This window comes from Bartonella taylorii 8TBB, assembly GCF_902825155.1.
GTDB classification, from domain to species: Bacteria; Pseudomonadota; Alphaproteobacteria; order Rhizobiales; family Rhizobiaceae; genus Bartonella; species Bartonella taylorii_A.
In genome coordinates this window covers 1-115,343 of the sequence record NZ_CADEAG010000003.1, presented here as the reverse complement: position 1 = coordinate 115,343, position 115,343 = coordinate 1, and the positions used below count along the sequence as shown (strand labels likewise).

The following is a 115,343-nucleotide window of genomic DNA, read 5'->3' as shown; positions in this document are numbered from 1 at the left end:
GGATAAAATTTTTGCATTGAGGGCGCGTAGTGTTGAATGATGCGCAATAGTGCCGAGGGTGATAACAGCTTTAAGTTTGGGAAGATTTGTTAAAAGAGGCGAAAAAAAATATCTGCAAGTGTTAATTTCTGCACCAGTGGGTTTATTTTCTGGCGGAACACAACGGACTGAGTTAACAATTGCTGCATCAATCAATTTAAGATTGTCGTCTGCTCTTTCTTCAAAGGTTCCTTGGGCAAAACCAAACTTTTTTAAAGTGGAATAAAGTAAATGCCCAGCATAATCACCAGTGAACGGGCGTCCAGTTCGATTCGCTCCACGTAGTCCAGGAGCAAGACCAACAATGAGAAGGCGTGTTGTGGCTGCACCCTTATAAGGAAAAAATGGGCGCACCGGTGCATTATACCAAGTTGGTTCTTTTATACGCCAATCAGCGATGAATTTGTGTAAACGGGGGCATAAATTACAATTTTGGGGCGGTTCGGGGCAAAGCGATGTTGATTGGCTATTCATGGGTAGGAATTTATCATTTTTTATAATTTTTTTGCGTTACTTATAAGCTATATGATATATCATGTTTTTGTAAATAACCATGATGAACACAAAAATATTGTTTAATAACAGAGTTTAACATAAAATCACCGACTACTATCTTTCAAAGAGTGACAATCAGTTGGTGATTTATTCGATGAATAAGATAGGGATAAATAAGACGTTTAATGCGATAAGGTTTTTTATCTTCAGTGAAAACATTATCATAAATCATGTGTATGAGACTATCGCTATTGCGAATTTTTTTTAATAAATTTGAATGGTTGGTATAATTTAAAGAATGAACTCTCCAAATGTAGAAGGCAGTTTAAATGAGTGTAATTTTCTATTTGAATCCAGCACGCTTGGAGCCTTTACTTTAGAGTGGTACTGATAACAGATTTGAGGAGCCTATGTGCTTTTTATAGAATTTCTAAGAAATTTTTAAATGAGCTCTTTAAGCAAAAAATATTAAATCTTGCATTGTTTTTCTTGTGTTTTATTTTGATTATTGTATATACTTTATTTTCATTATGAAATTTTTAATCTTTAAGAAAGAGGCATAAATGGCCCGCGTAACGGTAGAAGATTGTGTTGATAAAGTTGATAACCGCTTTGAGTTGGTGCTTTTAGCTGGACATCGGGCGCGTCAAATTTCACAGGGTGCGCAGATCACAGTTGATCGTGATAATGATAAGAATCCAGTTGTTGCTTTGCGTGAAATAGCAGAAGAGACATTATCGCCTGCCGATTTGAAAGAAGATCTTATTCATTCGTTGCAAAAGCATGTGGAAGTGGATGAGCCAGAAATGGCAAGTGAATTTATTACGCATTCAGGTGAAGCTGAAAATGTTTTTGGAGCTTCAACAGAAGAAGAGGGCGGTTCGTTCGATCATATGTCGGAAGAAGAGCTTTTAGCGGGTATTGAAGGTTTGGTTATTCCGGAAAAGAGTGACGATTATTAAGTGCGTCAGTTTATATTATAGAAGCGAATAGACGTTAGCATGCATGACGTTTTTTTCTTGTTTTTTATTGATGAAATGTTCATATTCAATAAGGATTAGATTTGTGAAAAGATAAAGGATATGCTCGTATGATGCGTCAGTGTGAGCTCGTTGGGCGTGTTCAACGTTATAAGTCTGACGTGGATAAGGCTCTGTTAAATAGAGCCTACGATTACGCAATGCGAAAGCATGGTCATCAAAAGCGTGCTTCGGGCGATCTTTATTTTTCTCATCCTTTAGAAGTAGCTGCTATTTTGACAGATATGCGGTTAGATGAAGCGACCATCGCCGTTGCTCTTTTGCATGATACAATTGAAGATACAAGCGCTACACGAGCAGAAATTGATCAACTTTTCGGATCTGAAATTGGTAAGTTGGTTGAAGGGCTCACAAAACTTAATAAGCTTGATCTTGTATCAAAGAAGGCAGTACAGGCAGAGAATCTGCGTAAACTTCTTATCGCTATTTCTGATGATGTTCGCGTTCTTTTAGTCAAACTTGCTGATCGTCTTCATAACATGCGTACCCTTGGTGTTATGCGTGATGATAAGCGTAGGCGAATTGCTGAGGAGACAATGGATATTTATGCGCCACTTGCGGGCCGCATGGGTATGCAGGATATGCGCGAGGAGTTAGAAGATCTCTCTTTCCTTTATTTAAACCCAGAAGGTTATCGAACGATTACCAATCGACTTTCTGAATTATCAAAGCGTAATCTTGATTTACTTTCTAGGATTGAAAATGAATTGACAAAACTTTTTTTAGAGAATGGCATTAAAGCAGATGTTAAAAGCCGTCAAAAAAAATCTTATTCAGTTTTTCGTAAAATGGAAAGTAAGGCGTTATCTTTTGAACAATTGTCCGATATTTTTGGATTTCGCGTCATTGTTGAAACAGTAAATGATTGTTATCGTGCTCTTGGTGTTATCCATACGACGTGGCCAATGGTCCCTGGTCGTTTTAAAGATTATATTTCTATACCAAAGCAGAATGATTATCGTTCCATTCATACAACGATTGTAGGTCCTTCGAGGCAACGTGTTGAGTTGCAGATTAGAACTGCTGTGATGGATGAAATTGCTGAATATGGTGTTGCTGCACATTCCATTTATAAAGATCACGGTTCCAATTATTCGTCTTCGAAATTATCAAACGAAACCAATGCCTATGCATGGTTACGTCAAACAATTCAATCTTTGTCAGATGGGGATAACCCAGAAGAGTTTTTAGAACATACAAAGCTTGAGCTTTTTCAAGATCAAGTTTTTTGTTTTACTCCGAAAGGTCGATTGATTGCCTTTCCAAAAGGCGCTACCCCCATTGATTTTGCTTATGCAGTTCATACTGATATTGGTGATTCTTGTGTGGGGGTAAAAATCAATGGTCGTATTATGCCTTTAATGACAAAATTAAAAAATGGTGATGAAGTTGATATTATACGTTCACAAGCTCAAATTCCACCAGCAGCATGGGAGTTTCTTGTTGTGACAGGTAAAGCACGCTCAGCCATTCGTCGAGCAACCCGCGCAGCGGTACGTAAGCAATATTCAGGTTTGGGATATCGTATACTCGAGCGTGCGTTTGAGTATATGGGAAAACAATTTTCCAAAGATATTCTTAAGCAAGTTTTGCCACGTTTGGCACGCAAAGATGTGGAAGACGTATTGGCTGCTGTTGGGCGTGGTGAATTGCCTTCTGCTGATGTGATAAAAGCGGTTTATCCTGATTATCAAGATCACCGTGTGGTACAAAAGTCGTCTTTTAAGCCTGGGGAAGAAGGTTGGTTTAATATTGAAAATGCTCAAGGTATGATTTTTAAAGTTCCAGAAAATGAAAAGGATACGACGGCAGAAAAGCATCAATCCAAAGCTTTACCTATTCGAGGAACTCGTGGTGATATTCCCGTACGGTTTTCTCCTGAAGGGGCAGTTCCGGGAGATCGGATTGTTGGTATTATGCAACCAGGCGAGGGAATCGTTATTTATCCGATACAATCCTCGGCTTTAATGGCTTATGATGATCAGCCAGAACGATGGATTGATGTCCGCTGGGATATTGATATTCAAATGAGTGAACGTTTTCCTGCTCGGATTAATATTTTGGCTGTTAACAGTCCTGGCTCATTGGCAGAAATTACGCAAGTGATTTCTGCCAATGATGCCAATATACAAAATTTATCTTTTATCCGTACAGCACCAGATTTCACGGAAATTATGATTGATCTGGAAGTTTGGGATTTAAAACATTTGAATCGTATTTTTTCTCAGTTAAAAGAGGCTGGTTCGATTAGTGCAGTACGGCGGGTTCACGGATGAAAAAGAGAGATTTTGCGGTGAATACACAAGATGTGATTGAAATTTTTAAACAAGCAGATGCTATTCTGGAAGGGCATTTTATTTTAACGTCAGGTCGTCATAGTGCGACTTACATGCAGAAGGCGAAAGTATTCATGCATGCTGACTTAACAGAGAAGTTATGTCGTGGATTAGCTGAAAAAATCAAAAAATCTGTCGAGGGCAAAATTGATTACGTGGTTGGTCCTGCAATTGGTGGACTTATCCCTTCGTATGAGACTTCACGTCATCTTGGTATTCCTTCTCTGTGGGTAGAACGTGTAAATGGTGTATTTGAGTTGCGTCGTTTTGAGATCAAGAAGGGTGCACGAGTTGTGATTGTTGAAGATATTGTGACAACAGGTCTTTCCATTCGTGAGACAGTTGAGGCTTTGGTTGCAACAGGAGCAGATGTGGTGGCGAGTGCATGTATTCTTGATCGTTCTGGGGGTAAGGCTGATGTCGGAGTTCCGTTGATTGCACTTGCTGAATACGAGATAGCATCTTATGCTAGTGATGCACTCCCTGCTGAACTCGCTATGCTTCCAGCAATCAAGCCAGGAAGTCGAAATATTTAATTGTCTTTCTATTTTTTTTTGTGCAAAAGCTTGGAGAAATTCATTTGAAACATGCAGATTATTTCATTGTCATAAATATATATTGAGAGTTATATGCTTTTTCGTCGTCGAGAACCAGTAGATTTTTTAAAGCGTATTCGGCTTTGGTTGTGGCCACGTCGTTCATTTTCTCGCTCATTTTGCTATATACGTAAGCGTATTTTGCGTATATCAGCGACGCCACATAAAGTCGCGTTGGGATTTGCTATTGGCATTTTTTTAGCCTGTTCACCTCTCTTTGGAATGCATATTATTTTGGCAATATTTTTTTCCTGGATTTTGCGCGGAAACTTTGCGGCAGCGATCATCGGGACGATTTTTTCTAATCCACTTACATTTTTGTTAATTGTTATGGCAGATTATAAGGTAGGTTATTTCTTTTTATCGCTTTTTAGTAATGTAAATGAGATTTCTCTTTCTCAAATTCGCTTTCTGTTTAACGGTTTAACACTGTCGAATGTATCTCTGCTTTTTAAGGACGCATGGAATTCAATCATGAGACCTATGATTTTAGGTGGTATCCTTTTGGGTGTTACTCTTGGTAGCTTATCTTATATAAGTGTTTACAGAGCAATCGCCCGTTTTCAACAAAAGCGATATCAAAAAATTATAAAAAAAAAGCGTTTGTGACAAGGAAATTTGGGTGATATTTTATGATCGTTGGTCTTGGAAATGATCTGATTGATATAAGACGCATTGAAAGAATGTTGATTCGTTATGGTGACCGTTTTATTCAACGTATTTTTACCGACATTGAACAGACAAAATCTGAAAATCTTCAAAAAAGATCTTCTTCTTACGCCAAAAGGTTTGCTGCCAAAGAAGCATGTGCTAAGGCTTTGGGAACAGGAATCGCTTGTGGTGTGAGTTGGAAAGACATGGGGGTGGTCAATTTATCATCCGGCAAACCAATTATGAAATTATCAGATCGTGCGCAAATACAATTACAAAGGTTATTGCCTCCTCATTACGAAGCTGTCATTCATCTTAGTATAACGGACGATTTTCCTTGGGCGCAGGCATTTATTATTATCGAAGCGCTTCCGCGTGGATAGACATAGATCTTGTAGGAGATTGTACTTTTGTTATTTAAACATTATGATAAAAAATGAGTTATATCTGTTATGGGAAGGGTGTCTGTAATGATGCAGAAAGAAAAAATGCGTAAAAAAGAAGAAAAAGGGCGAGTTCTTGAATTTATTTTGGTATTAATACAGGCGCTGTTTTTAGCAGCGGTTATTCGTACACTTTTTTTTCAGCCTTTCAGTATTCCTTCCGGTTCAATGCGACCTACTTTGCTTGTGGGAGATTATCTGTTTGTTTCTAAATATGCATATGGGTATTCTCGTTTTTCCATACCCTTTTCTCTCCCTATTTTTTCTGGGCGCATTTGGGCATCTCAGCCTCAGCGTGGAGATGTTGTGGTTTTTCGTTTACCGAGCAATCCAGATATTGATTATATAAAACGTGTTGTTGGACTACCAGGCGATCGTATACAAGTTCGACAGAGTGTTCTTTATATTAATGACGAGGCTGTTTCACGTCATTTTATGGGGAAGGTTGATAATTCTGATATAACAGAGGTGAATTACCCTGTTGACGTTTATCGTGAGACGATGCCAAATGGTGTTAGCTACAATACACTCGATTTAGCTTTTATTCCACAAGTGGATGACACAAAAGTTTTCGAAGTCCCACAAGGGCATTATTTTATGATGGGTGATAACCGCGATAATTCAGATGATAGTCGTTTAGATGTGGGCTATGTTCCAGAAGAAAATCTTATTGGTCGAGCAAGTATAATTTTTTTCTCTATTAGTAATGGTTCAAGTGCTTGGCAGATTTGGCGCTGGCCATTTGATATACGCTGGAGTCGTTTGTTTTCTTTTATCAATACCGTTCATGATTTGCCGCTTATCAAGCAAGGAATCAATGATGAAGCGTCGTCCAATGATTAATCAGCTTGAAAAGCTGACGGGGCACCATTTTAGAGATGAAGAGAGATTAAAAAAAGCATTAACACATTCTAGTGTACAAGATTCGGAACAGGGAAATTATGAGCGGCTGGAATTTCTAGGTGATCGAGTTCTAGGGCTTTTGATTGCAGAAATGCTCTATCAATTTTTTCCACAGGCAAGTGAAGGGGAATTATCGGTACGTTTAAATGGTCTAGTCAACGCACAGACGTGTGCCGATATTGCGCAAGAAATGGGTTTGCCTGATATGATCCATGTTGGTTTTGAGATGAGAAGCTTCGAGGGGCGTCGTCTCACGAATATGTACGCTGATGTGGTTGAAGCTTTGATTGCTGTAATGTATCTTGATGGAGGATTGGAGAGTGTTCGTCCCTTTATTAAAAGATATTGGCAAAGTCGGGCAAAGCAAATGGACGCTGGTCGACGTGATGCCAAGACCGAGTTGCAAGAATGGGCGCATATACAAGGCGGTGTACAACCGCATTATCGGGTTATAAAGCGTTCTGGTCCAGATCATAATCCTGTTTTTATGGTAGAGGTGAATATTTTGGGTTTTGCACCGGAGATTGGGCAAGGAAATTCTAAGCGATGTGCTGAAAGAATGGCGGCTGAAAAAATTTTACGGCGAGAGGGGATATGGGAAACAATAGGAAAAAATAATCATGAATAGCCTTGAAAAAACGCGTTCTGGTTTTGTTGTGCTTATTGGAATGCCTAATGCCGGTAAGTCGACATTGGTTAATCAGTTAGTTGGAACGAAGGTTTCAATTGTAACGCATAAGGTCCAAACGACGCGAACTTTGATTCGTGGTATTGTTGTTCATGATAATGCGCAAATTGTTTTGATTGATACTCCAGGTGTTTTTCGTCCCCACAAGCGTTTAGAACGTGCTATGGTGTCTGCTGCTTGGGGAGGCGCTAAGAGTGCTGATATCCTTTTAGTTTTGATTGATGTTCAAAGTGGTCTTTCGGATGAAGTCTGTGCAATGTTAGATATTGTAAAAAATCTTAAACAAGATAAGATTCTCGTTCTTAATAAGATTGATACAGTTGTTAAGTCATCCCTTTTAGCGTTAACCACTCAAATTAATGAGCGCGTGAAGTTTGTGCAGACATTTATGATTTCGGCTTTAAACGGTTCTGGTTGCAAGGATTTGCTTCATGCATTGAGTATAATGATGCAGGAGGGACCTTGGTATTATCCGGAAGATCAAATTTCAGATATGCCCATGCGTCATCTTGCTGCTGAAATCACGCGTGAAAAGCTTTTTCTTCGTCTCCATGATGAACTTCCTTATACCTCAACAGTCGAAACAGAAAGCTGGGAAGAGTATTCAGATGGTTCAGTTAAAATTAATCAAGTCATTTATGTAGAGCGTGAAAGTCAGAAAAAAATTGTTTTAGGGGCAAAAGGCGATACAATTAAAGCGATTGGACAGGCAGCACGCAAAGAATTAATGAAAATTATGGATCAGAAAGTTCATCTTTTTCTCTTTGTGAAAGTGCGTGATAATTGGGATACTGATCCAGAGCGTTACCGCGAAATGGGACTGGATTTTTAAAAACAAAATGAAATGGAAAGAACAAGCCATCATCCTTGGGACGCGCCAATATGGTGAAACAAGTGTTATTCTTGAAATTATGACGCGTCAGCGTGGCCGTTATATGGGAGTGGTAAAAGGGGGGCGTTCTCGTCGTATGGCGGCTCTTCTTCAACCTGGGAATTTTGTTGAGGCTGAGTGGTGGGCACGTTTAGACGAACATTTGGGGATTTTTCGGCTTGAAGCGCTTAACTTACATGCTGCACGGTTAATTCTCTTACCAGAGGCACTTTATGCTTTGCAGTTGATAGCTTTTCATTTGCGTCTTCTTCCTGAGCGTGATCCACATCCTATTTTATACGATATTTTACATCTCTTTATGCAGAATTTTGATGAGCGGTCTGTAAACGCAGAGTTGCTTGTACGTTTTGAAATGCGGCTGCTTGAAGAACTTGGCTTTGGCCTTGATTTGTCTCATTGTGCTGCAACAGGCAGTACAGAAAGACTTTGTTATGTATCACCAAAATCGGGACGAGCTGTATGTGAGGAGGCGGGGCGCCCTTGGAAAGAGAAGCTTCTCATTTTACCACAGTTTCTTGTGCAAAGAACGACACGTCCTGTGGATTTTAATGACATAATAAATGGTTTCATTCTAACGGGTTTCTTTTTAATGCGTCATGTTTGGGAACCACGGGATATAAAGCAACCACTGGTGCGCATGAATTTGATACAATTATTTAAACGCCAATTTTGTACGCAAGTGTCAATTTGTTAATCTGATAAATAGTCAATAGAATATGAAGATGCGAATCTTAAAAACAATTTCTGAAGTACGTCAATATATCGCAGCAGAACGGTGTTTAGGACTTTCGATTGGTTTTGTTCCAACGATGGGGGCACTGCATGAAGGTCACCTAGCATTAGTGCAGCAAGCACGAGCAACGTGTGATAGAGTGTTGGTTTCTATTTTTGTTAATCCAAAACAATTTGGTCCCAACGAGGGTTTTGATAAATATCCAAGAGATTTGGTGGGCGATTGTGCTTTGTTGAAAAAAGCGAGTGTTGAATATGTTTTTGCACCTTCTGTAGAAGAAATGTGGCCACTAGGAAATGACACAGTTGTGGAGGTGAGAAAGTTATCACGTATTTTGATAGGGAGATTACGTCCAGGGCATTTTTATGGCGTGACCAGCGTTGTTGCTAAGCTTTTTAATATTGTCCAACCAGATAAAGCTTTTTTTGGGGAAAAGGATTTTCAACAAATTTTGATTATTCGGCGTATGGTTGAAGACTTAGCTTTTCCTATTGAAATTGTAGGGGTGCCTATTTTACGTGAAGCAGATGGTCTCGCCTGTTCTTCACGTAATCAGCTTTTAACATTAGAAGATCGCAAAGCTGCAAAAATTATTCCTAAAAGTGGTAAAGCTGCTGAAAAACTTTATCGCCAAGGTGAACGCTCGGTTGATAAATTATGCAAAATTGTTCGTTATATTTTACAGCAAGAATCGCGTGCTATCATTGAATCAGTAGATTTACGGGATATGGAAACCTTATGCGAGGTCAAAGGGAGATTAGAAAAACCTGCAGTTTTACTCCTCACGGTCCGCTTTGGTACAGTGAGGCTTATTGATCAATACATATTGCAAGAGAAGCATGAAAATGAGTGTACATAATAAAACTATGAAGCGTATAACTTCTTCTGAAATACGATCAAGAAAAGGGCAACGACCGATTGTTTCTTTAACAGCTTATCAGGCGTATACTGCGCGAATTGCTGACCCATATTGCGATTTACTTTTGGTTGGTGATAGCGTTGGCATGGTTGTGTATGGGTTTGAGACAACACTTCCTGTTAATTTAGACATGATGATTTTGCACGGACAGGCGGTTATGCGTGGGTCTCAAAAAGCCCTTGTAGTCGTTGATATGCCTTTTGGTTCTTATGAAGAGAGTCCAGAACAAGCTTTTTCTAATGCGTCGCGTGTTCTTGCAGAAACAGGGTGTGGTGCAGTGAAGCTTGAAGGCGGTGTTTATATAGCAGAAACAATTGATTTTTTGTGTAAACGTGGCATTCCAGTTATGGGGCATATCGGACTGACGCCACAGGCGGTAAATCGTTTTGGCGGTTTCAAGACGCAAGGACGCAAGGAGAGTGATTGGCAAAGGATTGAATCCGATGGGATGGCGATTGAAGAAGCTGGTGCTTTTGCTGTAGTTGTGGAAGGGGTTGTCGAACCTTTAGCGGTGAAGCTTACAGAAAAACTTTCTATCCCGACCATTGGTATTGGTGCGTCTAATCAGTGCGATGGACAGGTATTAGTTATGGAGGATATGTTGGGCTACGGTGCTTATGTGCCAAAATTTGTGCGTCGTTATGGTGCTCTTGAACAAGCAATGGAGTCTGCAATCAAGAATTATGCAGAGGATGTCACATCGCGTACTTTTCCAGCTGATGAGGAAGTTTATAAACTAAAATAAAACCCACTTTAATATGAAAAGTTTGACAAGAGAACATTTGTTATCGAGCTCTGATAATGGATTGTGTGTTCTTTCATATATCTCTTGTTTGTATTCAATTTGAGCTATAATTTTTAATATATCATTTCGTTTATATAATTATTGATTCATAAACGCATAAAGTTTTCGAAGCTTTCATTGATAGTATATCGCAAAAATTTGAACTTAATAATATGTGCTTTTTGTTGGTTTTAAGTTACAAGTTATTATAGAGGCAGAAATTGTAGACTATCAAATTTCTATAGGATAGTCGATGAACAAGGGGAATCATTCTTTTTATAATTGTATTCAAGTAAGCGTTAAGGGAAAAAGGCGAAAACTTAATATAGGCATTTTTCTCAACTAAAATGATAAAGGATGAATGATACAAGAAGAGTATTAGTATGCTCTCTGGGTATCAAGGTTATTAAAACGGATTAAAAAGGTATTTTCAATTTTTTGTGTAGAGTATGGTTGCAAATTGAGATCATCGGGTAAAATGTTATTTGGAGAGCCAAAATAGCGAAGAGCTTCTTCTGTATTAAATCCAGCAAGCGTGATAGCTTCGTAGAATGCAGCAATGCGGTCGGCTTGTTTGATTTTTTTTAAGAGCTTTTGAGAAGGATTAACGGGGAGGGAAAAGCGCATGTGGATAGCATCTTGTATACGTTTTTCGATGAGCTCGTATTGTTTTCCTATGACAGCTTTAAAGGGCGAAATCATATCACCTATGACATATTCCGGTGCATCGTGAAGGAGAGCACACAGGCACTCATCGCTACGCGATTGGGGGAAAAGTTTCTGAAATATTTGTTCTACCAAAAGTGAATGCTGTGCAACAGAATAGGCATGTTCTCCTCGTGTTTGACCGTTCCAACGTGCAACGCGGGCAAGTCCATGGGCAATATCTTCGATTTCAACATCAAAAGGAGAAGGGTTTAGCAAATCGAGACGTCGGCCAGAAAGCATTCTTTGCCAAGCGCGTGCTTCTCCATTTTTTGATAATTCAGCTTTAGCCATTAGGGAGTTTCCACAGGGCTTTCAGGAAAGGTAAAATTCATATTTTCAGCAATGCTTACTGTGACGGGAGAATTTTCTACTATAAATGGGATATTGTTATTCATAGCATCTTTGACATGATCTATACGCATTAAAACTAAGGCTTCGTTTGCAGCACATGTTCCTAGATAACCAAGTATTTTTTTTCCTGCTTCAACACTGGAGCCTTGGGTTAATTCATGCTGGCTTTTTACGACTAAAACACGGCGACGTGCCGCGCGACGGTGATGCATTCTTGAAACAACTTCTTGCCCGATATAGCAACCTTTATTAAACGCTAGCCCACTGATTTGATCGTAATTAATATCATGGGGAAAGACTTTCCCTATTTCGTAATCTTGACCGCTTTCTGCGATTGCATAACGAATACGCAATCGATCCCAATTATCATTATATTCTGGAGCAAAAAAAGGTATTTTTCCATAGGATCGTATTATTTTTTCTTTTTGTGGAAATCGCTTATCAATAAAACTTGAATCAAAATTTAAAGTATTTGATTCATTATTCCAGAAAACTGTAACAAGTTCTTGTAATGGTTGTGTAATTTCTATTTTTGTGTGCAGTTTATAGAGGAGCAGACGCTTGTAGAGGGTATCAGCTAAAGATGCAACGGTATCAATCAGATAACCATCATCTCTTTTACCGATAAGAAAATCAGCAATAACCTTTCCTTGTGGAGATAAGAGAGCTCCAGGGAAAATTTCTTTTGGGCCGATTTTTGTCACATCTGTTGTGATAAGAACTTGAAGAAAATGTGTTGCTTCTTCACCGGTAACTTTAATAATTTTACGGTTTTTAAAGAGAATGGCATTTTGTTTTTCAATCATGGTTCTTGCCTTTCTGCCTAAAGTTACATAATCGATAAAGAAAGGATATGTGAGGAGCACGGCTATGTTTAAAACATTTGATACAATTTTTAAAGGCGCAACAGTGGTAAATCATGATGGAATGAATAAGCGTGATATTGGTATTACAAATGGCCGTATTGCTGAAATTGGGGATCTTACATGTGCATCTGCTGGTGAAGTGATTGATTGTACAGGGCTTCACATTTTACCAGGGATTATCGATAGTCAAGTTCATTTTCGTGAGCCAGGCAATGAACATAAGGAGGATTTGGAAAGTGGTTCATATTCCGCGGTTTTAGGAGGTGTTACAGCAGTATTTGAAATGCCTAATACCAATCCATTAACCACATCGGAAGAAGCTTTGTCTGATAAAGTAAAACGCGGATTTCATCGGATGCATTGTGATTTTGCCTTTTGGGTTGGAGGAACACGTGAAAATGTACATGAATTGGCCGAATTAGAAAAACTTCCTGGAGCTGCCGGAATTAAAGTCTTTATGGGGTCTTCTACGGGTGATCTTTTGGTGGATGATGATGAGAGTGTGCGTCTTATTTTGAAGAATATTCACCGTCGTGCAGCTTTTCATTCTGAAGATGAGGCAAGGCTCAGAGAGCGTAAAATGTTGTGTATTGAAGGGGATGCATCATCGCACCCAGTTTGGCGTGACGAAGTCGCAGCATTAAAATGTACACAGCGCTTGGTGAAAATCGCGCATGAAACGAAGGCGCGCATTCATGTGTTACATCTCTCTACTGCGGAAGAAATCGATTTTCTAAAAAAACATAAAGATGTGGCAACCATTGAAGTTACGCAGCATCATTTGACTTTAACTGCTGATGATTATTTGCAGTTTGGCACATTGATTCAGATGAACCCACCTATTCGTGAAAGCCGCCACCGTGAGTCTCTTTGGTACGGTGTTCAGCAAGGTATTGTTGATGTGTTAGGTTCTGATCATGCTCCTCATACGCTTGAGGAAAAGCTTAAAACTTATCCTGCGTCACCTTCAGGGATGACAGGTGTGCAGACAACAACGGCAATTATGCTAACACATGTAAATGCAGGAAAGCTCTCTCTTGAACGTTTTGTTGATCTCACTTCGCATGGTCCTAGCCGCATTTTTGGTATAAGCTGTAAAGGGCGCCTTGCTGTTGGATATGATGCTGATTTGACCATTGTTGATCTGAAGCGGGAAGAAATTATTACGAATGCATTAATTGGTTCGCGTGTAGGTTGGACACCATATGATGGTAAAAAAGTTAAAGGCTGGCCTGTTGGTACTATTATTCGTGGCATGCGTGTTATGTGGGAAGGTGAAATTATTACACCGTCGCAAGGTGAACCTGTTAAATTTATAGAAGCTTTGGCGTGACAAAATGAAAATTTGTACGGCTTTATGGAATGATTTTGTGCATAAAAAGGGCTCTCTAACAATTTTGTGAAGACAAGGTATTTTGAGAGCCTAAGAGCTTTTGTAGGAGTTAATTATTAAGTTGTATAAGAAGGTTTTCGGACAAGGCTCTACCCTCTTTGACATATCTTTGATTTGCTTCAATTGCTGACTGTGTACAATGATGATAATTTTCTGAGAAGGCGCGATATGCTTCATTAAACGCTTCGTAAAAATAAGCGCGTCTTTGTGGAATTGGTTGTTCTGCTTCGATCAGTGCGGTCATATAGTCATACCATTGGTTTGTTGGAGTCTTACAAAGATTATGTAAATAATGCAGCGACCCCAAAATTTCTGCCAGTCGTAGCAATTTTGTTTCATAGGGTGGTGATTGTTGTGCAAAAGTTGGTGTTAAAGATAGAAAAAACATTAAAAAAGTGATTTTTATCAATATATTACGCATTATTTTACTTTTCCTTTTTAATAAAATTTTGTAGATTACAATCGTGGATAAAATGGCTTTGTTGTAAAGGATATGTTAAAAGACAGGACGAAAATGGTTTGTGTATTATTACCAATGGTGGGTGTGTTATAAAATTTAGGGCATGAAAGAGAGTAAGGAAGCCATCATGGGTTTATGAAAAATTCTGATAAATCTTTATGTGGTTAAAGATTTTAGATTTTTTTATATGTAATTCCTTTTTCCTATGAGTTTACGTTATATAGCGCGTTGCAAATTTTCTCCTGAGACAGTTTTCTCATCAAGAAAAGATACGGTCTTTATCGATAGAATACTTTTATCCAATCAAATAAATTGGATTTTTTTTTGTGAAAGATGATGGATACAGCTTAAATAAAGGGGGCGAAGTTATGAGAATTTTACATAAGAGACATGAAAGTTTTAGCCTAACCACACAATGTAATAATCTTGAGTAAGATTCATCATGAAGAACGGCGAGTAATATCGCTAACGGAGTATAATTTATGAAAGAGTTGCGATTTTATAATACGCTTACACGTAAAAAAGAAAATTTTACACCGATAGATGTGACTAAGGTACGTCTTTATGTTTGTGGTCCAACGGTTTATGATTATGCGCATATAGGAAACGCACGTCCCGTGATCGTTTTTGATATTTTATTTCGCTTATTGCGTCATGTTTATGGCAATGATCATGTTATATATGCGCGTAATATTACAGACGTGGATGATAAAATTAATGCACGAGCAGCTTGCGAATATTCAGAACTCGCACTTAATGAAGCTATTCGCCAATTGACGGAACGTACATATTTTCAATTTCAACAAGATATACTAGCACTTGGTTGTTTACTGCCCACCAGTCAACCGCGTGCAACTGATCATTTAGAAGAAATGCGCTCTTTGATTGAAAGGTTGCTTGAAAAAGGGCACGCTTATAAGGCGGAAAATCATATATTATTTTCTGTGAGTAGCATAAAAGAACACCCCCTTTATGGGTCATTTGCAAAACGTTCTTTAGATGAAATGAGAGCCGGTGCGCGTGTTGATGTCGCTGCTTATAAAAGGGAGGAGATGGATTTTGTTTTATGGAAGCCCTCTGAGGATGGGGAACCAGGTTGGGTATCGCCGGCAGGAATTCCTGTCTTAGGTCGTCCGGGATGGCATATCGAATGTTCTGCGATGTCGATGGCAACGCTGTTAGCACCCTATGGCGGTGGTTTGTTTTGTGATGATCCAACAGCGAATATTTTTGATATCCATGGTGGTGGTATCGATTTGATTTTTCCTCACCATGAAAATGAGATTGCACAAAGTTGTTCAGCTTTTGGAACTGAGCGGATGGCTAATCTTTGGATGCATAATGGATTTTTGCAAGTTGAAGGTAAAAAGATGTCTAAAAGCCTTGGCAATTTCATAACCATTCGTTCTGTTTTAGAGAGCGATTTTGTTGAGACTAGTGGTATTTTAACAGATGAAATGAAGCAAAATTGGGCTGGTTTGTCTGCACGTTTTTCAATGTTACAAACGCATTATCGTGAACCGTTAAATTGGACAGCTCAGCGTTTGGCGCAGTCTAGTAGCGAATTGTATCGTTGGTATCAATTGCTTCGCTGTGAAAGAGAAAGTGTAGAAAACAGCGAATCGATTGATGAATCTTTGCTAAACACACTAAGTGATGATCTTAATACTCCGAGTGCATTTACTCTTTTGCGAAAATTTTATAAAGCAGGAGATGCTATAGCGCTCGCAAATGGGATGAATTTATTTGGGCTCTTGCGGCAAGAATGGATTAGCGATCTAGAATGCCCTCTGTTTACAAGAAAAACTTCTCTTGATGAAAAATTTATTGATCAGCGCATTGCCGAAAGGTTGCAGCTTATCCATAATAAAGAGTGGGCAGCTGCGGATACAATTCGTGATGAGCTTGCAGCCGAGGGGGTTTTACTCAAAGATAGCAAGGATTCACAAACTGGTGAACGTATAACCGTGTGGGAAATAAAACGCTTATAATTCCCGTATTCTAGCAGCTTTCATAACAAGGGAGAAAGTTTGATGGAGTTTTTATATTATTACGGGTATGTCACATTTAAATTGGTTGTAGGTCTTATCGCCTTCCTCTTGATTTTAAGAACAACGGGACGCGGAAGCCTCAGTCAAATGACACCGGTTGATTTGATAAGCAATTTTGTGATGGGGGGTATCATTGGGGGAGTTGTTTATAATCCGAACATTAGTACTGTTCAATTGTTAATTGTTTTATGTATTTGGCAAGCTTTGGTTACATCTCTTAATTTTTTTGCACGCTATTCAGTTTTTTTTCGTCGTCTTGTTGCAGGACGGAATGTCACATTAGTTTTAGATAGTGTATTTCAAATGGATAAGATTAAGAGTTTGGGGATCAGCGTAAATGACTTGATTACAATGTTGCGAATTAAAGGTTGTAGTTTACATGAAGCAGCTTTTGTTCATTTAGAAACCAGTGGTGATTGTTCCGTTGTTAAAAAGGATGAGGGGAAAAAGTCGATCATTTTAGTCGAAAATGGCGAAATTATCGACGATGGACTTAAAGAGATTGGTAAATCAAAGACATGGCTTCAAGCAGAATTGAAAAAAAAGCGTGTAAAAGTTGAGAATTTATTTGCAGCAGAATGGTATGAGCATACAGACGAAAATAATAAATCTTATGGTGGATTATTTCTTGTTCCTTTTTCAAAAACAGTCTAACCTTAAAGGTTAAAATGTATAATTTACCGGAGGTATATACAAAGAGATGATATGACCTGTAAACAGTAACAAGGTGGTTGTCGTCTGTTGATTAAATAATAGAACAGTAAGGGCTTTATGGAACAGAGTGAAATAACAAAAACTGTGTCATCAGGTACAGGTCAAACTCTACGTACACTTTATAATTTATGGCCTTATATGTGGCCGGTAGATCGGCGCGATCTAAAAATGCGTGTACTATGGGCGATATTTTATCTTGTTTTGGCCAAGCTCGTTCTCATATGTGTGCCATATTTCTTTAAATATGCTACGGATGCACTTGATGAGAGCTTTAAGCTGCCGGTATGGTTTCCATCCAGTTGGCTTATTCCTATTATGCTGGTTTTAGCATATAATGTTACGCGTATTATTCAGGCTGGATTAAACCAGTTACGTGATTCCCTTTTTGCGACCGTTGGTCAACATGCTATTCGCCAATTAGCCTATAAGACTTTTGTGCATATTCATGGATTATCTTTGCGATTTCATCTAGAAAGGCGAACAGGTGGACTTTCTCGTGTGATTGAGCGTGGTACGAAGGGAATTGAAGCTATCGTTAGATTTTCAATTCTGAACACAGTACCAACGGTTTTAGAATTTGTTTTGACAGCATTTGTATTTTACATAAGCTATGGATGGCACTATTTGTTCATAGTTGTAATAATGGTTGGCTTGTATATTTGGTTCACAATTAAGGCGAGTGATTGGCGCATTCGAATTCGGGAAAAAATGAATATGGCAGATACTGAGGCCAATACGCATGCTGTTGATTCTCTTTTGAACTTTGAAACTGTCAAATATTTTTGCAACGAAACCCTAGAAGCACGTCGATTTGATTCTTCTATGGCAAATTATGAAAAAGCAGCAACAAAAATTTGGACATCGTTAAGTTGGCTTAATTTTGGTCAGGCTCTTATTTTTGGTATTGGAATGACTGTTCTGATGTTGATGTCAGCTTATGAAATTTTTCATAAGACCCAAACTTTAGGGGATTTCGTTTTTATTAATGCGCTTTTAATACAGCTTTCTATTCCGCTGAATTTTATTGGTTCAATTTATCGTGACGTTCGACAAGGATTAACTGATATTGAAGCCATGTTTGATCTTTTAGATGTGCAGCAGGAAATCGTTGATAAATCGGATGCTAAACCATTGATAGTGCATGATGGTAGTATTCGGTTTAGTCAGGTGAAGTTTTCCTATGATCCGACTCGTCAGATTCTCAAAGATATTGATTTTGAGATCCCTGGAGGCAAAACTGTTGCGATTGTCGGTCCATCCGGTGCTGGTAAATCGACTATTTCTCGATTACTTTTTCGTTTTTACGATGTGGATTCGGGTTCTATCACAATTGACGGACAAGATATCCGCGATGTAACGCAAAAAAGTTTGCGTGAAGCTATCGGCATGGTACCGCAGGATACGGTGTTATTTAATGATACCATTGCATATAACATTTGCTACGGGCGCCCAAGTGCTACAGAGGAAGAGATGCGCAAAGCTGCTGAAATGGCTCAGATATCAAAATTTATTGAGATGCTTCCAGAAGGATTTCAATCTATGGTAGGTGAACGTGGACTAAAACTATCAGGTGGTGAAAAACAACGTGTGGCTATTGCACGGACACTGTTAAAAGCTCCTCCACTTCTTATTCTGGATGAAGCAACAGCGGCTCTTGATACGACAACGGAACAAGAAATTCAACAAGCATTGGATATTGTAAGCCGTGGGCGGACAACATTGATAATTGCGCATCGTCTTTCTACTGTTATAAATGCGGATGAAATTTTTGTTCTGAAAAATGGCCGTATTATTGAAAATGGGACGCATGCAGAGCTTTTACGTAAGAAAGGTTTATATGCTTCAATGTGGAATAAGCAGCTTGAAGCATCGCAAGCTGAAGAAAAATTACGTAAAATGCGTGAAGAAGATGAGACAGGCGTTGTTAATCGTAAAAAATAAGCTGCGAAAATGTAGCTTATATCTTTATAGGGAGCGACTGATTAAGTACAAAAAAAGATAAAGAGGAACAAAAAGATTTATTACTTGTTTAAGTTATACTGTGAATGGGAAATTATATGAGTATTCTACAATCTATCCATAATAGCTTTGTGCCAATTCATAAAGAGGGTTATCCTTTTATTATAGCGTTTTTTATTATTTCGCTCATTTTTGGTTGGGTATGGAGTCCGTTGTTTTGGTGTGGTCTTGTTCTTACTGTGTGGTGTATATACTTCTTTCGCGATCCAGAGCGTGTGATCCCTTTGAATCCCGATTGGGTTATGTCTCCTGCTGATGGGCGTATCTCATTCGTTGAGCCATGTGTTCCGCCTGAAGAATTAGGATTGGGTAGCAAAGAAATGATCCGTATTTCCGTATTTATGGATATTTTCTCGTGCCATATTAACCGTATTCCCATAAGTGGTACAGTAGAATCTATAATTTATCGTCCAGGTCAGTTTAGAAATGCTGAGCTTGATAAAGCTAGCCAGTTTAACGAGCGTAATGGACTGGTGATTGACAGCAAACACGGTAAAATTGGTATGGTACAGATAGCTGGGATGGTTGCTCGCAGGATTGTTTGTTGGTCGAAAGAAAATGATTCCGTTAATACTGGAGAACGATTTGGGTTGATTCGTTTTGGTTCTCGCCTTGATATTTATATACCCACTGAAGTAAAATTACGTATTGCGGTTGGTCAGACAGCAATTGCTGGAGAAACAGTTTTAGCTTCTTTTGATGATAAGAGTGCTACAACTGATTTCAGATTTGATTAGGACAAACAATGAAAAATTTTTCACTATTTTCTTCATTTAATCCTGAGGGACAGCATGATGATGTTGTAAATCGATGGCGTTCACCTACACCTATGCGGTATATCATTCCCAATATCATCACTATTTTGGCGATTTGTGCAGGAATGAGCAGTATTCGTTTGGCTTTTGAGCATCGCTATGAGGCTGCTATTTTAATGGTGCTTTTGGCAGCAATCTTAGATGGCGCTGATGGTCGCATTGCCCGTTTAATGGATGGGAGTTCATCTTTTGGGGCACAGATGGATTCTCTTGCTGATGTGGTTAATTTTGGTGTTGCTCCAGCGCTTATTGTTTACTCCTTTATTTTGACTCAAGCTCACCAAGTAGGTTGGGTAGCGGCACTAGTCTATTGTGTTGCATGTTGTTTGCGATTAGCGCGTTTTAATGTGATGTTGGATAACGCGGATATACCAAAATGGCAGGAAAATTATTTTATTGGCGTTCCTGCGCCAGCAGGGGCGTTATTACTTTTATTGCCTATGTATTTAGGAGCTCTTGGTTTGATGCCGAGTTGGAGCTGGGCATTATTTTTTAGCCTTTATACTGTTATTATTGCTTTTCTATTGGTTAGTCGTTTACCAGTATGGAACGCAAAAACAATTGATCAAAATTTGAGGCGTGATATCGTTGTGCCGTGCATGTTGGGTGTTGTGATTTATGTAGGTTTTCTTGCAACGTACACATGGCACACTTTATTGATAACTGCTGTTAGTTATATGATTTTTCTTCCATGTAGTTTTGTGTCTTATAATAAACGCGCTGTTTTGGAAGAAAAGAAGATTAATGCTCAAAATATCAAAGAATCGTAGAGATTTATATTTTGTTTTTGGGAAGAAGAATAAAAGTAGAGAGAAATTTAACTCAGGTTGATCATTTTTATTCTATGTTTATGATTGTTAGAAGCACGCTCCTCATGAAGAATAACACGTCATTGTGCTGTTCATTCATGAGCTTACTTTAAAGAAACCTCTCTTGTTACTCCCAATCTCATTTCACAACAGGTCGTTAAAGGTATAAAGTAAAATCCTCTGTGCTCTACCGTTTTTATGCTTACAAAATAAAGCTACAAACCGGCACCATCATTATGTTTACTAATTTCCAATGTTATAATTCCTCTTACATTGAGAGGGTTCATGATAGGCATGTTTGCTCTTTTCTTAAACGATTTTATCCACACATTCATTCCGTTTGCTTACAGCATACAAACGAGCTTTTTTTCTGATTTATAATGAGAGGGGTTGAAATGAAAAAATCTTACTGTATTTATGATTCTCATTTAAGTTACAGAACAAGAATTATTTTTATAAATCAGTATATTGCCTTAATCGGGTACATGATAATCCATAAACCGATTTTTACGGACATTAAAAAGTTTGCCTGTTTCTTTTAAATAAGGCGATGATAAATGGACTATCTTTGTTGCAACTTCTTTTGGTGAAGGGAGAGTTTGAGGATCTTCACCAGGTATGGCCTGTGCACGCATGGCAGTACGTGTTGCGCCGGGGTCAACACAATTAATTTTGATAGGGGTTTGCTTTAGTTCTTCTGCCCAACAACGGGCAATAACTTCTAAAGCAGCTTTAGAGGCTGCATAAGGTCCCCAGAAAGCGCGTGCAACATGAGCAACGCTTGAAGATAGCAGAATCGCTCGTCCAGCATTAGATTTACGCAATAAAGGTTCCATGGCTTTCATTAAGCGCCATTGGCTGATGAGATTTATTTGAAAAATATCTTCAAATACCGTGTTTTCGATATGCGCTATTGGTGAGAGCGTTCCAAGAATTCCTGCATTTGCGACCATAATATCGATTTTTTTCCAGTGCTTAGCAATAGAAACGCTAAGAGTATCAATGTTTTCCATATGATGTAAGTCAAGTGGGACAAGTGTTGCACAAGAACCTTTTTCTCGGATTTTATTATCAAGTTCAGTGAGTCCACTCACTGTGCGTGCTAGGGCAATAATGTGAGCACCACGTGCTGCGAGTTCTAATGCTAAATGGTAGCCAATACCTCTTGAAGCACCGGTAACAAGTGCAACACGACCAGAGAGACTAAAATCAAATTTTGTCATCACTAATCTCTTGTTTTAAGGACAGATGATTGATGAATTTTGGGGATACTTTCTTGATCAACCAGATGTGTGGGGTATTGTCCAGTAAAATAATGGTCAGTAAATTGTGGATCAGCGTTATTTCGTTTTTCTCCTGCTACAGCAAGATATAGACCATCCGTTGAAAGAAATTCTAATGAATCAGCTCCAACAAAATTACACATGGATTTTAAATCTGGGTATTGATTAGCCAATAGACTTTCAACTTTAGGTGTATCAATGCCATAAAAATCGGGATAGAAAATCATAGGGCTAGAAATGCGCATATGAACTTCTTTTGCTCCTGCATCACGGAGCATTCGCACAATTTTAAGGGACGTTGTTCCACGGACAATAGAGTCATCAACCAGAATAACACGTTTTCCTTTTATGACAGAACGATTTGCAGAGTGCTTTAATTTTACTCCAAAAGCACGAATTTGTTGTGTTGGTTCAATAAAAGTGCGGCCAACATAGTGATTACGAATAATACCAAGCTCAAAGGGAATTCCAATTTTTTGTGCATAGCCAATTGCAGCGGGTGTTCCGCCATCAGGAACGGGAACTACAACATCACCTTCACAAGGAGCTTCTTGCGCCAAATAAATTCCCATATTTTTACGGGCGGTGTAAACACTGCGCCCTCCAACGATTGAATCAGGACGCGCAAAATAGACATATTCAAAAAGGCACAGTCTTTCAGGTTTTTCATTCTCTGGTTCTATAATTTTTTTAGTAATTTCCCCATTTTTTTGTATTTCACATATGATAATTTCGCCATTTTTAACATCGCGGACATATTTTGCTCCAATAATATCAAGTGCACAGGTTTCGGAACAAAAGATTGGTTTACCATCAAGCTCACCCATCACGAGAGGTCGAATTCCTGTTGGATCTCGCGCTGCAATGAGCTTAGTGCGTGTGAGCGCCAACATGGCATATCCACCTTCCACTTGCCGAATAGCATCGACAAAACGATCAGATGACGATTCATAAGGTGAACGGGCAATAAGATGAAGAAAAACTTCTGAATCTGATGTCGATTGACAGATGGCACCCGAGGCAATGAGTTTGCGGCGTAGTGTAAGACCATTGGTGAGATTGCCATTATGGGCAATAGCAATACCTCCAACTTTTAATTCAGCAAAAAGAGGCTGAACGTTGCGTAATGCTATTTCTCCAGTTGTTGAATAACGGGTGTGTCCGATAGCACGATTTCCCGGTAAACGGGCAAGTGTTGCAGGGTTTGTATAGTGATCACCAACAAGACCTAGATGTTTTTCTTGATGAAACATTTTGTTGTGGTAAGAAACAATACCAGCTGCTTCTTGCCCACGATGCTGAAGTGCATGGAGTCCGAGAGCTGTTAACGTTGCCGCATCTTCATGACCAAGAATACCAAAAACTCCACATTCCTCATGTAGGGTATCGTCATCCAATGAAAAATCCTGACAGGAAATGTCGCTTTTTATCATTATATTCTTTCAGTTGTGATATGAAGAATGATTATATCATACTTCCCATATTATTTGAAACTTTTTGTCCATGACAAACTCTTCCCCATTTTGCCAAATCACCTCTTCATGAGGGTATTTATTTTTGTATATTAGTATCGTCTCCTTTTAAAATTTTTTCTGCCTTTTCGAGAACAATATCGAGATCTTTGGGGAGTATTTCCCAAACTTTTTGTCCTAATGAATCTAAGATGGGTTTTGTTGTTGCATTTTTTAACCAATGAGCTTGGTTCTCAGGTTTAATAAGCGCATTAATAAGGAGCATACCGATAACCATGATAAATAAACCGCGGAGTGCTCCAAAAACAAAACCGATAGTACGGTCTAGGATGCCAATTCGACTATCAATAATAAAATCAGAGATCTTCATTGTAATTATTGAAGTAATAATGAGAACAATAATAAAAATCGTAACCAATGTTGTAATCAACGCAATCATTTTATTAGAGAGATATTGCTCAAAGAAGGGCAAGACAGGTTTAAATAAAAACAGTGTAGCAACAGCTGCGATCGCCCAAGAAGCCAACGAAAGCACTTCGCGTGAAAACCCTCGGAGCATAGCGAGAAAAGCGGAGAACAGGATGACAGCTACGACAATTCCATCAAGGACTGTTATGATCATTTGTTTGTTCCTTATACATAAAGTTGTGTTCTTTTAAGTTATATACAAATGCATTTCTGGTTATGCTATTTTCTGTTCTTATAGCAGGGATTTTATATTTTGTAGAGTTTTTTCTATATTATCATGTGTGTGGTGCAGACCATCTTTTACCTGCGGTAATAGCGGCAACCAGCTCAGGAAGGTCGGAGACTGTTTTTCGTTGAAAATTTAGTGATTTCACCATTTTTGTCGTTGTAGTAGGTTGAACAGCTCCTTGAAAGCCAAGTTTTTTTGCTTCATTGATGCGCTGTGTTGAATGAGCAACAGCGCGGATAGCTCCTGAAAGGCTGATTTCACCAAAATAGACACAATTCGTTGGGAGAGGAATATTTGCGAGAGAGGATACCAAGGCTGCTGCAACAGCTAAATCAGCTGCTGGCTCTGATATGCGATATCCACCTGCAACGTTAAGATAGACGTCGTGTTGTCCAAAGCGAACGCCGCAATGGGCCTCTAGAACAGCAAGAATCATTGAAAGGCGATTTCCATCCCATCCTACAACAGCACGTCGTGGTGTTCCAAGTGAAGAGGGAGCAACAAGTGCTTGAATTTCTACTAGTATCGGGCGTGTCCCTTCCATTCCTGCAAAAACAGCAGCTCCTGGAGCTTTTTCATTTCGTTCACCCAAAAACAGTTCAGATGGATTGATGACCTCCCGTAATCCTTTATCAGACATTTCAAAAACACCAATTTCATTGGTTGGTCCGAAACGGTTTTTTACAGTTCTAAGGATTCTATAATGATGTCCACCTTCACCCTCAAAATAGAGAACACCATCAACCATATGTTCGACAACACGAGGACCAGCAATTTGTCCATCTTTGGTAACGTGGCCGACAAGAACAACAGCTGCTCCTGTTTTTTTAGCAAAGCGGATCATTGCTTGAGCGCCGATGCGTACTTGTGTGACGGTACCAGGCGCTGAATCAGCAGCATCTGACCAGAGAGTTTGAATAGAATCGATAATGACCATATCAAGATTTTTATGTTCACTTAAAGTTGCAAGGATATCTTCAACATTAGTCTCAGCGGCAAGTCTAACCTCTGTATTGGCGGCTTCAAGCCTTTTTGCACGAAGGCAGATTTGAGCAATAGCTTCTTCGCCTGAAACATAGATAACATTATGTCCATTTTGCGATAAAGCAGCAGCTGTTTGTGTCAGCAATGTTGATTTTCCAATACCTGGGTCGCCACCGATGAGTAATGCTGATCCACGCACAAAGCCTCCTCCGGTGACACGATCAAGTTCAGCAATACCAGAATGGATACGGGGAGCATCTTCAAGATTTTCAGAAAGAGATGTAAGGGCAACTATACGTCCCTTGCGGACATTTTGCATAGGACCAGTACCGATGCCACCATTCGCATTTTCTTCGATAAGGGAATTCCATTCGCCACAAGAACTACATTTCCCAGCCCAACGTGAATAAATGGTTCCACAATTTTGGCAGATAAATTGAATACGGTTGCGTGCCATAGTGATTTAACCAATTTGTTCCGGAAGATAATTACTGTCTGCCAAATCGCTGAAACGTGTGAAATCAGATTGAAAGGCAAGATGAATGGTTCCTGTTGGTCCATGGCGTTGTTTTGCGACAATAACGTCAGCTTTTCCAAAAGCTTTGTCCATTGCATCTTGCCATTTTATATATTCAGGACTACCTATCTTAGGTTCTTCATTTTTGAGGTAATATTCTTCACGGTAGACAAAAAGAACGATGTCGGCATCTTGCTCAATTGAACCAGATTCTCGTAAATCTGAAAGTTGTGGTCGTTTATCTGTGCGATTTTCGACTTGGCGCGAAAGTTGTGAAAGAGCAATAATAGGAATATTTAATTCTTTCGCCAATGCTTTTAATCCTGTGGTAATCTCTGTAATTTCTTGAACACGATTTTCTGAGGAACGCTTTGAATGGCTCGTCATAAGCTGGATATAGTCAATAATCAGGACATCCAAACCATGTTGCCGCTTGAGACGTCGTGCACGAGCAGCCAGTTGCGTAATTGATATACCACCAGTTTGATCAATATAAAGCGGTGCTTTTTGTAAGCGATTCATTGCACGGATGATTTTAGAAAATTGCTCTTCTGAAATATTCCCTCGCCGGATATCAGAAGAAGAGACCTCTGTTTGTTCGGAAATAATACGGGTTGCAAGTTGTTCTGATGACATTTCAAGCGAGAAAAATCCAACAACACCTCCTTCATTTTCTTCTGTTGTGCCATCACGATTGCAAGTACTGGCAATATTAAAAGCAATATTGGTAGCCAGTGACGTTTTCCCCATACCAGGGCGTCCAGCGAGAATAATTAAGTCAGAGGGTTGTAATCCGCCCATTTTTTCATCAAGCGTTTTAATGTGAGTAGCTATCCCAGACAAGCGTGAAGAACGCTTTTTAGCAGCGCTTGCCATATCCAGTGCTTTTTTGATAGCTTCATTGAAATTTTCAAATCCCCCTCCATATTTTCCCTTTTCTGCTAATTCAAACAAATTTTGTTCAATAGTTTCAATTTGTTGGGATGGAGTAAGTTCGATAGGAGCATTAAAGGCTGTATTGACAACTTGAGTTCCAAGATTAATCAAAGAGCGTCGTATAAAAAGATCATAGATGACCCGTCCGTAGTCTTCAGAATTAATGATTGTCACCGCTTCTGTGGCTAAACGCACAACGTAATTGTATACGGTGATATCTCCAATCTTTTCTTCGGCTGGAATGAAAGATTTAATAGTACGAGGTTCTGCAAGCCTTCCGTTTTTGATAATGTAAGACAAAACGTCGTAGATTTTTTGATGCAAAGGTTCAAAAAAATGTTCTGGTTTTAGAAAATCTGAGACGCGATCAAGTGCGTCATTGTTAATGAGGATTGCTCCAAGCAACGCTTGTTCAGCCTCAATATTATGTGGAAGTTGTTGAAATGAAGGAGGATCCTCTTTTTGTGAAGAGCTGAAATCAACAACACTTATTTCTTCCATAACAGTTTTTTCCACTCAAATTCCACGTTTAGCTACTTAGGTGTATATCAAAAGGATACAGAGCAAATCTTCATTTTAAATCAAAACCTTATTTTCAATTTTTCAGGCTCTCTTCGATTTCTGATTCAGTATCTATGTATTATTTACATGCAACTTATTCCTTTACATTTTATTTTTATAATATGTAAGTTTCCCACGTTACACTTTTGATGTTATGTGATGCAAAAGTTTCAATATCAGTATGCATAAGATTACTTTTCTTTGTAATTAGAATTATTTCAGGTGAAGTGAGAATGTAATCACTTAACCACTTTATACAAATACCACTTTTTTAAAAAGTAGGGATTTGTGTAACTATCTTCTGTTTCTATCTTAACAAAGCAATATATGGGAATAGTTTCGCTTACTGTGTTTATAGCTCCTAGTATGGTAGGTTTTTACATAATATACTAAACACTGCTTTCTTGTAAGAATTTAGTTTTCTAATGATAAAACAATAAAACGCTTAGCCTTTTAAGCTAAGCATTTTATAATATGTTAATATCTTAAACGATATAAAAATAAAAAATACAAGACAAGAAATAATAAAGAGCAATTAAGCTTCTTCATTAGTGCTGTCTACATCATTCTCATTACTTTCTTCTGCTAATAATTTATCTTGATTATCTTCTACGAATTCATCTTGAATATCATATATTGCTTCAGCAGAGGTCAGATTTTCTCCTTCGGCTTGGCGTTGTGCTTCACTAGCTGAACGTGCAACATTAATGATTACAGAAATTTGAACTTCAGGGTGGAGGGTAAGAGTGATGGTATGGAGTCCAATAGTTTTTATTGGATGATTCAATTCAACCTGATTGCGTCCAATAGAAAAGCCTTCATCTGTTATAATTTCAGAAATATCACGTGTTGAGACAGATCCGTAAAGTTGCCCTGTTTCACCAGCGGAACGGACGGCAATAAATGATTTACCATCAAGTTTTTCAGCAACTTTTTGTGCTTCACTTTTTCGTTCAAGATTACGTGCTTCAAGTTGAGCACGCTGAATTTCAAAATGTTTTTTATTAGCTTCATTTGCACGTAAAGCTTTACCTTGAGGCAAGAGAAAGTTACGTGCATAACCATCTTTAACTGAGACAATATCACCCATCTGACCAAGACGAGGAATGCGCTCAAGTAGAATAATATCCATAGTTTTTCCTTTCGAACAAATAAATTAATGGAGTTTTTTGCGTGATTGAAGATTGTATTGAATAGCTGCCCAAATGCCCATCAAAAGCATCATGAAAGAAATAGGTGGAGCAAAAACGACGGTTAAAATGGCAATATAAACAAGAGAGAGTATAATAATCCGACCGTTGATCCCTTTCGTAATATTGTGGAGATATGCTAATCCACTGATTGATATGATGACAGTGTATGCAGTACTAAAGACACGCGTACTCAAATTAGCAGTAGCGCTCAATTCAACCATTGATGCTGTGCAAACAATAATGAAAATAAAAATTCCAGAGATTGGAAGGCGGAGAGTCTGGCTCCAATCATCACGGGGTCTTTTCAACCATTTCATATATTGTGCTGTTATCATCGAAAAATAAAGATTACCAATGAGAAAAACCAAACTATAAATAGTCAAAGCAACAGCAGTCAGAGTTGCTGTATGCGTCATTAAAAGTTCACTAAAAGCGCGTATATCGGTTTCTTTTATTGACTGTGATTGTTGCATAGCTTGTGCTATGTTTTCGGTGATTTTTTTTGCAATAACGGGTGTGGAAGGACGGGTTTGAACATAAAGTCCAATGAAGGTTGCCATAAGAGCAATAAAATTGGTTAAATGAAAAATAACCGATGATAATGGATACCAAATCAGAGTGTTTTCTTTTTGTGCCGGTCGCGCAAGTCCAAGAAGCCAAGAAGCATAGACAGCAGGAAGAAAAAATAAGAGCATAAAACCAAGAGCAATATAGCTATTAGTGGTTATGACAAGAACAGCAGTGGCACTTACAAGAGCAACAAGGCTGGCTAATGTTCCTTGATTAAAAGCAACAATAAAAATTGGAAATGAAAGAAAACAACCAAGGAAAAAAGAAAAATAGGGCGCAATATTCGCAACACTAATGATTGCCATTCCTATCACAACAGCAAATAGTCCCGCTAAAATACCGGTCATTAATTTATAAATATGAAAGTTTTTCATTTATCGCTGTCCTGCCTTCTGCAGTTAGAGGTATTACAATACCCCAACTTTTGTATTTTACACAGTTCAATACAGCCTACAATCAGCCGTACCGTTAAATTACACAAGAAAAGCCACTGGGGAGATCCCCCAGCTGCATAATGTACTAATAGCTCACCTTATAACGTATGGAAGTAAGCCTAGAAAACGAGCACGTTTAATAGCATTCGCCAATTCACGTTGTTTTTTCTGACTGACAGCTGTAATTCGTGAAGGAACGATTTTTCCGCGTTCTGAAATATAACGCTGTAATAATTTAACATCTTTATAATCAATTTTGGGAGCATTAGCACCTGAAAACGGACATGTTTTACGACGACGGTGAAAGGGACGCCGCATTGCAGTTTGATTCATATCAGTCATCATTCTACTCCTTCTATGATATCTTCACGTTGACGATACGAGGAACGAGGACGCTCTTCATCTGGACCAATATGACCATTACGATCAATACGTGAAAACATAGCAGATTTCTCTTTTTCGTGTTTTTCTACGCGAATAGTCATGTAACGCAAAATATCCTCATTGATGCGCATTTGGCGTTCAACTTCAGCGATTGCTGCGGCTGGTGCATCAATATTAACCAGCACATAATAAGCTTTACGATTTTTGCGAATACGATACGCAAGGGAACGAAGCCCCCAATTTTCGACACGCCCAACTTTCCCACCGTGCGCTTCAATGACACCCTTGTAGACATTTACAAGTTCATCAATTTGCTGCGGTGCAACATCCTGTCGAGCAAGGAATATATGTTCATAAAGAGCCATTATTTTGCCTTTCTTCAATTAAATTTTACCGGTTTTAGCGCAAAGCCTCTGCGACTTGTCTTTTTTGGAAATCCAAAGAAGAAAGGACGCTTTTACAATTCGAGACATCCGAGAGCGGAGACACAGGAGGTCGGAAACATTGCGTCTCCTACTGGTTACTTTCCAGTCCTCCATTCAATCTCCAGCTAAAGTGCCGATAACGAACGTTTGACATTTACAGCTTATCTTTAAAAATAGCAAGTTTATGCGTATAAAAAATTGATTGATTGAATCTTGATATATTTTTGTACGTTTCACACTTTTACAACAGAGACAAAGCTGTAAGGCTACAAGCATGAAGGAGAGAAGAATGAATTTTTTAGACCGAGTTGATGTTGCATTTTTTCAAATGCTTGCTGGCAATCATCAATCGTGGTCGGTTTTAGTTGCATTTAGTATTTTTTGTGCAAAGTTTTTGATTTATGTTATCCCTCTACATTTTTGTGTGTTGTGGTTTTACGGTGGAAATATGGAACAGCGGCGCGTAGCACTAAGTATTTGCGTGAGTATTGGTGTGTCTCTTTTTATAGGTTATCTTATTTCTCTTATTTATTTTCATCCACGCCCATTTGTTACGGGTTTGGCGACACCCCTGATTAAGCACAATGCAACAGCTTCTTTTCCTAGCAATCATGCCGTAACTATTGCATCTTATGTGGCGAATCTTTATTTTTATCGATACAAAATTGCTTCTAAGTTTGCAGCAGTTCTTTTATGTTTGATTTGTTGGGCTCGCGTGTTTGTTGGTGTACATTATCCTTTTGATGTTTTAGCTGGTACGCTTTTAGGAGGTTTTATCAGTTGGGCTGTTATTCAGTTTGTGGCACCTTATTTTCCTAAGTTTTTATATAAAATACCACCATTAAAATATAACTTTAAGAGAGATATTTATTCCAAATAAGGTACTTTGTCTTGATTTGTGCTCATGAATAAGATCAAAAGAGAATAATTTAATTGCACAATTTAGGAGTCGATTGATGGTGGCAGCTTTTACTTTTCCAGGACAGGGGAGTCAGCTTGTTGGTATGGGCAAAGTGCTTACAGAGCAATTTGTTGCAGCGCGGATGGTTTTTGAAGAAGTTGATGATGCCCTAGGAGAGAAATTATCAGATATCATTTTTGAAGGGCCAGAAGATGTTTTGACGTTAACAGCAAATGCACAACCAGCATTAATGGCTGTATCTATGGCTGTTATTCGTGTGATGGAACAATTGGGGCTTAATATAAAAGAAAAGGTAAAATTTGTTGCAGGCCATTCTTTAGGCGAATATTCAGCTCTTTGTGTTGCTGGTACATTTAGTCTGACTGATACGGCAAAACTTTTGCGCATACGTGGGAATGCTATGCAGGCTGCTGTCGCTATTGGTGAGGGTTCTATGGCAGCACTTATTGGTTTAGATGAGCAAGATGTGGAAGAAATTTGCAAAACCGTTTCTGAAGAAGGACTATGCCAGATTGCTAATGATAATGGAGGAGGACAAATTGTTATTTCAGGGGAGACAAAGGCGGTCGAGACAGCGGTAAAGATTGCGTCAGAAAAAGGTGCTAAACGTGCACTTCTTCTTCCTGTTTCTGCGCCTTTCCATTCAACCTTAATGCAACCTGCCGCTGATGCCATGAAGAAAGCACTTTTGTCTGTTAACAAAATGGCCCCTCTAGTTCCTCTCATTGCTAATGTCTCGGTTGCGCCAGAGAGCGATCCAGAGCGTATTGTTACGCTTCTTGTTCAACAAGTCACAGGGAGAGTGCGATGGCGTGAAACAATAGAGTGGATTGGTGCCAATGGGGTTGATACGCTTTTTGAAGTTGGTTCTGGAAAAGTATTAACAGGTTTAGCGCGTCGTATTAACAAAGACATAAAGGGATTAACAATTGGGACAGCTGAAGAAATAGAAGCCGCACTACAGGTGCTTGGCGTTTAATCTGTAAGGAGTCTAAAAAATGTTTAAATTAACAGGTCGTAAAGCTTTGGTGACGGGAGCATCCGGAGGAATTGGTGAGGCAATTGCGCGATGTTTCCACGCGCAAGGGGCAATTGTTGGGCTCCATGGAACGCGTGAAGACAAGCTTAAGAAAGTGGCCACAGATTTGGGGCAAAATGTTTTTGTATTTCCTGCTAATCTTTCTGAGCGTAAATCTATTAAGCAGTTAGCTGAAGCGGCAGAAAAGGAAATGGATGGTGTTGATATTTTAGTTAACAATGCCGGAATCACCCGTGATGGTCTTTTTGTACGTATGCAAGATCAAGACTGGGATGATGTCTTAGCGGTTAATCTAACAGCTGCTTCTACTTTAACACGTGAATTAACACATTCTATGATGCGACGTCGCTATGGGAGGGTTATTAACATAACATCTATTGTTGGAGTTGTTGGAAACCCTGGGCAAACCAACTATTGTGCTGCGAAAGCCGGTTTGATAGGCTTTTCTAAATCATTGGCACAAGAAATTGCTTCACGAAATATTACTGTTAATTGTATTGCTCCAGGATTCATTAAGTCTGCAATGACTGACAAACTTAACGAAAAACAAAAAGAGACCATTATGACTGCGATTCCAATGAAGCGTATGGGAACGGGAAAAGAAATAGCTTTTGCTGCTGTTTATTTAGCGAGTGATGAAGCAGCATATATGACGGGACAAACACTGCACGTCAATGGTGGGATGGCAATGATTTAAGTATTTGCTTTATTCTACATTGATTTATAAGTCGTATTATTTTAGATAGTAATGAATGAAATGGAAAGATACATCTGTTTCTTTAACATGGTGAGTTAATCAATTTATATCGGAATGTCAGGTTGTTTTATTTTGTAGGGGATATCCACAGGATGTTTTAAATCGCTTCTAAAATCTTTAGAGTAATGCATCTATTGCTTGATTAGATGAGCCGATATAGCTAACCAATTATAGGAAATATATAAATTTAAGGATTTCAACATGAGTGATACAGTAGAGCGCGTTAAGAAAATTATCGTGGAGCATCTTGGTGTTAATGCAGATAAGGTAGTGGAAAATGCAAGCTTTATCGATGATCTAGGAGCAGATAGCCTTGATACGGTTGAGCTCGTTATGGCTTTTGAAGAAGAATTTGGTGTAGAAATCCCAGATGAAGCTGCTGAAACAATTTTCACAGTTGGTGATGCTGTAAAGTTTATCGATAAAGCTTCTTCGTGATGACTGAAAGGCAAAAGCGTAAAATACTTTTGTCTATATTCTTTGGGGCTGTTTTGAGAAGTGAGCTTTGAGGGGTGAATCTCAATTCAAGGTTAGAAGTTATGAGACGTGTTGTTGTTACTGGTTTAGGATTGGTGTCTCCGTTAGCTGGTGATGTCGAGTATAGTTGGAAACGACTTCTTGAAGGAAAAAGTGGCGTTCGACGCATTACTGAATTTGATGTGTCCGATTTGCCATGTCAGATTGCTGCTCGTATCCCCTTGGGAGATGGAACAGAAGGTACATATAATGCTGATTTGCATATGGACCCCAAGGAGCAGCGTAAGGTGGATGCATTTATTGTTTATGCAATGGCAGCTGCTGATCAAGCACTTTCAGATGCTGAGTGGTTTCCTCAGAATGATGAAGACCAGATTTGCACAGGTGTATTAATTGGTTCGGGGATTGGTGGCATTGAAGGCATTGTTGAGGCTGGTTATACGCTCCGTGATAAAGGTCCACGGCGTGTATCTCCCTTTTTTATTCCAGGACGTTTGATTAATCTTGCTTCTGGTTATGTGTCTATTAAATATGGTTTGCGTGGTCCTAATCATTCGGTTGTAACAGCTTGTTCAACAGGAGCGCATGCAATTGGTGATGCAGCGCGTTTAATTGCATTAGGTGATGCAGATGTAATGGTGGCGGGCGGCACTGAATCACCGATAAATCGGATATCTCTTGCTGGGTTTTCTGCTTGTAGAGCTCTTTCTACGTGTCGTAATGATGAACCTGAACGAGCGTCACGTCCTTATGATGCTGATCGTGATGGCTTTGTGATGGGGGAGGGAGCTGCGATTGTTGTTTTAGAAGAGCTTGAACATGCAAAAAAACGGGGTGCTCGTATTTATGCTGAGGTCATTGGCTATGGTTTATCTGGTGATGCTTACCACATTACAGCTCCTTCAGAGAGTGGTGAAGGTGCGCAGCGCAGTATGATGGCTGCTCTTAAGCGTGCACAAGTGAATGTAAGCGATATCGATTATATTAATGCCCACGGAACCTCAACGATGGCAGATGCCATAGAATTAGCGGCTGTTGAACGTGTTTTGGGACATTATGCGCCACAAGTATCTATGTCATCAACAAAATCATCTGTGGGGCATTTACTTGGTGCAGCTGGTGCCGCTGAGGCTATTTTTTGTGTTTTAGCTATACGAGATAATATAGCTCCAGCAACACTTAATCTTGACAATCCTTCTATTGAAACAAAAATTGATCTTGTTCCACATAAACCACGCGAACGGAAGATTGATACGATTCTTTCCAATTCCTTTGGGTTTGGTGGGACAAATGCATCTTTGGTGATGCGGCGCTTTGGGGAATAAAACATTTTTATCTGTTTCTGTGTTTTCTACTTCATTGTAAAAGTTAAGTGAGAGATTATTGTTGTAATATCTAAAAATTGTTGAGGGTGATAGTTGTGTCCGATGTGAAAAATGATCAACCGCTGAAGGACGTAGATGGCTCCTCTTCGAATCATAGAAATAATAGTGGTATGTTAGCACATGAGAAACCAAAGAGGTCATCTATTGTACGTAATCCGTTGATCGTTCTCGGTCATTTTTTTCTGATGATGGTTATGGTTGTTATTTTGTCCATCAGTATTCCTCTTTATATTGGAAAAATTGTTTTTGAAGGAAAGGGGATGGCAGAGGGGGAGAAAGTCGTTTTTATTTATCCTGGTACAGGAATTCGTGAAATTGCTTCGCTGCTTGAAAAATATGGTCTTATTCGATCATCTGACATTTTTGTTTATGGGGTTGGTTACCATAAAAAAACAACACACCTTAAGGCTGGGGAATATTTAATTCCAGCACATGCTTCGATGCGGGATATTATGGATATTCTTGTGAAAGGAAAATCTATTGAATATACGTTTACAGTGCCAGAAGGCTTGACGGTTCAACAAGTTTTTGATCGACTAGCTGCTAATGAAATTTTGATTGGAAATCTTCCCAAAGTTTTGCCTCCAGAGGGCAGTTTGATGACGGATACTGTTCGTTTTATTCGAGGAACAACGCGTGAGGAAATTATAAATAGACTGCGCGAAGGACAGAGCAAATTAGTCCATGCTATATGGGCTACACGTTCACCTGATCTACCAATTAAATCCATTGATGAATTTGTTATATTGGCATCTATTGTGGAGAAAGAAACAGGAATTGCAGCAGAGAGACCAAAGGTTGCTGCTGTATTTTATAACCGTCTTGCAAAACATATGCGTCTTCAATCTGATCCAACGGTAATTTATGGTCTCTTTGGTGGAAAAGGAATGCCATCCGGTCGTGCAATTTACCGTTCAGATCTTGAAAAAGAAACACCATATAATACGTATAAAATTAATGGTTTGCCACCAACAGCCATTGCGAATCCAGGTCGGGATTCTTTGCAAGCGGTAGCGCATTCACCAAGTAGTGACGTGCTCTATTTTGTAGCGGATGGTTCAGGAGGGCATGTTTTTTCTAGAACTTTGGAGGAACATAATGCAAATGTTCGCAAATGGCGTGCATTAAAAGCGACACATTAATTTTTGGGACTATAAAAAACATATTATTGAAGTTTTGAAGAAAAGTTAAAAAAGTAGAACAGTATGATGACATTCTTTAAGGATGAATTGACTGCTAAAAAAAGAGATAAACGTCGCGGTTTTTTATTTATTCTCTCTTCACCTTCAGGCGCTGGTAAATCAACCATTTCTCGCTTACTTTTGAAAGATGGGCAATTAGAGCTCTCCATCAGCGTGACAACACGGCAAAGACGTCCTAGTGAAGTAAATGGTCTTCATTATCATTTTATTTCAAAGAAAGAGTTTGAACGTAAGCGTGATGGTGATGAATTTATTGAATGGGCAGAAGTTCATGGAAATTATTACGGCACTTTACGTGAAAGTGTTGAAAACGCGTTAAGTGCTGGACGAGATATGTTATTTGATATTGATTACCAAGGTACAAAACAGCTTCAAAAAAAGATGCTAGGAGATACTGTATCTGTTTTTATTCTTCCACCATCAATGAAAGAGCTTGTTTCACGTTTGCATCGTCGAGCAGAAGATAGTCAAGATATCATTGATCTGCGACTGGAGAATGCACGGACGGAAATGCAGCATTGGCGTTCTTATGATTATGTCGTTATTAATAAGGATTTAAATCAGTCTTTGTCGCTTATTAAATCGATTTATTTAGCCGAAACAGCAAAACGTGAGCGGTGCTTCTTTCTTGAATCTTTCATTGACGGGCTTATTGCTGAAAAGATTGATTAATATTCTTATTGTGTTGAAAAGGAATAATGAGCAAAAAGTTATGCTGTTTAAATCACCAAATTAGCTAAAGCCACAAACTCGGCAATTGAAAGTGTTTCAGCGCGGCGTGTTCCATCGATTCCAGCTTTTTCTAAAAGCATTTCATCTCCAAGTGTTTTGAGATTTTGACGAAGCATTTTTCGTCTTTGTCCAAAAGCGGTTTTTGTGACAAAGCTTAATTTTTGTGCAGAACAGGGAAGAGGTTGTGTTCGCGGAATGATATGAACAACGGAAGAAGTTATTTTGGGTGCTGGTATAAAGGCTTGAGGAGGCACATCAAAAGCAATTTTAGCAGCGGTACGCCATCCAGTTAAGACACTAAGACGCCCATAGTGAGCCGAGTGAGGTTTTGCGGTAATGCGGTTGGCAACTTCACGTTGAAACATCAATGTCATTGATTCATAAAAAGGAGGCCATGGTTCAGCCAACAACCAATTTAATAAAAGTTGTGTTCCAATATTATAGGGAAGATTTGCAATAATGCGTGGTTTTTCTGGATATGTTTCAAAGAGTTTTGAAAAATCTTGCTTTAGTGCGTCATTACAAATAAGTTTTAGTTTTTGAGGATAGTGCTGCTCTATCTCTAAAAGAGCTGGTATACAACGTTCATCACGCTCTATCGCTGTAACAATGGCACCTTTTGCAAGCAAGGCACGTGTCAGCCCCCCAGGACCTGGACCAACTTCAATAACAGGTTTTCCTTCTATATTTCCTGCTTGATGAGCAATTTTAGATGTTAAATTAAGATCAAAAAGAAAATTTTGGCCCAAAGACTTATGAGCTTGTAATCGATATTTATTAATTACTTCACGCAGAGGAGGAAGAGCATCTATTGGCATGATATCAAACTATTTTTTGCAAGTTGGCTTGCAAGTTTAAGAGCAGAAATAAAGCTTTCAGGAGAGGCTATTCCTTTATCAGCAATATCAAAAGCAGTTCCGTGATCTGGTGAAGTACGAATAAAAGGGAGTCCTAAAGTGATATTGACAGTGGTGTCAAAGTCCAATGTCTTAACAGGAATAAGGGCTTGGTCGTGATACATGCAAAGAGCAACATCATATGCCTGTCTTGCTTTTTCATGGAACATTGTATCGGCAGGCAGTGGACCTACAATATTGAATCCTTTATTTTTAAGGTATTCAACAGCAGGAAGGATAATTTCAATATCTTCTTTACCCATTGCCCCTTCTTCTCCAGCATGAGGATTAAGGCCAGCAATAGCGAGACGAGGAGAAGTTATTTTAAATCGCGTTTTTAAGTCGTTTTCAGTAATTAATGCCGTTTGAATAATTAAATCGCGAGTGACATGTGAGGGGACTTCATTGAATGGAATATGAACAGTAATGGGAACTGTTTTTAATCGAGGTCCAGATAACATCATAACCGGATGATAGCATTTATCGAAGATTGTGTAGGCCAAATCAGCTAAGAATTCTGTATGACCTGGAAATTTAAACCCAGCGTCGTAAAGGCTTTTTTTTGCAATAGGGCAAGTAACGAGTGCGCACGCATGTCTATCTCGAATCAACTGAACGCTGCGTTTAATCGCTTCAATTATTCCAGCAGCATTATCAGGTGAAGGCGAGCCTAGTTGATCGCTTTGTCGGTTTTTTAATGGTATTATAGGGAGAGCAGTTTGAAAGTTTTTTACAGGATTATTTATTAAAACAGATTCTACTTCAACATCTATATGTAAAAAACGAGCGCGCGAACGAATAACGTCTGGATCAGCAAAAAGAGCAAAAGGCGGAACTTGACGTGTAACACGCAAACTCCACGCTTTTAATACTATTTCAGGACCAATGCCGGCAGGATCACCACCACTAACAATAAGTGCAGCCATTATGAGTTTTGAATACGCGCTACCCGCCGTAATTCTTCCAAATATTTCTCGCTTAATTTTTCAAGTTTTTGTGGGCTTTTTTGCTTATTATCTTGAATAGAAAATATGAGTCTGGCAACATAATCATCAGAAACTCTTTTTATTTTACAAACAGCAAGCGCCTCAATTCCATCAGATGTTTCTTGCAATTGGGTCATTTTTCCTACAGGTGTTGCAAGGATAGCTTGTTCCCACGCACTAGGAAGCTGGGGTTCGAGAAACTTTCCCAAGTTGCGGACAGTAACATCTAAAATACCACTTGCCTGTTTTCGGGTGTTAGCACATCCTCGGAAATGTGCACGAAAATTATTTGCTTCTCTCTGACGTCTTTCAAAGATTTCTGAACGGCGATGTGCAGGAATAACAAAAATAATTCGCTGTAGTGTATATTCATTGGTTGAAGGTTTCACACCACCATTTTTTAATATTCTGCGTACAGCCTCTTGTTCGGTAATCATACCCGCTTCAGATTGATAGCGTGCATTAACAAGACGTCCCCAACCTATTTGACCACGAATATAATCCTTAAAGTGTTGCACTGTGATATCATTTTGAATCAGAATCTGGTTGAGCTGATCAATGCTCATATTATTTTGCGTTGCAAAATTCTCAAAAGCACTCTCAACCTCATTATTGCTCACCTCAATATTACGGCGCTTTATTTCGATATTTTTAAGTACTTCATTGATAAGCTCATTTTTGGCTTGTGCAACAAGATTACCTTGCTTCTGTTGTAATCTGAGAAAAGCAGCACGTCTTTGTATATCATAATTTGTGATAGGATTGCCATTGACTGTGACAGCAATGACAGTCTGCGCGAAGACTGACGGAATTAAAAATTCACCTACCATCAGGTTGTTTACACTCAAAGGTGCAATACAAAATAAAGTAAGAATACTCTTTTTAAATTTTTTCATATAAGTAGGCCTTCGCATTGTTCATTAATTCTAATTCATTACTCAAAATATACGTTTTTTTTCGTAAAAACAACGATAAGTTAAATCGGTTATACATTCTCTTTATAAATTTGAATTTATCTTTTTCCGATATCTGCAATTGTACGCAAGGAAAGAGAGAAATTAAAGTTTTGCAAAGGTGTTTTTTTTCCTGGATTAGTTACCTGCTGATAACCGAATGTTAGACCGAAACATTCATCTGTATAATTTAGGCTGATTCCCCGCTTTACGAATGTACCGGATACCAAATCATAACCAGCATTGCTGCTAAGAGACCAATAGTTAGCCAGTTTAAGATCAGTTTGAAAAGAAATCTCTTGGCGCTCTTGTGGATATTCATAATCTGATTGATTTGCGATATAGGCATATTGTACAGCCGCCCCAAAATTTTGCCATTTCTGTGATGCTTCAATTTCACTACGGTGGATTTTCCCTGTTTTTTTATCAAAACGTCCACGAGCTTCCAGAGAAAAACCGTTCTTATGGTTTGCACCAAACATTGCAACATAGTCTGAACGTTTTTCTTCGAGGCTAGAATGAATACCTACATTAACAAAGTCCTTTTCTGCAAAAGAATTTTTTCCTGCAAGATGAAAGGATTGTCCCACAAGACCATAAAGAGACCAACTATTGTTAAAATTTCCAGAATATCTGAGACCTATATTAGCTCTTGTTCCACCTTCTACGCGGTCATAACCAGAGAATTTATTACGTTGAAAAAGAGTTGTTGCATCAAATACAAAGCTTTGCGCGTCTTCATTAGGGACTTGTCCGATATATCGTTCATTATTACGGATAAAAATTTGTGTTGTTGGTTCTATAATATGTGTAGAATTGTTCAATGTAATGAGGAAGGGATACCGTAATTCCAAACCTGCCGTTGCCATGCCACGGAGTGCTGAGCGACGAAGCGTTGATGGGGAATCATTTATTATAGGAGCAGCACGGTTTTCGTTGATATTTGTTGTAATAATATCAGCACGTAGAGAGAGAATAGGGGTTAACATGAGGCCTTCACGTGTATTGAAGCGCTTTTTCCACTCGAGCTCATTTGTTAAACGAAAACTATTTCCAGCTATACCAGAAAGCCTAGTAGCATTAAGAGGATGGTTATTCCAGTCGCTAGAATTGAAGTCAGTATGACGACGATAAATTGATTGCATATTGCTATGAAAGGTAAGTATGCCAGTATAAACTGGCTCATCTGGTGTGAAAGAATAATCAATGCGAGGGAGAACCGACGCTTGCCGAGAGTGGCGTTCATAATGAGAGTCGCCCAATATTAAATCTTGAACTTTGAAATGATAAAAACGCATATCAAAGTGGTTTTTCCCTGCAAGTCCATTCAAATAAAGCTGAGAAAGCTGTGTAGGATTGTTATAGTTTTCAAGTTTATAGGCACGACTAAAATGTCGATCAGACTGTGCGAAAATATCCCATCCATAAGTCCAACGTGAATTAATACGAAAATCCCCCTTTGTTGCTAGCATATAACGGTTTTTATGCTGTGCATCAATTGTATCATTGTCAAAGTTGTGCGGTTTCATTTGGTATATATGAGCGAAGCGAATGTTGTAAGTGCCCGTTTTAAAATGTTGACGCCATTCACCCTCGGTTAAGAGTCCTTGTTGGGTATAGACCGTAGAAGAAAGTGTGAAATCATAATGGGGAGCGAGATTCCAGAAATAAGAATTTTTTATGCCCAAGCCAAGATAATCGGAATAAAAAAGACGAGGTGCAAGGAGACCGCTAACACGCTTTACAGTTGGATCATGGAGCTCAAAATTTGGAAATTGTATAATAGGTACACCAAAAACTTCAAAGCGGCTGTTTTCAAAGCGAATTTTTTTGGTGGTGTTATTCCATATAATTTTCCTCGCTCTAATTTTCCATAGAACTTCTCTATCTGGTTTATAAGAGCAAGGTTCACAGGCTGTGTAGGTTGCATCGTCGAAAACTGTTGTTTGGCTGTTGCTGCGTGTAGCACTTGCTGCTGCAAAATGGACGTTGTTAGCGGTATCAATGCGCAAGGCATTTACGAATCCTTCGCCAAAATCTTTGGTCATATCAATTTGGTCGGAATAAATTTTATTGCCATCTTTTTGAACAACTTCAACATTCCCTTGCGCTATGATCCGTCCTGTTTTTTGATTGTAAGTGACTCTTTGGGCGATAACTTTGTTGCTATCATATTCAATTTGGACATTGCCTTGTGCAGAAACAGTGTTTTCATCACGATTGTAGATGAGCTCATCTGCAGAGAGCAAGAGGGGGCTTACCGGATTTTGGATACGATTTTGAGTAATAGAAGTAAGGCTTTTGGCGTGTGCAGAACAGGATAAAGACACACCTAAAGAAAAGCCCATGACACTTTTAAAGGCAAGTACACTTAATTTTGTTAAAATCACTCTCTTACTTATTAATGCTTTCACTTAGCCATCCTCTTTATGAAGTAAAAAAGAGATTCCCAAAAACAATGCAATAACAACTGGTGTCCAAGCTGCAATAACTGGTGGAATATATCCAGCATTACCAAAAGCCTGAACGAGTACGGAAATAACATAAAGCATGAATCCAGCTAGTACGCCACCAAGAATCAATGTTCCAGATTGTCCAAAGCGTGTAAAGTTTAAAGATACAGTTGCTGCAATGAGAGTCATTGCTACAAGCAATGCAGGCAATGCAATCAAAGATTGTAAATACATATCAAAATTATTAGCAGAGTAACCAAATGAACGTGCGATCATAATTTTTTTTGGCAGTTGGTAAAATGGGATAGTTGCGGGACTCACTAAACGTTCAGTTAAAAACTCAGATTTTAAATTAGTTTTTATTTGAAACGTAGTAAATTTTTCAGGAGGACGTCCTATTTTATAAATTGTTCCATTTGTTAGCAGCCAAGCACCGTTTGTTAATGTTGCTTTTTTTGTGTTAATCCAATTTTTGACTGTAGCATTATCATTGTATTGTACAAAGGTTGCGTCAATAAGAGAAAGTCCTTGATCGGTGATAGATTTGGCACCAATGGTTGTTCTACCTGAATTTGTACGTTGTGTTAACCATGGGATACGCGTATTATGAAGAGATGTTAGTACATTATTATCACGCCACTCAGTCATCATTTTTTCTGCTTGAGAAAACCCCCATGCGGCAAGTGGGTTGATGAGAAAAATTGAAAATAATCCAAAAAGAAAAGCTCCCAAACAGGCAGGCATAAGAAATTGCCATGCAGAAACACCAATTGAACGAGTCACAACAAGCTCAAGTTTTCGATTAAGCGAGATCAACATTACCATTGCAGAAAAGAGCGCAATAAAGGGGATGAGTTGTTGCATGATAAAAGGGATGCGTAAAACAGAGATAAGAAAAGCATCTTTTGCCGTGTAATGGGGAAGGTTGGATAGCCGACCAGAGTTTTCTGTAAAGTCAATCAAAAGAGCAAGAAGCAAAATCCCCCCAAAAAAATAACAGGTCATTTTCACATAACGTATAAAAAAATATCGTCCAAGCGTCCACCCAATCATGATACCTCATCTGAGAGATATTGAGATTTTAGATGTTTAAATTTGCGGACAAATTTTTGAAAACCTATTTGAATAACCTCATTAAGTTTTGTGGGAATACCAATTTGATGATTTGTTAAGAGCATAAAAAAAATAAGAACACTCATGCCTATGGGGGTAATATAAAGAAGAGGAATGTATGCAAGATCGCTTTTTGCTTTTTCGGCGAAAAAATATCCTATCCAATACACCAGCAAAGAAAAGGCAATTGCAGAAAAGTTTGCAGAGTTACTTGCTTGTCGATATGAGCGTGTATCTCCTGCGGCTGCTAATGCAATGAGTGAAAAAACAATTGGATAGAGCCATTCTGTAAGCCTGCGGTGAAACTCAGCTTTATATTGGAGAGGTTTTCGCTGATAGTAGGGATCCCTTGGGTCAGGGCTTAGTAAATAAGAAAGTGGGCGATCTTTTGGGTAAAGTGTGGGCGCTTTATCATTGGGGATAAATTCACTTAAACTAAAGGTATATGAGCTAAATTGAACGATTGAGATACTGTCATTTTGACGATTGATCCTTTCTATTTCTCCGTTATTAAGAACGAGAAAACTACCTTTTTTGTTGCTCACAATGGACGCGTCTGTTGCATAATAAAAAAGATCAGTTTTAGGATCACGCTGGTCGGCAATGAAAAGACGCCCAAGCGTTCCATTTGGATTGCGTTCGCCAATTTCTATGTAAAGATTATTGGCTAGTTTTTGGAAGCTGCCTTCACTAATGAAAAGATTAATAAGATCAACATGCGCACTCGCTAGCATTTGTCGCATGTTAAAACGTGCTTGAGGAACAACAAAATTGGCTATAGAAAAGGAAGCACATGAGGCAACAATAGCGAGAAGAAGAATTGGTTTCCAAACAGTACTTTTGGGAAAACCCGAGGCACTGATGATCGCGAGCTCTGAGTCTTTATTCATTGCTGAAAGAGTGCTTGTAATTGCAATCACTAATGCAAATGGAATGACAAGAAAAATAACAGAAGGGATCAATGAGAGTGAAAAATGCAAGACTGTTAGGAGTGTTTGTCTGCTTGTTGTGAGAAAGTTTATCCTTGCAAGAATTTGCACTGTCCAACTGATACTGATTGCTGTAATCATGACAGCACCAAATAGGACAAGAACACGTTTCAGGATGTAGAACTCAATAATACGCATAGATTGGATAACAGCCTCAGTATTTAACCAAAAAGCAGGTATTTTACACTGCCTTGAATTAAAAATATAATCAAACTTAAAAAAGATATCTTTATATCTATTGCACATTTTTACCAAATAAATAGTGTAGAATGTTTGCCAGCGTTAATCTATTCTACCATATATTTTATTTTCGATGATAGAGAAGCTAGAAAACCAGCTAAAATAAACCTTTTTATTAATTAAAAAAAGATGATACATCTTTTTTCTTTTTCTCTCTTTAAGACACATGAAAAAAAAGGTAGAATGCACGATCTCAAAAAGAGGAATCGTTATATTTTTGGTCAATTCCTTTTGTGCTGGAGAGGATAGAAGTTTTTCCAGAAAGATGTTGGTTTTTTATAAAGGGTGATGAGGCTTGAGAGAATGGATATTCTGTTCTATCATTTAACGCAGTCAACGCTGGGAGATATTTTGCCAACGCTTGTGGAGCGTGCACTAGATCGTTTTGGTAAGGTAACAATACAATTTGTGAGTACAGAGCAACGCGATGCTATGGATACACGTTTATGGGTTTATGCTGATGAAGCATTTATTGGACATGGAACTGAATGTGATCAATATCCAAACTTTCAGCCTGTATTTCTTACCACGGGACAGGAAAATCCGAATGATTCAAAGATACGCTTTCTCATAGAGGGAGCTGTTTGTACGGATATTGATGTTTATCAGCGGCTTGTAGTGATATTTGATGGTCGAAACGATAAACAGTTGGATTTTGTTCGTGCACAGTGGAAAAAGTATAAAATGGAGAGTCATAATTTAACTTATTGGCAACAGACTGAAGATCGCTGTTGGGAAAAACAAGTTTGATGCGTGTAGCCTCTGTCATTTTGATTTTTATAGGATTGATAGGAATAATGAATCCGACACTCTTTATTGCAGAAGAATCAGGAGGGGTCGTTGGGTTTTTGTTGTGATTTTTCTTCTTGGAGTACTAAAGATGTGGACTGAAATCAAAAAAATAAACGGCAAAGATGATGATCATTGATCGAATTTTGCTTGTTTTATGGGCTGTGATGTTAGCGTTTTTTTGCGTTTTATGGTTGGGAACAACGCGTATCCTGTCACAAATGTTTCCTGTAGTTTATATAGGAACTATTGCAGACATTTTATTCTTTTTTCTGAGTGCATTGTTTGCTGGAATATTATGGTGGAGTGTACCGCACCCCATGTCTTTGAAAATGAAAATGGCGGCATTTCTGCCGCCAATATTCGTTTTATTTTTCTTCATTGTGTTCTAGCTGGATATTTCATCATCTTTAAATCCGACGAAGCAAAGCAATGAGATAAAAGAGGAAAGAAGTAAATAATAACCAATATAAGAAGCACCAAAATGTTGCACCAAATATTCTGCAATATAAGGTGCAAGAGATCCTCCAACAATACCGGATAAATTAAAGGTTACAGAGGCACCTGTGTACCGTATTTCTGTTGGGTATGGTGAAGCCAAAACAGCACCAAGCGGACTATATACCATTCCCATAATTGATAAGCCAATGGTAGACATCGCAAGGATTCCTAAGATTCCAGAGCTCAAGAAATAAGGAACCGCAAAAGAATAGACACCAAGAATGATTGTGACCCAGATCATCAAAGTTCTACGTCTAACACGATCAGCGATTTTTCCAGTGAGAACAGTAAAAATTGCACAGAAAACAGCACCGATAATTTCTACTTCAAGAGCTTGATAAAATGGCAATTGTAAATGGTTTGTCGCATAGCTTAACAAATAGGCACTAACCAAATAAAATAACACAAATGTCGCCATACCACAAAATGTACCAAGAAATAGAACCCGTGGATATTTTAAAAAGACATCTATTATAGGAGCTTTGACACGTTCTTTACGTTCAAGAGTTTTTTTGAATGCAGCTGTTTCGTTTATTGAAAAACGAACCAATAATCCCACAATCATAAGAGCCACTGAAGCGATGAAAGGAATACGCCATCCCCATGCCAAAAGTTCACCATGATCAAGAAAGTGCAACAGGCCTAAATAGACAGCAATAGACAAAAACAAGCCAAATGGAACACCTAATTGAGGAAACATTGCGTACCAGCCACGTTTCTCCGGAGGGGCATTTTCTGTTGCAAGGAGGACAGCTCCCGCCCATTCACCTCCTAATCCCATACCTTGTCCTATACGGCATAGCGTTAAAAAGAAAGGTGCCCACCACCCCGCGGTTTCATAAGTAGGAAGGAAACCAATAACAGCTGTTGACAACCCCATAGTCAGAAGTGCAGCGATAAGCGTCGCTTTTCGTCCGATTTTATCTCCAAAATGTCCAAAAACAATTGATCCTAAGGGACGGGAAAAAAAGGCCGCTCCAAAAATTAGGAAAGATTGTAAAATAGCAAGTTGATCATTTTGTGTTGGAAAAAATACATGAGGGAATATCAGTGCTGCAGCAGTTCCAAAGACATAAAAGTCAAAGTATTCAATTGTTGGTCCAATAAGGCTTGCAAATAAAATACGACTAGGGGAATTTTTTTTGCTTATACCTTGTGTTTCTGAGTTTATAGACATGAATAGAATGTCCCTTTCAGTATATGACAAATGAAATTATGAAACTAATTTCTTATCAGTTATAAAAATTTCAAAACAGTGTCGAGTCGACATTATTTATGCTTTTAATGCATAAAAACAATAAATATGACAAAGTAAGCATGAATGATTGTCCTGTAGATGTATCCAAATTAACTACAATGAAAACACCATTCTAAATGCCACAATTTTAAATACTATAAAAGATAGGAATATATTTCTATAAACTATACCATCTCTCTAATTTTGTATTGCTTTGTTCTCTTAAGACACGACACTAGCTTAGTTTGTTTAGGGATAAATTTGTTTTTTTTTAGATTTAGTGTTTAGCTTCTCAAAAATATCCAAAAAATCTTTTTCTGGATACAATTAAAACACTTTAAAAGTGTATAAATAGACTTATTTGTAATCAATAATTGCAAATAAGTCTATTTATATACGCTGTAGTGTTTGATTAGTCAGAATTTAGTGCACTAAATGCTTCCTATATCATGATGTGTTATCTTAAAAAACGTGAGATTAAGCAGGGGCGTTGTATTGTTTGTGTATAAGCACTTTTTTCTCAATACGTGGAATTTTTTATTTGAAATCATGAAGTATGGGTAATGCAACGCAAATTAAAGTTAAATTGGGGGGCATTAATGTCCATTGATTTTCTTGTGAAGATTACAAGTACAGATAGAGTACCTAGGTTGGGGGAGAGCATTAATACCAATAGGCATAAGTGAACATCTAGAAGAAATGAAAAAATTGTTATCAGAAGTGAGTGGATTAAAAGAAAAAAGAGGGAATCAAAAAGGATACCGAATGAACAGACAATAGAAGTAAGTAAGTTCTCAGAAGAGGAGAAGAAGAGAACAGGAAACATTTCCTTTAAAGTACTAACGAATTCAGTAGGTTATAATGATACTACAATCTATCAACTATAATTCTGAAGAGTTTGGTGAAAAAGTAAAGAGTTTCAACTATAAGAATGCAGGATATTCCATCAATAATACGGTACAGGAGGGTGGAAGGCTCTATATTGATGAAGCGAGAATCAGTAGGGATACGACAATTGAAAATTGTGGTATTAAGTTTGTCAAAAATATGAGTATTGCAGGATATGCCGTTGTTAAGGAAGGTGAAAAACAAATTGTTGGGGAAGGGGCAGTTGCAGAAGGTGCTAGAATCTATGGTGGTGAACAAATTATTTTTTGAAAGGGAGGAGGTGAGAGTAATATTGAAGAAACTAAAAGATATTCAAGAAAGTAGAGCTTATGACATTATGAACAGTGATTTATGGTCAAAACAAAGTACTAGGGCTACGGAATGTGTATAGTAATGGGATAGTCTTTGGCACAAAGATTATGAGAGGAGGTGTACAGAATCTTAATGGTACAGAGAATTTTAATAATAGGTTTGCAGAAGATGATGATGCAGACGATGAAGATTTTACACTAAATGAGAGTACTTCCGCACTTAATACCGAGGTTTTTAAAGATGGTGTGCAGAATATCTTTGCGGGAGGAAATGCGAGTGATGTTACTTTATATGACAATGCTACTCAGGAAATATATGATACTGGACATGCGGATAATCTAACAATTAATCATCAAGCAAAATCATGGTTACATGTTGGTGCAATATTAGATAAAGATACAAATGTTAATGATTTTGATAGCCTCTATCTCTATGCTGGTAATGATGAAGTTGTTATTGAAGTGGAAAATCTTATTTTAAATAGAGAAGATGCCAAGTTATACTCTACTGCTGTTAAGGATAACGGAAAAAAATCCCAGATTAATATTAAGAATTTAAAAGGGAGTAGCAGAGTTGTTTTTACGTCTTCTTTGCTTGTTAGGAATTACTCTCAGCTTACTGTTGGTGATCCTTCAGGTTCTTTACATTTCAATGTCAATCTTGCCAAACAACTTGGTGATTACCTTCTTATTAAAAAAGTGGGGCAGGTTATCATGCAATAAATGTTATTGATTCTGGCGTTGAAATTACAAGTTCTTCCCACAAAAATCTTAAATTAATTTCTGATCGCAGTGGAAATGCTCATTTTACTTTGACAAACGGCTTTGGTGAAAAAATTAAATATTGATGCCGGAACCTATGTGTATAGTTTGAAACACAGAAAAAATGCCAGTAAAGTGGGAGTTGGTTTGAGCAGTTTAGTCAGTGATAGATTAGAGCTTTATGCGGAAGCACATTATGTCAAAGGTCATAAGACAAAGCAGTCACTCCAAAACATTTTAGGGATGCACTATAGTTTTTAACTATGTGTTTTGTTGAATTAAATATTTAATGCATGGTTACAGAAAAAATTTTGAGGAATTGTTGAGACACTTTTTAGAAGGGGTTATGCACTTTAATTATAGATGGCATTTTTTGTATTTTACTTTTTCTCTTTGATAAGGTCTTTTTGAAGGAATTCTAAAGGAATAGAGAAATTCTCGTATACTCTCGATTAAAAAAGCAACCTCCAAGTATGGAAAAAGTAGTTTTTGCGAGAGAGAGGGTATCGGGGAGGGGAAATTATTACAATCTTAGGTTGAAAATATATTTTGCAGAGCTAATTACCTCTGATGTCTACTCAGACATGAAGGGGGGGAGGATATAGTTATGCAATATAAATGGAAATTAAGCTGTTGTGCACTCATAATCAGCAGCTATTTTGTGCAAACTGCAGTTGCAGGTGAGAGGGGGACACAGCCTTTTTATCAGCCTACAAACTATGGCATAAATGAGAAAACATTCCGTAGTCAGTATAATGAGGGCTTGATAACAGAGAAAGGCACAAAGACTAGAGTATCTAAAAGTGATGTCACTGTGGATAAAAATACTGAAATATCGCTCAGCGAAGTGCAGGGATTTAATGGAAATAATGGTATCAATGTTAAACAGAGTACGAAAGGAAGAAATCTTGCGGTACGTAAAAAGCCTGAACTCATCTTTGTTAAGGATGGAGCAATTCTGGAAAATTTTGTACTCGAGAATGATGCTAAAGCCTATATTTCCAATGATGGTGAGGTAGATGATCCAGGGCGGTCTGTCAATAACACGATTAGGGATGGTGCAGAGATTTATGTTTATGGAGGAGGTCTTAGTGAAAATAGCAAAATTGAACATGGTGGAACTGAAAATGTTCAGGCTTTAAAGGGAAAACAAGGATTTTCAAAAAATGCTGTCGTTAAAGAAGACGGACAACAGAGTGTTGGGAACGGAGGAAAAGTAGAAGGAACTGAAATTTATGGTGGTGAACAGCTTATTTTCGGGGAAGGTGATGTTGGAGGACAGATTAAAGGGAGTAGTGCTTCTAATACTGTAATTTATGGACAAGGCAAAATATTAGGGCAACAAAAGGTATACGATGGGGGAAGTGCTTGGAATACGAAAGTTATGCAAGGAGGTGTACAAGAGATTGCCAAAAAGTCTCAAAGCACAAAAAATGGTGGCTCTGCGTTTGATACACAAATCTTTGGTGGTGGCAAACAGCGTGTCTTAGAAGGAGGAAAGGCTATAGGTGTCTCTTTAAATGAGAATGCTATTCAGGAAATATATGGTGATGGATTTGTAAAAAATCTAACAATGAATGATGAAGCAAAATCATGGGTTCATGCTGGTGCAACATTAGAGGGTAAGACACTACTAAATCATTCTGGACAGCTTCATCTTTATGCTGGAAATGATCAACATCGTACTAAAGCAGAAGATGTTATTTTAAATGGACAAGATACAAAACTATATTCTATCACCGATGAGTTTGATGGAAAAAGCTCTCTCATTCAGAAATTAAGTGGTGAGGGGAGTGTTATTTTTGCTTTTACTGGCTCCGATCCTTACTACTCTCAGCTTCATGTTAATGACCTTTCAGGAAGTTTACACTTCGAGTTTAATACCACGATCGCACATAACCGTGGTGATTATCTCTTCATTGAGAAGAGCAAAGGTAATCACACAATAAGCGTTGCTGATTCTGGTGTTGAAATCACCGATCCTTCTTCAAATAAGCGTGATTTAATTACGGATCAAAGCGGTGGGGCTCATTTTACTCTGGCAGGTATCTCTGGTGAAGAAATTAATGCTATAGATGGTGGAACCTATATGTATGGTTTGAAACAGAGAAAGGATAAGAATGGAAAAATTTGGTTTTTATCTGCCGACCGCATCGATGATCCTGTACCTCCCGATCCGGTAAACCCGTTAGTTCCTGGTGGGGGAACAACAACTCCTTCAGTTGATGCAGTACTCTCCATAGCAGTAGCTTCTGGACTTATTTTTAATAATGAGCTGGATATTGTGCGTACTGGTAGAGGGATTATGGACCAACACAGAAAAGATACAGATCTATGGGCTTATGCAATTAAGAGCAGAGAACGTATTACTACAGGCCATACACATTTTAAGCTTGAGCAGACAGGTATAGTATTGGGTGCTGATCAGTTGAACGAGTTAACACATGGAGATTTGTATATTGGTGGTTTTGGTAGTTATGATCAAGTACGCATTGCTCATGTACGAGGCGGTGATAGCGACATAAGCAGTTATAGCGTTGGAACGTATGCGACTTACTTTGATAATCGTGGGTGGTATATGGATGGGGTTTTGAAATATAACTATTACCGAGATAATCTGAAAGCTGTTTCAACGAACGGTTTAGCCATTCAAGGCAATTATAATCAGTGGGCGATAGGTGGGGCATTTGAGATTGGCTGTCGTTTTGAGCCAGCACAAAGCACTTGGATGCAGCCTTATATCAAGCTAACAGGTTTGCAAGCTCAGGGTAGAAAAATCAAACTTTCTAATGGAATGACAGGTGATATAAGTCCATTAACTTCGTTCCGTAGTGAAGTTGGGTTAACTGCAGGGCATGAATTTATTTTTGATGCAGAAACTTCATTAACGGCTTACATTACGGCAGCTTGGTTACGTGAGAATGTAAATAATAATCATACGAAAATTAATAACCAGTATAAGTTTATCACAGACTTGTCTGGAAATGCCGGTAAATTAGGAATTGGTGTAAACAGTTTTGTCAATGATAAACTAACGCTTTATGCGGAAGCACGTTATCTAAAAGGGCATAAGATTAAGCAGTCACTTCAGGGTATTTTAGGGCTACGCTATAGTTTCTAAATACGTGTTTCTCGTGTTGATTAACTTTAAAAATGTAATTATCATATAGGTCAAACCTTCAATGTTTAGCTAAGATCTCTTGAGATATCGAGAGGTCTTATATTTTTTAAAAAAGCAAAATCATTTTCTCATTTATTATTATAAATATTGTAAATTATGACTTGAATACAAAGGCATAATTTGCGTTTTGTGAAGTTATACGGCTTAAAACCAGAATAGTTTTTGTACGATTCACAAAATTACAATCTATGATTGTATAACAATAAAGTACACTATGATACAAATTAAAATGCGTTACTTACGTAATAGTAGGATATTTATCTAATAACTGATGAGTGGAGGTGGATAATGCAGATTGGGGTTTTTAGTGTTGATGATCAGTAACTGCCTCGTGCAAGTTGCAGGTGCAACTGAGAACAAGAATGGTGCACTAAAAAATATAACGGATGAAGGAAGTGTATCAAAAGGTTCTGCAATGATTGGTAATCCTTTTAACAGTAATATTACGATCGAAGGTGGTGGCGTAGAGATTGTTGAGAATTGAGGAAATTGTGTAGATTTTACTACTGAAAAGGGGGGGGAATGCGAATAGTTACACGTGCAGGACATGCGGTGAATGCTAAAATCCTTGGTGGTAAGCAGTTTGTTCACGAAGAGAAGAATTTTGATCTTACATGTGTGGAGAGAAAAAGCAGTGTATATAGCACTACAGTTTCTGGGGGGAGCGGAGCAATAGGGCAACAGGGTGTGTATATGATGGGGCGTGGGTTTGGAATACGAAAATTACGAAAAATGGAGAGCAAAATCTTTATGCGGAACGGAGGCAAGATGGTGGGAAAGCGATGTATACCTGTGGGCTCTGGGAGTGGTAGATAGCACGTCTTGGTGTTAGAAGAGCCTTATGGGATCACTTTGAGTGTTACTGCTATTCAAGTCGTGTATCCTAGTGGATTTATAGATAGTTAATGATCAACGATTCTGCTAGCTCGTGGCTACATATTGGTGTAAAGGACATAGCCCGAGAAGTAAGAATTAATAATAATGGACGCCTTTATTTACTCGCTGATGATGTCACAAACTATATCACTAAGAAAAAGATTTTGATAGAGGGAAGAAGTGATGAAACACTATTTTTTGTTGGTGAGCGGAATATCGTAGTAAGAGCTCAGATTAATATTGAAAATTTAGGTGGTGATGAGAGAGCTGTTATTTTTTACTTCTATTTTGTATGTTCCACGTCATATTTCGCTTCATGTTGATGAACTTTCAGGTAATTTACATTTTCGGTTCAATATTAGGGCTAGAGGTGATGGGAGTGATTACTTATCGATTGGAGATAGTATAGGAAATCATAAAATAAGCGTTTCTGATTCTGGTCGTGAAATTACAGGACCTCTTTCACAAAAGAGTAGTTTTGTTATTGCAGTTAAGTTAATTACGGGTAGAAGCTCAAACGGAGGAGCCAATTTTACGCTGACAAATAGTGCTAGCATGGCAGGTGAAGCTGTTGATGGTAAGGCCTATATATATATTTAAACAAAAAAGAAAGAAGTGCTGATTTGAGTAGCAATTATACAGCTTGGTATTTAAGTATAGGCACTGAAAACTCAGAATGTTTAGTCACTCTCCCTTTACGTATGAATAAGAGATCAAAGGTTACTACTTTTTTAGGGTTCTCATCTAGTGAAGTGAATACACACCTTTAACAGAGACCATCTTCTTTTCGAAAGCAAGGTTCTCATTCTCAGACGGCTACTTATGGGCAAAATAGCAGGCCAAAATCAAGATCCCCTCGGTACTTGAGAGAGGTTCAGCATGTTTCTATTTCTTTAACTGTTTTATTTTTGGAAGATCAGATATCAGGTTCAGCTGGTCGAGGATCATCTTTCTGATGAGCAACAGCAATTTTTTGTTTCTGCAGATACTTCATTGTTAGCTGATCAGATGATTGTGCGCTTAAGTGATCAGGATCAACTTTCTCCTCAATTGCGTAAGGAAATATCAGTTTCTCATTTTCTGACTACCCCCTCTATGGATGCAGCGTTGTCTATAGCTATAATATCTGGGCTTGTTTTTTATAATGAACTGCGAGCTATATATGCTAGGAGAGGAATTTTAGACAGAAGTAATAAAAATACAGTTTTTTGGACATATGTGATCAAAAGTAAAGAAAACATTGCTACAGGTCATACAGATTTTAAACTTGAACAGACGGGTATAGTTCTAAGTATCAATGGTTTAAATGAGCTAATGAATGGAGATGTTTATATAAGTGGTTTTGGCAGTTATGATCAAGCACGCGTTGCACATGCCTGAGGTGGTATCAGTGTATAAATACTTATAGCGTTGGAGATTGTGCGACTTATTTTGGTCATAATGGGTGGTATCTAGACGGTATTTTAAAATATAATCGTTATCAAAACACCTTAAATGCTATTTCCACGAACGGTTTAGCGATTGAAGGAAATTACCATCAGTAGTCGGTAGATCATCATTTGAAGCTGGTTACCGTACATTCCAATGACAGGTGATATAAATCCCTTTACGTCATTACACAGTGAGATTGGTTTGTCGTTAGGGTATGAATTCGGATTGGGGGCGGTTTCATCATCTCTTGCTTACATTACGGTAGCATGGTTGTGCGAGAATAAAGATGATAACCACACGACAATTAATCAATGGCATCAATTTGCCACTGACTTATCAGGGAATGCTGATAAAGTAGGAATTGGTTTGAGCAGTTTAGTCAGTGATAGATTAAAGCTTTATGCGGAAGCACATTATGTCAAAGGGTATAAGACAAAGCAGTCACTCCAAGGCATTTTAGGGGTGCACGATAGTTTCTAACTATGTATTTTCTCTTTTATTTGCTTTAACATGTGGGAGATTTTGTGGGTTAGACGCACGATGTTCAGAGCATTTTTTAGAGGAGAGAGCTTTTGTAAAAGCTGTATATGTTGCCACGTATTGGATTTTTTTCTTGTAGCTTTCTATCTTTTGAAGAGCACTTTTATGAGAGGCTTTTATTAATTAAAAAAAGCGATCTAACCTTTTTAAAAGAGGATATACTCCTTTGTGATGAGATGAATAACTGCGAAATTTCTTTTTTATTAAAGTTTTCTTGACAATTGATTACGCATTTTTGAAAATTGGTGCGGATTTTTCTACAATCTCTTGGCAAAATGCTTCTCGCTCGCTATAGAACGCCCAGATAATATTATAAATGCAAATAAAGGTGGTCAAATGACTGTAGAACGTACTTTTTCAATGATTAAACCAGATGCAACACGTCGTAATTTGACAGGAGCAATTACAAAAATGCTCGAAGATGCAGGACTGCATGTTGTTGCATCTAAGCGAGTGTGGATGAGTCAGCGTGAGGCTGAAAGGTTTTATGCTATTCACAAAGAACGCCCATTTTTTGGTGAGTTGGTTGAGTTTATGTCTTCTGGTCCAACAGTTGTGCAAGTTTTAGAAGGTGAGAATGCAATAGCCAAGAACCGTGAAGTGATGGGCGCTACGAATCCTATGGATGCACAAGAAGGGACAATTCGTAAAGTTCATGCTTTGTCGATTGGTGAAAATTCTGTTCATGGTTCTGATAGCTCTGAAACCGCAAAAATAGAAATTGCTTTTTGGTTTTCAGAAATGGAAATTGTTGGTTAATAAAAGCATGTATGAAAAGTAGAGAATCCCGAAATATACCATTTTGGGATTTATCTTATAAGGTTTAAATTTTTTAAAAGAGTGTATAAAGTGCATAACTTTTCATGTGATAACGTGTTTTAAGCCAGCTCGAAAATAATCCCATCCTGTCCACAATGTGAGAAGAGCAGAAATCCATAGCATGGTAATGCCGAATTCCACTGTGTAAATGAAAATTTTATTACCGGCCGGTCCTGCTAAGAGAAGGACAATGGCTATCATCTGTACAAAAGTTTTCCATTTTGCAAGACGAGAGACGGGAACACTGACTTTCAATTCAGCCAAGTACTCACGTAGTCCTGATACAAGAATTTCCCGACAAAGGATAATAATAGCTGCCCATAGTGTCCACCCAGCGATAGTACTGTCGGCGGCAAGTAAGAGCAAACAAGCAGATACGAGAAGCTTATCTGCAATTGGATCTAACATGCGACCGATATTGGATGTTTGTTCCCAAATACGGGCAAGGTAGCCATCAAGAAAGTCAGTAATAGATGCAATAACAAAAATAGAAGCAGCGGTCCAACGTGCGATATCGCTTGATTGCAGCCGTCCTTCTAAGAAAAAGCACGCAACAACCATTGGCACTGCGATAATCCGTGCATAAGTCAGAATATTTGGAAAAGAAAAAGTATGATTTTTCATAGAGCTATTTTCAATTCTTTGTAAGAGATGGTTCATTTTATAAACGTAACAAGGCAAAGATAATGAAACAAGCTTATTTTTCATTAAAATAGTTATGAATTTTTTTTGCAATGGTGACCGAAATTCCCGTAACTTTTGTTAAATCCTCAAGTGAAGCATTGGCAACGGCTTTGGCGCTTCCAAAATGATGAAGCAACGCACGCTTTCTTGTTGGACCAATATTGGCGATTTCATCAAGTGGATTTTTGAATGTTGCTTTTTTCCGTTTTGCTCTGTGCGTTCCAATTGCAAAACGGTGCGCTTCATCGCGAAGACGTTGCAAGAAATAAAGGATAGGATCACGTTGGGAAAGTGTAAAGGGTGTTTTACCTTTTATAAAAAACCGTTCACGTCCCGCGTTACGATCAGCACCTTTAGCTATACCAACGACTGTGATAAGATCGTCCAATTTTAATTCAGAGAGTATTGTATGTACACTGTTTATTTGTCCTTCACCACCATCGATTAATATGAGATCAGGCCACATAGGGAAAGAATCACTATTTTGCCCTTTTACATCATCGCATTTGTTAGGTAAATTATGTTCCTTGATAAGACGTAAAAATCTTCGTCTCATGATTTCTTTCATCATTCCAAAATCGTCACCAGGTGTAATATCGGTCGAGCGAATGTTGAATTTACGATATTGATTTTTAATAAAACCCATTTGGCCCGCGACAATCATCACACCTACCGCGTTTGTCCCCATAATATGAGAATTGTCATAGGCTTCTATACGATATGGAATATGAGGCAGTTGAAATATTTCAGCAAGCCCCTGAAATAATTTTATATGTGTAGCTGTTTCAGCAAGCTTGCGTCCAAGTGCTTCATGCGCATTGATATAGGCGTGATTAACAAGGGTTTTACGTTCACCTTGTTTGGGTAAAGAGAGAAGTATTTTTCGGTTTGCTTTTAGACTAAATGCCTCCGCAAGAAGCGCTTTTTCTTCAACTGATTCAGATAAAAGGATAAGTTTTGGAAGAGGCTTATCATCATAGAATTGGGCAAGAAAACTCGCTAAAATTTCAGTACGAGAAAAAGATGGATCTGCTTTGGGGAAATAGGCTCTGTTTCCCCAATTTTGTCCCATACGGAAAAAGAACACTTGAATACAGGTCGCTCCCTCTTGTTGCGCAATCGCAAATACATCTGCTTCTTGTATTGTTTGTGGGTTAATGCCTTGATGACTTTGTATGTGAGAGAGAGCCGATAAGCGGTCGCGATAGGCTGCTGCTCGTTCAAAATCAAGGTTTTCTGCGGCGTGATGCATAGCTTGAACCATATCATTTTTAACAGATTGGCTTTTACCTGAAAGGAAAGTTTTTGCTCCTTTCACCAATTCTCTATAATCACTATTACTAATTTCATCTGTACAAGGCGCAGAACATCGCTTAATTTGATAAAGTAAACAGGGGCGCGTACGGTTTTCAAAGACTGCATCGGTACAGGTTCGTAATAAAAAGGCGCGTTGCAAAACATTGATTGTTTGCGTTACAGCACCGGAAGAGGCAAAAGGGCCAAAATAATGGGCTTTTCTTGTGCGGGCACCACGATGTTTGTAAAGTGCAGGTGCCTGATGATCATCCGTGATAATGATATAAGGAAAACTCTTATCGTCACGTAGTAAAACATTAAAACGTGGATGTAACCTTTTTATGAGATTAGCTTCTAGGAGGAGCGCTTCTGTTTCTGTATGAGTCACGACAAATTCCATATGATATGTCGCATGAATCATGCGGGCAATACGGTTATTGTGCCCTTGTTCACGCGTATAGTTTGAAACGCGTTTTTTAAGATTACGTGCTTTGCCAACATAGAGAACATCACCCTTCTCATCAATCATTCGATAAACGCCTGGCTTATGCGGAAGGTGTTTGACAAACTCTTGTATGAGTTTGCTACCTTTCAATTGATTTTTATAATTTCCTTGATTAGCATTGTCCCACGTAATGTGAGAGAGAAAAGGAAGCTTTTCCCTTTCATTTTGGGGACGAGCTGTGTTGTTTTTCAGGATCATTCAGTTTATCCGGAAGTGTTTTCTGTTTTTCATATGAAATGCTCTTATCTATCAAGTCCTATCATGTATGTAATGATAGTCATTTTTCCTATAAATAACGCATTATGACATGAGATCATTCAATTTTGGAGTTATTTTACTTTTCATAAAAGCATAAGGGTGGTCTAAAAAAGTTTTATGAGTTTGCCAACGCTTGTCTATTGCGGATAAGAAGAGTAAATCTATGATGATGAAAAACTACATTAAAATAGGTTTTACTTCAAAAGGCAAATTCGTGCTGCTGACTATGATGTACATTAAGGAGCATAATTAAAGTTCAAGGAAACTGATATTCTAGTGTTGCAATATTTTTCAGCTGTTTCACATCTTTGATTTTTATGAAGAAGATTTTAATTTAAGGTGGACATTAAATGAAAAACTCTAGCATAATGAACGTTCCTTCTGTATCCATTTATGCGTTATTTGTGCATTTTTATCTTGTCCCAGACGAGCGAGAAGAAAGGGACTCAGTTTTTTCACTTCTTCTTCAAGAAGGTAGGGAGGATTTATAAGAATCATACCACTTCCATTCATTGTAGGTGGTAGTGAGCTTTTTCGAATACGCATTTCAAGTTGTAGAATTTTTGGAATTCCTGTTTGATAAAGTGCATAAAGAAAATTTTCAATTTCTTTGTCATATTTAATAGGATACCATAAAGCGTAGATTCCTCTGGGAAAACGGCGATACGCTTTCACCAATCCTTCAACAAGGCGAGAAAATTCGCCAGGCTTTTCAAAGGGAGGATCAACGAGGATAAATCCACGTTTTTCTTTTGGTGGTAAATGCGCATTTAAAGAAAGCCAACCATCTAAATGCAAGACTTTTGTTTGATAATCACCGGCAAAATTTTTTGCTAAAATATGGTAATCTTCATCATGCAATTCAATTGCGGTTAGTCTATCTTGTTTACGCAATAATTGGCGAATAACAACAGGAGAGCCAGGATAGAATAGGATTTCTTTTTCCCCTTTATTGAGTGCATCAATAATATCATACCATGGGCAAAGGAGTGTTTTTAAATCTTCTGGGATAGGAGCTAAAAAAAGCCGTTGGATACCTTCGCGCCACTCTCCCGTTTTGTGTGCTTCCAAAGAAGAGAGATCATAAATGCCGATTCCAGCATGCGTATCTATAACACGAAAAGCTTTTTCTTTGTGCTTGAGATATTCTACAATGCGGGTGACAATAATGTGTTTAAAAACATCAGCAAAATTGCCAGCATGATAAATATGCCGATAATTCATGAATAAATTCTACCCTATATACAACTGCTTACTAAATTTGACTCTGAACATAGATAATGACCTTTATATCAATAAACATTCTCTATGTAGAGTTAAAACAATCAAAAGAGCATATATATCTAGTGAAAAATGCTAATATAATGGCTTTAGCAATTATTTGCTATATTTTGAATCTTTTACCAGGATACGAACAGGAAGAGAGAAAAGACTTCAATTGAAGCCTTTGTCATTTATCTTTGTGAAAGAATTTTTTATTATTTTTGCCTTAAAAAGGAGAAATCATAGAGAGTACAAATTAACTGAAAAACAAGCGAAAATAACTAAGAATTTAAAAGTAATTTTCACATTGATTAATAAGCTTATCAACGATTTGAAAATTTACACATTATTAAATGCCTGATAAAATTAGATGCTTGATAAAAATACTATGAGATTAATAGTTTCTTTCTTTAACAAAGTTACTATGACACTATGAGAAAGAACAGTAAGAACACGATCGTTGTGTGCAAACTGATTTCCAACGCGAGAATTTAAGAGTAATTTTTATTAGTAAGAGCGCAAGTTGTATGTTTATGTGTAAAATAGCTAGGTTATTATGCATAATATTGAAATATAGCTTAAAAAAATTGACATAAGATATACGATCCATGTCAACAAAATGAGAGATTGTTGATAAAAATAACACCAAGGTATTGCAATAATCTCGTAAATAAAGACTGTAATTATTGGTATTTCGAACGTTGTTCTAAGAGCTGAAACAAAAGCCTTCATGATGGAACATAAGGCTTTGGGTTTTTGTTTTGTTTACGTGCAATATAGGGACAGCAAATGATGTCAAAACGCTTATCATCTCTTTATGTCAAGGGAAGTGGGTGTGATGATGTTTTTATTTTTATTGATCAAGAAGAGGGGAGGGTGCAACGTATGTCTCGACTTCATGTTTTTGATTTAATAAAAGGTGGCTTTAATGCCAATTATCTTCCTGTTTTAGATATTCCTATAAGGGGAGCACGTGATATGATTGGAACGCGTATGCTCAGGAGAAGGAAATAGTTACAGCTTTAGAGATCTGCATCATTTCAAGCACTTGTGGATGGGGGTGCTTCACCAGTAATGAAAACATATTCTCGGACATGGATGAGCGCTTTCTGATGTGCATTTGCGTTAACACATCTTGATGTCCCGCTTGATATTTTGAAAAAGTACGATTTTATGCCTTTTAAAAATTTGGTTGATTTATCAGCTGTGCAATGATTGCGCATATTGTTGTTTATGAAGCGATTGATGATACAGTTTCTGTAACCTTGTCTAAGGGAGCTATCGAGAATATTATCCGTAAGAAGATAGGCTTTAACAGGCTTTTAACGTCAGATGATGTATCAATGAAAGTTCTCAGGGATTATGTTTTCGGAAAATTTCTCAGATTTAACACGTAAAGTTTTTTGCATCAGGTTGTGATATTATCTTGCACTTAACGGTAATTTACAAGAGAGGTGCGCGATTGCACGGATGGTACTGTTTTTAAAAGGTAAAGTTTGGAACATACGCATAGTGCTTACAGGAGGATTTCGTAACCCGACAAACCAGATAAATCTGCTTTAAGAAAAGAGTTTTCAAGCATTTTGAATTTAGTTTGAAGCGGTTTATTATTTTTAACGTATTTGCGTTTATTATAATACGCTAAGTAAAAGGAAAAAGAGGTTAAAAAGCCAGCTTACAATAAAAAACATACGATTGCCTCTAACTTGGGAAGAAAATATACAAGTAAAACTCCATTATATTTGATATATTTCTCAGAGTAAACATGAAAAAATGAAATCAAATTGAAAAGCAATGAGAGAGAGTAATGGGTAATATTTTTTCACCAACGCATTTAATTATAATTTTATTGATTATCCTTGTGCTTTTTGGGCGTGGCAAGGTTTCTGAATTAATGGGTGATGTTGCTAAGGGGATTAAAACTTTCAAAAAGAGTATGAAAGAAGAAGAGGAGGGTATCGAGAATAAGTTTGAAATGATTGATACTTCCAAAACAATTGATATTGAACCTCAACAATCTGAACCGTTATCGGTGAAGCGTTCATCAGCACGCAAAAAAAAAACTTCTTCTTCTAAAGGGGGGAAGGCATCTGTTGTCAAAAAAAAGCATGTGAAATGATAAAGACGCAATCATAATAGTACATTATTTTTTTAATGAGAAAGTTGAGTATAAACGATGCTTGGGATTGATGGGCCAGAGTTTCTTGTGATCTTACTTGTTCTCATCGTCGTTGTTGGACCAAAAGATTTACCTAAAATGCTAAAGACGATAGCAAAAGCAATGGGGTATGTACGTTCAACGGCAAATGAATTTCGTCGCCAGTTTGATGACGCAATGAGACAAGTCGAGCTTGATGATTTACAAAAGACATTATCAGATAATCCCATTCATGGTGTGGTGGAGGATATCCACTATAATTTTGATATAGAGACAACACATCATAAATCAGAGAAAGAGAAAGAAATTTTGCAATATGATCAGAACAAAGCGAATGAAGATTTAACCTTATCTGTAGATCCTAAGGATTCTGGGAACATCCCTCTAGTTTCTAAAGAGAGAGAAGATGTGTCATGAATGTTAAGAAAGACGAAGTTGATGCCAATATGGCACCACTTTTAGAACATTTGATTGAACTCCGTCAGCGAATTATTTCTGCTCTGTTCGCATTTTTGATAGCTTTTATTCTGTGTTTTCTTGTCAAAGATTATATTTTAAATTTTTTAATATGGCCTTATCAATGGGCAATGAAAATATCAGGCGGTAATCCTGAGAGTATTCGTCTGCAATCAACGCAAGTATGGGAAACTTTTTTAACGAAAATGAAACTTGCTGCTTTTGGAGCGGTTATTTTATCCTTTCCCTATACAGCTTTTCAATTTTATAGCTTTATAGCACCAGGACTTTATAAAAATGAACGCATGGCTTTTTTACCATTTCTCATTGGTGGACCGATTTTATTTTGTATTGGAGGGGCATTTGTTTACGCTCTGTTAGCACCAATAATGCTTTGGTTTAGTCTTTCTCAGCAATTTCTCCCAGATGTCCATTTAAGAATAGAGTTTATAGTCCGTATTGCCGATTATTTAAGTTTTATGACATCATTTATTCTGATTTTTGGTTTGATTTTTCAATTACCTCTTGTGACTAGTCTTTTAACGAAAGTTGGACTTTTAACTTTTCATGATTTGGTATCTAAGCGAAAGTGGGCTATCCTCACCTCTTTTATAATTGCAGCGATAGTAACCCCATCAGATTTTTTTACTATGTTTGCAGTAGCCTTACCAACGATAGCTCTTTATGAGATCTCCATTTTAATCGCTTACTGTATAGAAAAAAGAAAAAAATCCTCTTAAGAGGAGTGTATATCTTGTGTAATAGGAAACGAATAAAAACGATGAAAATGAGGAATTTTGATGCTAGATATTAAGTGGATTCGTGAACACCCTAAGAAATTAGATGAAGCGCTGGAGAATCGAGGTATTGAGCCGCAAGCGGAAAGATTAATAAAACTTGATCTTGAGCGTCGCTCGCATGTTGCTAAAGTACAATCAGCACAGGAGCGTCGCAATGCGGCTTCAAAAGAAATAGGACAGGCTTTAGCTGCGTGTGATCAGAAAAAGACTGAGCGTCTTAGAGCTGAGGTTGAAGAGATTAAAACTTTTCTTTCTTCTGCTACAGTGGAGGAAAAGCGGTTGACTGAAAGTTTTGAGAAAGCTCTTTCAGAACTCCCGAATATTCCATTGGATGATGTTCCCAAAGGCAAAGATGAAAGCGACAATGTTGTTATTCGACATTTTGGTACTCCCCCAACATTTGATTTTACAGCAAAGGAGCATTTTGATCTTGGTCAAAATCTCAAAAAGATGGATTTTGAGCGCGCAAGTCGTTTATCAGGGACACGCTTTACAGTACTTTCAGGGGCATTGGCACGGCTTGAACGTGCATTGGGCCAATTTATGCTTGATGTACATGTTGAGGAGCATGGTTATACAGAGATGTCGGTACCTCTTCTCGTTCGTGAGGAGATTGTTTACGGAGCGGCTCAATTGCCGAAATTTGCTGATGATCTTTTTCAAACAACAGATGGGCGATGGCTTATTTCTACAGCCGAAGTACCGTTAACAAATTTGGTAAACAATGAAATTCTTGAGATATCAGATTTACCACTGCGATTTTCTTCTTTAACTCCCTGTTTTCGTTCGGAGGCGGGAGCTGCAGGCCGTGATACGCGCGGCATGTTGCGTCAGCATCAGTTTTGGAAGGTAGAAATGGTATCAATTACCACTGAAGAACAGTCTTTAATGGAACTGGAACGTATGACAGAATGTGCAGAAGATGTATTGAAGCGTCTTGGTTTGCCTTTTCGTACAGTGGTTCTTTCTACGGGTGATATGGGATTCGCAGCACGTAAAACTTATGACATTGAAGTTTGGCTCCCAGGTCAAGGATGTTATCGTGAAATTTCCAGCTGTTCAGTTTGTGGAGATTTTCAGGGGCGACGTATGAATGCACGGTATCGTAAAGAAGGTGATAAAGCATTACATTTCGTTCATAGTCTTAACGGTTCTGGTACAGCTATTGGACGTTGCCTTATCGCTATTCTTGAGAATTATCAGCAAGCTGATGGATCAATTATTGTTCCAGATGTTTTACAACCCTATATGAAAGGCATACGTTGTATTACTGCTTAATTTTGCAAAAGGATAACCGGTATGTTTTTTTTATTGAAAGATGATGCTGTACAAATGCAAGATTTTGCATTTTTAAATGAGTTATATCTACGACAAAGGGGCTATTTCATTGGAGAACAAATGATACTATGGGGCAAAAGGGTATTTTACGATTTCGTGAGGAATTAGCCAGCCTTGTGCTTAAAATGCGTAGCAAAGGAATTGATGATGTTCGCTTTTTTTCGGCATTCGAGAAAATTCCGCGTCAGCAATTCGTTGCTGTTCCTTGGATCAACAGTGCTTATGATAATAAAGTTATTCCTATTGAATGTGGTGAATATATTGAGCGTTTGGAAGAGCAACTCTTGATTCTTTCTGCGTTATCGTTGAAAAAAAAGCATCGTGTTTTAGAAATTGGTACAGGATCTGGTTTTTGTACTGCTCTTATGGCGTGTTTGAGTGACCGTGTGACAACAGTTGATCGTTATAAAACACTTGTTGATTTGGCACGCCAGAGATTTCAAAGTTTGGGACTTGAAAATATTGTTGTACGGCAAATTGATGGAAGTTGTACTGTTACAGGTTTGGGATCATTTGATCGTATTCTTATTTGGCCATCACGTTCTGATGAACCAAAGGAATTTTTAGAACTTCTAGCTGAAAATGGAATTCTCATTCAAGCTATAGGGCCTGATGAAGGGGTACAAAAAGTGTCGCGCTATACGAAAATTGGCAGTCGATTTGAGTGTTTAGAAATGTTTCAAGTACGTTATCAGCCTTTTATTAAAGGCATTGCGGAAATACTTTAACTTTTTAGATTTTAAGGTACTGCGCAAGTTATTCTATTTTTTATGATAAATTCATTTTGATCTTATTATAAAGATATTTATGAATAAAATATCTAATTTTAACTCTTAGGTAATATTAGAAAGCTTTAATAGAGTGAGTTGAGTGTTGACGAGTGAGCAAAACTATGTGTTTAAAAGTTTTGGGTAATATTTTCCGGCATAATTTTCAGAGAATGGCTTTTCTAACGATGATAGCGGTTTTTGCAGGGTGTAGTTCCGGCACACAGCGCTTCTCTAATGTTTTTTCTCATCGTGGGGTATCTACTGGTTCAAATATGACTACGACTATGCCTGCAAATCCGCAAATGCTATCGTATGATGGCATGATACAAAGCGCTGAATTGCCACCTGTGGATCCGAGTGATGATTCATGGACCGATGACAATATTTCGTACACTAATTCTTTACAACAAGGTGGGATACCTTCTCCGGATAGTCGAGTTATGGGGACACCGCCACGCAATCTTGGAACACTTTCCCGTTCACAAGTGTATAATTCTCCTATTTTTCGGCGAAACTCTTATATTGTTCAAAGTGGGGATACACTGTTAAGCATTGCACAGCAAATAGGGGTCAGTGTTGAGGCATTAAAATTAGCAAATGGTATAGGCAGTAATTCCATTTATATTGGTCAGGTACTGATGATCCCAAGTAGGCGTACAATGGCAGCTTCAAATGCTCACAGTGATAATTGGGGATCATCAACAAAGGATTCTTCATTCCGGTCTCAAGTTACGTCTTCCATAAAACACAAGAAGGCTCCACCTATATATAAAACTCCTGTAACAATTGTCCCTTCTACAAAAATGAACAGATCAAATATTGAGAAGAATTCTTCCAGACAGATGACCCAATTGAGCCATCAAACTGGTTTACCAGATGCTATTACGAATACAGATAATATCATTACTCCGCAAACCACAGGAATTTCTAAAATGCGTTGGCCAGTACGAGGGCGTTTGTTGAGTCAGTTTGGTCAGAAAAAAGGAACAGCAACTAATCGAGGAATAGACATTGCTGTGCCTGAAGGCTCATCGGTAAAAGCTGCGGAAAATGGTGTCGTTATCTATGCGAGTGATGGGTTAAAAGAGCTTGGTAATGTTGTTATGATTCGACACGAAGACAATGTTATTACTATTTATGGATGTAACAGTAAGCTTGTTGTTAATAAGGGACAACGGATACGACGTGGTGATGAGATTGCTAAATCGGGTGTTTCAGGAAATGTTAAAACGCCACGTGTTTATTTTGAAGTACGTAAGAATTCGTTACCTGTTGATCCGATAAAATATTTAGAAAACTAATTTATAATGACTTGATTTTGAAAGTCTATAGTTGACTTGGATTTCAAGCAAAACAATCAATTTGCTTAAATTAAGAATATCGCAGTGAAAAAGATCATATATTTGAGAAGAGTTATCAGTAAGGTGCGTTGGAAGGGAAAGCAAATTATTTTGTATCATTAATTTTTCCAGTTAATTTTAATGCGCATATTTATGATATGTAAAAAGGAACATAAATCTGTTTTTCAAAAGTTTTTTCTCATTGCCTTCTGTTTCTTAAGGATTTATTTCCTTTCTATAAAGTTGTGATTACATTGTGTAGTTATCGCTTTGTATGAGAGCCTTTCTGTCTGTATGATAGATTTCTGGGAAGGCTTTTTTCTGAGCGGAAAGTTTATTTTAGAAGAGTGGAAAATACCTGAAGTTTAACCTATAGGAGATAAAAATGTTTATTACTAACGCTTATGCTCAAGTTGCAGGTGGTGTTTCCAGCGGGACCTCATTTGTTAGCTATGTCCCGTTCATTTTGATTTTAGCAATTATGTATTTTTTTATGATTCGCCCACAACGTGTGCAAATGAAAAAGCGGCAGGAGATGCTTGATGCTGTGCGTCGTGGTGATACAGTGATAACGGGTGGTGGTATAATTGGCAAGGTAACGAAAGTTTACGATGAGAGTGGTGAACTAGAGGTGGAAATTGGTGATGATATTCGTGTTCGTGTTATCCGCTCAACATTAGCTGATGTGCGCGTTAAAGGCGAACCTATTTCAGAAAAAAAATCAAAACTTAATGCTAGAACAAAAGTACCACAAAAATCTAAATCTAAAACTACAACGAAGGAAAGTGTGAGTGCATCCAAGGAGAAGAAAACTATATCAAAGGAAAAAGAATCTTAAAGTATAATTGCAGCTTATCACGTTCTTTTACAACATATTTTTATAAAAATAGGTATTTTGTGTAAAAGATATTGCGTTGTAGAGGTAGTTATCATAGTCGATAAAGAACATAGTATTTTATTTATTTTCTGCAGACTATTAAAAAAAATATATATTTTGGAGTATCACAGCGAATTTCCTTATCCTTTAAATAATATCATTATTTTGTATGGCAGAATTCTCTTATTTTTAAGTGAATAGGGTGGGGCAGTTTTTTCTTTTCGAGATAGATCTACTTAAACAAACATAGCATTTAACTGCGGCTTACTGCAAACTTTTTATATAATTGTTGTATTACTAGGGCAGTATTTTGTATAAAAGATTTTGCATCAATATTGCTATACGGGTTATGGTTAATACATAAATATTCAAGCTTTTTTCTGGTTTTTAAGAGAGAGAAGAAAACGCAATTGGCTTTTCAAAAATAAAGGATACTTATTGATGTTTCATGCAATTCAAATTCGTGAAGCGCATTTTCCAGGGCGTGCACCTATTGATGCCTATGGAAATGGTGGTTTTCGTTTTGCTGATATGTCACACAAAGGTTCTATTATTTGTGTACCATCAGGTATTTATGGTATCGATATGATAGGCCCTCTCCCTACTCAAGAGAATATGTCTCGTGTTTTAGAAGAAGCATCTGAAATTGAAATTTTTCTCATAGGAACTGGAGTTGAATTGTTGCGATTACCCGAAGAGTTACGGATACTCTTATGGGAAAAGCGTATTTCATCAGATACAATGAGTACGGGGGCAGCAGTGCGTACATTTAATGTTTTGTTAGCTGAGGATCGGGCAGTTGCTGCGTTATTGTTTGCGGTGGAATGACAGTTTATTCAATAAAATCAATATATTGATATAACATAAAGAAATTATATGATTATTAAATATTGTTACTTTCTTTAATCACTTCAAAACGAATCTTTTATAATCAATACATCTTATGTAAAAGGATCTCATACTGTTATATTATCTATTTAGTAAAAAAGTGTTTTAAGTTGTGATATTGTTTAGCTTAAGTTCGCTGTGCCTGTTGTTGCTAATTTTTGAATTGCATTTCTGATTTTTTTTATATCTGCTGGAGACAAATATTATAAAATAAGAGCTGATTTTATTACGAATGAATGTTTCAAGTTTGATAAGAAAAATTTTATCAAAAAAGTTATCTATTTGATTTTTTCTATGAAGAAAGAAGAGAAAAAGTGATAGGAGAAAATATTGGCAGAATCCTATCAAAAAGAGCTTCTGTTGGCTCTCATGGCAGATCTGTTACATCACATGCTTCTAATACAAGCTAGTCCTATAGCAGAGGTTAGCCAGTCATTTCATCAAAAATATACTTCGGTTATTCATATTTATCCTAAAACACAAAAATTACTTATTGATAGAGATATGTTTGAGAGGCGGATACCTAAATATTAGAAGAAACGCGCTAAGATTATAGAATGAAAGGTGAACTAAAAAAACAACAATTTATGGAGAACAAATTATGAAAACTTAAGCTTTAGCTGATGTTGCAGAATTAGTTGACAAATATAGTGATATATTAACTTTGGAACTGCAGAGGATGCAGCTGATGATATATGGATAAAGAAAGCTGAGGAAACCTTAGATTTACAATTCACATCATCATATAAGAGTTTTTTTAAAATTACGGAGTAAGGGAAATTAGTTTGAAAGAATTTTAGCATTTATAGTGTGGATTTTGAAACTGTTTATGGTGTTGATATTGTTTATAACCGCTTAACAGAGATAAAACATAGTTTGGCAAAACCACAACAGCTTGTTGTGAGTAGAACTGATTTTGGTGAGACATTTTACTTTGATTACTCTCAGTGTTAAGATGGTGAATGCTCACTCTATTTTGAGGTAATATCTGGAGATCCCCTTTATTATGCAAGTAATTGTTATGAATTTCTCTGTAAAAAGATTATGGATAATCTAGGATATTTTTTTGTGTAATATTTTCATTTTCAAAGTGTAAACACTAAGCCGGCATTTTTCTCTTATTTTTTAATTACTAACATTGCTATTGTCGGAAACAAGCTAGAACGTATAAAGAATAGTGATTTAATGGGGGATAATTCATGAAAAATTTTATGTTATCTGACATGGAAAAATTAATTGATAAGTATAGCGACGATATTAATTTTGGTCCAACGATTGATGATATACAGATTAAAAAGGCTGAAGAAACTATCGGCTTACAATTTACATCTTCTTACAAAAATTTTCTGAAAAACTATGGAATTTCAGAAATTGGTTGTGATGAAATATTGACCGTTTATTGGGATTGTGTAAGTGATCCTGCTGCTTGTATTCCTGCTGGTGATATTGTTTATAACCACTTAACAGATATAAAAAAAGGTTTTGCTAGACCACAACAGCTTATTGTGTGTGAAAATACTTTTTGTGAGATACTCTATTTTGATTATTCTCAATTTAGAGATGATGAATGCCCACTCTATTTCAGATTCCCATCTGGAGCTTCATATTATTACGCAAGTAATTTTTATGAATTTTTATATAAAAGAATTAAGGTTAATTTTGAATAACTTTCTTTATTAGTAGTTTTACTTTTAGATCTTACTGATAAGTTATCATTTTTCTCTTGTTCTCAAAAGTTATTATTATTCATTCAGTTTTTAAGACAAAAAAGGAAACACAAGGAGCATGCGGATAAATATTATGAAGATTTCATAAAGTTTAAAAACGTGAAAAAGAGCTCAACAATTTTTTAAAATATTGCGCTGAAAAAGCAGTTAAATAAGAAATGGGGGAAGATCAATCGGCAAGAACTCTTCCATCAATTAGTCCGTTGGAGAGTGGAAGTGCATCATGATGCAGACCAAAGACGTAACAAAAATTTTAAAAAAACTTGGTTGGATGCTATATCGTGATGATATTGGTAATCATCATGCTTGTTATGATTTATCTGATCGCTTTGTGGATATTGGTTACGAGGTCAAGTATGAATGGAGAGATAGAAAGCTTATTCTTGAAGCAAATCTCACCATTTTTCCCTATTTCCTTGCTTGGGAATATGTTAGAGGTCAGAAATTTTCTTCTGAAAGTTCCCTATTTTCCAAAAATAGGGTGTTCGATGTCAAAATTCGAGATCTTTCTCAAAGTCGTATCGAGGCATCTTTAGACAAAGTAATCGCGTGGGCAAAAACACAAGATATTGAACAAAAATTATATCAGGAAGCTACCAATGGTTCTGCCAAGAGTTCCACTATTGCAAAGGCTGTGCTCGGCGATATAGAGACTTTAAAGAGTTATAAGCCTACTCCAAAATTGGATGTACCAGAATTTTCTGATTATAAAACAACAACATGGGTTGAACGTATCCTTCTTTTTGCGCGAGCCTATAAAAATAGGGAATTGGATGATATTCTGGCACGCAAAATGCCTCAAAAACAACTAATGAGCTTAACAGCTGCAACCAATATTTTTAAGAGTCATGGTTGGTTTGCAAAGGAACCTGGCAAAATGTGGTTAGCTTTGCCTGATCGCTTCGTTAAATTTCATTTTAGGTTATGGAATCTCAATGATAAGCAAAATATCTATATTAATGCTATAACGTCTACAGAAGAGATTTCTAGGGCTTGCCGTTATATTCATTATGGCCGAGACTACAGATTCATACGACCTGAGAATATTTATCAAACTTTTAACAGCCTTGGAAATGGTCTTAATATTTGTCTTGATACGCTTACCGAGCGAGAACTCATCAAAATTTCCGAGCGGGTGATACAATGGGCACGTGCCCAGAATTTTGAAGCAGAGCTAAAAAGCAGAGCACCTATTCAAACATATCTCCAGGCCTCTAGCTCTTGCCAAAATATGATCTGGCATTTAGCTTGCTTAGCGTTGACAGGTAAAATTGAAGCACTAAAATCTTATCAAAATACTCTTGCTTCAGACAAAATTGCTCAATATTCTACAGACCGCTCTATGTTCAGTTGTGTTGATCGCGCTGTTGAATTTGCTGAAGAGCACCTTACGGTAAGTTATTCTCGCAAAAAAGCAAATTTAAGACAGCGTATAATATCTTATTTCATGTCATCGTCTTTGCTTCATCAGATGATGATAAAGCCTTTTTTTCCTATAACTAAAGCATTTTTACACGTGAACAGCTGGATTTGGACAAAAGCACCAATGGGATCTATTTTGAGTGTGCTACGGTTGTGGACGATAAAAAGTCAGAGTGAACAAAAGGTGGAGGGTGTGCGTATAGGGTCACAAGATTTAGTTGTCCTCAACACAATTACAGAACAATTAGAAACGATGGGTTGGACAATCTATTGCGATAAAGAATGCAACTATAATGCTTATTTTATAGGCAAAGACCGTCTCATTAACATAGTGTATCACTCTGACACTAAAGGGAAAAAGCCGATTATCATATTTAAGGCGTCGCTTTCAACACTAAGTTTCTCTACCGCTTATCGGGATATTTTTCCTACAAGATCTCAATATACATCAATCAAAGAGGCAGAAGATATATATACTGTATCATATATTTCTATAGATGAAAGCAAACTGAAGCAGATCTGTGAATGTATTTTGAACTGGGCTCATCAACAAAATGTGCAACAAGTCATCTCTGATTATGCTGCTTTACCTACAGACAGTGATATTGAACTTGTTGAGCGCCATCTTATAGCACTTGTGCTTATTGGAGATACTAAAAAGCTCAAATTTTATAAAGAGAGTTTTAGAACAGGAGATCATTTAGGTTTTGCGGTGGAAATCACAAAAGATCTCGTTAATCGTGTTCTTACTCTTACACGACGTTATCGTTTAGGTTTGTTGAAATCCGCTTCACTTTTAACCTTTGATTCTGAAACAGTACCTCTTAAAGCCAAAGAAGAGACTTTCTTAACTATGGAGAGCACAATAGCACTTTTTAAAAGCTTAGGCTGGTTGGTTCATGGAATAGAGGGAAAAGAAAACCTTTTGGCAATCTATCAATTGCCAGATCGCGAGGTACAAATTCTTTACAATGATGAAATCACGAAAGATTGTCCGGAATTTGATATTGGATTCTCGATTACTACGGGTATTCTTTCCTCTATTTGTAGGACAATTGATCCCATAAATTCTCAAAATTTGCCAGATCTACAGCTTTATTTTAATAAAAAAGGTTTGAAAATTGTCGAAGAAAAGATCAGTGCGAGCCGCTTAGAGTTAGAGCTTGATGATACTTTGGAGTGGGCAATGGAAAATATTGATATTCATAGATTATTTCGTTGTAGGTATGGTATACCACCTTGGAAAACGAGCAAAACCAGTGAGACGGATGATGTACATTATGGCTTACTTCATATTGGTGCACTGGCTTTATTGGGTGATGTTGAAACCTTACAATTTTATCACAGAAGTTTTGGAGGGGGTGATCATTTAGGCTTTGACGAGAGCATTCACCAGATTCATCTTGAATGCGCAGTGGTTTTGGCAAAAGAAATAGCAAAGGTGAAGCAACTCAGCTACGCTTTGATTGAGGAGATAGCAAAGAATTTTCTAACTAATTAGAACTTCTCATTGGGGGATATTCCGCTTTTAAAATAAAAAGACTCTTATTGGAAAAAAGACAACAAATAACATCTCTTGACATGAAGGTGTTTCCATCAAGTCACATCTACGCGTTACAAACGCAAACGAGTTCCATGGCAGAGGTTACCAAAGAGACTCATCACAAACATAGTTTTGTTATTTATATTAATCGCAACATAATAGGATCTGATATTGATAAAGACAAGTTTAATATAATAAGACAGCAGTATTGGAAGAAATGCACTAAAGATTATATTCAAAAAATAACTTATTAGAACCAATCGATATAGAGCTAGATATCAGTGATACGGAGTTGAATACATGGGGGAAGGATTATAGTGAGGAATGTACTTTTGTTGATGAAAGAAGAGAGAAAATAATCAATAAAAGGTTTTATTTTAGTTATGCCTGCCATAATTGTCTGTCAAATTATCTCTTATAGCAGGAGAGTGATGGAGTTTTTTGGTAGCAGCTTTTCCTTACTTAATCAGATTGAATAATATACGCTATTTATTGATATTATCATCATGCTTTTTACTTTACACATATTGCGCTTGAAGTTGTCGTGAAAAACAATGTGGGCATATCAGATGTTCAAGTTCTTAAAAATACCTCAACTTTTCAGATATTTTATCTTTTCTCTATCTAGGTCCTTTATAATTTTGTACGTAATACTGTTAAAAACTCTAACATTGAAAGGCAAAGAGTCTTCATCACTTACATATAAAGATGTTATACGAATGATATTTAATGTAATGAACTCATGTGTTCCAGAGTGATCACTACTTACTCTTTTATTTCAGTATAAATGCAAATGTAAGCGACAAATTTTCATGGTAGTTTATCTATTTATTAAGTTTTATTCTCAAAGAGATACGTTATAGCTACAAGTGAAGTTTTTAGACGTAAAAACACTTTATGTGTTTAGGGTAGCTAAAAAATTACCCAGAAAAAGAATCCTTAATTTGTAGTACATGTAGAGGCGCATTTAAAAGTTTTATTCTCTTAGCTATATTTGCGCATTCATCATTTCAAAATATGAATAAAAATAGAATGTTAATTACTAAAAAGGAAGTTAAAAGGTATCACAGAATGATTGATTCTCTTCCTTACTATCTTGATATTTTACGTGCTACAGACCGTGATCGCTATATATCGGTTTTGTTTGCGCCTAAAAAAAAGCGCAGAGCTCTGGCCGCTCTTTACGCTTTTAATGTGGAAATTGCTCGTATTCGCGAAACTGTACACGATCCGCTTATTGGTGAAATACGATTACGTTGGTGGCATGATTCTATCGCTAATGGTGGAAGAAAAAAGAGTAGAGATAATCCAATTTTAAGTGATTTGTTTACAGCAATGACTCTCTTTAATTTGCCTAAGATGGATTTTTTACGTTACTGTGATGCGCAGATTTTAGATCTTTACCACAATCCGATAGAAAATCTTCATGATCTCGAATTCTATTTTAGCGAAACAGCGAGTATAATTTTACGGCTTTCTTGTCAGATATTAGATCCTGATACGGCACAAGATTTTACAAATGTTTATGAATATGGAGGGATTGCTCAAGGATTAAGTGGTATATTGCGCCTTTTATCATTCATGCAGTCACGATATCAATACTATTTACCTGATGATATGCTAAAGGCTGTAGGAGTGGATAGGGAGGATTTGGAATCTAATCGTATCAATGACAAACAAAAGTGCCACATTGTTGAAGCTATGGTAGCGTTATCGCGAGATCATTATACCAAGTTTTACGATCATTCTAGTGCTTTGCCTAGCATGCTTAAACAAGCATTCCTTCCGTTAGCAATTATACCAGCATCTCTTCAAAAAGCGGTACAGTTAGGAGCTGCAGTTTTTCAAGAAAGCGCAACTTTACCATTGATTCATCGTTATTGGTTGATAACAAGGGCAGCAATAAGCGGTAGTTTTCCAAAGATATTATAAGAATTAAAGGACATTATCCAAGAACAGGGGAATAAATAAATGTGTTAAGTAACTACGATATTATAAATCAAAATCCTTTTTTCTCATTGGGGAAATGCTACTAATGCATTGATAAGGATCGTTTTAGAACAGTTAGAAATCGCACTTATGAGATTTACGGTCCAAATATAGTGTATTTTTTTCAGCGGTTGTTCGTTATCGTACATCGGTAGATGATTTAGAGAACACAAAACTAAGATAAAACTTGTGAAATTACCAGCTGTTTTTGGTGAGATTGAGGTTTTAATATCCAGAGCTTAAATGTATCAGGACTGCATCATTTGCCAATGAAAGGCAGTTTCTTATTTGGTAAGAAAAATTATCTTCTAACGGTTACACAAAGACCTATGGTTGGGTAAGATATTGCGTGTATAGACGGCTATAAATAATAGCTATTTGTTATCAGAACATTCATAGAGCCTCTGCATGGGTTGCATTCTTTATTGCTCTGAAAAAACTATTTTCTAAATCGCATTCACTATTTCTCTGTAAAATCGCGAGTTTGCAGAAAATCTTATTATTTTTATGGAGCCTATTTACCATTATACTAACGAAAAAGAAATTTATTTTTCTTCCTTAGTTATAGAAGCTCTGATTGCGATTTTATTACCTAAATACTACAAATTATTTACAACATTTTTACTGGAGAGTGTTGAAGATTTGATGATAAAGAGTGCTGTTAATTTCCAAAGGGTGTTCTTTATTAGCAATTTGTAGCATTTCTAGTTTTAGATCTTCTCTCATTATCATGTCTATATTGGTACGTATATCAGATGGAAGAGTATGAGCGGTAATGTCTTGAGGAATGGTTACGGTCTTTATTTGATAAATGATACGGTTTGTTACCACCGGACCTTTTACTATGCCATAATGACCTTTAGGTCCAGAAAATAACGCTTTAACACCTTCAGCTCCAAGAATTTCCGATGAGTCTTGGCGTCGTAGGGCTTGTGTTGTTTGTTTTATGATACCAAGTGCATTCGCAAGAGAAACAAGTGTCTTCCCTTCGGTGAGTTGTTTGAGAGCATCTTTGGCCTTTTCATCAAGAAGGCGTTGAACTTCTTCACTTTTCCATTGGGAAAGTACGTCTTGCTTGGCTTCTTCAAGTGTTTTATCACGGGCAGGAATAATTTTATCTACTCTATACCAGAGATATCCACCTTTTTGAAGGGAGAGAGGATCAAGGTCGACACCTTCGTTTGATTGATAAATGGCGTTCAATAAAATATCTTTCTGGGGTAAATCCGTAAGTATTGCGCCTTCAATCGTTTTTCCTGTTGTATCAATAGTGATTGTACGCAGAGGCAATTTGTATTGGTCAGCAAGCTCTTTGAGAGAAGCTCCTTCAAAACGTGCATTTTCGATTGCTGTATAATTGTTGCGTATAGCATCTACAGCACGATTTTGAGCAAGTGTTTGACGAATATTTTCTTCCACTTTTTCAAAGGGAAGTGAGGCCGAAGGTTCAATATGTGTTACGCGAATGATAACAGGACCTTGTATAGTATTGATTACAGTACTGATTTGCCCTTGTTTGAGTTCAAAAATCTCAGACGCTAGATGACTAGGAAGTTCACTTTCTGTGAGAGGACCTTTTTTTATCTCATTGAGAGTCTTATTCTCAGCTTTAACCAGTGTATCAAAACTCAATCCATCGGCTATTTTTTTTGCCGCATTATCTGCAGCTTCGCGTGTAGGGAATTGCAATTCTTCAATCGTACGTTTTTCAGGAGTCATGAAACGCGATGTATTTTGTGTATAATAAGCCCTAGCGTCATCTGCTGAAATATCTTCGGGTTTTATCATCTCAGCCGACGTCATAGATAATAAAGAAACAGTGCGGTATTCCGGAGTACGAAATTCATTTCTATGCGTTTCAAACCATTTTTGCAATGTTTCTTGATCGGGGTCAGAAATTGTTTTCTTTTCCTTGAGATCAATAATGAGATAATCAGCAATACGGCTTTCATCTTGATAAAGAGCGAGCGCTTTATAAAAGAGATCTGGTGCCTTTATTCCGGATAGCGAAGCTGAAATGAGTTGATTACGCTTCTCTTTTTGGGTGTAATAATCAAGGAAATTGCTTTCGCTAATATGTAAATTCTGAAGATAGTTACGAAATAAATTTTTATCAAAGACGCCATTTATTTGAAACATATTATCAGCACCGAGAATACGAGCTACCGCATCTTTTGAAAGACTAATTTTCATTTTACGCACCTGTTCATCAAACAGTACATCTTGTTGCAACTGAGTGAAAACAAAAGCGGGAATTTTATATTGCTGCATTTCATTTGGTGTAAACATTCGTCCAAGATGAGATGCGAGTGCTAAACGTGCGCTTTGATCAGCAAGTGCGAGACGATAATCATCGACAGTTATTGTGGATTTCCCCGAAGTAATAAGGTCTCTTTCACTCTTTGTATGTAATTGTGGTATTCCCCATAAAAGGATGAAGCATACGAGTAAAATAGCAAGGAAAACCCTAGAAACCCAGGATTTTGTAGCATTTCTTAAGATGTCAAGCATTGTTCAATTCCATTTTTTGGCATAAATTATTTATCAAAGCAGTAATGGAATTTGCAATAAAGATACAAAAGATGCAAGCTTAAAGACTTGCTTTCATTTTATAATTTGATACCTAAAGATAAACAATGTGTTGTGAGTGTTCTTGAGGTGAAGATATGTCTCCAAATATTCGGCCTTTTATTGCTGGAAATTGGAAAATGAATGGAACTGGTGAATCGCTTGGAGAATTGCGTGCCATTGCTGCGGGTGTTAGCTCTGACTTAGGGCGTTTGTTTGAAGCGCTTATTTGTGTTCCAACAACACTTTTATCGCGTGCTTCTGATACTTTAGGTGGTGAAAACCTTCTCTTAGGGGGGCAAAATTGTCATTTTGATGATCATGGCCCTTATACCGGAGATGTTTCAGCTTTGATGCTTAAAGAAGCAGGAGCAAGTCATGTCATTATAGGACATTCGGAACGTCGCACAGTTTATCAGGAGAGTGATGCAATTGTTTGCGCTAAAGTGCAGGCGGCGTGGCGAGCAGGCCTTGTTGCTCTTGTTTGTATTGGCGAAACATTGGAGGAGCGCAAAAATAATAAAGTGCTGGATGTACTCACACGACAGCTTAAGGAATCTTTGCCAAGTGATGCAACAGCAGAGAATGTTATTATCGCTTATGAACCTGTATGGGCTATAGGCACAGGAAATACGGCTACTTCAGCAGATGTTGCAGAAGTGCATAATTTTATTCGTGATGAGATGCGCTCTCGTTTTGGTGAGGAAGGGGACAAAATGCGTATACTTTATGGTGGATCAGTTAAGCCATCCAATGCATTTGAGCTTTTGGGGACTACGCATGTTAATGGTGCTCTGATAGGTGGAGCAAGCTTAAAAGCGATTGATTTTTTAACTATTTGCGATGTTTATCGTAAATTATAATAGAGGAATCTTAGTTCCCTCTTGGATTATGTGTTATTTATGTGTAAATAGCCATGAAGATTTATTTGAAGAGCAGGATTTATGCAAACAGTACTTATTGTTATCCATTTTTTGGTTGTTATTACTTTGGTTGGCGTTATATTAATTCAGCCTTCGGAGGGTGGCGGGCTTGGTGTGAGTAGTGGTTCTGGATTGATGAAGACGCGTGGGACCAAAAATCCCTTAACACGTTTGACCGCTATTTTAGCATGTTGTTTTTTCGCCGTGTCCATTGGGCTTACTGTGGTGGGGAGCATATCAAATTCCAGTTCTGATATTCTCAAACGTATACCGGTTAATTCAGAACAGAACTCTACAAGTAAAGGGGTTTCCGAAGCAGTTCCATCATCAGGCGGAGAGTCTCAACCTTCTATTTTTGAACAGCTAGGAGTTCCACCTCACGAACAAAAACAGCCTACAGGTCCTGAGGTTGAAAATCCAGTTCCACCGGTCCATGAAAATCCAGTTCCGAATAAAGGTATAAAATAGTTTTTTTAAGCAAAGTATAGATTTAAAAAGGTGATTGCTTCACCTTTTTTATTTTATAGAAGAAAAATTGTTTCTTTTTGCATTTTTTGCTGGAAAAATCATGATAAACTGCTTATCACCATAAGCCCATGGCACGTTATGTTTTTATTACTGGTGGTGTGGTTTCTTCCCTTGGAAAGGGCATTGCAGCAGCGGCGTTAGCTGCATTATTGCAGGCTCGTGGATACCGTGTACGGCTTCGCAAACTTGATCCCTATTTGAATGTTGATCCAGGTACCATGTCACCTTATCAACACGGGGAAGTGTTTGTGACCGACGATGGCGCAGAAACCGATCTTGATCTTGGTCATTATGAGCGTTTTACCGGACGTCCTGCAAATAGCCAAGATAATATTACAACAGGGCGTATTTATCGCAATATCATTGAACGAGAACGGCGTGGCGATTATTTGGGGGCAACGGTTCAGGTTATTCCTCATGTTACCGATGAAATTAAGAGATTCATTATAACGGGAAACGAAGAGTTTGACTTTGTTTTGTGTGAAATAGGTGGAACGGTTGGTGATATTGAAGCAATGCCTTTTCTAGAAGCGATTCGTCAGCTTCGCAATGAATTGCCAAGACAAAATGTTATTTATGTGCATCTTACATTGATGCCTTATATTCCTTCGGCTGGAGAATTAAAAACCAAACCAACACAACATTCCGTTAAAGAATTACAATCAGTTGGTATTGCTCCTGATATTTTATTGGTGCGCGCAGATCGGCCTATTCCAGAAACAGAGCGGAGCAAACTATCACTTTTTTGTAATGTTCGCCCAAGCGCAGTTATTCAGGCATTGGATATGTCAACGATTTATGATGTTCCCATAGCATATCATAAAGAGGGGTTAGATTCAGAAGTTCTTGCTGCTTTTGGAATGAATTCGACAACTAAACCTAAAATGGATCGTTGGGAAGATATCACACATCGGATTCACCATCCTGAAGGAGAAGTGACGGTTGCTGTTGTTGGGAAATATACCGGATTGAAGGATGCTTATAAATCTCTTACCGAAGCGATTGCGCATGGTGGTTTAGCCAATAAAGTAAAGGTTAATATTGAATGGATTGATGCAGAGCTTTTTGAAAGAGAAGATCCTACGTCCACTTTACAAAAGGTTCATGGGATTCTTGTGCCTGGTGCTTTTGGGGTGCGTGGTGCAGAAGGAAAAATGCAAGCAATTCAATTTGCGCGGGAGCGCAAAGTTCCATTTTTAGGTATTTGTTTTGGGATGCAATTGGCTTGTATAGAGGTTGCACGCAATATAGCAAAGATTGAGAATGCTTCATCAAGTGAATTTTGCAAAACCAAAAATCCGATCGTAGGTTTGATGAGAGAATGGCTCAAAGGAGATATTCTTGAGAAACGTACACAATGTAGCAATCTTGGTGGCACCATGCGTCTTGGTGCTTTTGAGGCTGAATTAAAAGAAAATAGCCATATTGCCAAAATTTACGGGATGACAAGGATTAGTGAGCGACATCGTCATCGTTATGAGGTAAATATTGATTATAAAGATAAGCTAGAACAGTGTGGTTTGATTTTTTCTGGTATGTCTCCCGATGGTATTTTACCAGAAACAATAGAATATGCAGATCATCCATGGTTCATTGGAGTTCAATATCATCCAGAACTGAAATCACGTCCATTTGATCCACATCCACTTTTTTCTTCTTTTATTGAAGCCGCTATAGAACAAAGTCGATTGGTTTAGTTCATAAATGGAATTATTTGCTTTTTGAGGAATAGAATGTCTAAACCAAATGCCATTGTGAGAGTTGGGAATGTTGTCTTTTCAAATGAAGCATCTCTTTCATTGATTGCAGGACCGTGCCAGATGGAAAGCCGAGATCATGCTTTTGAAATGGCTGGCCGGATTAAAACAATTACAGATAAAATTGGTATTGGGTTTGTTTATAAATCGAGTTACGATAAAGCCAACAGAACATCTATAAGTGCAGCACGTGGCATTGGTCTTGAAAAAGCAATGGCTATTTTTTCTGATTTGAAAAAGGAATTTAATTGTCCGGTATTGGCTGATGTCCATACAGAAGAACAATGCAAAGTTGTTGCGTCAACGGTAGATATTTTACAAATACCCGCTTTTTTGTGTCGTCAAACAGATCTTTTGACAGCAGCAGCCAAAACGGGCCGTGTTATCAATATTAAAAAAGGACAGTTTCTAGCTCCGTGGGATATGGAAAATGTTTTAAGAAAGATTACGAAAAGTGGTAATCTGAATGTTATGCTTTGTGAGCGAGGCACGTCATTTGGTTATAATCGACTTATTTCTGATATGCGTTCATTGCCTATTTTACGTTCATTTGGGGCTCCTGTTATTTTTGATGCAACCCATTCTGTTCAGGAGCCAGGGGGACAGGGGAATTCATCTGGTGGACAGCGTCAATTTGTTGAGGTTTTGGCGCGTGCGGCTGTTTCTGTTGGAGTGGCAGGTGTGTTCTTAGAAACGCATCAAGACCCAGATAATGCGCCTTCTGATGGACCTAATATGGTTAAAATTGATCATTTACAAAGACTTCTTGAGACTTTAATGGAATTTGATTATTTGTCAAAAAAGATGAATTGAATAGAGAAGATATTCTATCATTATGGCATTTAAAATGAATCAAGACTTTTGCTGGATAAGGAAACGCACATGACTATAATTGTCGATATCATTGGACGTGAAGTGCTTGATAGCCGAGGTAATCCAACGGTAGAGGTTGATGTTCATTTGGAGAATGGGGCTTTTGGTCGTGCTCTTGTTCCTTCAGGGGCATCGACAGGAGCACATGAAGCTGTAGAGCTTCGTGATGGTGGCATGCGCTATCAAGGAAAAGGCGTTGAAAAAGCAGTCGCTGCAGTAAATGGCGAAATTCTTGAAGAGCTTGGTGGGCGAGATGCAAGAAATCAAATCGCCATTGATCAAGCAATGATTGCCTTGGATGGAACACCAAACAAGGCGCGTCTTGGTGCTAATGCGCTTCTTGGTGTTTCATTGGCTGTTGCAAAGGCGGCTGCGGAATCATTAAATTTGCCTTTGTATCGTTATATTGGTGGTATACAAGCGCATGTTCTTCCAACACCTATGATGAATATTATTAATGGTGGTGTCCATGCTGATAATCCAATTGATTTTCAAGAATTTATGATTATTCCTGTAGGGGCATCAACGGTGAAAGAAGCAGTCCGCTATGGTGCTGAGATTTTTCATACGTTAAAAAAACGTTTAAAAGATTCAGGTTATAATACCAATGTTGGTGATGAAGGTGGTTTTGCACCTCAATTTAAAAGTGCTGAGCAAGCAATTGATTTTATTATGGAATCTATAATAACCTGTGGATATAAACCAGGTGAACAAATTGCACTTGGTTTAGATTGTGCTTCGACAGAGTTTTATAAAAATGGTTCGTATTTCTATAAAGGTGAGGGCAAATATCGTGATGCTCAAGATCAGGTAGATTATTTGGCAAAACTTGTTGAAACTTATCCCATTATTATGATTGAGGATGGGATGGCTGAGGATGATTGGGAAGGCTGGAAATTACTTACTGATTCGATTGGTAAAAAATGCCAGCTTGTTGGTGATGATTTGTTTGTAACAAATTCTACGCGTTTGCGTGATGGTATCAAAATGGGAGCCGCCAATTCTATTCTTATTAAAGTGAACCAGATTGGCACGTTGAGTGAAGCGCTTGATGCTGTAGAAACAGCGCATAAAGCAGGTTATCGTGCCATTATATCTCACCGTTCAGGTGAAACGGAAGATTCTTTTATTGCAGATCTTGCAGTTGCAACGAATTGTGGACAGATTAAAACGGGCTCGCTTGCACGTTCGGATAGATTAGCAAAATATAATCAACTCATTCGTATTGAAGAAATGTTAGGGAATCAGGCATGTTATGCTGGTTGTTTTCATCGTTGATAATTATGAGTATAAAACTTTAAATTGTGATGTAATTTGTATTATGAGATTTAACTCTTTTATCAAAGACATGTACGCAGCGATTTTATAGGTGTTCAAATATGAGAGGTATAATTATTAGTCAGGATCAGGGGAAGTGCCTCATCTCCGGTGATGATGGTAAGCGTTATCAGTTTGCAACCTGGGATTGGTTAGGAAAAAATCCCCCCAGAGTAGGTGATACCGTTGATTTTGTGTGTGAAGGGAATAATATTAATTCTGTTTTTCCATTGTTGCAAAAAGATTCAGAGCCTTCAAAAGTAATGTTAGCGCTCATTTGTTGGTTTACTGGTATATTTGGTGTTCATCGTTTTATGGCTGGTAGAGTGAGAACTGGTGCTTTAATGCTTATCCTATCTTTATCGGTTGCCGGTTTGATGATTACAGGGGTTTGGGCAATTGTTGATTTTATAAGCATTGTCGCTGGGAAATTTACTGACAAAGATGGGAGGCAAATTACACATTGGTAAAATGGTATGTTGTAATATAAAAGTAGGTAATATCGCTTAGTTTTGTTGTGGCAAATATGCTGAGAATATAATATCAGAGACCTTAGGTATACGTATTTGATGATGAGATATTAGCAAAAATAATGTGTAGTTGAATAGAAATATTGCAAAAGGCTGTACTATTTTGTATGAGCAAGACGTCAATGTAAATTGATCAAGATGTGTTTTTTGTTGCTGCTTATAGCAGTGCGAAGTATTAGATTATTGGGGGATTCCGAGCTATTTTAATTTTACGGTTATCACGGTGAGTATGAGTTGTACTTATGCCGTGAGGTTAGTTAGCATATTATCAAATTTAGAAAATAACCTCTTTATGAGTAACATATGAGGAATAGCTTTATAGGTGATCAAGGATGAAAGGTAAGATTATTGGTCAGGATCAAGGAGATTATTTCGTTTCAGGGGCTGACGGTAAGCGTTATCAGTTTGCGAGTTGGGACTGGTTAGGAAAAAAACCACCAAAGGTAGGGGATACCGTTGATTTTGTATATGAAGATAATGTTGTTAAATCTGTTCTCCCTCTCGTGAGTAAAACTCAGTCAGAAAAATCAAGATTGGCGATAGCACTTGTTTGTTGGTTTTTTGGATGGTTGGGAATTCATCGCTTTATGGCTGGTAAAGTCGGAACGGGTATTGCAATGCTTCTTATAACGATAACAGGTATAGGGCTGTTAGTTACTATACCGTGGTCATTCATTGATTTTATAGTTATTTTATCCGGATATTTTAGGGATGAAAATGGGGATAAAATTATAAATTGGTAGAAATTTTAGAATAATATAAAATGTAAAGAGCTAGAAATTTTCTTTACTTTTAATGTTGTCAATATATTAATTTAATAATGTAAATTATTTTAGTCTATGTCTTTAAATGTGAAATATTAAAGAAAATTATGAATATTTAAATAAAACTATTGAAAAAGACTGTACTATTTCATATGAAAAAAGCAAGAGTGCAAATCGAACAGCGTGCTTTGTATTACCACTTGTAATTGCGGGAATTTTAAGTTGTTGGGGGATTTTAAGCTTTTTAAATTGTCATATATCACGGTGACTACAGATTGTATTCATGCAGTGAGGTTTATTCAACATATTATCATATTAGAAGAAAAGCTTCTTTATGAATAACAATTTTATAGGTGGTGAAGATGAAAGGTAAGATTATTGGTCATGATCAAGGAGATTATTTCATTTCAGGGGCTGATGGTAAGCGCTATCAATTTGCGAATTGGGATTGGTCCGGAAAAACGCCGCCGAAGATTGGTGACGTCGTTGATTTTGTGTGTGAAGGGGATACCATTAAATCTATTTTCCCTATCTTGACTGAAGGTCAGTCACAGCAATCAAAAGTGACGTTAGCGGTCGTTTGTTTTTTTCTAGGTGGACTAGGAATTCATCGTTTTATGGTTGGTAAAGTTGGAACGGGCATTGCAATGCTTCTTATAAATATAATAAGTGTAATAAGTATAATAAGTGTAATATTTATGCCGGTAGGGCTTATAGGAATTTTTTTGATAATTACACCTTGGGTATTGATTGATTTTATAGTCATTTTAACAGGAAATTTTAAGGACAAAGATGGGTGTAAAATCACAAGTTAGTGGGATATCCAATATTTGTCATATAACAAAGTGGGGCATTCAGCTTATTTTGATTGTCTTGAGGGGGGGTAAATTGGTGATAACAAATTGTTTGCGTGTGTAGATTAAGTAATGAGGTGTTAATCAAAATCGTGCATAGTTAGGCAAAATTTTAACAGGGTTATGCTATCAAGACTGTGCTATTTTATGTGGACAAAGCAGAAACGTCGATCAATCAAAGTACGCTTTGTACTACCGTTTATAACGGTAGGAGTTTTGAGCTATTTCAGTTATCATATTTATCATGGTGAGTACGGATTATATTCACGTAGTGAGGTTAATCAATATATTGTTGAATTAGAAGGAGAACTTCACAAAGTAGAATCTGAACGGATGTCCATTGAAAAGCGCATTTCTCTTTTACGAAATGGGCGTATTGAAAGAGATATGCTGGATGAGTATATACGGAAAAATTTAAATTTTTCCAAGCCAAATGAACTAACAATCCTAACTCCTTGTAAATGATATTAAAAGTTAATGAGAGATAACTGGGTTTCAAAAAATATTTTAAAACAACTGCCAATGATAGCGTTTGTGCTGATTGATAATGCTTGTAACTTTCGTCCGTAAAGGTTATTCCTAAACAATCATAAAAGGGAGTTTAGTATGGCAGAAAAGTCTAAAAAAGGCTCTGCATCGGTGGTGCACACTGTATTATCAAACACCACAAAGAGAGCACCAATAGCACGTTTTACAGCACAAGAAGAAATTGATGCTTATCGTGAGATGCTTTTAATTCGTCGTTTTGAAGAAAAGGCAGGGCAACTTTATGGTATGGGGCTTATTGGTGGTTTTTGTCATCTCTACATTGGGCAGGAAGCTGTTGTTATTGGAACGTTGAAGGCAGCCAAAGAAGGTGACCAAGTTATCACATCTTACCGTGATCATGGGCATATGCTGGCGGTTGGTATGAGTCCGCGTGGTGTCATGGCAGAACTAACGGGGCGTCAAGGTGGCTTTTCCAAGGGAAAAGGAGGTTCGATGCATATGTTTTCTAAAGAAAAGAATTTTTATGGAGGACATGGTATTGTTGGTGCACAGGTTCCAATAGGTTCTGGTTTGGCGTTTTCGAATCAGTACCTTGGTAAAGATAATGTGACATTGGTGTATTTTGGTGATGGTGCAGCCAATCAGGGACAGGTTTACGAAAGTTTTAATATGGCTTCGCTTTGGAAGCTTCCTGTTGTTTATATTATTGAAAATAACCAGTATGCCATGGGAACATCTGTTGCGCGTGCATCGGCAGAGACTGATTTTTCTCGTCGTGGTCTTTCTTTTGAAATTCCAGGCATTGTTGTTGATGGCATGGATGTTCGCGCAGTAAAAGGAGCTGCTGATGAGGCAGTTTCTTGGGCGCGTTCGGGTAAAGGGCCGATTATTCTTGATATGCAGACCTATCGCTATCGTGGTCATTCCATGTCTGATCCAGCAAAATACCGCTCAAAAGAAGAGGTTCAGAAAATAAAAGAAGATCACGATCCAATTGATCAGGTGAAGAATCGAATTCTTGAACAAGGTTTTGCGAGCGAAGACGATTTAAAGTCTATTGATAAAGAGGTACGTGCGGTTGTTGCGGATGCGGCGGATTTTGCGCAAAGTGATCAAGAGCCAGATGCTTCTGAGCTCTATACTGATGTTTTAGTTTGATGCGAGGGAAGCAAGTATGTCTATTGATATTTTGATGCCGGCGCTTTCACCAACGATGGAAGAAGGTAAATTATCTAAATGGTTCAAGAAAGAAGGCGATAAAGTTAGCTCTGGTGATATAATTGCTGAAATTGAAACAGATAAAGCAATAATGGAAGTAGAGGCTATCGATGAAGGAACTCTTGGTAAAATTTGCGTGCTTGAAGGTTCTGAAAGTGTGAAGGTTAACACTGTTATTGCGGTGTTGTTAGAGGAAGGTGAAAGTGTTGAGGATATTTCGCAAACTTCCGATTCTTTAAATGCACAGCAAAAAACCAGTGGTGGATCTTCGTCTTTTTCTTCATCAGTACTAGAGTATCCCATTTTAACTACTATTCCTGATTTTGATATTCCAGCAGGAACACAAACAGTTACAATGACGGTGCGTGAGGCGCTTAATCAGGCTATGGCTGAAGAGATGCGGCGTGATGAGATGGTTTTTCTATTGGGAGAAGAAGTAGCGGAATATCAAGGTGCTTATAAAGTTAGCCAAGGTTTATTGGAAGAATTTGGTGCACGCAGAGTTATCGATACACCAATCACAGAACATGGTTTTGCAGGATTAGCTGTTGGTGCTGCCTTTGGAGGGTTGCGTCCCATTGTTGAGTTCATGACGTTTAATTTTGCTATGCAGGCAATTGATCAAATTATCAACTCAGCAGCAAAAACGCGTTATATGTCTGGTGGACAAATGACCGCTCCTATGGTTTTTCGTGGTCCCAATGGTGCGGCTGCGCGTGTAGGCGCTCAACATTCTCAGTGCTATGCCGCATGGTATAGTCATGTGCCAGGTCTTAAAGTTGTTATGCCTTATAGTGCTGCAGATGCAAAAGGTTTGCTAAAAGCTGCTATTCGTGATGACAATCCTGTTATTTTTCTTGAAAATGAGATTTTGTATGGTCATCAATTTGACGTTCCTCAAATAGATGATTTTGTTTTACCTATCGGTCGGGCACGTATTCATAAATCTGGACAAGATGTTACGATTGTTGCATGTGGAATTGGGATGCATTATGCAGTTCAAGCGTTGCCAGAAATTGAAAAACTTGGTGTTGATGTAGAGTTAATTGATCTACGGACAATTCGTCCGATGGATCTTCCAACAATTCTTGCTTCAGTTAAAAAGACAGGTCGTTTGGTAACAATTGAAGAGGGGTATCCTCAGTCATCCGTTGGCACTGAAATAGCAACGCGTGTTATGCAGCAGGCTTTTGACTATCTTGATGCGCCAGTTGCTACAATTTCTGGCAAGGATGTTCCCATGCCTTATGCTGCCAATCTTGAAAAATTGGCTTTGCCCAATATTGCTGAAATTGTTGAAGCCGTTAAGTCTGTGACTTATAGAGCATAACGGAGGAAAGCACTATGCCCATTAAAATTACAATGCCTGCGCTTTCTCCAACGATGGAAGAAGGGACTTTATCAAAATGGAATGTTAAGGTAGGAGATAAGGTTTCCTCTGGTGACGTTATTGCTGAAATTGAGACAGATAAAGCAACAATGGAAATAGAGGCTGTTGATGAGGGAAAGGTTGCTAAGATCGTTGTTCCTGCTGGAACGCAAGGCGTTAAAGTGAATAGTTTAATTGCTGTTTTAGCAGAAGAAGGTGAAGATTTGGCCGAGGCTGCAAAGGTTGCAGAAGAAATCTCTACCTCTTTTACAATTAAAAAATCAAAGGATGTAAAACAGGCAGATTTAAAGACAGCACAGGTGCCTCCTGTATCACTGAGTCAGCAGTTAGTAGAAAGAGATAAAAAGGACATACGCCTTTTTGCTTCTCCCTTAGCACGGCGATTGGCGGCTCATGCAGGTCTTGATTTATCACTTGTTACTGGGAGTGGTCCTCATGGGCGTATTATCAAGCGTGATGTAGAAAAAGCCGTGAATAGTGGTATTTTAAGGACTTCAGGCTCATCACAAATTGAACAGCCGATAGTGGCAGCTGCTTCTGATAAACAGATATTGCAACTTTTCAAAGAAGATGAATACACATTCATACCCCATAATAATATGCGTAAAACAATCGCTAAACGTTTGGTGGAATCAAAGCAAAAAATACCACATTTCTATGTGACTCTAGATTGTGAACTCGATGCGTTATTAGAGTTGCGTGCGCAATTGAATGCTGCGGCACCGATGGTCAAGACGCAAGAAGGGGCTGCGCCTGTTTACAAACTTTCCGTTAACGATATGATTATTAAAGCGGTAGCACTTTCTTTGAAGTCCGTTCCCGATGCAAATGTATCTTGGCTTGAAGATGGAATACTTCATCACAAACATTGTGATGTTGGGGTAGCTGTATCTGTTGCAAACGGATTAATTACACCAATTGTTCGCCATGCAGAAGAAAAATCTTTATCAATTATTTCTCATGAGATGAAGGATTTTGCAAAGCGTGCACGTGAGCGCAAGTTAAAAATGGAAGAATATCAGGGGGGAACAACAGCTGTATCAAATATGGGGATGTATGGTGTAAAAAGTTTTTCTGCTATTCTTAATCCGCCGCATGCGACGATTTTTGCGATTGGAGCAGGTGAACAACGGGCTGTTGTTAAAAATGGTGCATTGGTGGTTGCGACGGTCATGTCGGTTACAATTTCTGCTGATCATCGTGCTGTTGATGGTGCGTTAGCAGCAGAGCTTGCTCGGACTTTTAAGAAGATGATTGAAAATCCATTAGCAATGCTAATTTGAGCTGTTTAAAAGTGCTTCACATAAATTGTGTGTGGGGATGATATGTTAATATGGTAGAGGCTAGATTGAGAGAGTTTGAATGGCGATATTGCTGCCTCTTCTGATTTGATAAAGGCATATATGGTAAGTTTGAAATGAAAGACACGTGATTCTGTGAAGTTGTTTTTTAGTCTTAAGCTCAAAGAGTGCGTATCCGTTTTGTATATATCCGTGGAGGAATTACTGTGGCGAATCTTTATGATGTAATTGTGATTGGATCAGGTCCTGGAGGATATGTAACCGCAATTCGTGCGGCGCAATGTGGCTTCAAGACTGCGATTGTTGAACGTGAACATCTTGGTGGGATTTGCTTAAATTGGGGGTGTATTCCAACAAAAGCACTTTTGCGTTCGGCGGAAATAAAGCATTTTGCTGAACATGCAAAAGATTATGGACTGAAGCTTAACGGGTCAATTGAAGCAAATATCAAAGATGTTGTAGCACGTTCACGCGGAGTTTCAGCGCGTTTAAATGCTGGTGTTGGTTTTTTGATGAAAAAAAATAAAATTGACATTATTTGGGGTGAAGCAAAGCTTACCAAGAAGGCAAAAGGGAGCCACCTTACGGAAATTATGGTTTCTTCATCGTCCAAACCGATTATGCAACCACAAAATCCAGTACCTAAAGGTACATTAGGGGAAGGAACTTATCAAGCAAAGCACATTATTATTGCAACGGGTGCACGTCCTCGTTCTCTCCTTGGACTTGAACCAGATGGAAAGCTTATTTGGACTTATTTTGAAGCTATGATTCCACAGTCAATACCAAAATCGCTTTTGGTAATGGGGTCTGGAGCAATTGGCATTGAATTTGCCTCTTTTTATCATGATATGGGAGCGACAGTAACTGTTGTTGAAATGATGCCTCATATTATGCCTGCTGAGGATGTTGAAATTTCAACATTTGCTCGTAAACAGTTAGAGAAAAAAGGTATACGAATTCTCACGCAAGCGAAAGTAATGAAGGTTGAAAAAGCTTCTGATTCTGTTATTGCGCATATTGATGTTAAGGGTAAGACAGAAACAATTACAGCTGATCGGTTGATTTCAGCTGTTGGGGTTCAGGGTAATATTGAGAATCTAGGATTAGAAGCATTGGGTATAAAAACTGAACGTGGGTGTATTGTAACCGATGAATGGAGTTGGACAGGGGTAGAGGGTATTTATGCTATTGGTGATGTGGCTGGTCCTCCTATGTTGGCACATAAAGCAGAAGAAGAAGGTGTGATATGCATTGAACATCTCGCGGGTTTGGAGAATATTCATCCGCTTGATAAGAGAAAAATTCCAGGATGTATATATTGTACACCACAAGTTGCCTCTGTAGGCTTTTCAGAAACAGCAGCAAAAGAAGCTGGCTATGATATACGTGTTGGTCGTTATTCTTTTGCAGCGAATGGTAAGGCCATTGCTTTAGGAGAAGATCAGGGATTGGTTAAAACTATTTTTGATAAAAAAACGGGGCAACTGCTTGGTGCACATATGGTAGGAGCAGAAGTAACAGAACTAATTCAAGGTTTTGTTGTTGCTATGAATCTTGAAACAACCGAAGAAGAATTAATGCATACCGTTTTTCCGCATCCAACATTATCAGAAATGATGAAAGAGAGTGTATTGGATGCTTATGGTCAGGTTTTAAATGCTTGATAGTTGGATTGCTTGAAAATCTTGTTTTTATGTGATTTGCATTCCATATTTAAAAAGCAGAGGTCTTAGATGGTTACGGTGGTTGATAGAGTTACAAATAGACGTCTGCGTCATCCTGAAAAGGCGCATCGTCCGGATACAAGCATTCAAAAAAAACCGGAGTGGATTCGCGTAAAAGCGCCAACATCACAGATATATAAAGAAACGCACGGTATTGTACGCACTCATAAATTAGTAACCGTATGTGAAGAAGCGGGATGCCCAAATGTTGGCGAGTGTTGGAGTCAGCGACATGCCAGTTTTATGATTTTGGGTGAAATATGTACACGGGCATGTGCTTTTTGCAATGTTGCAACAGGTATTCCACTTGCAGTTGATGATAATGAGCCAGAACGTGTGGCGAATGCCGTTGCACAGATGGAATTAAAACATGTCGTCATTACATCTGTTGATCGTGATGACCTTGCTGATGGCGGTGCTGAGCATTTTGCAAAAGTTATTTATGCTATTCGTAAAAAGGCTCCCAAGACAACAGTTGAAGTTCTTACACCTGATTTTCGCCATAAAGATGGAGCTTTAGAAATTGTTGTTGCTGCTAAGCCTGATGTTTTTAATCATAATTTAGAAACAGTTCCATCTAAATATTTAAAGGTCCGTCCAGGTGCGCGTTATTTTCATTCGGTTCGGCTCTTACAACGCGTTAAAGAGCTTGATCCAACAATTTTTACAAAATCAGGGATTATGGTTGGGCTTGGGGAAGAACGAAATGAAATACTTCAATTGATGGATGATTTGCGCTCTGCTGATGTTGATTTTATGACAATTGGGCAATATTTACAGCCTACGCGAAAGCATCATCCGGTTATTCGTTTTGTACCTCCTGAAGAATTTGAGTCTTTTGCCAAGATTGGTAAAGTAAAGGGGTTTTTACATATGGCTTCCAACCCTCTGACGCGTTCATCTCATCATGCAGGCGATGATTTTGCAATTTTGCAAAAGGCGCGTGATGAAAAATTTGCCTTGCAGAGATAATTATGCCGTCTTTTACAACACATCGGCAAATTGTCCATAGTGCCAGTGAAATGTTTGATCTTGTTGCAGATATTGAGCGTTATCCTGAATTTTTACCAATGTGTGAGGCGTTGATAGTCCGTTCTCGTAAGGAATATGAGGAAAAGACATTACTTCTTGCCGATATGATAGTTGGCTACAAGGTTATCCGAGAAACTTTCACGACCCAAGTACTTCTCCAGCCGAAGAAAAATCTGATAGAGGTTAAATATATTGATGGCCCATTCAGATATCTTGAAAATCGTTGGATCTTTCATGATATTGAGAATACCAATGCATGTAATGTAGAGTTTTTTATTGATTATGAGTTCAAAAGCAAAATGCTTGGATTGGTGATGGGATCAATGTTTGATATTGCTTTTCGTAAATTCACCGATGCTTTTGAAATGCGTGCGCATCGAATTTACGGTTCTCCGAGAACATAATTTATTCAGTTGATTTTGTTGCATAATCAGTATTGTATGATGTGGACTGTGATTGTGATGAGGTGAAATCTAGAAATTGGGCTGTGAAGAATATCATTGGAGAGATTCCAAGATCATTTTTAAAGCATTTTCAACGGTTGCATAGCGTATAGTGTTGCGATCAAGATCTCCGAAATGCATTTCTGTATGCAGAGTTTTATGATTCTTGTAAGCAACTGCGAAATGTACAAGCCCTACAGGTTTATTAAGGCATGCTCCCCCCGGTCCTGCAATTCCTGTTACAGAGACAGCAATTCCAGCTTGTGAGTATTTTAATCCACCCTCAGCCATTGCAAGAGCAACTTCCTTTGAAACGGCACCGTATTTTTCTATAAGTTCAGCACATACGCCAACAAGGTGTGTTTTCGATTCATTTGAATAAACGACAAATCCACAATCAAATACATCTGATGATCCTGCAATATGTGTAAGATTTGCAGCAATAAGCCCTCCTGTACAAGATTCAACAGTGGTTAAAAGCAAACCTTTTTGGCGACATGCTGTAAGGACTTCACGTGCTTGTTTTTCACAAAAATATGTCATTTAGGAATTTCTCCTAGATAAAGGACGCTCGCTGTTGCAAAAGCCGCAATGCCTTCACCACGACCAATAAATCCAAGCTTTTCATTTGTTGTTGCTTTGATGGAGATTCGATCGGGTGAAATTGTGAGTATCTTCATAAGATTTTCTCTCATTTTATGACGATAGGGGCCGATTTTAGGTTCTTCGGCGATCAGCGTGATATCAACATTGGCAATACGACCGCGTGCTTGTTTAACAACATCAAGAGCGTAACGAAGAAAAATTTCTGATGATGCATTTTTCCATTGGGGATCAGAGGGAGGAAAATGTGTACCGATATCTCCTGCACCTCGCGTAGCGAGAAGAGCATCTGTTAGTGCATGAAGCGCGACATCCGCGTCGGAGTGTCCATTCAATTTTTTATGAAAAGGAATTTCTATGCCACATAATATAAGGGAAGTTCCTTTCTCGAAAGAATGAACATCATAACCATTGCCAGTGCGGATATCAGGAAACATTTGCATTTTTTTTTGAAGATATAGATGTGCGGTATCAAAATCTTCGTGCCATGTAATTTTTATGTTATTAGGGTCGCCAAGGATGCTACGCATAGGAATTCCAAACCATTCCGCAATTGCAGAATCATCAGTAAATTCTTTTTTACAAGCTTGCATTGCTTTTTCATGGGCAGCTAAGATGCGTTCAAAAGGAAAACACTGTGGAGTTTGTGCACTATAAAGGTTAGTACGTGGAATTGTTTCTAAAACATGGTATGCGCTATTTATGCGTTTGAGAGTATCAGAAATTGCGAGAACGGGAAGAACGCCTTCTTGATGATTGACAGTTGTGTGGATTTGATCGAGGAGTTGATTTTCGATAAAGGGGCGTGCACCATCATGAATATGCACATACTGCGGCTTGAACTTTTTAAGTGCATGAAGCCCACATAAAGTAGATATTTGACGTGTATTACCTCCTTCAACAATGATAAGGTGCTCTTTAAAATCAACGATAGCTTGCTCACAGATTTGGCGGTCTTCTGGATGAATAACGAGGATAATCGTTGTGATGGCTGGATGCTGCAAAAAGCAACGCACAGTATGACAAATAACCGGCTCTTGCCCTAGAAGTTGGTACTGTTTTGGAATTTTGTGTGGAGATTTTGCCCTTTCACCGCGTCCAGCGGCTAATATTATTGCTGCAATAGAAATACTTAATCTCCTTTTTATTATCTTAGTTTATTGTTTTATGATCATCAATTTTAAATTTATTTTGAAAGGCTGGTCGTTGAAGATCAGCAAGGGATATCACTGATAATACATCAAAAAAAGCATTTAAAGCTTTTTGAAGTGCAGTATTTAAACCACAAAAATCTATTAGTGGGCAATTAGATTCTGCAGTATCGAAACATTCTGCCATGGAAAAGTTATCTTCTGTTACTTTTACAACATCAGCTACCGAAATCTCTGCTGCAGGTTTAGCTAATTTAACGCCACCATTACGCCCGCGTACTGTTTGTATAAAACCTGCTTCAACAAGTGGCTGAAGGATTTTAAATAAAAAAAGTTCGGAAACGGCATATGCTTTGGCAATTTCTGGAATACGACTAAGAGATCCCTGATTATCTGCACAGTACATGAGCATCCGGAGCGCATAATTTGTCTGTTTGGTTAACCGCATCTCATCTCCTTTGTAAACTCTTACTGAACGCACTTTAATTTTAAAGATATTTTGTAAAATGTAGAAGTTTTTTCTCTCTTTGATAGATTGGCTATATTTTAAATGCGGTATTGTCAATTTTTGTTACAAGAGGTTATATGGGGTCAATAGGATAAAGTAACGTAAGCTCATCATGAATACAACATTTGTAACAAATCTCCAAGATATAGATCAAAAAACTTATAACGATGAGTTGTATCGTTTAAGTAAAGTGTATATCTTTTTAGGCATCACAATTATTGTGTTGTCTTTGCTTACAGCGTCTGTTTCATTTATCATTCTTATTGGATTAACGCCTGTTGTTCCCAGTAGAACTGTAACTCTTATTCTTATAGGGATTAATAGTGTTTGGGTTTTAGGCCTTGTGATCATTGTTTTTTATGAGATGATCCCCATCATTCGTGCATGGCGTTCTAGGCGTGCAGGTTCGCGTCTTCATGTGCGTCTTATTTCGTTGTTTGCACTTGTTGCAACAATGCCGGCTGTCGCTGTAGCTCTTGTATCAGGGCCTGCACTGAATTTAGGACTTGATCGATGGTTTGATACGACCACACGGCAGATTGTAGGTTCTTCTATCGATTTAGCAAATGCTTATGCGGATGAAATGCTGCAAAATTTGAAGAATTTATCCTATGCTATGGCATTTGCACTTGATAATAAAAAGCTTTTAGAGCGTAATCCAGCTGAGTATAGGATGCAATTGACGCGTCACGCTATAGGACGCAATCTGCGTGGTGCGTTTTTGTTAAGTTCTAGCGGAACTGTTTTTATATCGAGCAATCTTGGTGATGAGGATAAACTACCGATTCCTCCTTCTCATCTTATAGGGCGTGCAACGAGTGCGAGGCCTTTTTCTTTTCAACCGGGGGTTCATGATTATTTTGGCATTATTTTAAAATTTACGAATATTCCAAACACATTTTTGTATTTGGTGCGTGATGTCGATAAAGAGGTTTTATCTGCTTTGCGTTTGACGGAAGTCAATACAGATCGTTATCGTGATTTAAATGAAAATCGTTTACTGACGCAAGTCGCATTTGGTATGCTTTATCTGTGCCTTTTTTTTAGTTTGTTCTTATCAGCCATTTGGGCTGGTATTGCTGTTGCTGATCGTCTGGTACGTCCTATTCGTCTTCTCATTAGTGCTGCTGATGATGTGGCTTCAGGGAATATGGAAGTTTTTGTGCCAGTACGCGCTAGGGATGGAGATATTGGGCAGTTATCGAAAACTTTTAATTACATGGTCAGTGAATTAAAAAGTCGGCGCAATGAGTTGATTGCAGTTCGTGATCAAATTGATGAGAGACGGCGTTTTTCTGAAGCTGTTTTATCTGGTGTAACAGCAGGGGTGGCTGGTATTGATGATAATGGTGATATTACAATTATCAATCGGTCTATGGAAACAATGTTTGATATTCGCTCTGAACAAGTTATTGGGCACAGTCTTTTATCGTTAAGTGCTGAAATTTGGCAAGTTTTTCAGTTTGCACGCTCATCAGGTCGTAAAAATCACCGTGAGCAGGTAACTTTAAGTGTTGCAGGACAAGAACGCGTTTGTAATGTGCAAATTACGATGGAAGAAGATGATGGGCAGGGGCAATCTTGGGTTCTAACGATTGATGATATTACAGACCTTGTTGCAGCACAACGTACATCGGCATGGGCAGATATTGCACGCCGTATTGCACATGAAATCAAAAATCCACTTACACCTATTCAATTATCAGCTGAACGTATTCGTAAACGTTACAACAAAGTTATTACACAGGATAGAGAGGTCTTTGAGCGATGTATTGATACGATTATTCGACAAGTTGGAGATATCGGGCGTATGGTCGATGAGTTTTCTTCTTTTGCGCGTATGCCTAAACCACAGATGAATATTTTGGATATACGCGGATTACTGCGTGAAGCATGTTTCTTGATAGAAGTGACACGACATGATATTCATTTTGAGCAAGATTTAGGAAGTGTACCACTTGTGGGGGCATTTGATAATCGTCTTATTGTGCAAGCTTTTTGCAATGTTATCAAAAACGCGAGCGAATCTATAGACGCGATCATACGAGAGGAAGGTGCCCATGGGCATATCCTTGTACGTTCTTATCGTCAAGAAGGATACGTGGTTGTGGATGTTATTGATAATGGGAAAGGACTTCCTAAAGAGCAAAGGCAAAAATTATTAGAGCCTTATATAACAACGCGAGAAAAGGGAACAGGGCTCGGATTAGCTATTGTACGCAAAGTTATTGAAGATCATGGTGGATCCATGGAGTTGCATGATGCGCCGAAGAGTTTTTATGAAGGTCGTGGTGCAATGATCCGTTTGATATTTCCAGCGGATGAGGCTAAGCAGAGGAATATTACACAAGCCACAAGTCGTAAGATAGGGGAATAAAATGGTATCAGATATCTTAATTGTTGATGATGAAGCAGATATTCGTGATCTTGTTGCTGGTATTTTGAATGATGAAGGTTATGAAACGCGTGTTGCCTGTAACTCTGATGAAGCCTTAGCACAAATTAATGAGCGTATTCCAAAGCTCATCTTTTTAGATATTTGGTTACAAGGAAGTCGTCTCGATGGTTTAGCGCTGCTTGACGAAATCAAAACGCGATACCCTGCCCTTCCGGTGGTCATGATCTCTGGTCATGGTAATATTGAGACGGCTGTTTCTGCTATAAAACGAGGGGCATATGATTTCATTGAAAAACCTTTTAAAACTGATCGGCTTGTATTGGTTGCGGAACGGACTCTTGAAAACTCGAATTTAAAACGTGAGCTTTTAGAGTTACGAAAGCGCTCGAGTGAAACATTGGAACTGCTCGGAACATCAACCGTTATAAAACATTTGCGCCAAATCATAGAAAAAGTGGCACCAACTAATAGCCGTGTTATGATTACAGGTCCTTCTGGAGCGGGAAAAGAAATGGTTGCACGTGCTATTCACGCGCTTTCAACGCGTTCAAATGGACCATTTGTTACAATAAATGCTGCAACGATTACTCCGGAAAGAATGGAGATAGAATTGTTTGGCAACGAAATGGAAGGGGGCGAGCGCAAGATCGGCGCATTAGAGGAAGCCCATGGTGGAATATTATATCTTGATGAAATTGCTGATATGCCACGTGAGACTCAAGGTAAGATTCTTCGGGTGTTGACGGGGCAAACATTTGAGAGAGTGGGCGGCACAAAACGTGTCAAGGTGGATGTTCGTATCATTTCTTCAACGGCGCAAAATCTTGAAAACCTCATTTCTGACGGGCGTTTTAGGGAGGATCTTTTCCACCGTCTTTCGGTTGTTCCCATTACTGTTCCACCACTTTCAGCGCGTCGTGAAGACATTCCGGAACTTGTGCATCATTTTGTGAAAACAATATCGCAGCAGGTTGGTATTAAGCCGCGTGAAATCAGTGATGATGTTATATCTATTTTACAAACACACGCTTGGCCGGGTAATGTAAGGCAATTACGCAATAATATTGAACGTCTTCTCATTCTTGTGCGTGATGGTGATGGCCCAATAACAGCGGAGTTTCTCCCTAGTGAAGTGAGCGATTCTCTGCCACGTATTCAAATGGATGCAGATGAGAATATAATGGATTTACCGTTGCGTGAAGCACGGGAATTGTTTGAAAAGAGGTATTTAGTAGCGCAGATTGGTCGTTTGGGTGGAAATATATCGCGTACAGCTGAATTTATAGGTATGGAGCGTTCAGCCTTACACCGTAAGCTGAAAGCGCTTGGGGTTTCTTAAGATTATGCGTGTTATTATTTGCGGAGCAGGACAGGTTGGTTATGGAATAGCAGAGCGTCTTGCTGCTGAAAATCATGATGTTACTGTTATTGATATTGAAACGAGATTGATTGAAAAAATTCGCGACACATTGGATGTTAGAGGTTTTGTAGGTCACGGTTCACGTCCTGAAGTTCTTTTGGCTGCTGATGCAGACAAAGCTGATATGTTGATTGCAGTAACTTTATTTGATGAAGTCAATATGGTGGCTTGCCAAGTGGCACACTCATTATTTAATGTTCCAACAAAAATAGCACGTATTCGTTCGCAATCTTATTTAGAACCACGTTATAAAACGCTTTTTTCTAGAGAGAATATTCCCATTGATGTGGTTATTTCGCCAGAAGTTGAAGTTGGGGAAATGGTTCTACGTCGTATTGCTTTACCTGGTGCAATAGATGTTCTTTATTTTTGTAATGATGATATCGTTACGTTAGCCTTGGAGTGTATGGAAGATTGTCCAGTTATTAATACACCTTTGCGTCAATTAACAGAGCTTTTTCCAGATCTTCGTACGACGGTTATCGCTATTAAGCGTGGTTCAGAATTATTGGTTGCGCACTCAGAGACGCAATTACGCGTTGGTGATGTAACCTATCTTGTTGCCGCTCGTGATCAGATGCGCCGTGCAGTTGGGCTTTTTGGTCATAAAGAACAAGATACCCATCGCATGATTATTGCAGGGGGTGGTCATATTGGTCTTTATGTTGCTCAAGCTATTGAAAAGCGCCTCCATAAATTAAGATTGAAGATTATAGAATCGCAGAGAGAGAGAGCGCTAACAATTGCTGACCAACTCGAAAAAACGACTGTTTTATATGGTAATGTATTAGATCCAGTGATTCTTCAGGATGCTGGAATTGATCAGGCCGATTTAATGATTACATTGACCAATCAAGATCAGGTCAATCTCTTAAGTGCTATTATTGCTAAAAGATTGGGATGCAAAGCTAACATGGTATTGATCAATAATGTTGCTTATCAAGACTTTAGCCGTGCAGTTGGTGTGGATGCATATCTTAATCCGCATAGTGTTACTATATCGAGAATTTTGCAACAAATGCGCCGTGGTCGTATTCGTGCTGTTCACTCAGTTTTTAATGGACGAGCAGAAATTATTGAGGCTGAAGTTATGCAAACGTCTTCATTGGTTGGTAAATCATTGTCAGAGCTTAATTTATCAGATGGTTTAAGAATTGGTGCAATCTACCGTAACAAGACAATAATACAACTTTCAGCAGATACGCGTATTTTGTCTGGTGATCGGATAGTAATTTTTGCTCTTTCTGAATGTGTACGTGATGTTGAGCAGCTATTTCGTGTAAGTTTAGAATATTTTTGATATATTACCTATGGATATTTGCACTTTTTGGTATAGTGGACAATTAAGACTGGTTGATAGACTTTGTTTATCCTCAATGGTTAAAACGGGGCAACGCGTTAAGCTTTTCAGTTATGATAAAAAAATAGAAAATCTACCTGTTGGTGTTGAGTTGTGTGATGCCGAATCAATTCTACCACGTTCAGCAATTTATCGCCTTGATCCTAATTTTTTTGATGATAAACTAGGATGTACAATTGTTCAGTTTTCGGATTTTTTTCGTGTTATGTTGATGAAATATCAGCAAGGTGTTTGGTTAGATACAGATGTTTACTTGGTTAAACAATTTCATCCAGATGCGGATAAAGTTTGGCTTGCAAAAGAAAATGCTATGAGAGTAGGTGTCTCTGCACTTTATCTTCCGTCTGATAACCCTATTATAAAAGTGTTTGAAGATTATTGGACCGGCACAGAAATGATTCCTGATTGGCTTGGGTTTAAACGTCGTGTGTGGAAGCCATTCTGGTTAAAGAGGAAAAAGATGCCGATTTTACCGGGAAGTCTTGGAGTTACAATATTTGGTAATGATGGTATTTCGCGATTAGCTAAACGATATGGTTTTTTTCATGAGGCAAAAGAAAAGGAAACTTTTTATTATTGGACAGGGCGAAAAACTGAATACATTTTTGATTCAGCTTTTGGTATTGAGCCACTTGCAGATCCACGTTTGATAGGGTTTCATATTCATAGAAAAACAAAAACCATTCAAAAACCCCAGGAAGGAAGCTTTTATCATTGGGCAGTATCTCGTATTTCTCATGCGCATGATTTTTTCAGGTAGAGTTATTATTGCTATTTTAACCACTGGGATTTTAATTTTTCCTAAAGAACATTGATTGTAGCTTGCGTAAGAGAGTATTGTTAGCCTATGGAGAAAAGCATTGAATGCGTAAAGAGCGATTGTATATGAACGGAAAGTAAAAACATGAGTGATCTAATAAAAACAGCATTAAGCCTTGTGCCTATGGTTATTGAACAAACCAATCGCGGTGAGCGGGCCTATGATATTTTTTCTCGTCTTTTAAAAGAGCGGATTATTTTTATTAATGGTCCGGTTGAAGATGGTATGGCAATGCTTGTTTGTGCACAATTGCTTTTCTTGGAAGCTGAGAATCCTAAGAAAGAGATTAGTCTTTATATTAATTCTCCTGGTGGAGTTGTGACATCCGGTATGGCAATTTATGATACTATGCAGTTTATTCGCCCTCCTGTTTCTACACTTTGCATGGGGCAAGCTGCGTCTATGGGGTCATTACTTTTAACGGCTGGAGCGAAAGGTCACCGTTTTACATTGCCGAATGCACGTATTATGGTACATCAACCATCTGGTGGTTTTCAAGGTCAGGCTTCAGATATTGAACGGCATGCACAAGATATTATAAAGATGAAACAGCGTTTAAATGAAATTTATGTTCAGCATACAGGTCAGGACTATGAGGTCATTGAGAGAACTCTCGATCGCGATCATTTTATGACGGCGGAAGAGGCCAAGCAATTTGGCCTAGTTGATGATGTTATACAATATCGTGCAGAAACTGAAAAAGATTAAGAGTTTTTATAGAAAAAAGAGCTACTTTAAAGAGAGAGTTTTGTAAGAGTATCACGAAAATAACGGAAAAACACCTAAAGAGTATTATGATACGCAGGTTTTTTTATATGTCTTTTAGTTTTCGTTATGAGAAACTTCCTTTGAAAAGACAAAGTATTCATATAGCGTGGTGAAAGGAAAGAGAAATGAGCAAAATTGGCAATAGTGGGAGCGAATCAAAAAATACTCTCTATTGCTCGTTCTGCGGCAAAAGTCAGCATGAGGTGCGTAAGCTCATCGCGGGGCCTACGGTATTCATTTGTGATGAATGCGTAGAGCTTTGCATGGATATTATTCGTGAAGAAAATAAATCTTCTGGGATTAAGGCGCGTGATGGTGTTCCTACTCCACAGGAAATTATAACAGTTCTTGATGACTACGTTATTGGTCAGCAACATGCAAAGCGTGTTCTTTCTGTTGCTGTCCATAATCATTATAAGCGACTTGCGCATCAGTCTAAGAGCAATGATATTGAGTTAGCAAAATCGAATATTCTGCTTGTTGGTCCAACAGGGTGCGGTAAAACTTATCTCGCACAAACATTGGCGCGTATTATCGACGTACCTTTTACGATGGCTGATGCGACCACTTTGACTGAGGCAGGATATGTGGGTGAAGATGTTGAAAATATTATTCTAAAGCTTCTTCAAGCTGCTGACTATAATGTTGAACGTGCACAGCGTGGTATTGTTTATATTGATGAGGTTGATAAAATTTCTCGTAAAGCTGACAATCCTTCTATTACAAGAGATGTTTCAGGAGAAGGTGTGCAGCAGGCATTGTTAAAAATTATGGAAGGAACAATTGCCTCTGTTCCTCCTCAAGGAGGGCGTAAGCATCCACAACAAGAGTTTCTTCAGGTTGATACAACAAATATTTTATTTATTTGTGGAGGTGCTTTTGCAGGGTTGGAACGGATTATTTCGGGACGTGGTGAAAAAACTTCTATTGGTTTTTCTGCTACCGTTAAAGCACCTGACGAGCGTTGTGTTGGTGAAATTTTTCGTGATTTAGAGCCTGAAGATCTTATAAAGTTTGGTTTGATACCAGAGTTTATTGGCCGTCTTCCTATTGTAGCTACCTTAGAGGATTTAGATGTTAACGCCCTTGTTCAAATTTTATCACAACCCAAAAATGCGTTGGTGAAACAATATCAGCGTCTTTTTGAGATGGAAAATGTTGAGTTAGCATTTCATGAAGATGCATTACGTGTTATTGCTAAGAAGGCGATTGAGCGTAAAACCGGTGCACGTGGTTTACGTTCTATTATGGAGAAGATACTTCTTGAAACGATGTTTGAGCTTCCTGCTCTTGAAGGCGTTCAAAAAGTGGTCATTTCGAGTGACGTTGTTGATGAGAAAGCGCGTCCTCTTTACATTTACTCAGAACGTGCAGAAGATAAAGAAAATGTATCGGCATGACGTTGTATAATATGAGAGGTGGTAATAAACCTCATTTTAGGATGGGTATTTCTGGATATTATAGTTATGATTCTTGATTTATACGTTCGCAGTTACCACTTCATGTATTATGGAACGCCGGGGTTTTTTCTAAGGGTGGGCTTGTGTAGTGGATAGATCATAGGCTCAAGAAAGGAAAGTTATGCAATATATTGGTGAAAAAACAGATGAAGTAAGAGAGGGGTTTTATGCTGTTTTACCTCTTCGTGATATTGTTGTCTTCCCGCATATGATTGTTCCACTTTTTGTGGGCCGCGAGAAATCAATTCGTGCTCTTGAAGAAACTATGGCGGTTGATAAACAGATACTGTTGGTTACGCAAAAAAATGCTTCTGATGATGACCCAAAATCAGAAGATATTTATGATATAGGTACACTTGCTAACATTCTTCAACTTTTAAAACTTCCTGATGGAACTGTAAAAGTTTTGGTTGAAGGCACGGCGCGTGCAAAAATGAGCCAATTTATGGCGAGTGAAGATTATCATCAGGCTTGTGCAACTGTTACAGAAGAGCCTAGAGAGAATGATGTTGAGATTGAAGCTCTTTCAAGGTCAGTGATCGGTTATTTTGAAAATTATGTAAAACTTAATAAAAAAATTTCTCCTGAAGTTGTTAATGCTATTAGTCAGATTGATAATCCTTCTAAGCTTGCTGATACTATTGCTTCCCATTTGATGATTAAACTTTCAGAAAAGCAGGAAATATTGGAGCTATTACCTGTACGTAAGCGTCTTGAACGTGTTCTTTCTTTCATGGAAGGAGAAATTTCTGTTTTACAGGTTGAAAAGCGTATTCGTTCGCATGTTAAACGGCAGATGGAAAAAAACCAAAGGGAATATTATCTCAATGAGCAAATGAAGGCCATTCAGAAAGAGTTAGGAGCGGGTGATGATAGCCGTGATGAGCTCTCTGAATTAGAAGAACGTATCAAGAAGACAAAACTTTCGAAGGAAGCGCATGAAAAGGCTGGGGCAGAATTGAGAAAGTTACGGAATATGTCCCCCATGTCTGCAGAGGCGACAGTTGTACGTAACTATCTTGATTGGTTGTTAGCAATGCCTTGGGGCAAAAAATCGAAGATTAAAAACAATTTAGACTTTGCTGAAAAAGTCATGAATAATGAGCATTTTGGTCTTGAAAAAGTTAAGGAACGAATTGTTGAGTATTTAGCAGTACAAAGTCGAGCATCGAAGATAAAAGGTCCGATTATTTGTTTGCTGGGCCCTCCTGGTGTAGGAAAAACATCACTAGCTCGCTCTATTGCCAAAGCGACGGGGCGTGAATATGTTCGTATCTCATTAGGAGGGGTGCGGGATGAAGCAGAAATTCGTGGACATCGCCGAACATATATTGGTTCTATGCCCGGAAAAATTATTCAGTCTATGAAAAAAGCTAAAAAATCTAATCCGCTTTTCTTGCTTGATGAAATTGACAAAATGGGGCAAGATTTCCGTGGGGATCCTTCGTCAGCTTTATTAGAGGTGCTTGATCCTGAACAAAATGGTACATTTATTGATCACTATTTGGAAGTCGAATATGATCTTTCTGATGTAATGTTTATTACCACTGCCAATACGCTTAATATTCCAGGGCCGTTAATGGATAGAATGGAAATTATTCGTATTGCTGGCTATACTGAATCTGAGAAAATGGAGATTGTTAAACAGCATCTTTTACCAAAAGCATTAAAAGACCATTGTTTGTCTAAAAAAGAGTTCAACGTTTCTGATGGTGCTATAAAATCTATTATTCAATTCTATACACGTGAAGCAGGAGTTCGTAATCTTGAGCGTGAATTAATGAAGATTGCCCGTAAATCGGTTACAAAAATTCTTAAGACACATCAAAAATCTGTAAAGATTACAGAAGATAATATTAATGATTTCTTGGGTGTTAAGCGTTACCACTACAATCAGATTGAAGGAGAAAATCAAATTGGTGTTGTTACTGGGCTTGCATGGACAGAAGTTGGTGGAGAGCTATTGACCATTGAAGGGGTTATGATGTCAGGCAAGGGAAAGATGACTGTAACTGGAAATTTGCGCGATATTATGAAGGAATCAATTTCAGCGGCAGCATCTTATGTACGGTTTCGTGCAGTTGATTTTGGTATTGAGCCTCCGCTTTTTGATAAACGTGATATCCATGTTCATGTTCCAGAGGGTGCTACACCAAAAGATGGACCATCAGCTGGGATTGCAATGGTGACGGCAATTGTTTCGGTGCTAACAGGGATAGCGGTACATAAAGATATTGCAATGACTGGCGAAATTACTTTACGTGGACGTGTTTTACCGATTGGTGGATTAAAAGAAAAACTACTGGCTGCTCTTCGAGGAGGTATAAAAAGAGTACTTATTCCTGAAGAAAATGCAAAAGATTTGATTGATATTCCCGATGACGTCAAAAATAACATGGAAATTATTCCAGTAAATCACGTGAGCGAAGTTCTTAAGCATGCTTTAGTTCGTTTCCCTGAACCTATTGAATGGACAGAGCCTCCTACTGTACCTGTATCTATCAGGACAGAGAACGATAGTGAAGGAATACAGATTGCGCACTGATTCATTATCTCATTTGTAGTTGCATTTTCTAAGAGACAGAAAGCATTTTCGTGGTTGTTTTTTTACTTTTTTGAAAAAAAAGTAAAAAATTCCGTGAATAACTGTGATTATTGCTAAAAAAACAATGTTTTGGATGAAAATAAGGCTTCTGTTTGCTGTACTTTTCAATAAACTGACCGACGACACGATTAAGTGTGTTATCCGGTAATATAGGGAAAGGAAATGTTCTATGAATAAAAGTGAATTGGTTAGTTCCGTTGCTGAAAAGGCAGGTGTTTCGAAAGCGCAAGCTGGCTCTGTTGTTGATGCTTTTATCGCTTCTGTAACAGAGGCTTTAGCTTCAGGAGGAGATGTTCGTCTTCCAGGTTTTGGTTCTTTTGAAGTTTCTCATCGTGCTGCTACAAAGGGGCGTAATCCTTCAACCGGGGCTGAAATAAATATTCCAGCGCGTTCTGTACCAAAATTTTCTGCAGGTAAAACTCTTAAAGAAGCTGTTAATAAAAAATAATTTTTTTCACATTTAAAAAACCCGGTTTATTTATAACCGGGTTTTTTAAAAGGTATTGTGTGTGTACTTTTAACGTGAAATTTTTTGCAAGCGTTTGCTTCAAATCATGTATTTTTTCCAAATAATGTACGCGTTTTTGAGGATGTTTTTGGGAAGTGCGTGAGATAATGTGTGCATAAAATATGCTTATTTTGCATTTCATATAAAACATTTGGATACAGGGAGTGATGTAGGAGAGAATACCTTTAATTTTTTTCAAGTTGAGAAAGGTAGTGTTTTTGTATAGCAGAAGATCTCTCTATAGCAGTGATCGGGTGTCTGTATTATGTGGGCATGTGGTATATTTTTTTATGTTATCTTGCTTACTCGTGTGTCTTGATTAATTTTTTGATGATTGAAGCATATTTGGGATCTGTTCTTATAACCATTATTTTGTAGTAAAAATGCAGACTTTACACTGTAATGATAAATGATGGGCTGTAGAATTGGTATTTATTGGTTCAGATAATCAGCATGATTAACAAGTCTTAAAGTTATCTTGTCGAGTTATAATAAAATTTATTTAGCAGATTGGAAGGGTAAGTACATCTTTCGTGGAAATCGGAAACGACAACTGATCTAAGAGCCATTTTGCTTTCCATCTTTTAGCCACCGAATACAATCATCTAAGGCTCTGGCAGTTATAGCTTGTTTTTTTGCGATTTTTTTTTCTTTGCTTGGCAAGCGTTTTCCTGAGTACTGAAGAGAAGGAATAGGTGGAAAAAGTCCAAAATTGATATTCATTGGTTGAAAGGATTTTCTTTCTGTTTCTTCTATTACGATGTGTCCGCCTGTAATATGGTTTAAAAGAGCTCCCAATGCTGTAGTTGGAGGCGGTAGGCAAGGGCAGCTATGGTTATACTCAGCGGCAGCAAAACGCCCAGCAAGAAGCCCTATCGCGGATGATTCTACATAACCTTCACATCCCGTAATTTGTCCCGCAAAACGCAATTGAGGTTTTTGTTTCAAACGAAGGGTTTGATCAAGAATAACTGGTGAGTTAAGGTAAGTATTGCGGTGAAGTCCACCAAGGCGTGCGTATTCCGCTTTTTCAAGTCCGGGGATCATTCTAAAAATACGAACTTGTTCTCCATATTTCAGCTTTGTTTGAAACCCAACCATATTATAAAGCGTTCCAAGTTTATTGTCTTGGCGTAATTGAACGACGGCATATGGTTTAACTATGGGATTATGGGTGTTGGTTAATCCCATGGGTTTCATAGGACCATGTCTGAGGGTTTCAAGTCCGCGTTCAGCCATAATTTCGATTGGTAAGCATCCATCAAAATAGGGTATTTTTTCAAAGTCACGGAATTCTATTTTTTCTGCATTTTTTAATGCTTGAACGAATGCTTCATACTGTTCTTTATCGAGGGGGCAATTAAGGTAATCCTTCCCTGTCCCCTCAGGCCCAATTTTATCATAGCGAGACTGATACCAACAAATATCCAAATCGATACTATCGGTATGGACAATAGGCGCGATAGCATCAAAAAAAGAAAGAGATTCTGTCCCAGTTATTGCTTGTATTGTTTGAGCAAGTGCTGGTGAGGTAAGGGGGCCAGTTGCAATGATAATATGGTGCCAATCCTCAGGAAATTCTCGAATTTCCTCACGTTCTATTGTTATAAGAGGGTGATTTTCAAGCGCTGTTGTAATGGTTTTTGAAAATTCATCGCGGTCAACAGCAAGAGCGCTGCCTGCTGGTACTTTATTGGTATCAGCAGCCTTCATAATCAGCGATTTTGCTAGTCGCATTTCGGTATGTAAAAGTCCTACGGCATTTGTTGAAGAATCATCGGAACGGAATGAATTTGAACAAACCAGTTCTGCAAGCATATCTGTTTTATGGGCATCAGATTTTTTTTGGGGCCGCATTTCATGTAAAATAACGGGGATTCCTGATTGCGCAATTTGCCAGCTTGCTTCACTGCCTGCAAGACCGCCGCCGATGATATGGATTGGAGTATTGAATGTATTTAACATAATCTGCTTTTAGCGGAAGCTACTCTGTATGAAAAGGATAGATTTTGTTTTGCAATTTATTAGGAATAATACGTATCTGGAATATTTTTAATATATTTGTTTGCTTTTTTTCTTTAATTAATGCTATAGAAACGCCGCTTATGTAAGGTTATTGGCTTATAAGTTTGAGCGGATGTGGCGAAATTGGTAGACGCACCAGATTTAGGTTCTGGCGGGAGACCATGGGGGTTCGAGTCCCTCCATCCGCACCAAAGGGATTTCTTGAGCTCTATAGATATGTATGTGCTCAGAGTTCTGCTTTATGGTGATTTAACACTCAAGTGTTAGAATGTAATTATTATCAGAGTGGGATTATCCCTCTCCTCAGGAAAATGAAGGTTATTTATGCAGGTTACCGAGACGCTTAATGAAGGACTGAAGCGCGAAATTAAGATCGTGGTTCCGGCGAGAGATTTAGAAAAAAAATTGAATGAACGGTTGGATGATACCAAGGGCAAGATCAAGCTTAAGGGTTTTCGTCCTGGTAAGGTACCTGCTGGATATCTAAGAAAAATGTACGGCAAGTCTTTTATGGCAGAAATTCTCAATGAGATTATCAGTGATGTACCCCATTCTGTTTTAGCTGATCGTAATGAACGTTCAGCGATGCAGCCGCAAATTGATATAAATGAAGATGAACAAATTCTGGATGGCAAAACCGATTTTGTTTTTAGTTTAAAGTATGAAGTTTTGCCAAAATTTGAAATTAAAGACTTTGAACATATTGAAATTACTCGTGAAATTGCAATTATTCCTGAACAAGAGATTGATGATCAAGTAAGGCGCGTCCTTTCTTCCACGCGGAATTATTCACTAAAAGATGGTTTTTCTGAAGAAGGTGATCGTGTTACAATAGATTATCTTGGTAAACTTGAGGGAGAGCCATTTGAGGGTGGAACAGAGAGTGATGCGCAACTGATTCTCGGATCAAAGCAATTTATTCCTGGCTTTGAGGAGCAGTTGGTTGGTGTGAAAGTAGGTGATACGAAAACAATTTCTGTTAAATTTCCTGATAATTACAATGCAGTGCATTTGGCGGGTCGGGATGCAGAGTTTGATATCACTGTTAAGGCTATCTCTAAACCGGATGAATTAAAGATTGATGATGAAGCAGCGCGGAAAGTTGGTTTAGAATCTCTAGATCGCTTACGTGAAGTTGTTCGTGGGCAGATTGAAAATCAATATGGTTCAATGACACGTCAAAAAATTAAGCGTCAAATTCTTGATGCTTTAGATGCTGATTACGATTTTGAGATTCCTGAAGGACTTTTAGAAATTGAATTTAACAATATATGGGCTCAGGTTAATGACGATTTAAAAAAGGCTGGTCGCAGTTTTGAAGATGAAGGTGTTACAGAGGAGCAGGCACGGGAGGAATATCGTGTGCTTGCACAGCGTCGTGTTCGTCTTGGTTTAGTGCTTTCTGAAATTGGAATGAAGGTTGGTGTTAAAGTAAGTGAGGATGAGCTAAAAGCAGCAGTTTTTGATCAGGTGCGTCAGTATCCTGGACAAGAAAAAGAGATTATGGATTTTTTCCGTAAGACTCCAGAAGCTGTTGCAAATCTACGTGCCCCAATTTTTGAAGAGAAAGTCATTGATCATTTGCTAGCACGGATAAAAATCACAGATAAAGAAGTTACGGTTGAAGAGCTGATGAAGGAATATGACGAAACAGATTTAATAGAAAAAAAGCCAGAGAAGAAAAAATCTGCAGTAAAAAAAACCGTAGAAAAAGTTCCATCTAAGAAAAAGGCACCTAAAAAAGATTAATATTTACCCTAAAAAGAGAAGCCCGATGAAGTTGTGGCTTTTTTATAAGATTTCTATTCTAGGCTTGCACTGAGAGTGGTTTTAGGTTAGCCATCAGGTGTATTTAGAAAACATTGATAGTGGATTGGCAATGGACATCGTTGATACGCGTACTCCTGATTCTAAACGTTTCATTTCTGGAATTACAGGTGATTGGGAGGTTGTCATTGGTATGGAGGTTCATGCGCAAATCATATCAAATTCAAAACTTTTTTCAGGGGCGTCAACAAAATTTGGTGCTGAGCCGAACAATCACGTATCGCTTATTGATGCAGCGATGCCTGGTATGTTGCCTGTTCTTAATAGGGAATGTGTTCGTCAAGCAGTTCGAACTGGTTTGGGACTAAAGGCTCATATTAATCTGAGATCTGTTTTCGATCGTAAGAATTATTTTTATCCAGATTTACCGCAGGGATATCAGATTTCCCAATTTCACTATCCGATTGTAGGAGAGGGGAGGATTATCGTATCTGTTGGTCCAGATTCGAATGGCCAGTTTGAGGATATTGAAGTTGGGATTGAAAGGTTGCATCTTGAGCAGGATGCAGGAAAATCGTTGCATGATCAGCATCCAACAATGTCTTTTGTGGATCTTAATCGTTCAGGTGTCGCGCTTATGGAAATTGTTTCTAAGCCAGATATGCGTTCATCAGATGAAGCCAAAGCCTATATGACAAAATTGCGTACAATTGTTCGTTATTTAGGGACTTGCGATGGAAATATGGATGAAGGTTCTATGCGTGCAGATGTTAACGTATCAGTTCGTCGCCCTGGTGAAAGTTTTGGAACGCGCTGTGAAATCAAAAATGTTAATTCTATTCGTTTTATTGGCCAAGCGATTGAATATGAGGCGCGTCGTCAAATTGCGATCTTAGAAGATGGTGGTGTCATAGATCAGGAAACTCGGCTTTTTGATGCTTCTAAAGGTGAAACGCGGTCTATGCGTTCAAAGGAAGAAGCGCATGATTATCGTTATTTTCCTGACCCTGATCTTTTGCCTTTGGAATTGGATCAAGCATTTGTGGATTCTTTGGTCGCTGAATTGCCTGAATTGCCTGATGATATAAAAGCACGTTTTATCAAGGAGATGGGATTGACAGCGTACGATGCTTCTATCCTTGTGACAGAAAGAGCCATTGCTGACTATTTTGAAAAAGTCGCACGTGGGCGTGATGGAAAAACAGTTGCCAATTGGGTGATTAATGATCTTCTAGGCGCTTTAAATAAAGACAATCGTGAGATTGAAGACACGCCGGTATCACCAGATCAATTAGGAGAAATTATTGATCTTATCAAAGAGGGGACTATTTCTGGAAAAATTGCTAAGGATCTCTTTGAAATTATTTGGAATGAAGGTGGAAATCCACGTCAGATTGTAGAAGAGCGCAATATGAAGCAGGTAACAGATATCAAGGCTATAGAGAAAGCTGTTGATGAAATCGTTGCTAATAATTCTGATAAAGTTGCGCAAGCAAAACAAAAACCTGCTTTAGCTGGTTGGTTTGTTGGACAAGTCATGAAAACAACAGGTGGAAAGGCAAATCCTCAAACTGTTAATGAGTTGGTTAAGATGAAACTCGGCATAGATTAAGTTTTATGGGGTAGAGGAAAGTCCATAAATATGATATTTCTTATAATTGAGGAATACAACTAAGCTTACCGAATGGAGACATAATTGACTTTACGGGCGGAGTTTTGTTAAGGATTAACTTCCCAAGGGTACTTAGAGAGATGGACTAAAAGATGGCTATTTTTTTAAAGCAAATCTTTACATGGTGGAATGGTAATACCATAAATACGCGCTTTTTTACGTGGCGTAAAGGTAAACGTATGGGGGAAGATCAGTTTGGGAATGTTTATTATGAAGGGGGCACTCATAAGGATGGTTATCCGCGCCGTTGGGTCATTTATAAAGATTATTCTGAAGCTTCTACCATTCCACCAGGTTGGCATGGTTGGATTCATCATCGCTGTGATATCCCTCCAACACAGGAAGATTATCAGCCCTATGAATGGGAAAAGCCTCACATTGCCAATATGACAGGAACAAGCGATGCCTATCGTCCGAAGGGTGCTATTTCTTACAGTGATGATCGTCCTTTTTTGTATAAAGATTATGATGCATGGTCGCCTAAAAAATAAGATGTTTTGATGCGTGCGTGTGTTTTTTCTTATGTGTACTATTTTATAAATAGAATTTTTAGATGTGATTGATTTGATGTGATGAGAGCTTTTTTACTGTTAGGATTGAAGCGTTTTTTTTGTCTTTTTCTCATAGAAGTTGTAATATTTTTGTTTTCAGTTGTTGGAGTACAGGCTGAGCGTGTGAGCAATGGAATTGCTGTTTTTTCAGGTCTCGATAAAATTACTGGTCGGACTACGCGTTTTGAAGTTTCTCTTGGTGAAGTTTATCGATATGGTGCTTTGCAGGTAACGCCGCGCGCGTGTTATACGAGCTCTAAGGATGAACCAACGCGTACAACCGGTTTTATTGAAGTCAATGAAATTACATTAGATAAAAAAGTACGACGTATTTTTATAGGGTGGATGTTTGCAGATAGCCCTGGCTTGAATGCTGTAGAGCATCCTATCTACGATGTGTGGTTAAAAGACTGCAAACAAGGCAAAAAAGATTCTCAGAATCAAGCCCATCAATGATTTTTTACAAATGATGTATTGAAATAAAACATTCTCTTTGTTTATTTTATAATTCTCCCCTAAGAGGCTAAAGAAAACTTTAAAACGAGAGTGATTAGATGCTGAAGAAAGGGGCAGTGATGTTTTTATTTGCGTATTTAAAAGGCATATTGGTTATTGTACATTTATGATGGTTTTCATAAAAAGCCAACTATTAAATTACCAAACTGTAAAGCACTGTCAATTCTAAAGAAAGTATGAGATTTTATACAATGAAAAATGCCAAACACCAATATAATAATAGATCGTTTTTTCCAGAGCAGCCTAAAGAACCATTATTGAATATTCCATTTATTATAGTTGTTTTGATAGCACTTTGTTTTTGTATTTATTTTGTTTCTCAATACCTTTTTTCTGATCAATTCTATATTGAAAGTCTTGATTTATTTGCATTTACACCAGTGTTATTTAAGACTGAACCTTTAGCATTTTGTTATACGATTATTAGTTATTCCTTTATGCATAGTAGTTTTAAACATGTTGCTATTAACATGGCTTGGCTTTTGGTTTTTGGGTCTCCTTTGGTAAGACATATTGGTGGTTTTCGTTTTTTAATTTTTTGGGTATTAACAGCTATTATAGCTGTTTTGACTTATTTTGTATTTCACCAAGAGAGTGCAATATCACTTGTCGGTGCGTCGGGCGCAGTGTCTGGAATGATGGGCGCTATTGCACGTTATGATTTCCTTTTGAGCTATTTGGAGGCTACGACGCAGAATAAAAGATTTTTAAGCCCTTTATTGTCTATTAAAAAAGCGCTGTGTTCAAGGAGTGTGCTTATTTACCTGAGTATCTGGCTGAGTGTTGATTTTATTATAGGTATTTCATCTCTTCTCTTTGAAGGAGATGGTGTTTCAATAGCATGGGAGGCTCATATTGGTGGTTTCTTTTCAGGCTTTTTGTTGATTGGTTTTTTTGATATTTCGCGAAAAAAATTACAAACTACGATCTAAGATATTTATGCGCCGCATAAAGTGCTATTGTGGCCGCGTTTGAAACATTTAATGATTTAATATTTCCAGGCATATCAAGGCGTGTTAATGCGCAAACGGTTTCCCGTGTTTTTTTACGTAAGCCTTTTCCTTCTGCTCCTAAAATAAGGGCAATTTTCCTCCCTGTTAATGCTGTTTCTAGAGGGTATTCACCTTCTGAATCGAGTCCAAAGCTGATGAAACCTGCTTTATGAAGTTCGTGGAGTGTTTCGGCGAGGTTTCGTACAGTAATATAATTAATCAGCTCCAACGCTCCGGAAGCGGCTTTAGCGAGAACACCGCTTTCTTGTGGGGAGTGGCGACATGTGGTGATGAGAGCTTCAGCTTTAAATGCAACTGCGGAGCGCATAATAGCACCGACATTATGTGGATCGGTAATTTGATCCATTACGATGACAAGATCAGTATTGGTAAGTTCAGACAATTGACATGGTTTGAGGGGGGTAGTTTCCACAACAATACCTTGATGCACTGCATCACTTCCAACCAATGCATCAAGTTGTTTTGGTGAGCATAATGTAACAGCACAAGGTAAATCTGATTCGGGTATATTTAATCGTTTTAAGGCGTTTGATGTAACATAGAGACCGTTAAAAATTCTTTTTGGATTTTTTAAAGCAGCATGAACTGCGTGGATACCATAAAGACGGATTGTTCCTTGTTGTAATGGTGAAGCTGCTTTTTTCAGGCATGAGGCAGAACGAGAAGAAAAGCTTTTTGTATCGCGATATCGGCGACGTAAACGAGCATAATGAGAATTTTGCGATATTTTTTCTTTCATAGGTGTTTTATACTCTTTTAATAACAGAAATGGATAGAAAAAAGCTGTCATTTAAAATTATTAGCGGGAAATTTGTACAGAATCGTGTTTATTCTGTTGACAGATACGACAGTAATCGGCATAACCGCCTCGCAGCCGGTTTGATTGAATAGGTGGTCAAGATTTGGTTGTAGTGATGCCTTATCGCGCAACTTTGCCGATGTAATGGAGGGGTGCCCGAGTGGTTAAAGGGGGCGGACTGTAAATCCGTTGCGTATGCTACGTTGGTTCGAATCCAACCCCCTCCACCATTCATCGAAGGAGAGTTAGTTGTGTGGTATGCGGGTATAGCTCAATGGTAGAGCAGCAGCCTTCCAAGCTGAATATGCGGGTTCGATTCCCGCTACCCGCTCCAAATAGTTGTTGGTGCCAAACAGTTTTAGTGATTGGGCGAGTGAGTATGATGGGAGAATATTTCCATCATTAAAGTGGGCGGGTTTTACCGTCTTCAAGAGTTGTAATGGTCGGGCTGATGTAGCTGTTCAGCTTAATTCAGTTCTGCAGTTCTGTTTCTAGGTGCTAATAAAACAAGAGATTGATGGCGATGGCAAAGAGCAAATTTGAACGTACGAAGCCGCATGTTAACATTGGTACGATTGGTCACGTTGATCATGGGAAGACTTCATTAACAGCAGCGATTACGAAATATTTTGGTGAATTTAAAGCGTATGACCAAATTGATGCGGCACCAGAAGAGCGTGCACGTGGAATTACCATTTCTACAGCGCATGTTGAATATGAAACAGAGAAGC

103 protein-coding genes, 3 tRNA genes and 3 pseudogenes (1 of these 109 running past the window's edge) are annotated in these 115,343 nt (G+C 38.0%); 80 read left to right on the top strand and 29 right to left on the bottom strand.

The annotated features are described in order from the left end of the window. Positions 1 to 513, bottom strand: the 5' portion of a protein-coding gene (locus J7R13_RS03715) for a uracil-DNA glycosylase (protein WP_208437533.1). It extends 156 nt beyond the left edge of the window; 513 of the gene's 669 nt are visible here — the first part of the coding sequence; its start codon is at positions 511 to 513; its stop codon lies beyond the left edge, outside the window. Positions 514 to 1,097: 584 nt separating this feature from the next. Here J7R13_RS03715 and rpoZ point away from each other — a divergent pair. The 11 genes from rpoZ (at position 1,098) to panB (ending at position 10,480) form a co-directional block, all read left to right on the top strand. Then, positions 1,098 to 1,496: a DNA-directed RNA polymerase subunit omega gene (rpoZ, locus tag J7R13_RS03710; RefSeq protein ID WP_208437532.1), complete on the top strand. Its 399-nt coding sequence runs from the start codon at positions 1,098 to 1,100 to the stop codon at positions 1,494 to 1,496. A gap of 128 nt (positions 1,497 to 1,624) precedes the next feature. After that, complete coding sequence (locus J7R13_RS03705; RefSeq protein ID WP_208437531.1) at positions 1,625 to 3,850, top strand: RelA/SpoT family protein; 2,226 nt, start codon at positions 1,625 to 1,627, stop codon at positions 3,848 to 3,850. Between the two features lie 17 nt (positions 3,851 to 3,867). Next, the gene (gene pyrE, locus J7R13_RS03700) at positions 3,868 to 4,446 is read left to right on the top strand and encodes an orotate phosphoribosyltransferase (RefSeq protein WP_208437598.1); all 579 of its coding nucleotides are present in this window, start codon (positions 3,868 to 3,870) and stop codon (positions 4,444 to 4,446) included. A gap of 93 nt (positions 4,447 to 4,539) precedes the next feature. Next, positions 4,540 to 5,115 carry a DUF2062 domain-containing protein gene (locus tag J7R13_RS03695; RefSeq protein ID WP_208437530.1) on the top strand — a complete coding sequence of 192 codons (576 nt, stop codon included), beginning with the start codon at positions 4,540 to 4,542 and terminating at the stop codon, positions 5,113 to 5,115. A gap of 23 nt (positions 5,116 to 5,138) precedes the next feature. Next, a complete protein-coding gene (gene acpS / locus J7R13_RS03690) occupies positions 5,139 to 5,540 on the top strand; it encodes a holo-ACP synthase (protein WP_208437529.1) in 402 nt (133 codons plus the stop codon). 87 nt (positions 5,541 to 5,627) lie between these two features. Next, a complete protein-coding gene (gene lepB, locus J7R13_RS03685; RefSeq protein ID WP_208437528.1) occupies positions 5,628 to 6,443 on the top strand; it encodes a signal peptidase I in 816 nt (271 codons plus the stop codon). After that, the gene (gene rnc / locus J7R13_RS03680; RefSeq protein WP_246786271.1) at positions 6,421 to 7,131 is read left to right on the top strand and encodes a ribonuclease III; all 711 of its coding nucleotides are present in this window, start codon (positions 6,421 to 6,423) and stop codon (positions 7,129 to 7,131) included. Before lepB ends, rnc begins: the two co-directional genes overlap by 23 nt. After that, on the top strand, positions 7,124 to 8,023 hold the full coding sequence (gene era / locus J7R13_RS03675) for a GTPase Era (protein WP_208437526.1): 900 nt from the start codon (positions 7,124 to 7,126) through the stop codon (positions 8,021 to 8,023). The genes rnc and era overlap by 8 nt, the downstream gene beginning before the upstream one ends. Positions 8,024 to 8,030: 7 nt before the next feature. Continuing rightward, positions 8,031 to 8,777: a DNA repair protein RecO gene (gene recO, locus J7R13_RS03670; protein ID WP_208437525.1), complete on the top strand. Its 747-nt coding sequence runs from the start codon at positions 8,031 to 8,033 to the stop codon at positions 8,775 to 8,777. A 22-nt stretch (positions 8,778 to 8,799) separates the two neighbouring features. Continuing rightward, positions 8,800 to 9,675, top strand: coding sequence for a pantoate--beta-alanine ligase (panC, locus tag J7R13_RS03665; RefSeq protein WP_208437524.1), 876 nt, complete (start codon positions 8,800 to 8,802; stop codon positions 9,673 to 9,675). Then, a complete protein-coding gene (gene panB, locus J7R13_RS03660; RefSeq protein WP_208437523.1) occupies positions 9,662 to 10,480 on the top strand; it encodes a 3-methyl-2-oxobutanoate hydroxymethyltransferase in 819 nt (272 codons plus the stop codon). The genes panC and panB overlap by 14 nt, the downstream gene beginning before the upstream one ends. A gap of 417 nt (positions 10,481 to 10,897) precedes the next feature. Here panB and J7R13_RS03655 read toward each other — a convergent pair whose 3' ends face one another. Together J7R13_RS03655 and ygfZ are read right to left on the bottom strand one after the other, a co-directional pair. Next, positions 10,898 to 11,518 carry a YfbR-like 5'-deoxynucleotidase gene (locus J7R13_RS03655; protein WP_208437522.1) on the bottom strand — a complete coding sequence of 207 codons (621 nt, stop codon included), beginning with the start codon at positions 11,516 to 11,518 and terminating at the stop codon, positions 10,898 to 10,900. Next, positions 11,518 to 12,384, bottom strand: a complete 867-nt coding sequence (gene ygfZ, locus J7R13_RS03650; RefSeq protein WP_208437521.1) for a CAF17-like 4Fe-4S cluster assembly/insertion protein YgfZ — start codon at positions 12,382 to 12,384, stop codon at positions 11,518 to 11,520. The genes J7R13_RS03655 and ygfZ overlap by 1 nt, the downstream gene beginning before the upstream one ends. A 64-nt stretch (positions 12,385 to 12,448) precedes the next feature. Between ygfZ and J7R13_RS03645 the strand changes: the two genes are divergently transcribed. Beyond that, complete coding sequence (locus J7R13_RS03645; protein ID WP_208437520.1) at positions 12,449 to 13,777, top strand: dihydroorotase; 1,329 nt, start codon at positions 12,449 to 12,451, stop codon at positions 13,775 to 13,777. 109 nt (positions 13,778 to 13,886) lie between these two features. Here the strand turns inward: J7R13_RS03645 and J7R13_RS03640 are convergent, their stop codons facing one another. Beyond that, a complete protein-coding gene (locus J7R13_RS03640; RefSeq protein ID WP_208437519.1) occupies positions 13,887 to 14,258 on the bottom strand; it encodes a TIGR02301 family protein in 372 nt (123 codons plus the stop codon). Between the two features lie 521 nt (positions 14,259 to 14,779). Between J7R13_RS03640 and cysS the strand changes: the two genes are divergently transcribed. The 5 genes from cysS to pssA all read left to right on the top strand — a co-directional run bounded on the left by cysS (position 14,780) and on the right by pssA (position 20,666). Next, complete coding sequence (gene cysS / locus J7R13_RS03635; protein ID WP_208437518.1) at positions 14,780 to 16,288, top strand: cysteine--tRNA ligase; 1,509 nt, start codon at positions 14,780 to 14,782, stop codon at positions 16,286 to 16,288. A 42-nt stretch (positions 16,289 to 16,330) separates the two neighbouring features. Beyond that, a complete protein-coding gene (locus J7R13_RS03630; protein ID WP_208437517.1) occupies positions 16,331 to 17,002 on the top strand; it encodes a DUF421 domain-containing protein in 672 nt (223 codons plus the stop codon). A 117-nt stretch (positions 17,003 to 17,119) separates the two neighbouring features. After that, entirely contained in the window at positions 17,120 to 19,003 is a 1,884-nt protein-coding gene (locus tag J7R13_RS03625) for an ABCB family ABC transporter ATP-binding protein/permease (RefSeq protein ID WP_208437516.1), read from the top strand. A 116-nt stretch (positions 19,004 to 19,119) separates the two neighbouring features. After that, the gene (locus J7R13_RS03620) at positions 19,120 to 19,818 is read left to right on the top strand and encodes a phosphatidylserine decarboxylase (RefSeq protein WP_208437515.1); all 699 of its coding nucleotides are present in this window, start codon (positions 19,120 to 19,122) and stop codon (positions 19,816 to 19,818) included. A gap of 8 nt (positions 19,819 to 19,826) precedes the next feature. Then, entirely contained in the window at positions 19,827 to 20,666 is an 840-nt protein-coding gene (pssA, locus tag J7R13_RS03615; RefSeq protein ID WP_208437514.1) for a CDP-diacylglycerol--serine O-phosphatidyltransferase, read from the top strand. A gap of 512 nt (positions 20,667 to 21,178) precedes the next feature. On the opposite strand, the gene J7R13_RS03610 is transcribed toward pssA, so the two are convergent. From J7R13_RS03610 to rpsF, 9 genes are all read right to left on the bottom strand, one after another. Then, positions 21,179 to 21,928 (bottom strand): SDR family NAD(P)-dependent oxidoreductase, encoded by a 750-nt coding sequence (locus J7R13_RS03610; protein ID WP_208437513.1) that lies wholly within the window; start codon positions 21,926 to 21,928, stop codon positions 21,179 to 21,181. 2 nt (positions 21,929 to 21,930) lie between these two features. Further along, positions 21,931 to 23,421, bottom strand: coding sequence for an amidophosphoribosyltransferase (purF, locus tag J7R13_RS03605; protein WP_208437512.1), 1,491 nt, complete (start codon positions 23,419 to 23,421; stop codon positions 21,931 to 21,933). Between the two features lie 118 nt (positions 23,422 to 23,539). Next, the gene (locus J7R13_RS03600; protein ID WP_208437511.1) at positions 23,540 to 24,082 is read right to left on the bottom strand and encodes a CvpA family protein; all 543 of its coding nucleotides are present in this window, start codon (positions 24,080 to 24,082) and stop codon (positions 23,540 to 23,542) included. A 121-nt stretch (positions 24,083 to 24,203) separates the two neighbouring features. Continuing rightward, a complete protein-coding gene (radA, locus tag J7R13_RS03595) occupies positions 24,204 to 25,598 on the bottom strand; it encodes a DNA repair protein RadA (protein ID WP_208437510.1) in 1,395 nt (464 codons plus the stop codon). 6 nt (positions 25,599 to 25,604) lie between these two features. Continuing rightward, complete coding sequence (locus tag J7R13_RS03590; RefSeq protein ID WP_208437597.1) at positions 25,605 to 27,095, bottom strand: replicative DNA helicase; 1,491 nt, start codon at positions 27,093 to 27,095, stop codon at positions 25,605 to 25,607. Between the two features lie 595 nt (positions 27,096 to 27,690). Further along, on the bottom strand, positions 27,691 to 28,287 hold the full coding sequence (rplI, locus tag J7R13_RS03585; protein ID WP_208437509.1) for a 50S ribosomal protein L9: 597 nt from the start codon (positions 28,285 to 28,287) through the stop codon (positions 27,691 to 27,693). 24 nt (positions 28,288 to 28,311) lie between these two features. After that, positions 28,312 to 29,292 carry a hypothetical protein gene (locus J7R13_RS03580; protein ID WP_208437508.1) on the bottom strand — a complete coding sequence of 327 codons (981 nt, stop codon included), beginning with the start codon at positions 29,290 to 29,292 and terminating at the stop codon, positions 28,312 to 28,314. A gap of 153 nt (positions 29,293 to 29,445) precedes the next feature. Further along, the gene (gene rpsR / locus J7R13_RS03575) at positions 29,446 to 29,694 is read right to left on the bottom strand and encodes a 30S ribosomal protein S18 (RefSeq protein WP_208437507.1); all 249 of its coding nucleotides are present in this window, start codon (positions 29,692 to 29,694) and stop codon (positions 29,446 to 29,448) included. Continuing rightward, a complete protein-coding gene (gene rpsF / locus J7R13_RS03570) occupies positions 29,694 to 30,101 on the bottom strand; it encodes a 30S ribosomal protein S6 (RefSeq protein ID WP_208437506.1) in 408 nt (135 codons plus the stop codon). The genes rpsR and rpsF overlap by 1 nt, the downstream gene beginning before the upstream one ends. A gap of 349 nt (positions 30,102 to 30,450) precedes the next feature. Here rpsF and J7R13_RS03565 point away from each other — a divergent pair, with 349 nt between their 5' ends. The 7 genes from J7R13_RS03565 (at position 30,451) to gmk (ending at position 36,615) form a co-directional block, all read left to right on the top strand. Continuing rightward, positions 30,451 to 31,041 (top strand): undecaprenyl-diphosphatase, encoded by a 591-nt coding sequence (locus tag J7R13_RS03565; RefSeq protein WP_208437505.1) that lies wholly within the window; start codon positions 30,451 to 30,453, stop codon positions 31,039 to 31,041. Positions 31,042 to 31,117: 76 nt separating this feature from the next. Further along, entirely contained in the window at positions 31,118 to 32,062 is a 945-nt protein-coding gene (gene fabD / locus J7R13_RS03560; RefSeq protein ID WP_208437504.1) for an ACP S-malonyltransferase, read from the top strand. A 19-nt stretch (positions 32,063 to 32,081) separates the two neighbouring features. Continuing rightward, on the top strand, positions 32,082 to 32,819 hold the full coding sequence (gene fabG / locus J7R13_RS03555) for a 3-oxoacyl-[acyl-carrier-protein] reductase (RefSeq protein ID WP_208437503.1): 738 nt from the start codon (positions 32,082 to 32,084) through the stop codon (positions 32,817 to 32,819). A gap of 261 nt (positions 32,820 to 33,080) precedes the next feature. Further along, on the top strand, positions 33,081 to 33,317 hold the full coding sequence (locus J7R13_RS03550; protein WP_208437502.1) for an acyl carrier protein: 237 nt from the start codon (positions 33,081 to 33,083) through the stop codon (positions 33,315 to 33,317). A gap of 101 nt (positions 33,318 to 33,418) precedes the next feature. Beyond that, a complete protein-coding gene (gene fabF, locus J7R13_RS03545; RefSeq protein ID WP_208437501.1) occupies positions 33,419 to 34,681 on the top strand; it encodes a beta-ketoacyl-ACP synthase II in 1,263 nt (420 codons plus the stop codon). A gap of 95 nt (positions 34,682 to 34,776) precedes the next feature. Further along, positions 34,777 to 35,883: an endolytic transglycosylase MltG gene (gene mltG / locus J7R13_RS03540; protein ID WP_208437500.1), complete on the top strand. Its 1,107-nt coding sequence runs from the start codon at positions 34,777 to 34,779 to the stop codon at positions 35,881 to 35,883. Positions 35,884 to 35,949: 66 nt separating this feature from the next. Next, on the top strand, positions 35,950 to 36,615 hold the full coding sequence (gene gmk / locus J7R13_RS03535; protein ID WP_208437596.1) for a guanylate kinase: 666 nt from the start codon (positions 35,950 to 35,952) through the stop codon (positions 36,613 to 36,615). Positions 36,616 to 36,662: 47 nt separating this feature from the next. On the opposite strand, the gene rsmA is transcribed toward gmk, so the two are convergent. From rsmA to lptF, 6 genes are all read right to left on the bottom strand, one after another. Beyond that, positions 36,663 to 37,493, bottom strand: a complete 831-nt coding sequence (gene rsmA, locus J7R13_RS03530) for a 16S rRNA (adenine(1518)-N(6)/adenine(1519)-N(6))-dimethyltransferase RsmA (protein WP_208437499.1) — start codon at positions 37,491 to 37,493, stop codon at positions 36,663 to 36,665. Further along, positions 37,484 to 38,497 (bottom strand): 4-hydroxythreonine-4-phosphate dehydrogenase PdxA, encoded by a 1,014-nt coding sequence (gene pdxA, locus J7R13_RS03525; protein WP_208437498.1) that lies wholly within the window; start codon positions 38,495 to 38,497, stop codon positions 37,484 to 37,486. Before pdxA ends, rsmA begins: the two co-directional genes overlap by 10 nt. Next, positions 38,497 to 39,453: a SurA N-terminal domain-containing protein gene (locus J7R13_RS03520; protein ID WP_208437497.1), complete on the bottom strand. Its 957-nt coding sequence runs from the start codon at positions 39,451 to 39,453 to the stop codon at positions 38,497 to 38,499. The genes pdxA and J7R13_RS03520 overlap by 1 nt, the downstream gene beginning before the upstream one ends. 116 nt (positions 39,454 to 39,569) lie before the next feature. Further along, positions 39,570 to 41,924 (bottom strand): LPS-assembly protein LptD, encoded by a 2,355-nt coding sequence (locus J7R13_RS03515; protein ID WP_208437496.1) that lies wholly within the window; start codon positions 41,922 to 41,924, stop codon positions 39,570 to 39,572. Beyond that, the gene (gene lptG, locus J7R13_RS03510; RefSeq protein ID WP_208437495.1) at positions 41,925 to 43,016 is read right to left on the bottom strand and encodes an LPS export ABC transporter permease LptG; all 1,092 of its coding nucleotides are present in this window, start codon (positions 43,014 to 43,016) and stop codon (positions 41,925 to 41,927) included. It lies immediately after the preceding gene. Continuing rightward, positions 43,013 to 44,203 (bottom strand): LPS export ABC transporter permease LptF, encoded by a 1,191-nt coding sequence (gene lptF / locus J7R13_RS03505; protein WP_208437494.1) that lies wholly within the window; start codon positions 44,201 to 44,203, stop codon positions 43,013 to 43,015. The genes lptG and lptF overlap by 4 nt, the downstream gene beginning before the upstream one ends. A gap of 405 nt (positions 44,204 to 44,608) precedes the next feature. Between lptF and J7R13_RS03500 the strand changes: the two genes are divergently transcribed. Together J7R13_RS03500 and J7R13_RS09560 are read left to right on the top strand one after the other, a co-directional pair. Beyond that, a complete protein-coding gene (locus J7R13_RS03500) occupies positions 44,609 to 45,055 on the top strand; it encodes a DNA polymerase III subunit chi (protein ID WP_208437493.1) in 447 nt (148 codons plus the stop codon). Positions 45,056 to 45,222: 167 nt separating this feature from the next. Further along, complete coding sequence (locus J7R13_RS09560; RefSeq protein ID WP_246786270.1) at positions 45,223 to 45,486, top strand: hypothetical protein; 264 nt, start codon at positions 45,223 to 45,225, stop codon at positions 45,484 to 45,486. On the opposite strand, the gene J7R13_RS03495 is transcribed toward J7R13_RS09560, so the two are convergent. Then, the gene (locus tag J7R13_RS03495; protein ID WP_208437492.1) at positions 45,483 to 46,772 is read right to left on the bottom strand and encodes an MFS transporter; all 1,290 of its coding nucleotides are present in this window, start codon (positions 46,770 to 46,772) and stop codon (positions 45,483 to 45,485) included. The two genes, J7R13_RS09560 and J7R13_RS03495, sit on opposite strands and share 4 nt — an antisense overlap. 921 nt (positions 46,773 to 47,693) lie before the next feature. Here J7R13_RS03495 and J7R13_RS09555 point away from each other — a divergent pair. The 6 genes and pseudogenes from J7R13_RS09555 to ndk all read left to right on the top strand — a co-directional run bounded on the left by J7R13_RS09555 (position 47,694) and on the right by ndk (position 55,580). Further along, entirely contained in the window at positions 47,694 to 47,990 is a 297-nt protein-coding gene (locus J7R13_RS09555; RefSeq protein ID WP_246786269.1) for a hypothetical protein, read from the top strand. A 149-nt stretch (positions 47,991 to 48,139) separates the two neighbouring features. Beyond that, on the top strand, positions 48,140 to 48,754 hold the full coding sequence (locus J7R13_RS09550) for a hypothetical protein (RefSeq protein WP_246786267.1): 615 nt from the start codon (positions 48,140 to 48,142) through the stop codon (positions 48,752 to 48,754). Between the two features lie 162 nt (positions 48,755 to 48,916). Continuing rightward, positions 48,917 to 49,054, top strand: a pseudogene (locus J7R13_RS09540) (autotransporter outer membrane beta-barrel domain-containing protein); the annotation flags it as partial. 346 nt (positions 49,055 to 49,400) lie between these two features. Then, complete coding sequence (gene bafA, locus J7R13_RS03485; RefSeq protein WP_208437491.1) at positions 49,401 to 51,914, top strand: BafA family autotransporter; 2,514 nt, start codon at positions 49,401 to 49,403, stop codon at positions 51,912 to 51,914. A 373-nt stretch (positions 51,915 to 52,287) separates the two neighbouring features. Beyond that, a pseudogene (locus J7R13_RS09915) lies at positions 52,288 to 54,761 on the top strand (autotransporter outer membrane beta-barrel domain-containing protein). 396 nt (positions 54,762 to 55,157) lie between these two features. After that, a complete protein-coding gene (gene ndk / locus J7R13_RS03475; RefSeq protein WP_208437490.1) occupies positions 55,158 to 55,580 on the top strand; it encodes a nucleoside-diphosphate kinase in 423 nt (140 codons plus the stop codon). Positions 55,581 to 55,682: 102 nt separating this feature from the next. On the opposite strand, the gene pgsA is transcribed toward ndk, so the two are convergent. The 3 genes from pgsA to J7R13_RS03460 all read right to left on the bottom strand — a co-directional run bounded on the left by pgsA (position 55,683) and on the right by J7R13_RS03460 (position 59,607). Further along, a complete protein-coding gene (pgsA, locus tag J7R13_RS03470) occupies positions 55,683 to 56,264 on the bottom strand; it encodes a CDP-diacylglycerol--glycerol-3-phosphate 3-phosphatidyltransferase (protein WP_208437489.1) in 582 nt (193 codons plus the stop codon). Between the two features lie 73 nt (positions 56,265 to 56,337). After that, the gene (gene uvrC, locus J7R13_RS03465; RefSeq protein WP_208437488.1) at positions 56,338 to 58,323 is read right to left on the bottom strand and encodes an excinuclease ABC subunit UvrC; all 1,986 of its coding nucleotides are present in this window, start codon (positions 58,321 to 58,323) and stop codon (positions 56,338 to 56,340) included. Positions 58,324 to 58,743: 420 nt separating this feature from the next. Next, positions 58,744 to 59,607 (bottom strand): 23S rRNA (adenine(2030)-N(6))-methyltransferase RlmJ, encoded by an 864-nt coding sequence (locus J7R13_RS03460; RefSeq protein ID WP_208437487.1) that lies wholly within the window; start codon positions 59,605 to 59,607, stop codon positions 58,744 to 58,746. A gap of 828 nt (positions 59,608 to 60,435) precedes the next feature. Between J7R13_RS03460 and J7R13_RS09535 the strand changes: the two genes are divergently transcribed. From J7R13_RS09535 to J7R13_RS03385, 16 genes and pseudogenes are all read left to right on the top strand, one after another. Then, on the top strand, positions 60,436 to 60,660 hold the full coding sequence (locus J7R13_RS09535) for a hypothetical protein (RefSeq protein ID WP_246786264.1): 225 nt from the start codon (positions 60,436 to 60,438) through the stop codon (positions 60,658 to 60,660). Positions 60,661 to 60,857: 197 nt separating this feature from the next. After that, the gene (locus J7R13_RS09530) at positions 60,858 to 61,043 is read left to right on the top strand and encodes a glycoside hydrolase family 3 N-terminal domain-containing protein (protein WP_246786263.1); all 186 of its coding nucleotides are present in this window, start codon (positions 60,858 to 60,860) and stop codon (positions 61,041 to 61,043) included. Between the two features lie 410 nt (positions 61,044 to 61,453). Next, positions 61,454 to 61,765 carry a twin-arginine translocase TatA/TatE family subunit gene (gene tatA, locus J7R13_RS03450; protein WP_208437486.1) on the top strand — a complete coding sequence of 104 codons (312 nt, stop codon included), beginning with the start codon at positions 61,454 to 61,456 and terminating at the stop codon, positions 61,763 to 61,765. Between the two features lie 57 nt (positions 61,766 to 61,822). Continuing rightward, positions 61,823 to 62,221: a Sec-independent protein translocase protein TatB gene (gene tatB / locus J7R13_RS03445; RefSeq protein ID WP_208437485.1), complete on the top strand. Its 399-nt coding sequence runs from the start codon at positions 61,823 to 61,825 to the stop codon at positions 62,219 to 62,221. Further along, on the top strand, positions 62,218 to 63,000 hold the full coding sequence (gene tatC, locus J7R13_RS03440) for a twin-arginine translocase subunit TatC (RefSeq protein ID WP_208437484.1): 783 nt from the start codon (positions 62,218 to 62,220) through the stop codon (positions 62,998 to 63,000). Before tatB ends, tatC begins: the two co-directional genes overlap by 4 nt. Before the next feature lie 60 nt (positions 63,001 to 63,060). After that, positions 63,061 to 64,338 carry a serine--tRNA ligase gene (serS, locus tag J7R13_RS03435; RefSeq protein WP_208437483.1) on the top strand — a complete coding sequence of 426 codons (1,278 nt, stop codon included), beginning with the start codon at positions 63,061 to 63,063 and terminating at the stop codon, positions 64,336 to 64,338. 128 nt (positions 64,339 to 64,466) lie between these two features. Next, the gene (locus J7R13_RS03430; RefSeq protein ID WP_208437482.1) at positions 64,467 to 65,126 is read left to right on the top strand and encodes a protein-L-isoaspartate(D-aspartate) O-methyltransferase; all 660 of its coding nucleotides are present in this window, start codon (positions 64,467 to 64,469) and stop codon (positions 65,124 to 65,126) included. A gap of 164 nt (positions 65,127 to 65,290) precedes the next feature. Further along, positions 65,291 to 66,469: a M23 family metallopeptidase gene (locus J7R13_RS03425; RefSeq protein ID WP_208437481.1), complete on the top strand. Its 1,179-nt coding sequence runs from the start codon at positions 65,291 to 65,293 to the stop codon at positions 66,467 to 66,469. 424 nt (positions 66,470 to 66,893) lie between these two features. After that, positions 66,894 to 67,346 (top strand): preprotein translocase subunit YajC, encoded by a 453-nt coding sequence (gene yajC, locus J7R13_RS03420; protein ID WP_208437480.1) that lies wholly within the window; start codon positions 66,894 to 66,896, stop codon positions 67,344 to 67,346. A gap of 480 nt (positions 67,347 to 67,826) precedes the next feature. Continuing rightward, a complete protein-coding gene (locus tag J7R13_RS03415) occupies positions 67,827 to 68,213 on the top strand; it encodes an Mth938-like domain-containing protein (RefSeq protein WP_208437479.1) in 387 nt (128 codons plus the stop codon). Between the two features lie 429 nt (positions 68,214 to 68,642). Then, the gene (locus tag J7R13_RS09910) at positions 68,643 to 68,807 is read left to right on the top strand and encodes an HNH/ENDO VII family nuclease (RefSeq protein WP_425523224.1); all 165 of its coding nucleotides are present in this window, start codon (positions 68,643 to 68,645) and stop codon (positions 68,805 to 68,807) included. Between the two features lie 121 nt (positions 68,808 to 68,928). Next, positions 68,929 to 69,347 (top strand): annotated as a pseudogene (locus J7R13_RS03405) (SMI1/KNR4 family protein). Between the two features lie 125 nt (positions 69,348 to 69,472). Then, the gene (locus tag J7R13_RS03400; protein ID WP_208437477.1) at positions 69,473 to 69,940 is read left to right on the top strand and encodes an SMI1/KNR4 family protein; all 468 of its coding nucleotides are present in this window, start codon (positions 69,473 to 69,475) and stop codon (positions 69,938 to 69,940) included. A gap of 283 nt (positions 69,941 to 70,223) precedes the next feature. Then, the gene (locus J7R13_RS03395) at positions 70,224 to 72,923 is read left to right on the top strand and encodes a DUF6990 domain-containing protein (protein ID WP_208437476.1); all 2,700 of its coding nucleotides are present in this window, start codon (positions 70,224 to 70,226) and stop codon (positions 72,921 to 72,923) included. Positions 72,924 to 73,003: 80 nt separating this feature from the next. Next, positions 73,004 to 73,219, top strand: a complete 216-nt coding sequence (locus J7R13_RS09905) for an HNH/ENDO VII family nuclease (RefSeq protein WP_425523223.1) — start codon at positions 73,004 to 73,006, stop codon at positions 73,217 to 73,219. A gap of 817 nt (positions 73,220 to 74,036) precedes the next feature. Next, on the top strand, positions 74,037 to 74,897 hold the full coding sequence (locus tag J7R13_RS03385) for a phytoene/squalene synthase family protein (protein WP_208437474.1): 861 nt from the start codon (positions 74,037 to 74,039) through the stop codon (positions 74,895 to 74,897). 678 nt (positions 74,898 to 75,575) lie between these two features. On the opposite strand, the gene J7R13_RS03380 is transcribed toward J7R13_RS03385, so the two are convergent. After that, positions 75,576 to 77,465 (bottom strand): peptidyl-prolyl cis-trans isomerase, encoded by a 1,890-nt coding sequence (locus J7R13_RS03380; protein WP_208437473.1) that lies wholly within the window; start codon positions 77,463 to 77,465, stop codon positions 75,576 to 75,578. 155 nt (positions 77,466 to 77,620) lie between these two features. Between J7R13_RS03380 and tpiA the strand changes: the two genes are divergently transcribed. The 15 genes from tpiA (at position 77,621) to J7R13_RS03305 (ending at position 92,629) form a co-directional block, all read left to right on the top strand. Continuing rightward, positions 77,621 to 78,385 (top strand): triose-phosphate isomerase, encoded by a 765-nt coding sequence (gene tpiA / locus J7R13_RS03375; RefSeq protein ID WP_208437472.1) that lies wholly within the window; start codon positions 77,621 to 77,623, stop codon positions 78,383 to 78,385. 81 nt (positions 78,386 to 78,466) lie between these two features. After that, positions 78,467 to 78,913 carry a preprotein translocase subunit SecG gene (secG, locus tag J7R13_RS03370; protein WP_208437471.1) on the top strand — a complete coding sequence of 149 codons (447 nt, stop codon included), beginning with the start codon at positions 78,467 to 78,469 and terminating at the stop codon, positions 78,911 to 78,913. A gap of 128 nt (positions 78,914 to 79,041) precedes the next feature. Then, positions 79,042 to 80,670 carry a CTP synthase gene (gene pyrG, locus J7R13_RS03365; RefSeq protein WP_208437470.1) on the top strand — a complete coding sequence of 543 codons (1,629 nt, stop codon included), beginning with the start codon at positions 79,042 to 79,044 and terminating at the stop codon, positions 80,668 to 80,670. A gap of 36 nt (positions 80,671 to 80,706) precedes the next feature. Then, complete coding sequence (gene kdsA / locus J7R13_RS03360) at positions 80,707 to 81,543, top strand: 3-deoxy-8-phosphooctulonate synthase (protein WP_208437469.1); 837 nt, start codon at positions 80,707 to 80,709, stop codon at positions 81,541 to 81,543. A gap of 69 nt (positions 81,544 to 81,612) precedes the next feature. After that, entirely contained in the window at positions 81,613 to 82,881 is a 1,269-nt protein-coding gene (gene eno / locus J7R13_RS03355) for a phosphopyruvate hydratase (RefSeq protein WP_208437468.1), read from the top strand. Between the two features lie 101 nt (positions 82,882 to 82,982). Next, positions 82,983 to 83,390 carry a TM2 domain-containing protein gene (locus J7R13_RS03350; protein ID WP_208437467.1) on the top strand — a complete coding sequence of 136 codons (408 nt, stop codon included), beginning with the start codon at positions 82,983 to 82,985 and terminating at the stop codon, positions 83,388 to 83,390. 392 nt (positions 83,391 to 83,782) lie between these two features. Further along, positions 83,783 to 84,193, top strand: a complete 411-nt coding sequence (locus tag J7R13_RS03345) for a TM2 domain-containing protein (RefSeq protein ID WP_208437466.1) — start codon at positions 83,783 to 83,785, stop codon at positions 84,191 to 84,193. Between the two features lie 383 nt (positions 84,194 to 84,576). After that, positions 84,577 to 85,029 (top strand): TM2 domain-containing protein, encoded by a 453-nt coding sequence (locus J7R13_RS03340; protein ID WP_208437465.1) that lies wholly within the window; start codon positions 84,577 to 84,579, stop codon positions 85,027 to 85,029. A 186-nt stretch (positions 85,030 to 85,215) separates the two neighbouring features. Continuing rightward, entirely contained in the window at positions 85,216 to 85,533 is a 318-nt protein-coding gene (locus tag J7R13_RS03335; protein WP_208437464.1) for an FtsB family cell division protein, read from the top strand. Between the two features lie 141 nt (positions 85,534 to 85,674). Then, the gene (pdhA, locus tag J7R13_RS03330; RefSeq protein ID WP_208437463.1) at positions 85,675 to 86,715 is read left to right on the top strand and encodes a pyruvate dehydrogenase (acetyl-transferring) E1 component subunit alpha; all 1,041 of its coding nucleotides are present in this window, start codon (positions 85,675 to 85,677) and stop codon (positions 86,713 to 86,715) included. 16 nt (positions 86,716 to 86,731) lie between these two features. After that, complete coding sequence (locus tag J7R13_RS03325; protein ID WP_208437462.1) at positions 86,732 to 88,105, top strand: pyruvate dehydrogenase complex E1 component subunit beta; 1,374 nt, start codon at positions 86,732 to 86,734, stop codon at positions 88,103 to 88,105. 14 nt (positions 88,106 to 88,119) lie between these two features. Further along, entirely contained in the window at positions 88,120 to 89,448 is a 1,329-nt protein-coding gene (locus J7R13_RS03320; protein WP_208437461.1) for a pyruvate dehydrogenase complex dihydrolipoamide acetyltransferase, read from the top strand. A 224-nt stretch (positions 89,449 to 89,672) separates the two neighbouring features. Then, positions 89,673 to 91,133: a dihydrolipoyl dehydrogenase gene (gene lpdA / locus J7R13_RS03315; RefSeq protein WP_208437460.1), complete on the top strand. Its 1,461-nt coding sequence runs from the start codon at positions 89,673 to 89,675 to the stop codon at positions 91,131 to 91,133. Positions 91,134 to 91,202: 69 nt separating this feature from the next. Next, positions 91,203 to 92,165, top strand: a complete 963-nt coding sequence (lipA, locus tag J7R13_RS03310; RefSeq protein ID WP_208437459.1) for a lipoyl synthase — start codon at positions 91,203 to 91,205, stop codon at positions 92,163 to 92,165. 2 nt (positions 92,166 to 92,167) lie between these two features. Further along, a complete protein-coding gene (locus tag J7R13_RS03305; protein ID WP_208437458.1) occupies positions 92,168 to 92,629 on the top strand; it encodes a type II toxin-antitoxin system RatA family toxin in 462 nt (153 codons plus the stop codon). 93 nt (positions 92,630 to 92,722) lie between these two features. Here the strand turns inward: J7R13_RS03305 and J7R13_RS03300 are convergent, their stop codons facing one another. The 3 genes from J7R13_RS03300 to rirA are packed head-to-tail and all read right to left on the bottom strand — an operon-like array spanning position 92,723 to position 94,870. Further along, complete coding sequence (locus J7R13_RS03300) at positions 92,723 to 93,211, bottom strand: CinA family protein (RefSeq protein WP_004860190.1); 489 nt, start codon at positions 93,209 to 93,211, stop codon at positions 92,723 to 92,725. Continuing rightward, a complete protein-coding gene (locus J7R13_RS03295; RefSeq protein ID WP_208437595.1) occupies positions 93,208 to 94,401 on the bottom strand; it encodes a bifunctional 2-C-methyl-D-erythritol 4-phosphate cytidylyltransferase/2-C-methyl-D-erythritol 2,4-cyclodiphosphate synthase in 1,194 nt (397 codons plus the stop codon). The genes J7R13_RS03300 and J7R13_RS03295 overlap by 4 nt, the downstream gene beginning before the upstream one ends. A gap of 22 nt (positions 94,402 to 94,423) precedes the next feature. Further along, positions 94,424 to 94,870, bottom strand: coding sequence for an iron-responsive transcriptional regulator RirA (rirA, locus tag J7R13_RS03290; RefSeq protein WP_208437457.1), 447 nt, complete (start codon positions 94,868 to 94,870; stop codon positions 94,424 to 94,426). Positions 94,871 to 95,042: 172 nt separating this feature from the next. Between rirA and J7R13_RS03285 the strand changes: the two genes are divergently transcribed. From J7R13_RS03285 to J7R13_RS03250, 8 genes are all read left to right on the top strand, one after another. Beyond that, positions 95,043 to 97,307, top strand: coding sequence for a sensor histidine kinase NtrY-like (locus tag J7R13_RS03285; RefSeq protein WP_208437456.1), 2,265 nt, complete (start codon positions 95,043 to 95,045; stop codon positions 97,305 to 97,307). Position 97,308: 1 nt separating this feature from the next. Continuing rightward, positions 97,309 to 98,667 (top strand): nitrogen assimilation response regulator NtrX, encoded by a 1,359-nt coding sequence (gene ntrX, locus J7R13_RS03280; RefSeq protein WP_004860182.1) that lies wholly within the window; start codon positions 97,309 to 97,311, stop codon positions 98,665 to 98,667. A 4-nt stretch (positions 98,668 to 98,671) separates the two neighbouring features. Continuing rightward, on the top strand, positions 98,672 to 100,048 hold the full coding sequence (gene trkA, locus J7R13_RS03275; RefSeq protein WP_208437455.1) for a Trk system potassium transporter TrkA: 1,377 nt from the start codon (positions 98,672 to 98,674) through the stop codon (positions 100,046 to 100,048). A 10-nt stretch (positions 100,049 to 100,058) separates the two neighbouring features. Further along, entirely contained in the window at positions 100,059 to 100,868 is an 810-nt protein-coding gene (locus tag J7R13_RS03270; RefSeq protein ID WP_208437454.1) for a glycosyltransferase family 32 protein, read from the top strand. 144 nt (positions 100,869 to 101,012) lie between these two features. Next, on the top strand, positions 101,013 to 101,636 hold the full coding sequence (gene clpP, locus J7R13_RS03265; protein ID WP_208437453.1) for an ATP-dependent Clp endopeptidase proteolytic subunit ClpP: 624 nt from the start codon (positions 101,013 to 101,015) through the stop codon (positions 101,634 to 101,636). Between the two features lie 185 nt (positions 101,637 to 101,821). Beyond that, positions 101,822 to 103,096: an ATP-dependent Clp protease ATP-binding subunit ClpX gene (gene clpX / locus J7R13_RS03260; protein WP_004860176.1), complete on the top strand. Its 1,275-nt coding sequence runs from the start codon at positions 101,822 to 101,824 to the stop codon at positions 103,094 to 103,096. Between the two features lie 181 nt (positions 103,097 to 103,277). Then, positions 103,278 to 105,701, top strand: a complete 2,424-nt coding sequence (gene lon / locus J7R13_RS03255; RefSeq protein ID WP_208437452.1) for an endopeptidase La — start codon at positions 103,278 to 103,280, stop codon at positions 105,699 to 105,701. Between the two features lie 229 nt (positions 105,702 to 105,930). Beyond that, entirely contained in the window at positions 105,931 to 106,209 is a 279-nt protein-coding gene (locus J7R13_RS03250; protein ID WP_004860173.1) for an HU family DNA-binding protein, read from the top strand. A gap of 618 nt (positions 106,210 to 106,827) precedes the next feature. Here J7R13_RS03250 and trmFO read toward each other — a convergent pair. Further along, a complete protein-coding gene (trmFO, locus tag J7R13_RS03245) occupies positions 106,828 to 108,234 on the bottom strand; it encodes a methylenetetrahydrofolate--tRNA-(uracil(54)-C(5))-methyltransferase (FADH(2)-oxidizing) TrmFO (RefSeq protein WP_208437451.1) in 1,407 nt (468 codons plus the stop codon). A gap of 168 nt (positions 108,235 to 108,402) precedes the next feature. Here trmFO and J7R13_RS03240 point away from each other — a divergent pair. The 6 genes from J7R13_RS03240 to J7R13_RS03215 all read left to right on the top strand — a co-directional run bounded on the left by J7R13_RS03240 (position 108,403) and on the right by J7R13_RS03215 (position 113,732). After that, positions 108,403 to 108,485 (top strand) — tRNA-Leu (locus J7R13_RS03240). Between the two features lie 133 nt (positions 108,486 to 108,618). After that, the gene (tig, locus tag J7R13_RS03235; protein ID WP_208437450.1) at positions 108,619 to 110,043 is read left to right on the top strand and encodes a trigger factor; all 1,425 of its coding nucleotides are present in this window, start codon (positions 108,619 to 108,621) and stop codon (positions 110,041 to 110,043) included. A 130-nt stretch (positions 110,044 to 110,173) separates the two neighbouring features. Next, entirely contained in the window at positions 110,174 to 111,673 is a 1,500-nt protein-coding gene (gatB, locus tag J7R13_RS03230; RefSeq protein ID WP_208437594.1) for an Asp-tRNA(Asn)/Glu-tRNA(Gln) amidotransferase subunit GatB, read from the top strand. A 152-nt stretch (positions 111,674 to 111,825) separates the two neighbouring features. Then, positions 111,826 to 112,224, top strand: coding sequence for an NADH:ubiquinone oxidoreductase subunit NDUFA12 (locus tag J7R13_RS03225; RefSeq protein ID WP_208437449.1), 399 nt, complete (start codon positions 111,826 to 111,828; stop codon positions 112,222 to 112,224). Positions 112,225 to 112,305: 81 nt separating this feature from the next. Continuing rightward, positions 112,306 to 112,740, top strand: coding sequence for a DUF2155 domain-containing protein (locus tag J7R13_RS03220; protein WP_208437593.1), 435 nt, complete (start codon positions 112,306 to 112,308; stop codon positions 112,738 to 112,740). Positions 112,741 to 112,991: 251 nt separating this feature from the next. Next, the gene (locus tag J7R13_RS03215; protein ID WP_208437448.1) at positions 112,992 to 113,732 is read left to right on the top strand and encodes a rhomboid family intramembrane serine protease; all 741 of its coding nucleotides are present in this window, start codon (positions 112,992 to 112,994) and stop codon (positions 113,730 to 113,732) included. Here the strand turns inward: J7R13_RS03215 and J7R13_RS03210 are convergent. Continuing rightward, the gene (locus J7R13_RS03210; RefSeq protein ID WP_208437447.1) at positions 113,722 to 114,552 is read right to left on the bottom strand and encodes a TrmH family RNA methyltransferase; all 831 of its coding nucleotides are present in this window, start codon (positions 114,550 to 114,552) and stop codon (positions 113,722 to 113,724) included. The genes J7R13_RS03215 and J7R13_RS03210 overlap by 11 nt on opposite strands. A gap of 206 nt (positions 114,553 to 114,758) precedes the next feature. On the opposite strand from J7R13_RS03210, the gene J7R13_RS03205 reads away from it, so the two are divergent. From J7R13_RS03205 to J7R13_RS03195, 3 genes are all read left to right on the top strand, one after another. Continuing rightward, positions 114,759 to 114,842: transfer RNA gene (locus tag J7R13_RS03205), tRNA-Tyr, on the top strand. A gap of 30 nt (positions 114,843 to 114,872) precedes the next feature. Then, positions 114,873 to 114,946 (top strand) — tRNA-Gly (locus J7R13_RS03200). 189 nt (positions 114,947 to 115,135) lie between these two features. Continuing rightward, the coding region (locus tag J7R13_RS03195; protein ID WP_246786262.1) for a GTP-binding protein at positions 115,136 to 115,343 on the top strand (208 nt) is incomplete at its 3' end.

What these genes read in the sequence shown, in the direction of transcription:
- rpoZ (WP_208437532.1), top strand. Translation starts at nt 1,098, where the DNA reads ATGGCCCGCGTAACGGTAGAAGATTGTGTTGATAAAGTTGATAACCGC.
- J7R13_RS03705 (WP_208437531.1), top strand. Translation starts at nt 1,625, where the DNA reads ATGATGCGTCAGTGTGAGCTCGTTGGGCGTGTTCAACGTTATAAGTCT.
- J7R13_RS03695 (WP_208437530.1), top strand. Translation starts at nt 4,540, where the DNA reads ATGCTTTTTCGTCGTCGAGAACCAGTAGATTTTTTAAAGCGTATTCGG.
- acpS (WP_208437529.1), top strand. Translation starts at nt 5,139, where the DNA reads ATGATCGTTGGTCTTGGAAATGATCTGATTGATATAAGACGCATTGAA.
- lepB (WP_208437528.1), top strand. Translation starts at nt 5,628, where the DNA reads ATGATGCAGAAAGAAAAAATGCGTAAAAAAGAAGAAAAAGGGCGAGTT.
- rnc (WP_246786271.1), top strand. Translation starts at nt 6,421, where the DNA reads ATGAAGCGTCGTCCAATGATTAATCAGCTTGAAAAGCTGACGGGGCAC.
- era (WP_208437526.1), top strand. Translation starts at nt 7,124, where the DNA reads ATGAATAGCCTTGAAAAAACGCGTTCTGGTTTTGTTGTGCTTATTGGA.
- recO (WP_208437525.1), top strand. Translation starts at nt 8,031, where the DNA reads ATGAAATGGAAAGAACAAGCCATCATCCTTGGGACGCGCCAATATGGT.
- panC (WP_208437524.1), top strand. Translation starts at nt 8,800, where the DNA reads ATGAAGATGCGAATCTTAAAAACAATTTCTGAAGTACGTCAATATATC.
- panB (WP_208437523.1), top strand. Translation starts at nt 9,662, where the DNA reads ATGAGTGTACATAATAAAACTATGAAGCGTATAACTTCTTCTGAAATA.
- J7R13_RS03655 (WP_208437522.1), bottom strand. Translation starts at nt 11,518, where the DNA reads ATGGCTAAAGCTGAATTATCAAAAAATGGAGAAGCACGCGCTTGGCAA.
- ygfZ (WP_208437521.1), bottom strand. Translation starts at nt 12,384, where the DNA reads ATGATTGAAAAACAAAATGCCATTCTCTTTAAAAACCGTAAAATTATT.
- J7R13_RS03645 (WP_208437520.1), top strand. Translation starts at nt 12,449, where the DNA reads ATGTTTAAAACATTTGATACAATTTTTAAAGGCGCAACAGTGGTAAAT.
- J7R13_RS03640 (WP_208437519.1), bottom strand. Translation starts at nt 14,258, where the DNA reads ATGCGTAATATATTGATAAAAATCACTTTTTTAATGTTTTTTCTATCT.
- cysS (WP_208437518.1), top strand. Translation starts at nt 14,780, where the DNA reads ATGAAAGAGTTGCGATTTTATAATACGCTTACACGTAAAAAAGAAAAT.
- J7R13_RS03630 (WP_208437517.1), top strand. Translation starts at nt 16,331, where the DNA reads ATGGAGTTTTTATATTATTACGGGTATGTCACATTTAAATTGGTTGTA.
- J7R13_RS03625 (WP_208437516.1), top strand. Translation starts at nt 17,120, where the DNA reads ATGGAACAGAGTGAAATAACAAAAACTGTGTCATCAGGTACAGGTCAA.
- J7R13_RS03620 (WP_208437515.1), top strand. Translation starts at nt 19,120, where the DNA reads ATGAGTATTCTACAATCTATCCATAATAGCTTTGTGCCAATTCATAAA.
- pssA (WP_208437514.1), top strand. Translation starts at nt 19,827, where the DNA reads ATGAAAAATTTTTCACTATTTTCTTCATTTAATCCTGAGGGACAGCAT.
- J7R13_RS03610 (WP_208437513.1), bottom strand. Translation starts at nt 21,928, where the DNA reads ATGACAAAATTTGATTTTAGTCTCTCTGGTCGTGTTGCACTTGTTACC.
- purF (WP_208437512.1), bottom strand. Translation starts at nt 23,421, where the DNA reads ATGATAAAAAGCGACATTTCCTGTCAGGATTTTTCATTGGATGACGAT.
- J7R13_RS03600 (WP_208437511.1), bottom strand. Translation starts at nt 24,082, where the DNA reads ATGATCATAACAGTCCTTGATGGAATTGTCGTAGCTGTCATCCTGTTC.
- radA (WP_208437510.1), bottom strand. Translation starts at nt 25,598, where the DNA reads ATGGCACGCAACCGTATTCAATTTATCTGCCAAAATTGTGGAACCATT.
- J7R13_RS03590 (WP_208437597.1), bottom strand. Translation starts at nt 27,095, where the DNA reads ATGGAAGAAATAAGTGTTGTTGATTTCAGCTCTTCACAAAAAGAGGAT.
- rplI (WP_208437509.1), bottom strand. Translation starts at nt 28,287, where the DNA reads ATGGATATTATTCTACTTGAGCGCATTCCTCGTCTTGGTCAGATGGGT.
- J7R13_RS03580 (WP_208437508.1), bottom strand. Translation starts at nt 29,292, where the DNA reads ATGAAAAACTTTCATATTTATAAATTAATGACCGGTATTTTAGCGGGA.
- rpsR (WP_208437507.1), bottom strand. Translation starts at nt 29,694, where the DNA reads ATGACTGATATGAATCAAACTGCAATGCGGCGTCCCTTTCACCGTCGT.
- rpsF (WP_208437506.1), bottom strand. Translation starts at nt 30,101, where the DNA reads ATGGCTCTTTATGAACATATATTCCTTGCTCGACAGGATGTTGCACCG.
- J7R13_RS03565 (WP_208437505.1), top strand. Translation starts at nt 30,451, where the DNA reads ATGAATTTTTTAGACCGAGTTGATGTTGCATTTTTTCAAATGCTTGCT.
- fabD (WP_208437504.1), top strand. Translation starts at nt 31,118, where the DNA reads ATGGTGGCAGCTTTTACTTTTCCAGGACAGGGGAGTCAGCTTGTTGGT.
- fabG (WP_208437503.1), top strand. Translation starts at nt 32,082, where the DNA reads ATGTTTAAATTAACAGGTCGTAAAGCTTTGGTGACGGGAGCATCCGGA.
- J7R13_RS03550 (WP_208437502.1), top strand. Translation starts at nt 33,081, where the DNA reads ATGAGTGATACAGTAGAGCGCGTTAAGAAAATTATCGTGGAGCATCTT.
- fabF (WP_208437501.1), top strand. Translation starts at nt 33,419, where the DNA reads ATGAGACGTGTTGTTGTTACTGGTTTAGGATTGGTGTCTCCGTTAGCT.
- gmk (WP_208437596.1), top strand. Translation starts at nt 35,950, where the DNA reads ATGACATTCTTTAAGGATGAATTGACTGCTAAAAAAAGAGATAAACGT.
- rsmA (WP_208437499.1), bottom strand. Translation starts at nt 37,493, where the DNA reads ATGCCAATAGATGCTCTTCCTCCTCTGCGTGAAGTAATTAATAAATAT.
- pdxA (WP_208437498.1), bottom strand. Translation starts at nt 38,497, where the DNA reads ATGGCTGCACTTATTGTTAGTGGTGGTGATCCTGCCGGCATTGGTCCT.
- J7R13_RS03520 (WP_208437497.1), bottom strand. Translation starts at nt 39,453, where the DNA reads ATGAAAAAATTTAAAAAGAGTATTCTTACTTTATTTTGTATTGCACCT.
- lptG (WP_208437495.1), bottom strand. Translation starts at nt 43,016, where the DNA reads ATGATTGGGTGGACGCTTGGACGATATTTTTTTATACGTTATGTGAAA.
- lptF (WP_208437494.1), bottom strand. Translation starts at nt 44,203, where the DNA reads ATGCGTATTATTGAGTTCTACATCCTGAAACGTGTTCTTGTCCTATTT.
- J7R13_RS03500 (WP_208437493.1), top strand. Translation starts at nt 44,609, where the DNA reads ATGGATATTCTGTTCTATCATTTAACGCAGTCAACGCTGGGAGATATT.
- J7R13_RS09560 (WP_246786270.1), top strand. Translation starts at nt 45,223, where the DNA reads ATGATCATTGATCGAATTTTGCTTGTTTTATGGGCTGTGATGTTAGCG.
- J7R13_RS03495 (WP_208437492.1), bottom strand. Translation starts at nt 46,772, where the DNA reads ATGTCTATAAACTCAGAAACACAAGGTATAAGCAAAAAAAATTCCCCT.
- J7R13_RS09555 (WP_246786269.1), top strand. Translation starts at nt 47,694, where the DNA reads ATGATACTACAATCTATCAACTATAATTCTGAAGAGTTTGGTGAAAAA.
- J7R13_RS09550 (WP_246786267.1), top strand. Translation starts at nt 48,140, where the DNA reads ATGAGAGGAGGTGTACAGAATCTTAATGGTACAGAGAATTTTAATAAT.
- bafA (WP_208437491.1), top strand. Translation starts at nt 49,401, where the DNA reads ATGCAATATAAATGGAAATTAAGCTGTTGTGCACTCATAATCAGCAGC.
- ndk (WP_208437490.1), top strand. Translation starts at nt 55,158, where the DNA reads ATGACTGTAGAACGTACTTTTTCAATGATTAAACCAGATGCAACACGT.
- pgsA (WP_208437489.1), bottom strand. Translation starts at nt 56,264, where the DNA reads ATGAAAAATCATACTTTTTCTTTTCCAAATATTCTGACTTATGCACGG.
- uvrC (WP_208437488.1), bottom strand. Translation starts at nt 58,323, where the DNA reads ATGATCCTGAAAAACAACACAGCTCGTCCCCAAAATGAAAGGGAAAAG.
- J7R13_RS03460 (WP_208437487.1), bottom strand. Translation starts at nt 59,607, where the DNA reads ATGAATTATCGGCATATTTATCATGCTGGCAATTTTGCTGATGTTTTT.
- J7R13_RS09535 (WP_246786264.1), top strand. Translation starts at nt 60,436, where the DNA reads ATGATGTCAAAACGCTTATCATCTCTTTATGTCAAGGGAAGTGGGTGT.
- J7R13_RS09530 (WP_246786263.1), top strand. Translation starts at nt 60,858, where the DNA reads ATGATTGCGCATATTGTTGTTTATGAAGCGATTGATGATACAGTTTCT.
- tatA (WP_208437486.1), top strand. Translation starts at nt 61,454, where the DNA reads ATGGGTAATATTTTTTCACCAACGCATTTAATTATAATTTTATTGATT.
- tatB (WP_208437485.1), top strand. Translation starts at nt 61,823, where the DNA reads ATGCTTGGGATTGATGGGCCAGAGTTTCTTGTGATCTTACTTGTTCTC.
- tatC (WP_208437484.1), top strand. Translation starts at nt 62,218, where the DNA reads ATGAATGTTAAGAAAGACGAAGTTGATGCCAATATGGCACCACTTTTA.
- serS (WP_208437483.1), top strand. Translation starts at nt 63,061, where the DNA reads ATGCTAGATATTAAGTGGATTCGTGAACACCCTAAGAAATTAGATGAA.
- J7R13_RS03430 (WP_208437482.1), top strand. Translation starts at nt 64,467, where the DNA reads ATGGGGCAAAAGGGTATTTTACGATTTCGTGAGGAATTAGCCAGCCTT.
- J7R13_RS03425 (WP_208437481.1), top strand. Translation starts at nt 65,291, where the DNA reads ATGTGTTTAAAAGTTTTGGGTAATATTTTCCGGCATAATTTTCAGAGA.
- yajC (WP_208437480.1), top strand. Translation starts at nt 66,894, where the DNA reads ATGTTTATTACTAACGCTTATGCTCAAGTTGCAGGTGGTGTTTCCAGC.
- J7R13_RS03415 (WP_208437479.1), top strand. Translation starts at nt 67,827, where the DNA reads ATGTTTCATGCAATTCAAATTCGTGAAGCGCATTTTCCAGGGCGTGCA.
- J7R13_RS09910 (WP_425523224.1), top strand. Translation starts at nt 68,643, where the DNA reads ATGGCAGATCTGTTACATCACATGCTTCTAATACAAGCTAGTCCTATA.
- J7R13_RS03400 (WP_208437477.1), top strand. Translation starts at nt 69,473, where the DNA reads ATGAAAAATTTTATGTTATCTGACATGGAAAAATTAATTGATAAGTAT.
- J7R13_RS03395 (WP_208437476.1), top strand. Translation starts at nt 70,224, where the DNA reads ATGATGCAGACCAAAGACGTAACAAAAATTTTAAAAAAACTTGGTTGG.
- J7R13_RS09905 (WP_425523223.1), top strand. Translation starts at nt 73,004, where the DNA reads ATGAAGGTGTTTCCATCAAGTCACATCTACGCGTTACAAACGCAAACG.
- J7R13_RS03385 (WP_208437474.1), top strand. Translation starts at nt 74,037, where the DNA reads ATGATTGATTCTCTTCCTTACTATCTTGATATTTTACGTGCTACAGAC.
- J7R13_RS03380 (WP_208437473.1), bottom strand. Translation starts at nt 77,465, where the DNA reads ATGCTTGACATCTTAAGAAATGCTACAAAATCCTGGGTTTCTAGGGTT.
- tpiA (WP_208437472.1), top strand. Translation starts at nt 77,621, where the DNA reads ATGTCTCCAAATATTCGGCCTTTTATTGCTGGAAATTGGAAAATGAAT.
- secG (WP_208437471.1), top strand. Translation starts at nt 78,467, where the DNA reads ATGCAAACAGTACTTATTGTTATCCATTTTTTGGTTGTTATTACTTTG.
- pyrG (WP_208437470.1), top strand. Translation starts at nt 79,042, where the DNA reads ATGGCACGTTATGTTTTTATTACTGGTGGTGTGGTTTCTTCCCTTGGA.
- kdsA (WP_208437469.1), top strand. Translation starts at nt 80,707, where the DNA reads ATGTCTAAACCAAATGCCATTGTGAGAGTTGGGAATGTTGTCTTTTCA.
- eno (WP_208437468.1), top strand. Translation starts at nt 81,613, where the DNA reads ATGACTATAATTGTCGATATCATTGGACGTGAAGTGCTTGATAGCCGA.
- J7R13_RS03350 (WP_208437467.1), top strand. Translation starts at nt 82,983, where the DNA reads ATGAGAGGTATAATTATTAGTCAGGATCAGGGGAAGTGCCTCATCTCC.
- J7R13_RS03345 (WP_208437466.1), top strand. Translation starts at nt 83,783, where the DNA reads ATGAAAGGTAAGATTATTGGTCAGGATCAAGGAGATTATTTCGTTTCA.
- J7R13_RS03340 (WP_208437465.1), top strand. Translation starts at nt 84,577, where the DNA reads ATGAAAGGTAAGATTATTGGTCATGATCAAGGAGATTATTTCATTTCA.
- J7R13_RS03335 (WP_208437464.1), top strand. Translation starts at nt 85,216, where the DNA reads ATGTGGACAAAGCAGAAACGTCGATCAATCAAAGTACGCTTTGTACTA.
- pdhA (WP_208437463.1), top strand. Translation starts at nt 85,675, where the DNA reads ATGGCAGAAAAGTCTAAAAAAGGCTCTGCATCGGTGGTGCACACTGTA.
- J7R13_RS03325 (WP_208437462.1), top strand. Translation starts at nt 86,732, where the DNA reads ATGTCTATTGATATTTTGATGCCGGCGCTTTCACCAACGATGGAAGAA.
- J7R13_RS03320 (WP_208437461.1), top strand. Translation starts at nt 88,120, where the DNA reads ATGCCCATTAAAATTACAATGCCTGCGCTTTCTCCAACGATGGAAGAA.
- lipA (WP_208437459.1), top strand. Translation starts at nt 91,203, where the DNA reads ATGGTTACGGTGGTTGATAGAGTTACAAATAGACGTCTGCGTCATCCT.
- J7R13_RS03305 (WP_208437458.1), top strand. Translation starts at nt 92,168, where the DNA reads ATGCCGTCTTTTACAACACATCGGCAAATTGTCCATAGTGCCAGTGAA.
- J7R13_RS03300 (WP_004860190.1), bottom strand. Translation starts at nt 93,211, where the DNA reads ATGACATATTTTTGTGAAAAACAAGCACGTGAAGTCCTTACAGCATGT.
- rirA (WP_208437457.1), bottom strand. Translation starts at nt 94,870, where the DNA reads ATGCGGTTAACCAAACAGACAAATTATGCGCTCCGGATGCTCATGTAC.
- J7R13_RS03285 (WP_208437456.1), top strand. Translation starts at nt 95,043, where the DNA reads ATGAATACAACATTTGTAACAAATCTCCAAGATATAGATCAAAAAACT.
- ntrX (WP_004860182.1), top strand. Translation starts at nt 97,309, where the DNA reads ATGGTATCAGATATCTTAATTGTTGATGATGAAGCAGATATTCGTGAT.
- trkA (WP_208437455.1), top strand. Translation starts at nt 98,672, where the DNA reads ATGCGTGTTATTATTTGCGGAGCAGGACAGGTTGGTTATGGAATAGCA.
- J7R13_RS03270 (WP_208437454.1), top strand. Translation starts at nt 100,059, where the DNA reads ATGGATATTTGCACTTTTTGGTATAGTGGACAATTAAGACTGGTTGAT.
- clpP (WP_208437453.1), top strand. Translation starts at nt 101,013, where the DNA reads ATGAGTGATCTAATAAAAACAGCATTAAGCCTTGTGCCTATGGTTATT.
- clpX (WP_004860176.1), top strand. Translation starts at nt 101,822, where the DNA reads ATGAGCAAAATTGGCAATAGTGGGAGCGAATCAAAAAATACTCTCTAT.
- lon (WP_208437452.1), top strand. Translation starts at nt 103,278, where the DNA reads ATGCAATATATTGGTGAAAAAACAGATGAAGTAAGAGAGGGGTTTTAT.
- J7R13_RS03250 (WP_004860173.1), top strand. Translation starts at nt 105,931, where the DNA reads ATGAATAAAAGTGAATTGGTTAGTTCCGTTGCTGAAAAGGCAGGTGTT.
- trmFO (WP_208437451.1), bottom strand. Translation starts at nt 108,234, where the DNA reads ATGTTAAATACATTCAATACTCCAATCCATATCATCGGCGGCGGTCTT.
- tig (WP_208437450.1), top strand. Translation starts at nt 108,619, where the DNA reads ATGCAGGTTACCGAGACGCTTAATGAAGGACTGAAGCGCGAAATTAAG.
- gatB (WP_208437594.1), top strand. Translation starts at nt 110,174, where the DNA reads ATGGACATCGTTGATACGCGTACTCCTGATTCTAAACGTTTCATTTCT.
- J7R13_RS03225 (WP_208437449.1), top strand. Translation starts at nt 111,826, where the DNA reads ATGGCTATTTTTTTAAAGCAAATCTTTACATGGTGGAATGGTAATACC.
- J7R13_RS03220 (WP_208437593.1), top strand. Translation starts at nt 112,306, where the DNA reads ATGAGAGCTTTTTTACTGTTAGGATTGAAGCGTTTTTTTTGTCTTTTT.
- J7R13_RS03215 (WP_208437448.1), top strand. Translation starts at nt 112,992, where the DNA reads ATGAAAAATGCCAAACACCAATATAATAATAGATCGTTTTTTCCAGAG.
- J7R13_RS03210 (WP_208437447.1), bottom strand. Translation starts at nt 114,552, where the DNA reads ATGAAAGAAAAAATATCGCAAAATTCTCATTATGCTCGTTTACGTCGC.